The 115,343-nt window shown below is 68.5% G+C and carries 97 protein-coding genes and 1 tRNA gene (1 of these 98 running past the window's edge); 36 read left to right on the plus strand and 62 right to left on the minus strand.

Translation table 11 applies throughout. The annotated features are described in order from the left end of the window. The first annotated feature begins 304 nt into the window (after positions 1-304). Positions 305-2,035: a ubiquinone-dependent pyruvate dehydrogenase gene (gene poxB, locus IHE47_RS03835; protein ID WP_192104439.1), complete on the plus strand. Its 1,731-nt coding sequence runs from the start codon at positions 305-307 to the stop codon at positions 2,033-2,035. 48 nt (positions 2,036-2,083) lie between these two features. Here poxB and IHE47_RS03840 read toward each other — a convergent pair whose 3' ends face one another. After that, positions 2,084-3,322, minus strand: coding sequence for an MFS transporter (locus IHE47_RS03840; protein WP_192104441.1), 1,239 nt, complete (start codon positions 3,320-3,322; stop codon positions 2,084-2,086). Positions 3,323-3,826: 504 nt separating this feature from the next. On the opposite strand from IHE47_RS03840, the gene IHE47_RS03845 reads away from it, so the two are divergent. Both IHE47_RS03845 and ppk1 read left to right on the plus strand, forming a co-directional pair. Then, positions 3,827-4,615, plus strand: a complete 789-nt coding sequence (locus tag IHE47_RS03845; RefSeq protein WP_192104443.1) for a helix-turn-helix transcriptional regulator — start codon at positions 3,827-3,829, stop codon at positions 4,613-4,615. Between the two features lie 218 nt (positions 4,616-4,833). Beyond that, the gene (ppk1, locus tag IHE47_RS03850; protein WP_192104445.1) at positions 4,834-6,984 is read left to right on the plus strand and encodes a polyphosphate kinase 1; all 2,151 of its coding nucleotides are present in this window, start codon (positions 4,834-4,836) and stop codon (positions 6,982-6,984) included. 526 nt (positions 6,985-7,510) lie between these two features. On the opposite strand, the gene IHE47_RS03855 is transcribed toward ppk1, so the two are convergent. Continuing rightward, a complete protein-coding gene (locus tag IHE47_RS03855) occupies positions 7,511-8,392 on the minus strand; it encodes a neutral zinc metallopeptidase (protein ID WP_192104447.1) in 882 nt (293 codons plus the stop codon). A 98-nt stretch (positions 8,393-8,490) separates the two neighbouring features. Between IHE47_RS03855 and IHE47_RS03860 the strand changes: the two genes are divergently transcribed. Then, a complete protein-coding gene (locus tag IHE47_RS03860; protein ID WP_192104449.1) occupies positions 8,491-8,886 on the plus strand; it encodes an MAPEG family protein in 396 nt (131 codons plus the stop codon). Positions 8,887-9,299: 413 nt separating this feature from the next. Here the strand turns inward: IHE47_RS03860 and IHE47_RS03865 are convergent, their stop codons facing one another. Continuing rightward, positions 9,300-10,841: a TerC family protein gene (locus IHE47_RS03865; protein ID WP_192104451.1), complete on the minus strand. Its 1,542-nt coding sequence runs from the start codon at positions 10,839-10,841 to the stop codon at positions 9,300-9,302. 169 nt (positions 10,842-11,010) lie between these two features. On the opposite strand from IHE47_RS03865, the gene IHE47_RS03870 reads away from it, so the two are divergent. Beyond that, positions 11,011-11,802, plus strand: a complete 792-nt coding sequence (locus tag IHE47_RS03870) for a CPBP family intramembrane glutamic endopeptidase (protein ID WP_192104453.1) — start codon at positions 11,011-11,013, stop codon at positions 11,800-11,802. Here IHE47_RS03870 and IHE47_RS03875 read toward each other — a convergent pair. The 10 genes from IHE47_RS03875 to IHE47_RS03920 form a co-directional block, all read right to left on the minus strand. Continuing rightward, the gene (locus IHE47_RS03875; protein ID WP_225561608.1) at positions 11,790-12,374 is read right to left on the minus strand and encodes a Maf family protein; all 585 of its coding nucleotides are present in this window, start codon (positions 12,372-12,374) and stop codon (positions 11,790-11,792) included. The genes IHE47_RS03870 and IHE47_RS03875 overlap by 13 nt on opposite strands. Further along, on the minus strand, positions 12,371-12,916 hold the full coding sequence (locus IHE47_RS03880) for an SRPBCC family protein (RefSeq protein ID WP_192104455.1): 546 nt from the start codon (positions 12,914-12,916) through the stop codon (positions 12,371-12,373). The genes IHE47_RS03875 and IHE47_RS03880 overlap by 4 nt, the downstream gene beginning before the upstream one ends. A gap of 80 nt (positions 12,917-12,996) precedes the next feature. Next, positions 12,997-13,446: a GNAT family N-acetyltransferase gene (locus tag IHE47_RS03885; protein ID WP_192104457.1), complete on the minus strand. Its 450-nt coding sequence runs from the start codon at positions 13,444-13,446 to the stop codon at positions 12,997-12,999. A 31-nt stretch (positions 13,447-13,477) separates the two neighbouring features. Further along, positions 13,478-13,996, minus strand: a complete 519-nt coding sequence (locus IHE47_RS03890) for an HXXEE domain-containing protein (protein ID WP_192104459.1) — start codon at positions 13,994-13,996, stop codon at positions 13,478-13,480. 7 nt (positions 13,997-14,003) lie between these two features. Next, positions 14,004-14,474 carry a 23S rRNA (pseudouridine(1915)-N(3))-methyltransferase RlmH gene (gene rlmH / locus IHE47_RS03895; RefSeq protein ID WP_192104461.1) on the minus strand — a complete coding sequence of 157 codons (471 nt, stop codon included), beginning with the start codon at positions 14,472-14,474 and terminating at the stop codon, positions 14,004-14,006. A 427-nt stretch (positions 14,475-14,901) separates the two neighbouring features. Further along, the gene (gene rsfS, locus IHE47_RS03900) at positions 14,902-15,288 is read right to left on the minus strand and encodes a ribosome silencing factor (RefSeq protein WP_192104463.1); all 387 of its coding nucleotides are present in this window, start codon (positions 15,286-15,288) and stop codon (positions 14,902-14,904) included. Positions 15,289-15,363: 75 nt separating this feature from the next. Next, a complete protein-coding gene (locus IHE47_RS03905) occupies positions 15,364-16,449 on the minus strand; it encodes a nitronate monooxygenase (RefSeq protein ID WP_192104467.1) in 1,086 nt (361 codons plus the stop codon). 103 nt (positions 16,450-16,552) lie between these two features. Beyond that, positions 16,553-16,888, minus strand: coding sequence for a pentapeptide MXKDX repeat protein (locus tag IHE47_RS03910; protein ID WP_192104469.1), 336 nt, complete (start codon positions 16,886-16,888; stop codon positions 16,553-16,555). A gap of 354 nt (positions 16,889-17,242) precedes the next feature. Beyond that, positions 17,243-17,893 carry an NrsF family protein gene (locus IHE47_RS03915; RefSeq protein ID WP_192104471.1) on the minus strand — a complete coding sequence of 217 codons (651 nt, stop codon included), beginning with the start codon at positions 17,891-17,893 and terminating at the stop codon, positions 17,243-17,245. A gap of 5 nt (positions 17,894-17,898) precedes the next feature. After that, positions 17,899-18,423: a sigma-70 family RNA polymerase sigma factor gene (locus IHE47_RS03920; RefSeq protein WP_192104719.1), complete on the minus strand. Its 525-nt coding sequence runs from the start codon at positions 18,421-18,423 to the stop codon at positions 17,899-17,901. A gap of 257 nt (positions 18,424-18,680) precedes the next feature. Between IHE47_RS03920 and IHE47_RS03925 the strand changes: the two genes are divergently transcribed. The 3 genes from IHE47_RS03925 (at position 18,681) to IHE47_RS03935 (ending at position 21,680) form a co-directional block, all read left to right on the plus strand. After that, a complete protein-coding gene (locus tag IHE47_RS03925; RefSeq protein ID WP_192104473.1) occupies positions 18,681-20,408 on the plus strand; it encodes a cytochrome c biogenesis protein CcdA in 1,728 nt (575 codons plus the stop codon). A 123-nt stretch (positions 20,409-20,531) separates the two neighbouring features. After that, positions 20,532-21,149: a peptide-methionine (R)-S-oxide reductase MsrB gene (gene msrB / locus IHE47_RS03930; RefSeq protein ID WP_192104475.1), complete on the plus strand. Its 618-nt coding sequence runs from the start codon at positions 20,532-20,534 to the stop codon at positions 21,147-21,149. Positions 21,150-21,230: 81 nt separating this feature from the next. Beyond that, the gene (locus tag IHE47_RS03935; protein ID WP_192104477.1) at positions 21,231-21,680 is read left to right on the plus strand and encodes a hypothetical protein; all 450 of its coding nucleotides are present in this window, start codon (positions 21,231-21,233) and stop codon (positions 21,678-21,680) included. Positions 21,681-21,748: 68 nt separating this feature from the next. On the opposite strand, the gene nadD is transcribed toward IHE47_RS03935, so the two are convergent. The 8 genes from nadD to IHE47_RS03975 all read right to left on the minus strand — a co-directional run bounded on the left by nadD (position 21,749) and on the right by IHE47_RS03975 (position 30,492). Further along, positions 21,749-22,387 (minus strand): nicotinate-nucleotide adenylyltransferase, encoded by a 639-nt coding sequence (gene nadD, locus IHE47_RS03940; protein ID WP_192104479.1) that lies wholly within the window; start codon positions 22,385-22,387, stop codon positions 21,749-21,751. Between the two features lie 181 nt (positions 22,388-22,568). Beyond that, positions 22,569-23,585: a DNA polymerase III subunit delta gene (holA, locus tag IHE47_RS03945; protein WP_192104481.1), complete on the minus strand. Its 1,017-nt coding sequence runs from the start codon at positions 23,583-23,585 to the stop codon at positions 22,569-22,571. Next, positions 23,585-24,121: an LPS assembly lipoprotein LptE gene (gene lptE, locus IHE47_RS03950; protein ID WP_192104483.1), complete on the minus strand. Its 537-nt coding sequence runs from the start codon at positions 24,119-24,121 to the stop codon at positions 23,585-23,587. The genes holA and lptE overlap by 1 nt, the downstream gene beginning before the upstream one ends. A gap of 5 nt (positions 24,122-24,126) precedes the next feature. Continuing rightward, entirely contained in the window at positions 24,127-26,847 is a 2,721-nt protein-coding gene (gene leuS, locus IHE47_RS03955; protein WP_192104485.1) for a leucine--tRNA ligase, read from the minus strand. A gap of 73 nt (positions 26,848-26,920) precedes the next feature. Then, complete coding sequence (locus IHE47_RS03960; protein ID WP_192104487.1) at positions 26,921-27,529, minus strand: PqiC family protein; 609 nt, start codon at positions 27,527-27,529, stop codon at positions 26,921-26,923. Further along, positions 27,526-29,211, minus strand: a complete 1,686-nt coding sequence (locus IHE47_RS03965) for an MlaD family protein (RefSeq protein ID WP_192104489.1) — start codon at positions 29,209-29,211, stop codon at positions 27,526-27,528. Before IHE47_RS03965 ends, IHE47_RS03960 begins: the two co-directional genes overlap by 4 nt. Continuing rightward, positions 29,204-29,839, minus strand: a complete 636-nt coding sequence (locus IHE47_RS03970; RefSeq protein ID WP_192104491.1) for a paraquat-inducible protein A — start codon at positions 29,837-29,839, stop codon at positions 29,204-29,206. The genes IHE47_RS03965 and IHE47_RS03970 overlap by 8 nt, the downstream gene beginning before the upstream one ends. A gap of 11 nt (positions 29,840-29,850) precedes the next feature. Further along, entirely contained in the window at positions 29,851-30,492 is a 642-nt protein-coding gene (locus IHE47_RS03975; RefSeq protein WP_192104493.1) for a paraquat-inducible protein A, read from the minus strand. A gap of 113 nt (positions 30,493-30,605) precedes the next feature. Here IHE47_RS03975 and trxA point away from each other — a divergent pair, with 113 nt between their 5' ends. Then, complete coding sequence (trxA, locus tag IHE47_RS03980) at positions 30,606-31,466, plus strand: thioredoxin (RefSeq protein ID WP_192104495.1); 861 nt, start codon at positions 30,606-30,608, stop codon at positions 31,464-31,466. Between the two features lie 73 nt (positions 31,467-31,539). Beyond that, entirely contained in the window at positions 31,540-31,992 is a 453-nt protein-coding gene (locus IHE47_RS03985; protein WP_192104497.1) for a DUF4442 domain-containing protein, read from the plus strand. Positions 31,993-32,078: 86 nt separating this feature from the next. Here the strand turns inward: IHE47_RS03985 and IHE47_RS03990 are convergent, their stop codons facing one another. Next, complete coding sequence (locus IHE47_RS03990; RefSeq protein WP_192104499.1) at positions 32,079-32,747, minus strand: hypothetical protein; 669 nt, start codon at positions 32,745-32,747, stop codon at positions 32,079-32,081. A 2-nt stretch (positions 32,748-32,749) separates the two neighbouring features. Then, a complete protein-coding gene (locus IHE47_RS03995) occupies positions 32,750-33,268 on the minus strand; it encodes a sigma-70 family RNA polymerase sigma factor (protein WP_192104501.1) in 519 nt (172 codons plus the stop codon). Positions 33,269-33,394: 126 nt separating this feature from the next. Here IHE47_RS03995 and IHE47_RS04000 point away from each other — a divergent pair, with 126 nt between their 5' ends. The 3 genes from IHE47_RS04000 to IHE47_RS04010 all read left to right on the plus strand — a co-directional run bounded on the left by IHE47_RS04000 (position 33,395) and on the right by IHE47_RS04010 (position 38,300). Further along, the gene (locus IHE47_RS04000) at positions 33,395-34,060 is read left to right on the plus strand and encodes a DUF502 domain-containing protein (RefSeq protein ID WP_192104503.1); all 666 of its coding nucleotides are present in this window, start codon (positions 33,395-33,397) and stop codon (positions 34,058-34,060) included. A 107-nt stretch (positions 34,061-34,167) separates the two neighbouring features. Then, the gene (locus IHE47_RS04005; protein WP_192104505.1) at positions 34,168-35,943 is read left to right on the plus strand and encodes a M14 family metallopeptidase; all 1,776 of its coding nucleotides are present in this window, start codon (positions 34,168-34,170) and stop codon (positions 35,941-35,943) included. A gap of 233 nt (positions 35,944-36,176) precedes the next feature. Further along, on the plus strand, positions 36,177-38,300 hold the full coding sequence (locus tag IHE47_RS04010; protein WP_192104507.1) for a M13 family metallopeptidase: 2,124 nt from the start codon (positions 36,177-36,179) through the stop codon (positions 38,298-38,300). Between the two features lie 108 nt (positions 38,301-38,408). Here the strand turns inward: IHE47_RS04010 and panE are convergent, their stop codons facing one another. Further along, on the minus strand, positions 38,409-39,335 hold the full coding sequence (panE, locus tag IHE47_RS04015; RefSeq protein ID WP_192104509.1) for a 2-dehydropantoate 2-reductase: 927 nt from the start codon (positions 39,333-39,335) through the stop codon (positions 38,409-38,411). A 230-nt stretch (positions 39,336-39,565) separates the two neighbouring features. Between panE and IHE47_RS04020 the strand changes: the two genes are divergently transcribed. Together IHE47_RS04020 and IHE47_RS04025 are read left to right on the plus strand one after the other, a co-directional pair. Next, positions 39,566-41,908, plus strand: a complete 2,343-nt coding sequence (locus tag IHE47_RS04020) for a catecholate siderophore receptor Fiu (protein WP_192104514.1) — start codon at positions 39,566-39,568, stop codon at positions 41,906-41,908. Positions 41,909-42,058: 150 nt separating this feature from the next. Continuing rightward, positions 42,059-42,736, plus strand: coding sequence for a Fe2+-dependent dioxygenase (locus IHE47_RS04025; RefSeq protein ID WP_192104516.1), 678 nt, complete (start codon positions 42,059-42,061; stop codon positions 42,734-42,736). A gap of 102 nt (positions 42,737-42,838) precedes the next feature. Here IHE47_RS04025 and IHE47_RS04030 read toward each other — a convergent pair whose 3' ends face one another. The 12 genes from IHE47_RS04030 to IHE47_RS04085 all read right to left on the minus strand — a co-directional run bounded on the left by IHE47_RS04030 (position 42,839) and on the right by IHE47_RS04085 (position 57,912). Then, entirely contained in the window at positions 42,839-43,366 is a 528-nt protein-coding gene (locus IHE47_RS04030) for a type IV pilin protein (protein ID WP_192104518.1), read from the minus strand. Between the two features lie 10 nt (positions 43,367-43,376). Continuing rightward, entirely contained in the window at positions 43,377-47,258 is a 3,882-nt protein-coding gene (locus tag IHE47_RS04035; RefSeq protein WP_192104520.1) for a PilC/PilY family type IV pilus protein, read from the minus strand. 69 nt (positions 47,259-47,327) lie between these two features. Continuing rightward, on the minus strand, positions 47,328-47,930 hold the full coding sequence (locus IHE47_RS04040; RefSeq protein ID WP_225561609.1) for a PilX N-terminal domain-containing pilus assembly protein: 603 nt from the start codon (positions 47,928-47,930) through the stop codon (positions 47,328-47,330). 1 nt (position 47,931) lies between these two features. Then, positions 47,932-48,924: a prepilin-type N-terminal cleavage/methylation domain-containing protein gene (locus IHE47_RS04045; RefSeq protein ID WP_192104523.1), complete on the minus strand. Its 993-nt coding sequence runs from the start codon at positions 48,922-48,924 to the stop codon at positions 47,932-47,934. Beyond that, the gene (pilV, locus tag IHE47_RS04050; protein ID WP_192104721.1) at positions 48,921-49,421 is read right to left on the minus strand and encodes a type IV pilus modification protein PilV; all 501 of its coding nucleotides are present in this window, start codon (positions 49,419-49,421) and stop codon (positions 48,921-48,923) included. Before pilV (IHE47_RS04050) ends, IHE47_RS04045 begins: the two co-directional genes overlap by 4 nt. Positions 49,422-49,426: 5 nt before the next feature. Further along, positions 49,427-50,035, minus strand: coding sequence for a GspH/FimT family pseudopilin (locus IHE47_RS04055; RefSeq protein WP_192104524.1), 609 nt, complete (start codon positions 50,033-50,035; stop codon positions 49,427-49,429). A 379-nt stretch (positions 50,036-50,414) separates the two neighbouring features. Beyond that, a complete protein-coding gene (locus tag IHE47_RS04060) occupies positions 50,415-50,930 on the minus strand; it encodes a type IV pilin protein (protein WP_304625524.1) in 516 nt (171 codons plus the stop codon). Next, a complete protein-coding gene (locus tag IHE47_RS04065; protein WP_225561610.1) occupies positions 50,927-55,075 on the minus strand; it encodes a PilC/PilY family type IV pilus protein in 4,149 nt (1,382 codons plus the stop codon). The genes IHE47_RS04060 and IHE47_RS04065 overlap by 4 nt, the downstream gene beginning before the upstream one ends. A 75-nt stretch (positions 55,076-55,150) precedes the next feature. Continuing rightward, positions 55,151-55,756, minus strand: coding sequence for a PilX N-terminal domain-containing pilus assembly protein (locus IHE47_RS04070; protein WP_192104526.1), 606 nt, complete (start codon positions 55,754-55,756; stop codon positions 55,151-55,153). Position 55,757: 1 nt separating this feature from the next. Next, entirely contained in the window at positions 55,758-56,795 is a 1,038-nt protein-coding gene (locus IHE47_RS04075) for a prepilin-type N-terminal cleavage/methylation domain-containing protein (RefSeq protein WP_225561611.1), read from the minus strand. Further along, positions 56,792-57,298, minus strand: coding sequence for a type IV pilus modification protein PilV (pilV, locus tag IHE47_RS04080; RefSeq protein WP_192104528.1), 507 nt, complete (start codon positions 57,296-57,298; stop codon positions 56,792-56,794). The genes IHE47_RS04075 and pilV (IHE47_RS04080) overlap by 4 nt, the downstream gene beginning before the upstream one ends. 8 nt (positions 57,299-57,306) lie before the next feature. Next, positions 57,307-57,912: a GspH/FimT family pseudopilin gene (locus tag IHE47_RS04085; RefSeq protein ID WP_192104530.1), complete on the minus strand. Its 606-nt coding sequence runs from the start codon at positions 57,910-57,912 to the stop codon at positions 57,307-57,309. Positions 57,913-58,145: 233 nt separating this feature from the next. Between IHE47_RS04085 and rapA the strand changes: the two genes are divergently transcribed. Beyond that, positions 58,146-60,998 (plus strand): RNA polymerase-associated protein RapA, encoded by a 2,853-nt coding sequence (gene rapA, locus IHE47_RS04090; protein ID WP_192104532.1) that lies wholly within the window; start codon positions 58,146-58,148, stop codon positions 60,996-60,998. Between the two features lie 142 nt (positions 60,999-61,140). Here the strand turns inward: rapA and fghA are convergent, their stop codons facing one another. The 7 genes from fghA to IHE47_RS04125 form a co-directional block, all read right to left on the minus strand. Further along, positions 61,141-61,971, minus strand: coding sequence for an S-formylglutathione hydrolase (gene fghA / locus IHE47_RS04095; RefSeq protein ID WP_192104534.1), 831 nt, complete (start codon positions 61,969-61,971; stop codon positions 61,141-61,143). Between the two features lie 104 nt (positions 61,972-62,075). After that, positions 62,076-63,185 carry an S-(hydroxymethyl)glutathione dehydrogenase/class III alcohol dehydrogenase gene (locus tag IHE47_RS04100; RefSeq protein WP_192104535.1) on the minus strand — a complete coding sequence of 370 codons (1,110 nt, stop codon included), beginning with the start codon at positions 63,183-63,185 and terminating at the stop codon, positions 62,076-62,078. Positions 63,186-63,279: 94 nt separating this feature from the next. Further along, positions 63,280-64,644, minus strand: a complete 1,365-nt coding sequence (locus tag IHE47_RS04105; RefSeq protein ID WP_192104537.1) for an amino acid permease — start codon at positions 64,642-64,644, stop codon at positions 63,280-63,282. 16 nt (positions 64,645-64,660) lie between these two features. Beyond that, complete coding sequence (locus IHE47_RS04110) at positions 64,661-65,302, minus strand: rhomboid family intramembrane serine protease (protein WP_192104539.1); 642 nt, start codon at positions 65,300-65,302, stop codon at positions 64,661-64,663. A gap of 155 nt (positions 65,303-65,457) precedes the next feature. Continuing rightward, entirely contained in the window at positions 65,458-66,279 is an 822-nt protein-coding gene (locus tag IHE47_RS04115; RefSeq protein WP_343227432.1) for a C40 family peptidase, read from the minus strand. A gap of 230 nt (positions 66,280-66,509) precedes the next feature. Further along, positions 66,510-67,217, minus strand: coding sequence for a YggS family pyridoxal phosphate-dependent enzyme (locus IHE47_RS04120; RefSeq protein ID WP_192104541.1), 708 nt, complete (start codon positions 67,215-67,217; stop codon positions 66,510-66,512). A gap of 179 nt (positions 67,218-67,396) precedes the next feature. After that, complete coding sequence (locus IHE47_RS04125) at positions 67,397-68,827, minus strand: M20 family metallopeptidase (protein WP_192104543.1); 1,431 nt, start codon at positions 68,825-68,827, stop codon at positions 67,397-67,399. Between the two features lie 121 nt (positions 68,828-68,948). Here IHE47_RS04125 and IHE47_RS04130 point away from each other — a divergent pair, with 121 nt between their 5' ends. Genes IHE47_RS04130 through IHE47_RS04140 form a run of 3 tightly spaced genes read left to right on the plus strand, consistent with a single transcriptional unit; the run spans position 68,949 to position 70,388 of the window. Then, positions 68,949-69,440: a hypothetical protein gene (locus IHE47_RS04130; protein ID WP_192104545.1), complete on the plus strand. Its 492-nt coding sequence runs from the start codon at positions 68,949-68,951 to the stop codon at positions 69,438-69,440. After that, on the plus strand, positions 69,437-69,829 hold the full coding sequence (locus IHE47_RS04135) for an SET domain-containing protein (RefSeq protein WP_192104547.1): 393 nt from the start codon (positions 69,437-69,439) through the stop codon (positions 69,827-69,829). The genes IHE47_RS04130 and IHE47_RS04135 overlap by 4 nt, the downstream gene beginning before the upstream one ends. Before the next feature lie 16 nt (positions 69,830-69,845). Beyond that, on the plus strand, positions 69,846-70,388 hold the full coding sequence (locus tag IHE47_RS04140; RefSeq protein ID WP_192104549.1) for a GNAT family N-acetyltransferase: 543 nt from the start codon (positions 69,846-69,848) through the stop codon (positions 70,386-70,388). A gap of 154 nt (positions 70,389-70,542) precedes the next feature. Here the strand turns inward: IHE47_RS04140 and IHE47_RS04145 are convergent, their stop codons facing one another. After that, positions 70,543-71,421, minus strand: coding sequence for a hypothetical protein (locus IHE47_RS04145; protein ID WP_192104551.1), 879 nt, complete (start codon positions 71,419-71,421; stop codon positions 70,543-70,545). Further along, positions 71,421-73,646 carry a M1 family metallopeptidase gene (locus tag IHE47_RS04150; protein WP_343227433.1) on the minus strand — a complete coding sequence of 742 codons (2,226 nt, stop codon included), beginning with the start codon at positions 73,644-73,646 and terminating at the stop codon, positions 71,421-71,423. The genes IHE47_RS04145 and IHE47_RS04150 overlap by 1 nt, the downstream gene beginning before the upstream one ends. A 422-nt stretch (positions 73,647-74,068) precedes the next feature. On the opposite strand from IHE47_RS04150, the gene IHE47_RS04155 reads away from it, so the two are divergent. The 6 genes from IHE47_RS04155 to IHE47_RS04180 all read left to right on the plus strand — a co-directional run bounded on the left by IHE47_RS04155 (position 74,069) and on the right by IHE47_RS04180 (position 80,509). Next, positions 74,069-74,755: a response regulator gene (locus tag IHE47_RS04155; protein WP_192104553.1), complete on the plus strand. Its 687-nt coding sequence runs from the start codon at positions 74,069-74,071 to the stop codon at positions 74,753-74,755. After that, complete coding sequence (locus tag IHE47_RS04160) at positions 74,752-76,185, plus strand: sensor histidine kinase (RefSeq protein ID WP_192104556.1); 1,434 nt, start codon at positions 74,752-74,754, stop codon at positions 76,183-76,185. The genes IHE47_RS04155 and IHE47_RS04160 overlap by 4 nt, the downstream gene beginning before the upstream one ends. A gap of 85 nt (positions 76,186-76,270) precedes the next feature. Continuing rightward, positions 76,271-77,710, plus strand: a complete 1,440-nt coding sequence (locus tag IHE47_RS04165) for an efflux transporter outer membrane subunit (protein ID WP_192104558.1) — start codon at positions 76,271-76,273, stop codon at positions 77,708-77,710. Next, on the plus strand, positions 77,710-78,840 hold the full coding sequence (locus IHE47_RS04170) for an ABC transporter permease (RefSeq protein WP_192104560.1): 1,131 nt from the start codon (positions 77,710-77,712) through the stop codon (positions 78,838-78,840). The genes IHE47_RS04165 and IHE47_RS04170 overlap by 1 nt, the downstream gene beginning before the upstream one ends. Further along, positions 78,837-79,586: an ABC transporter ATP-binding protein gene (locus IHE47_RS04175; RefSeq protein WP_192104562.1), complete on the plus strand. Its 750-nt coding sequence runs from the start codon at positions 78,837-78,839 to the stop codon at positions 79,584-79,586. The genes IHE47_RS04170 and IHE47_RS04175 overlap by 4 nt, the downstream gene beginning before the upstream one ends. Then, positions 79,583-80,509 carry an HlyD family efflux transporter periplasmic adaptor subunit gene (locus IHE47_RS04180; protein WP_192104563.1) on the plus strand — a complete coding sequence of 309 codons (927 nt, stop codon included), beginning with the start codon at positions 79,583-79,585 and terminating at the stop codon, positions 80,507-80,509. Before IHE47_RS04175 ends, IHE47_RS04180 begins: the two co-directional genes overlap by 4 nt. A 27-nt stretch (positions 80,510-80,536) precedes the next feature. On the opposite strand, the gene IHE47_RS04185 is transcribed toward IHE47_RS04180, so the two are convergent. Then, positions 80,537-81,970: a sigma-54 dependent transcriptional regulator gene (locus IHE47_RS04185; RefSeq protein ID WP_343227434.1), complete on the minus strand. Its 1,434-nt coding sequence runs from the start codon at positions 81,968-81,970 to the stop codon at positions 80,537-80,539. Next, positions 81,916-83,682, minus strand: coding sequence for an ATP-binding protein (locus IHE47_RS04190; protein WP_192104567.1), 1,767 nt, complete (start codon positions 83,680-83,682; stop codon positions 81,916-81,918). Before IHE47_RS04190 ends, IHE47_RS04185 begins: the two co-directional genes overlap by 55 nt. A gap of 199 nt (positions 83,683-83,881) precedes the next feature. On the opposite strand from IHE47_RS04190, the gene IHE47_RS04195 reads away from it, so the two are divergent. Genes IHE47_RS04195 through asnB form a run of 8 tightly spaced genes read left to right on the plus strand, consistent with a single transcriptional unit; the run spans position 83,882 to position 92,582 of the window. Next, positions 83,882-84,988, plus strand: coding sequence for a porin (locus IHE47_RS04195; protein WP_192104569.1), 1,107 nt, complete (start codon positions 83,882-83,884; stop codon positions 84,986-84,988). 45 nt (positions 84,989-85,033) lie between these two features. Further along, on the plus strand, positions 85,034-85,495 hold the full coding sequence (locus tag IHE47_RS04200) for a hypothetical protein (RefSeq protein WP_192104571.1): 462 nt from the start codon (positions 85,034-85,036) through the stop codon (positions 85,493-85,495). 50 nt (positions 85,496-85,545) lie between these two features. Beyond that, positions 85,546-86,769, plus strand: a complete 1,224-nt coding sequence (locus IHE47_RS04205) for a glycosyltransferase family 9 protein (protein ID WP_192104573.1) — start codon at positions 85,546-85,548, stop codon at positions 86,767-86,769. Positions 86,770-86,825: 56 nt separating this feature from the next. Next, positions 86,826-88,427 (plus strand): glycosyltransferase family 39 protein, encoded by a 1,602-nt coding sequence (locus IHE47_RS04210; protein ID WP_192104575.1) that lies wholly within the window; start codon positions 86,826-86,828, stop codon positions 88,425-88,427. Then, positions 88,424-88,714 carry a lipid-A-disaccharide synthase N-terminal domain-containing protein gene (locus tag IHE47_RS04215; protein WP_343227435.1) on the plus strand — a complete coding sequence of 97 codons (291 nt, stop codon included), beginning with the start codon at positions 88,424-88,426 and terminating at the stop codon, positions 88,712-88,714. Before IHE47_RS04210 ends, IHE47_RS04215 begins: the two co-directional genes overlap by 4 nt. After that, positions 88,711-89,028, plus strand: coding sequence for a lipid-A-disaccharide synthase N-terminal domain-containing protein (locus IHE47_RS04220; protein ID WP_225561612.1), 318 nt, complete (start codon positions 88,711-88,713; stop codon positions 89,026-89,028). Before IHE47_RS04215 ends, IHE47_RS04220 begins: the two co-directional genes overlap by 4 nt. Then, entirely contained in the window at positions 89,025-90,548 is a 1,524-nt protein-coding gene (locus IHE47_RS04225) for a glycosyltransferase family 39 protein (RefSeq protein WP_192104577.1), read from the plus strand. The genes IHE47_RS04220 and IHE47_RS04225 overlap by 4 nt, the downstream gene beginning before the upstream one ends. Positions 90,549-90,590: 42 nt before the next feature. Then, a complete protein-coding gene (asnB, locus tag IHE47_RS04230) occupies positions 90,591-92,582 on the plus strand; it encodes an asparagine synthase (glutamine-hydrolyzing) (protein ID WP_225561613.1) in 1,992 nt (663 codons plus the stop codon). A 67-nt stretch (positions 92,583-92,649) separates the two neighbouring features. Here the strand turns inward: asnB and IHE47_RS04235 are convergent. The 13 genes from IHE47_RS04235 to IHE47_RS04295 form a co-directional block, all read right to left on the minus strand. Beyond that, positions 92,650-92,742 (minus strand) — tRNA-Ser (locus IHE47_RS04235). Between the two features lie 71 nt (positions 92,743-92,813). Beyond that, positions 92,814-93,011, minus strand: coding sequence for a carbon storage regulator CsrA (gene csrA / locus IHE47_RS04240; RefSeq protein WP_192104581.1), 198 nt, complete (start codon positions 93,009-93,011; stop codon positions 92,814-92,816). A gap of 256 nt (positions 93,012-93,267) precedes the next feature. Then, a complete protein-coding gene (gene alaS / locus IHE47_RS04245) occupies positions 93,268-95,907 on the minus strand; it encodes an alanine--tRNA ligase (RefSeq protein WP_192104583.1) in 2,640 nt (879 codons plus the stop codon). 47 nt (positions 95,908-95,954) lie between these two features. After that, positions 95,955-96,446, minus strand: coding sequence for a regulatory protein RecX (locus IHE47_RS04250; RefSeq protein ID WP_192104585.1), 492 nt, complete (start codon positions 96,444-96,446; stop codon positions 95,955-95,957). A 63-nt stretch (positions 96,447-96,509) separates the two neighbouring features. Then, on the minus strand, positions 96,510-97,544 hold the full coding sequence (gene recA, locus IHE47_RS04255) for a recombinase RecA (RefSeq protein WP_192104587.1): 1,035 nt from the start codon (positions 97,542-97,544) through the stop codon (positions 96,510-96,512). A gap of 124 nt (positions 97,545-97,668) precedes the next feature. Further along, positions 97,669-98,178 (minus strand): CinA family protein, encoded by a 510-nt coding sequence (locus tag IHE47_RS04260; protein ID WP_192104729.1) that lies wholly within the window; start codon positions 98,176-98,178, stop codon positions 97,669-97,671. An 88-nt stretch (positions 98,179-98,266) separates the two neighbouring features. Next, the gene (locus IHE47_RS04265; protein ID WP_225561614.1) at positions 98,267-99,106 is read right to left on the minus strand and encodes a uroporphyrinogen-III synthase; all 840 of its coding nucleotides are present in this window, start codon (positions 99,104-99,106) and stop codon (positions 98,267-98,269) included. A gap of 28 nt (positions 99,107-99,134) precedes the next feature. Next, positions 99,135-100,577, minus strand: coding sequence for a siroheme synthase CysG (gene cysG / locus IHE47_RS04270; RefSeq protein WP_192104592.1), 1,443 nt, complete (start codon positions 100,575-100,577; stop codon positions 99,135-99,137). Positions 100,578-100,607: 30 nt separating this feature from the next. Continuing rightward, entirely contained in the window at positions 100,608-103,313 is a 2,706-nt protein-coding gene (locus IHE47_RS04275; RefSeq protein WP_192104594.1) for a nitrate reductase, read from the minus strand. Then, on the minus strand, positions 103,310-104,542 hold the full coding sequence (locus IHE47_RS04280) for an FAD-dependent oxidoreductase (RefSeq protein ID WP_192104596.1): 1,233 nt from the start codon (positions 104,540-104,542) through the stop codon (positions 103,310-103,312). Before IHE47_RS04280 ends, IHE47_RS04275 begins: the two co-directional genes overlap by 4 nt. Then, positions 104,539-104,886 carry a nitrite reductase small subunit NirD gene (gene nirD, locus IHE47_RS04285; protein ID WP_192104598.1) on the minus strand — a complete coding sequence of 116 codons (348 nt, stop codon included), beginning with the start codon at positions 104,884-104,886 and terminating at the stop codon, positions 104,539-104,541. The genes IHE47_RS04280 and nirD overlap by 4 nt, the downstream gene beginning before the upstream one ends. Positions 104,887-104,889: 3 nt before the next feature. Further along, entirely contained in the window at positions 104,890-107,454 is a 2,565-nt protein-coding gene (gene nirB / locus IHE47_RS04290; protein ID WP_192104600.1) for a nitrite reductase large subunit NirB, read from the minus strand. A 26-nt stretch (positions 107,455-107,480) separates the two neighbouring features. Beyond that, the gene (locus tag IHE47_RS04295) at positions 107,481-108,818 is read right to left on the minus strand and encodes an MFS transporter (RefSeq protein WP_192104602.1); all 1,338 of its coding nucleotides are present in this window, start codon (positions 108,816-108,818) and stop codon (positions 107,481-107,483) included. 343 nt (positions 108,819-109,161) lie between these two features. On the opposite strand from IHE47_RS04295, the gene mutS reads away from it, so the two are divergent. Continuing rightward, positions 109,162-111,735 (plus strand): DNA mismatch repair protein MutS, encoded by a 2,574-nt coding sequence (gene mutS / locus IHE47_RS04300; protein WP_225561615.1) that lies wholly within the window; start codon positions 109,162-109,164, stop codon positions 111,733-111,735. 37 nt (positions 111,736-111,772) lie between these two features. On the opposite strand, the gene IHE47_RS04305 is transcribed toward mutS, so the two are convergent. After that, on the minus strand, positions 111,773-112,357 hold the full coding sequence (locus IHE47_RS04305) for a dihydrofolate reductase family protein (protein WP_192104604.1): 585 nt from the start codon (positions 112,355-112,357) through the stop codon (positions 111,773-111,775). 27 nt (positions 112,358-112,384) lie between these two features. Beyond that, positions 112,385-113,020, minus strand: a complete 636-nt coding sequence (locus IHE47_RS04310) for a glutathione S-transferase family protein (RefSeq protein ID WP_192104606.1) — start codon at positions 113,018-113,020, stop codon at positions 112,385-112,387. Between the two features lie 107 nt (positions 113,021-113,127). On the opposite strand from IHE47_RS04310, the gene IHE47_RS04315 reads away from it, so the two are divergent. After that, positions 113,128-113,718 carry a TetR/AcrR family transcriptional regulator gene (locus tag IHE47_RS04315; RefSeq protein WP_192104608.1) on the plus strand — a complete coding sequence of 197 codons (591 nt, stop codon included), beginning with the start codon at positions 113,128-113,130 and terminating at the stop codon, positions 113,716-113,718. A gap of 193 nt (positions 113,719-113,911) precedes the next feature. Beyond that, positions 113,912-115,343, plus strand: the 5' portion of a protein-coding gene (gene katG / locus IHE47_RS04320; protein WP_192104610.1) for a catalase/peroxidase HPI. It continues 728 nt past the right edge of the window; the window shows 1,432 of its 2,160 coding nt (coding positions 1-1,432); its start codon is at positions 113,912-113,914; the stop codon falls past the right edge of the window.

Below are 115,343 nucleotides of genomic sequence, written 5' to 3' on the forward strand. Positions count from 1 at the left end.
AAGCCGGCAGCGAATAGCCCTTCTGAAACTGCACCCGGTTCATCGACATGGCGTCTTCCTCTCGGTGGAGACGCCATGGTTGAACATCTCCCGCTCAACAGCTGAGATTCGACGCTAATCAGGTCCCGGAGGGAGAGGGATTCACTCATGCGGGTTTACGCGAATTCAAGTTGCCAGGCTTCGTTGATGGAGCGAAGACCCGCTGCAGCTGAAGGGCAAGAGCACGCACCGTGCAAGCCACCCTTCACGCCACCCGAAGAACCCCCATGACAGCATGGTCGCTCCCCGTCCCCAGGAGCGCCCTATGGCCATCCGCAACGTCGCCGACGTGCTGGTCGAAACCCTCGCCAACGCCGGCGTGCGCCGCATCCACGGCGTGGTGGGCGACAGCCTCAACGGCATCACCGAGTCGCTGCGCCAGCGTCCGGAGATGCGCTGGTTCCACTACCGGCACGAGGAAGCCGCCGCGTTCGCCGCTGGTGCCGAATCGCAGCTCACCGGCCAGCTGGCGGTGTGCGCCGGCTCCTGCGGCCCCGGCAACCTGCACCTGATCAACGGCCTGTACGACGCGCAGCGTTCGCGCACGCCGGTGCTGGCGATCGCCGCGCACATTCCCTCGGTGGAAATCGGCAGCGGCTATTTCCAGGAGACCCATCCGCAGAACCTGTTCCGGGAATGCAGCCACTACTGCGAACTGGTGAGCAGCCCCAGCCAGATCCACCGCGCCGCCGAGATCGCGGTGCGCACCGCGGTCGCGCAGCGCGGCGTGTCCGTGCTGGTGATCCCCGGCGATGTCGCGCTGGCCGAGGCCTCCGGCCCGGTCGCCGACGCCGCCAGCCTGCTGCCCGACGCTCCCGTGGTGGTGCCCTCGCCCGAGCAGCTCGACAAGCTGGCCGGACTGCTGGCCGGCGGCCGCAAGGTCACCCTGTTCTGCGGGCGCGGCTGCGCCGGCGCGCACGAGGCGGTGATGGACCTGGCGGATACGCTGAAGGCGCCGGTGGTGCACGCGCTGGGCGGCAAGGAACACATCGAGTGGAACAACCCCAACGACGTCGGCATGACCGGCCTGATCGGCTTCAGCTCCGGCTACCAGGCGATGATGGACTGCGACACCCTGCTGCTGCTCGGCACCGACTTCCCGTACCGGCAGTTCTTCCCGAGCGACGCGAAGATCTGCCAGATCGACCTGCGCGGCGAGAACCTGGGCCGCCGCTGCAAGCTCGACCTCGGCCTGGTCGGCGACGTGGGCGCCACACTGCAGGCCTTGCTGCCGCGCCTCAAGCCCGCGCGCAACGATGACCACCTCAAGGCCAGCCTCGCCAACTACCGCAAGGCGCGCGAAGGCCTGGACGAACTCGCCACCGGCAAGCCGGGCCAGAAGCCGATCCACCCGCAATACGTGGCGAAGGTGGTGGACCAGCTCGCCAGCGAGGACGCGGTGTTCGCCTGCGACGTGGGCACGCCCACGATCTGGGCCGCGCGCTACCTGCGCATGAACGGCAGGCGCCGGCTGCTCGGCTCCTTCGTGCACGGCTCGATGGCCAATGCGATGCCGCAGGCGATCGGCGCGCAGACCGCCTACCCCGCGCGGCAGATCGTCAGTCTCTCCGGCGACGGCGGCTTCGCGATGCTGATGGGCGACCTGCTCACCCTGATCCAGCACAAGCTGCCGGTGAAGATCGTGGTGTTCAACAACGGCACGCTGGGCTTCGTGGAGCTGGAGATGAAGGCCGCCGGCTTCCTGCCCGTCGGCGTGTCGCTGGACAACCCCGACTTCGGCGCGCTGGCGCGTGCCGCCGGCATTTACGGCGTGCGGGTGGAAGATCCCGGCGAATTGGAAGACGCGGTGCGCGAAGCCTTCGCGCACGACGGCCCCGCCCTGGTCGACGTGGTCACCAACCGGCAGGAACTGTCGATGCCGCCGAAGATCCAGCTCGAACAGATCAAGGGCTTCAGCCTGTGGGCGCTGCGCACGGTGATGAACGGCCGCGGCGACGAGCTGATCGAACTGGCGCGCAGCAACCTGCGACGCTGATGGCATCCTCCCTCCCCTGCTTGCAGGGGAGGGTTGGGGTGGGGTGCTTCACCGCTTCGCCGGCTTCTCGATATCCGGCAACAGGATCGCGCACACGCCGATCAGCGGCAGCCATGCACACAGCTGGTAGACATAGCCGATGCCATCGAGGTCGGCCAGCTTGCCCAGCAGCGCCGCGCCCAGGCCGCCCATGCCGAAGGCCAGGCCGTAGAACACGCCGGAGATCATGCCCAGCCGCCCCGGCACCAGCTCCTGCGCGAACACGATGATGGTGGTGAACGCCGACGCCAGCACCAGCCCGATCACCACGCTGAGCACGCTGGTCCAGAACAGGTTGGCATGCGGCAGCATCAGCGTGAACGGCGCCACGCCGAGGATGGAACCGAGGATCACCCACTTGCGCCCCACCTTGTCGCCCAGCGGGCCGCCGATCAGCACGCCCGCCGCCACCGCCGCGAGGAACACGAACAGGTGCACCTGCGCGTCCTGCACCGACACGCCGAAGGTGTGCATCAGGTAGAACGTGTAATAGCTGCTGATGCTGGCGATGTAGAAATACTTGGAGAAGATCAGCACGGTGAGGATGAACAGCGAGAACAGCACCATGCCGCGCGACAGCTCGCGCGCCGGCGCGCGGCGCGCACGCGCCTTCACCCGCCCCGCATGCCGTGCGTACCAGTGGCCTATCTGCACCAGCACCACGATCGCGAGCAATGCCGCCAGCGCGAACCACGCCACGCTGCCGCGCCCGTGCGGCACGATGATCCACGCCGCCAGCAGCGGCCCCAGCGACGCGCCGAAGTTGCCGCCCACCACGAACACCGACTGCGCCAGGCCCGGCCGTCCGCCCGACGCCATGCGCGCCACGCGCGAGGATTCCGGGTGGAAGATCGACGAGCCGGTGCCCACCAGCGCCGCCGCGAACAGCAGCACCGGGAAGTTCGGCGCATAGGCCAGCAGCAACAGGCCGCACAGGGTGAAGCCCATGCCGGCGGCGAGCGAATACGGCATCGAGCGGCGGTCGGCCGCCATGCCCACCAGCGGCTGCAGCAGCGAGGCGGTGGCCTGGTAGGTCAGCGTGATCAGGCCGACCTGGGCGAAGCTGAGTTGGAAGCCGCTCTTCAGCAGCGGATAGATCGCCAGGATCAGCGACTGGATCATGTCGTTGAGCAGGTGCGAGAAGCTGATCGCGCCCAGCACGGTGAACTGGGTGCGCTCCTCGGCGGCCACCGGCTTCGGCGACGGAACGGCGGGATTCAACGGAACGGCATCGACGCTGGTCTGCATGGGGGAACTCGTCAGTGATCTCGGGGAAAGATCGCAACGGCGCGCATTGCATCCGTCGCTGCGTACACGATAATCGGCAGTCGTGCGGCCCGCATGCGCCGTCGGGTCAGATTCTGTCGAATTCGGGCCACACAAAAGATTCCTGATGAACGTCGATTCCAGATCCTGATTGACGACATTGCCTGGTTGCGGAAGGCCGCTCCCCCGCCGGACGCGGGGAGCGGCCATGGATGGCCGTGCCTTGAGGAGCGAGGAAGTGGGACTGGGGTGAGGGTTCGGGCGTGACAAGACGCGCAGGATTCGGTGGATGTGAGATTCCCCGCCTTGCCCGAACCCTCATCCGGCCCTGCGGGCCACCTTCTCCCGGAGGGAGAAGGGAAAAGCTGGTGGAGCTTGTCGCCAATCGGGTTACAGATACCGCAACTGCGTTTACCTCAACCACGTCCCCCTGGGCGTAGGCCCGCAGGGCCGCAACCGAAGGGTTCCCGCCGGAAAAGCTTCTGCATGCGCCACACCCGCGTCGATGCCTACGAAAACGCGCCGCGCGACGTCGTCGCCACCGGCAACGACTACGCCGCCGGCTACGTGCTGCCCGCGCACGCGCACCGGCGCGGCCAGCTGCTGTACGCCGCCACCGGCGTGGTCAGCGCGGTGACCGACCGCGGCAGCTGGGTGGTGCCGCCGCAGCGCGCTCTGTGGATACCGCCGGGCGTGCCGCACGAGGTGCACATGAGCGGCGACGTTTCCACGCGCAGCGTCTACGTGCAGCGCGAGGCCGCCGACGCCGCCGGCCTGCCCGCGCATTGCCAAGTGATCGCGGTCTCGCCCCTGCTGCACGCCCTGCTGATGGAGGCGGTGGACCTGCCGCTGGAATACGCGCTGGACGGCCGCGACGGCCGCGTGATGGCCCTGCTGCTGGACGAGATCCGCGCGATGCCCGCGCTGCCGCTGAACACCCCGCTGCCCGACGAGCCGCGCCTGCGCAAGCTGTGCCGCGCCCTGCTCGCCGCGCCCGCGCTGGAAATCGACGTGGACGCGATGGCGCACAAGGCCGGCATGAGCCGCCGCCACTTCACCCGCCTGTTCCGCCGCCAGACCGGCATGAGCTTCGCCGCCTGGCGCCAGCAGGCCTGCCTGCTCGCCGCACTCACCCGGCTGGCCCGCGGCGAACCGGTCACCACGGTCGCCGTCGAACTCGGCTACGCCAGCGCCAGCGCCTTCAGCGCCGCGTTCCGCCGCGCGCTGGGCTCGCCCCCTAGCCGGTACCTGGCGATGCAGGCGCGCGCGCATTGATCGCCGGCAGGAGCGCACCCTTTGCGCGAACGCTCTGATGCCCGATCGGAGCAAAAGCGATCGCGCACAGGGTGCGCCTGCCGGAGGCGGCGGCACGTCATCCACCGGTCATGAACCTTGGTCAAAGTCGTCACACCCACGCATAAAGCGCATGCGCCGCGAAGGACTACCATGCCGGTCTGGATGGTACGCCGCATGCACCCCACGGATACAACCCGATGAGTTCACGCGCCCCCCGCAAGCCCACGCCCGTCACCACGGACGCCCCGGCGGCCAATGACGCGAGCGACGCCGTCGCGCCCGACCTCGGCGAGCGCCGGCTGTACATCAACCGCGAGCTGTCGCTGCTCGCCTTCAACACGCGGGTGCTCGACCAGGCGCTGGACGAACGCACGCCGCTGCTGGAACGGCTGAAGTTCCTGCTGATCTTCTCGCGCAACATGGACGAGTTCTTCGAGATCCGCGTGGCCGGGCTGAAGGGCCAGATCGCGCTGGAGCGCGAGCTGCCCGGCGCCGACGGCATGGCGCCGCGGCAGGTGCTGGCGGAGATCGGCACGATCGCGCACAAGCAGATCGAGCGGCAGTACGCGATCCTCAACGAGCGCATCCTGCCGGAACTGGCCACCCACGGCATCCGCATCGCGCGGCGCGACGAGTGGACGCAGAAGCAGAGGCAGTGGGTGCGCCATTATTTCCGCGCGGAGGTGGCACCGCTGGTGACGCCGATCGGGCTGGATCCCACCCATCCGTTCCCGCTGCTGGTCAACAAGAGCCTCAACTTCATCGTGCAACTGGACGGCGTGGACGCGTTCGGCCGCGACTCCGGCCTCGCCGTGGTGCCGGCGCCGCGCGTGTTGCCGCGGCTGATCCAGATGCCCGTCGACATTGCCGGGCACGACGACTGCTACGTGCTGCTGTCCTCGATCATCCACGCGCACGCCGAGGAACTGTTCCCCGGCATGAACGTGCTGGGCTGCTACCAGTTCCGGCTCACCCGCAACGCCGACCTCGCGCTCGACCCCGAGGACGTGGAAGACCTGGCGCTGGCGCTGCGCGGCGAGCTGTACTCGCGCCGCTTCGGCAATGCGGTGCGGCTGGAAGTCGCGGACAACTGCCCGAAGGAGCTGACCGCCTACCTGCTCAGGCAGTTCGGCCTCGCCGAGTCGGAACTGTACGAGGTGAACGGCCCGGTGAACCTGGCGCGGCTGTTCAGCATCGCCAGCAAGGTGAATTACCCCACGCTGCAGTACAAGCCCTTCGTGCCCGCGTTGCCCAAGCTGCTGAAGCATGCCGACGACCTGTTCTCGGTGATCGCGCGGCACGACGTGCTGCTGCTGCATCCGTACGAGTCGTTCACGCCGGTGATCGACCTGCTGCGCCAGGCCGCTAAGGATCCGCAGGTGCTGGCGATCAAGCAGACGCTGTACCGCACCGGCGCGGACTCCGAGATCGTCGACGCGCTGGTCGACGCGGCGCGCGCGGGCAAGGAAGTGACCGCGGTGGTGGAGCTGCGCGCGCGCTTCGACGAGGAGTCCAACCTCTCGCTCGCCTCGCGCCTGCAGCAGGCCGGCGCGATGGTGATCTACGGCGTGGTGGGCATCAAGACGCACGCCAAGCTGATGCTGATCCAGCGCCGCGAAGGCAGCGAGCTGGTGCGCTACGCGCACATGGGCACCGGCAACTACCACACCGGCAACGCGCGGCTGTACACCGACTACAGCCTGCTCACTTCCGACCAAGCGCTGTGCGAGGACGTGCACAAACTCTTCAGCCAGCTCACCGGCATGGGCAAGGCGCTGCGCATGAAGAAGCTGCTGCAGGCGCCGTTCACGCTGAAGAAGACCCTGCTGGAGCTGATCGCGCGCGAGACCGAACATGCCACGGCGGGCAAGCCGGCGCAGATCATCATCAAGGTCAACGCGCTGACCGAGCCCAAGGTGATCCGCGCGCTGTACAAGGCCAGCATCGCCGGCGTGCGCATCGACCTGATCGTGCGTGGCATGTGCTGCCTGCGGCCGGGCGTGCCCGGCGTGTCGGAACACATCCGCGTGCGCTCGGTGATCGGCCGCTTCCTGGAACACAGCCGCGCCTACTGGTTCGCCAACGCCGGCGAGCCGGTGCTCTACCTCTCCAGTGCCGACCTGATGGAACGCAACCTGGACCGTCGCGTGGAATGCGCCTTCCCCATCGAGGGCCGCAAGCTGCAGCAACGCATCCACGCCGCACTGCAGCTCTACCTCGACGACAACAGCGGCGCCGCCGAGCTGCAGGCCGATGGCAGCTACCGCCCCGCGGCGCGCGCTGCCGGCGAAGCGCTGCGCGACGCCCAGCAGCAGTTGCTGGCGAAGCTCTGCGACGTATCGGCGTGAGTCGCAAACGAAGCCTGGCGGCTTGAATGCGCGTGAACCTGCACCGGTGAGTCCCCCGCCCTTCGGGACCTGACTTGGCGTCGAGTCTCAGTCTTGCCATGTTCTATCCCCCTCCCCTGCGCGCAGGGGAGGGCTGGGGTGGGGGCAAGCGCTTGCGAAAGCAGTCCATGAGAGTCTTTCGCCAGGTTTCACCCCCTCCCAACCTCCCCCTGCACGCAGGGGGAGGAGCAAATCGGCTCACAGCTGAGACTCGACGCTAATCACGTCTTCGGAAGAGGGGGCCGACCTGCAGGCGTTGATGCGCCTGCGGAACAGCGAAGCTGGCCCCGTCAGGGGTGAGCGCCATGGAAAGCGCGAATCCAGGCGGGCGACGGTTCGGGCGGACCGGCATGTTGACGCAAGCCCGAACCCTCACCCCCAGCCCTTCTCCCGGAGGGAGAGGGGAGAAGATCGCTTGCCAAGCATTCCGGACAGCAGCATGCCTACGCGGGGATTGCCTACGCAGGAATGACGGGCACGAAGCCGCTCACGGCTCGCCCGCGAAGGTGTTGCAGCTGTTGATGTCGCCGCTTTGCATGCCGGCCTTGAACCACTTCACGCGCTGCGCCGAGGTGCCATGGGTGAAGGTGTCGGGCATCACGCGGCCCTGGGTTTCCTTCTGCAGGGTGTCGTCGCCCACCGCACTGGCCGCGTTGAGCGCGGACTCCACGTCGCCCGGCTGCAGCCAGTCCAGCCGCTGCTGCGTGCGGTTGGCCCACACGCCGGCGAAGCAGTCGGCCTGTAGCTCCTGCCGTACCGAGAGGCCGTCGGCGCCGTCCATCGGATAGCCCTGCTGCTGCAGCTGCTGCACCTTGTCGAACACGCCGAGCAGGTTCTGCACGTGGTGGCCGACCTCGTGTGCGATCACGTAGGCGCGCGCGAAATCGCCGGAAGCGTGGAAACGGTCCTGCAGTTCCTGGAAGAAGCCGAGGTCGAGGTAGACCTTGCGGTCGCCGGGGCAATAGAACGGCCCCACCGCGGTGGAGGCGGCGCCGCACGCCGTCGCCACCTGGCCCTGGAACAGGTGCAGCCTGGGATCGGTGTAGCTCTTGCCCATCGCGGCGAAGTAGTCGCCCCAGGTCTTCTCGGTGGAACCCATGATGTGGCAGGCGAACGCAATCTGCTCGTTGCCGGGATTCTGGCAACTGACCGCCTGCGTGGGCTGCGCCTGCCCGCTGGTCTGCTGCACGCCGCCCTCGCCGCCGCCCAGGAACGGCGTGATCAGGTCGCGCTTGAAGATCAGGCTGAGCACCAGGAGGATCAGCAGGCCACCCAGGCCCAGGTGCACCCCGCCCGGCTGGAAACCGCCGCCACCGCCGCCGCTGCCTTCCTCGACGTTGTCGCTGTTCTCGCCCTTCTGCCAGTCCATGCCACCCCTCCCGTGCCGGTGCCTGCAACGACGATAGCGCCTCGCGCGCCGCCGCGCCAAACCGCTACAGTGGCGCACCTTTCCCGACGAGAAGCACCATGCTCCAGCACCTGCCCGCCCTGGTCGTCCTGCTCGCCGTGCTGCTGCAGTTCGGCACCCTGTTCGCGGTGGGCCACGCCCGCGGCAAATACGGCATCAAGGCACCGGCCACCAGCGGCCACCCCGATTTCGAACGTGCCTACCGCGTGCAGATGAACACGCTGGAAGCCGTGCTGCTATTCCTGCCCACGCTGTGGGTGGCCGTGCAATACGGCTACGGCGGCTGGGCCGGCGTGGCCGGGCTGGTATGGGTCGTGGGCCGCGCGTGGTACGCGCTGGCCTACCTGCAGGACGCCTCGCGCCGCGGCGGCGGCTTCATGCTGGGCATGCTGGGCTGGGCGGCAACGCTGGTGATGGCCCTGATCGGCGTGGGCCGCGCCCTGCTGGCTGGTTGAAACCCGCCGAGGAGCGGCACCGCCGCTCCTGCTGTTGCTCTTGTTGTGGCTTCTGCGCGCCGGGAGCGCGCTGCTCTTCCGGGGCCCCTATGTGGCGGTGAGGCGTGGACGAAAAGGCCGCGCAGCGGGCGAGTCCATGGATGGACTCGCCTTTTCGACCGGGCAGGAGCCCGGCCGAAAAGCCCGGCCACGCCTCACGGACTCGGAGGGCAGGATGCCCGGAGAGCGCCGCATCGGGGTGGCCTTCTCTTTTGGTTACTTTTCTCTTGGCCACGCAAGAGAAAAGTAACTCGGGCGCCGACAGGCGCACGAAACCGCTTTGTCGCTTGCGACAACCCAGCACGAGCAAAAGCCCCTCTCCCCCAACCCCTCTCCCGCAAGCGGGAGAGGGGAGATGGCGGTGGTCCCCAGTACTAGACAGTCGCAACACGCAGGCGCTCGATGCGCGCCCCCTCCATCGCCACCACCTCGAACCGCAACCCCTCGCTGGTGAACCACTCCCCCACCGCCGGCAAGCGACCAAGCTGCTTCAGCGCATAACCGGCGAGGCTGGCGAAATCATCATCACTGCCCACGCGATGGCCAAGCAGTTGCTCCACCCGGCGCAGGTCCAGGCTGGCGTCGAGCAGCCAGACGCCATCGCTCTCGCGCACCGCCGCCGGATCGCCATCGCCAGCCTCGGAGAACTCGCCGGCGATGCTCGCCAGCACGTCGGCCGGCGTGACCAGCCCGAGCACGCTGCCGTACTCGTCCACCACCAGCGCCACCTGCAGCGGCGAGCGCCGGAATTCCTCGATCAGCCGCAGCACGCTCAGCGACTCCGGTACGGTCATCGGCTTGCGCACCACGCGCTCCACGTCGATGCGCCCATGCTCCAGCAGGCTGGCCAGCAGGTCGTGCGAGGTGGCCACGCCGACCAGCTGGTCGAGGTCGTCGCCCGCCACCGGCACCCAGTGGTGGCCGCAGCCGGTGACTTCGGCACGCAGCTTGGCGGCGTCCTCGCGCGGGTCGATCCAGCTGATCTCCGGGCGCGGCGTCATGATGGAGCGCACCGGACGGTGCGCCAGGTCGAGCACGCCCTGCACCATCGCCAGCTCGTCCTTGCCGAACACTGCGCTGCCGCTGCCGACGCCCGCGTCCGGTGCCGCCTCTTCCTCCGCGCTGCCGCTGCCCAGCAGGCGCAGTACCGCCTGCGCCGTGCGCTCGCGCAAGGTGCGCGCGCTGGCCAGCAGGCTGCGCCGGCGGTTGCGGCGCATGGTCTGGTTGAACGCCTCGATCACGATGGAGAAGCCGATCGCGGCGTACAGGTAACCCTTCGGGATGTGGAAGCCCAGGCCTTCCGCAATCAGGCTGAAGCCGATCATCAACAGGAAGGACAGGCACAGGATCACCACCGTGGGCCGCGCGTTGATGAACGCGGTCAGCGGCTTGCTGGCCAGGATCATCAGCAGCACCGCGACCACCACGGCGATCATCATCACCGAGAGGTGGTTGGCCATGCCCACCGCGGTGATCACCGAATCCAGCGAGAACACCAGGTCCAGCGCCACGATCTGCACCACCACCGGCCAGAAGCGCGCCTGCGCGCGGTTTTCCGCAGCGTGCCCGTCGCCGCCTTCCAGCCGCTCGTGCAGCTCCAGCGTGGCCTTGAACAGCAGGAAGCCGCCGCCCGCGAGCAGGATGATGTCGCGCCACGAGAGCGCGAGGCCGTGCCATTCGACGATGGGCGCGGTGAGCTGCACCAGCCACGACATCGCCGCCAGCAGGGCGAGCCGCAGCACCAGCGCAACGCCGAGGCCGAGCAGCCGCGCACGGTCGCGCCGTTGCGGCGGCAGCTTGTCGGAGAGGATCGCGACGAACACGAGGTTGTCGATGCCCAGCACGATCTCCAGCACCACCAGGGTGAGGAGGCCGGCCCAGGCGGCGGGATCGATCAGCCAGTCGAATTCGAACATGGGTAGCGCCGGGGCCGTCATGGCGGGGAAGGCAGGCCACTATAACAAGCGGCCCCGTGCCGGACGGCGCATTGCCAATCCCCGCGCGCAGCGGCCAAGATGGCCGCACGGGACGCGGCGCCGCGCGTTCCGGCGTTTCGTCCACCAGGCGCGAGGATTTCCCCGTCCGATGGATGCACCGCGCCACAGCCTGCCGCCCTCCCTCCCGCTGCGCCTGCCCGACATCGGCAACGCGCTGGGCATGATCGTGCTGTATTTCGTGCTGCAGGTGGCCATCGGCATGCTGGCGGGCCTGTTGCTGGGCGTCGTCGTGGGCATGCTTCACCACGATGCCGCGCCGGGCATCGTACAGGCCGCGATGACCGGCGCGGACGTCAGGAGCGTGCTGGTGACGATCGTGCTGCTGGGTGACGCCGCCGTCACGCTGTGGCTGGTGCGGCGCTTCTGGCCACCACTGTGGTCGCAGGCGCAGCCGCCGGGGTTCGGCTTCACCGTGCCCGCGGCGGCCTGGTGCGCCCTTGCCGTGGCGGTGGGTCTGACCATGCCATGGATCGGCGGCAAGCTCACCGAGCTGCTCGCGCATGGCGCCGACGTGCCGCAGGACGTGAAGCAACTGGGCGGCGAGGCCGGCCTCGGCTTCCGTTTCGTGCTGACACTGGTGGTGGCCAGCGTCGGCCCGCTGGTGGAGGAACTGCTGTTCCGCGGCGTGCTGCTCTCCGCCCTGCTGCGCCGCATGCGCGCCGGCTGGGCGGCGCTGGCCAGCGGCGTGCTGTTCGCGCTGGTGCACCTGCCCGACCTGCACTGGCTGTGGTACGCGCTGCCCAACCTCGCGCTGCTGGGCGTGGCGCTGGCGTGGCTGCGGCTGCGCTCGGGTTCGCTATGGCCCTCGGTGATCGCCCACGGCTGCAACAACCTGCTGGCGATGGCCGTGCTGTTCGCGTCGCTGCATCATCCGGGGTAGATCGCCGCCGCGCGCAGCAACTGCGCGGTCTCGAACAGCGGCAGGCCCATCACGCCCGAGTAGCTTCCCTCCAGGTGCTCCACCAGGGTCGCGCCACGCCCCTGGATGGCATAGGCACCGGCCTTGCCGAAGGATTCGCCGGTGGCGACATAGGCGGCGATGGCGGCATCGTCCAGTTTCGCGAAACGCACGCGCGACACGCAGCAGGCACTGCGTTCGCCGTGCGCATCGACCAGCCACACGGCGGAGACCACCGCGTGCGTGCGGCCGGAAAGGCGGCGCAGCATCGCCGCCGCATCCTGCGCGTCGCGCGGCTTGCCGAACACTTCGTCGTCCAGCACCACCTCGGTATCCGCGCCAAGCACCACGGCATCGGACACGCCCGCGAGCGCGGCCAGCCCGGCGCGCGCCTTGTCGCGGGCGACGCGGTTCACGTACTCGCGCGGCGACTCCTGCGCGGCGCGCAGCTCGGGCACGTCCACGTCGACCACGCGGAAATCGACGCCGAGCTGCGCCAGCAATTCGCGGCGGCGCGGCGACTGCGAGGCGAGATGGAGCAGGGACCTCCTCATCGTGCGCCTTGCAGCGGGAGCGGCGCCTCTGCGGCTGCCTTGAGGTTCTTCAGCATCTGGTCTTCGCTGGCCTGGAGGTCCGACGACGAATAGAACCACGAAAGCAGCGGGCCATCCATGGATTCCATGCTTTCCACCCGCGTATGGCCGGGATCGGGCGCGGACAACCTCAGCACGTGGACGGCCCTGGCAAGCGATGCCTTGCCCGTCCATGCCACGGTCCGGTCCGGAACGAACAGGACGACACGGGAACGTATCGTCGTGCCTCCGGCATTCCACTCGAACGGGATGCCGTTGCCCAGGGCGCCGCCAACGGTCACGTGACTTACGCCCTGCAACCACCGCGGCCAGTTAGCCGCATCAACCAGGATGTTCCAGACCCGCCCGGGCGGCGCATCGATGACGATGCCGGACGATGCCTTCACCGGCGCGTCCTGCTGGATTTCGCCGCGGCCACCCAGTACGGCCAGCGCGTCATCGGACGGCCCGCACGCCGCGAGCAGGCAGCACGCCAGCACCGCGAGAAAAATCCTGCCATTCATCCGTTGGTCCTTGGCAACATTGACGTGACCCGTTAATGCCCGTGCCGTGCAACGCACGTTTGCATGTCCAGCAGGCAACCCTACAGGGTCAACCCGTATTCGCGGAACTGCAGGTCGCGCTGCCAGCCCAGCGACTCGTACAGCGCCTGCGCCGGCAGGTTGTCGTGCGCAGTGGAGAGCGACAGGCTGGCCGCGCCCAGCTTCTTCGCATGCGTCGCCGCCGCTTCGAGCAGGGCCTTCGCCACGCCCTGCCGCCGCGCGTGCGCGGCCACGAACAGGTCGTTGAGCAGCCAGGTACGCACCATGCGCACCGAGGAAAACAGCGGATACAGCTGGGTGAAGCCCAGCGCGGTGCCATGCCCGTCGCGCGCCAGCAGGATCTGCGATTCGTTCAGGCGCAGGCGCGCGGTGAGGAATTCGCGCGCACCATGTTCGTCGGACGGCTTGCCGTAGAACTGGCGATAGCCGTCGAACAGTGGCACCAGCGCATCGAGGTCGTGGAGGGCAGCCGGGCGGACAAAGAGGGTCATGGCGGTTTCGCAGTGAAGACGACGACTGAGCCTAGCGCATGCCGCTCCGGGAGGAACGCCCGCCCGGCGCGGCCACCCACCGCTGGCCCAGCCAAAGCAGCGACGCGCCGAAGACGGCGATGCCCAATACCGTCAACGGACCGGATACGGCGAACACGGATGGCTCGACCCGATGTTCGGCAAGCGACCGATACACGAGCCAGCCGCCCAACGGCAGGTTGAACAACAAGGCCGTGGCCGTGCCGGGCGCATACGCACGCAATGCCACCGTCGCGGCGAGATGCGGCAGGAAAACATTCAGGACCATGGCCGCGGCATAGCCCGCGATGAGATACGCGCCAACGCTGTGCGCTCCGCCAACGCCGGCGAGCCACGCGGCGAGCAGCGCAGCAAGCGACAAGACCGCGGCGGCAAACCGGAACGGACCTGCGTCCACGGCCGCCCAACGGAACCTCGGGCGTCCTGGCCATGACGGCAGCAGCCACGCTTCCTCCGCGTTGTGCGCCACCACTCCGAGCGCAAACAGCCAGCCGAGCAGCGGCAGCGACATGGGCGGACTAGGCCCGATGATAGGGGTGCCCCGCCACGATGGTCGTGGCGCGGTACAACTGTTCGGCCAGTACCAGCCGCACCAGCATGTGCGGCAGGGTCAGCGGACCCAGCGACCAGCGCTGGTCGGCGCGCGCCAGCACCGCGGGGGCGTGGCCGTCGGGGCCGCCGATCAGGAAGGCCAGGTCGCGCCCGGCCATGCGCCACGCCGTGAGTTGCGCGGCCAGGTCTTCGCTGGACCAGGTCTTGCCGCGGCCGTCCAGTGCGACGACGTGGCAATCACGCGGCAGCGCGGCGAGGATCGCGTCGCCTTCGTCCAGTATCGCCTTCGCATCGTCGCGGCCCTTGCCGCGTGTGCCGGGCTTCAGTTCGACCAGCTCAAGCGGCAGCTCGTGCGAGAGGCGCTTGCGATATTCGGCGAAGCCTTCCGCCACCCAGGCGGGCATGCGTTCCCCAACAGCGATCAAGCGCGTGCGCATGATCGCTGTTCAACGATAAAAGCCGGCGCGCGGCGCCCGCGTTCGCCTCCTCTCCCCACCGGGGAGAGGATTGAGGAGAGGGGTCGGGGCTGGCGGGGAACACCATCGAAGCGCTTGTCCGCTTCGTGGAAAGGGCTTCGCAAGATTGGCCCCTCTCCCCGCCCCTCTCCCCGGAGGGGAGAGGGAGAAAAGGCCGGCCCGCGTTCGCTTCCTCTCCCCTCCGGGGAGAGGATTGAGGAGAGGGGTCGGGGCTCGTGGGGAAAACCATCGAAGCGCCTGTCCGCTTCGTGGGAGAGGCATCGCAGGATGCGTCCCTCACCCCGGCCCGCTCCCTGGAAGGGAGAGGGAGAAAAGCTGCACCCTTCTCGCCAACGGAAGGGAGAAAAGCTGCGTCCCCTCCGCAAGGGAGTGGAAGGGAGGCGAAGATTCACCCCACGCTCGCCGCATCGGCATCCGGCTCGCGGTCGCCCACCGTCCACAGCCGCTCCAGGCCGTAGAACTCGCGGATGCGCGGCAGCATCACGTGGACGATCACGTCGCCCAGGTCCACCAGCACCCATTCGGCCTCCTGCTCGCCTTCCACGCCCAGCGGCATCACGCCGGCCTTCTTGGCGAACTTCACCACTTCGTCGGCGATGGACTTGACGTGGCGCGCGGAGGTACCGGAGGCGATCACCAGCAGGTCGGCGATGGAGGTCTTGCCGCGCACGTCGATCTCGCGGACGTCCTTGGCCTTCAGTTCTTCCAGCGCAGCAATGACGGTCTTGCGCAGCTCGGCCGTGGAGTCGGTCTTGGTCTTGCGGTTGGTGCTCAAGAGGGGGTGCCTCGATGCGGAATCACGCGCCCGTGCGGCGCGGCGGCAGTATAACGCCCGCCGCTCGCACCGACGTCAATGCGGGGCCAGCGTGCGCCGCGCCAGACGGTATTCGTGCATCAGCCGCGCCACCAGTTCGGTGGCGGGTTGCGGGCGTACCAGGGAGGCCGCCTGGCCGCACCATTCGGAAAGCAGGTCGGCGCGGCCGGTCGCCGCGGCCGCGCGCCGCAAGGGTGCGGTGAGCGCGTTGAGCACGGGATAGGCCGGCAGTTCGCCGGCCGCTTCCTCCATCGCCTCCACGTAGCGGTTGCGCAGGCCGCGCGCGGCGCGGCCGGAGAAGCTGCGGATGGTGGCGATGCGATGGTCTTCCGCCGTCGCCAGGTCGCGCTTCCACGCTTCCGCCGCGATGGATTCGGGACAGGCGAGGAAGGCCGTGCCCAACTGGCTGCCCGCCGCCCCCAGCACTTCGGCGGCGACCATGCCGGCGCCGTCCATGATGCCGCCGGCGGCGATCACCGGCACGTCGCGGCCGCACTCCGCGACGGCGCGCACCGCCAGCGGGATCAGCGCGAACAGGCCGACCAGCGGCGTCTCGCCCGCTTGCAGGAAACCGCCGCGATGGCCGCCCGCCTCGGCGCCCTGCACGCATACCGCATCGGCGCCACGCTCGGCCCAGGCACACGCCTCCGCCGCCGTTGTGGCGGTGCCGATCACATAGATGTCGCGGCGTTTGAGTTCCTGCATCTGCGCCGGCGTCGGCAGGTCGAACGCGAAGCTGGCCACGACGGGCCGCGCCTCGCACAGCGCGGCGAACTGTTCGGAGAAGCGCGGCGCCCAGCGCGTCGGCAGGCTGGTGCGCACGTCGAGTCCCTCGCGCTCCATCAGCGCGTCCAGACGCGCGCGGGCGCGCGCCACGGCGGCCATGTCCGGCACGAAGTCGTCGGGCAGCACGAACAGGTTCAACGCGAACGGGCGCCCGGTGAGCGCGCGCACCTGCGCGGCCTGGTCGAGGATGACCTGCGGCCCGGCATAGCCCACGCCCAGCGAGCCCAGACCGCCGGCCTCCGAGACCGCCGCGGCCAAGGCCGGCGTGCTCGCGCCGGCCATCGGCGCCTGGATCAGCGGGTGTTCGATGCCGAGCTGCTGTGCGAGAGGGGCCATGCGCGGGATCCGTTGCGAGGAGTCGCGCGATTATCCGCCTGCTTCGCCCGCACGGCGTGAAACCCGGCATGGCGGGTGGCTGGCCCGCCATGCCGCCGGCGCATCAGCCGCCGCTGCTCATGGCGTCGCCGGCAGCCGGCTTCATCTTCATCGCGTCGTCCTTCTTCATCGCGTCGTCCTTCTTCATCGTGTCGTCCTTCTTCATCGTGTCGTCGGACTTCATCGCCTTGGATTTCATCGCGCCGGACTTCATCGCGTCCTTCTTCATCATGCCGTCCTTGTGCATGGAGCCCTTCATCGCATCCTTGGATTGCATCGCGTCGTGCGACATCGCCGTGCCTGAGCTGGCGGGCATGGCGTCCTGCGCGAAGGCGGGCGCGATGGCGAAGGCGCCGACGGCAACGGAAAGCGCGAGGGCGGCAAGCGTGCGTGTGTTCATGGGTGGATCCTTGAGTGAGGAAAGGGACGGAAGCGGCCGCGCCACCTCCACCCCCTCCTTCGCCACGGATACGTGAACGGTTACATCAGAGCCTGTTCATGATCTCCAAGCGCCCCGCACCGGGAGCTGTTTGCGCGCAGGGCAAGGAAGAGCGAAGGAGCGGACGTCCGTCCACGACTGAGTGATGACGCCGGCATGCGGGCAAACAGACCCGGCCCCATGGGTTGCCATCGAGTGGCCGCCATGCGGCAGCGCGCGGCTTGACCTGACAGCCAGTCAGGCGCTGCGCCACGCGCCACCACCTGACGACCACTCGATGACAACGCGGGGCACTTGGAGATCGTGAACAGGCTCTCACTGCCGCGACAGCAACCGTCCGCCCATCACGGCATTCGCCGCGACCACGATGCCCACCGCCAGCGCATGCGTGAGCAGGTCGGTGGCGGCCGCATCGTAGGCGTGGCAGATCTCCAGCAGGCAGGCCGAGGCGGAGGCGCTGGCCAGGCCCACCAGCAGCGCGGCCAGCAGCGGGCGCAGCGGGCAGGCGCGGCGCAACAGCCACACCAGCAGGGCTGACAGCGGGATCGAGAAGCCGATGATGAAGACGAGGCAGTCGGCGGACTGGTGCAACGTGGCGATGCTGGTGCCCGGCGCCAGCCAGGTGCGCAGGCAGCCCAGGCCGCTGGCACCGATCCACAACAGCGCGGGCGGCAGCGGCAACCAGGCCCAGGCGCGCGAGCGCCCCGGCACGGCCAGCGTGAACGCGGCCCAGGCCGCCGTGACCGCGGTCAGCACCGCACCGAGCGCGGCCCAGGCGAGATCCGGCGCGCCGGCCCAGCGGCGCAGCATGGGCGCATCGCCATAGTGCGCGAACAGCAGCACCGCGAACGCCGCGACCAGCGCCAGCCAGCCCGCGGTGCGCAGCCACGGCGGCAGCAGGCGCCGCACCGGCACCAGCTCGGCACCGAGCACGTCGATCAGGGCTTGGTGGCGTGGCTCGGACATGGTGCTCAGGGATCTCCATTCAGGCGGCCGCGCAAGGCCTTCAGGGCGCGGTGCAGGTTCACTTTCAGCGCGCCGGTATTGCGGCCGGTCTGCGCGGCGGCTTCGGCCAGCGACTGCTCGCGCAGGCCGAGCTGTTCCACCGCCTCGCGCTGGCCGGGCGGCAGTTGCGCGATGGCTTCGCGCAGGCGGCGCGCCTGCTGGCGGCGCTCGGCATCGTCACTGGCGTCGTCGCGGTCGGGATGGCTGTCCAGCGCGAATTCGTCGTGCAGCTCGCGGCGTCCGCGCCGGCCCTGGCTGCGCAGCGTGTCGATCGCGCGGCGGCCGGCGATCGCGCCCAGCCAGGCGTCGTAGGAGCGCGCGGGATCGTAGGTGTGGCGTACGCGGTGTACCGTGAGCAGGGTTTCCTGAACCACGTCGTCCAGCGCGTCCGCACCCACGCCATGACGGCGCGCCACCGCGCGGACCAGCGCCACCGAATCGGCCAGCACGCGCTCGTAGGCACGCCGGTCGCCCGCCTGCGCGGCGGCCATCCACGCGGCGCGCCGGCGTTCGGCCTGTTCGTTGGCGCTGGCGGGCTCGGCGGACACGGAAACGCGGCAATCCGTTGGCGGGGCGAAGCCGCCATCCCATACCAAGCTGCCATCGGCGGTCAAGAGCGATTTGTCCCATGCTGCGGTTCCATCCGGCGATTCGCCGCATCCATCGCCGCGGTTACCCGTATCGGGTGATGTAACCGCCGGCCCGGCGGCAGCGAATCACCGGCACACACCCACACCGGACCACCATCATGCTTCTGCTGATCCTTGCCTACCTTGGCGGCGTGCTGACCATCCTCAGCCCCTGCATCCTGCCGGTGCTGCCCTTCGTGTTCGCGCGCGCCGACCGCCCGTTCCTGAAGAGCGGCCTGCCGATGCTGGTCGGCATGGCGGCTACCTTCGCACTGGTCGCCACGCTGGCGGCAGTGGGCGGTGGCTGGGCGGTGCACGCGAACCAGTACGGCCGCGCCGTGGCACTGGTAGTGCTGGCCCTGCTCGGCCTCACCCTGCTGTCCAGCCATGTCGCCGAGTGGCTGACGCGGCCGTTCGTGGCGCTGGGCAACAAGCTCAGCCAGCGCACGGACGGCGATGGCGAATCGATCTGGGGCGCGGTGGGCCTGGGCATCGCCACCGGTCTGCTGTGGGCACCGTGCGCGGGGCCGATCCTCGGCCTGCTGCTGACCGGTGCCGCGCTCAAGGGCGCCAGCGTCACCACCACCCTGCTGCTGCTCACCTACGCGCTGGGCGCGGCGACTTCGCTGGCGCTGGCCCTGGCCGTGGGCGGACAGGTGTTCGCGGTGATGAAGCGTTCGCTGGGTACGGGCCAGTGGGTGCGCCGCGTGCTGGGCGTGCTGGTGCTGGTGGGCGTGGGCGCCATCGCGATGGGCGCGGACACCGGCCTGCTCACCCGCGTCTCGCTGGCCGGCACCAATCGCATCGAGCAGAAGCTGATCGACGCCGTGCGCCCGATGCCCGCCGCGGTGGCATCGCCCGCACCAAAGCCCGGCGAGGCATTGCCGGTGGAAGGCACGCTGCCTCCGCTGGCCGGCGCCACCGGCTGGATCAACAGCGGGCCGCTCACGCCGGTATCGCTGCACGGCAAGGTGGTGCTGGTGGATTTCTGGACCTACTCCTGCATCAACTGCCTGCGTTCGTTGCCCTATGTCGAAGCCTGGTACGACAAGTACAAGGACCACGGCCTGGTGGTGATCGGCGTGCACTCGCCCGAGTTCGCCTTCGAGAAGGACCCGGCCAACGTGCAGGCCGCCGTGCAGCGGCTGGGCGTGCGCTACCCGGTGGCGCTGGATTCCGATTACGCGATCTGGCAGGGCTTCAACAACGAATACTGGCCGGCGGAATACTTCATCGACACGCAGGGCCGCATCCGCCACCACAGCTTCGGCGAAGGCGGCTACGCCGAAGACGAGGACGTGATCCGCAAGCTGCTGACCGAAGCCGGCAACGCCAACCTGCCCGGCGGCTACGTGCAACCCGATGCGAAGGGTGCGCAGGCAGCCATCTCCAACGACGACGACCGCTCGTCGGAAACCTACGTGGGTTATGCGCGTGCCGAAAACTTCGCCAGCGGCCAGGTTGCGCACGACGAAGCCTTCGACTACCACGCGCCCGCGCAACTCGCTTCCAACCAGTGGGCGCTCGCCGGCCGCTGGATCGTGCAGCCACAGAGCGCTGCACTGGACATGGCCGGCGGCTCCGTCAGCTACCGCTTCCGTGGCCGCGACCTGCACCTGGTGCTCGGCCCGGGCAGTGATGGCAAGCCGGTGCGCTTCCGCATCACGCTCGATGGCCACGCCCCCGGCGCCGACCACGGCATGGACACTGATGCCGACGGCAACGGCACCGTCACCGCGCAGCGCCTGTACCAGCTGGTGCGCCAGGCCCACGGCAACGGCGAACGCACGTTCACCATCACCTTCCTCGACGCCGGCGTGCACGCTTACGCATTCACGTTCGGCTGAACACGCCCGATGGGAGCGCACCCTGTGCGCGAATGCCCTGGCGCTTGATCGAAGCAAGAGCCATCGCGCACAAGGTGCTCCTACCGGGATCTTCCATTCGCATTCACGTCATCGGAGGCTGCCATGTCCCGCATCGATGAATCCCTCGCGATGGATCGCCGCCGTTTCCTGCGCGCCGCGTTGAGCGGCGGCGCCCTGCTCGCGGTCGGCGGCAGCATTGCGCTACCCCGCCTGCTCGCCGCCGGTGCCGAAGACGGCCTGCCGGCGCTGGTCCACAGCGCACCCGGCGACGTGCTGCTGGAGTGCTACGCCGACGACGGCCACGATCTCGGCGCCTGCCACGTCCAGCGGCTGGTGCTCACAGACGCGCAATGGCGCTCCCGCCTGTCACCGCTGGCTTTCGAAGTGATGCGCCGCGCCGGCACCGAACGCGCCTTCAGCGGCCCGCACGAACGCCCCGCGCAACCCGGCCTCTTCCGCTGCGTCGCCTGCGCCACCGCACTCTACGACGCCGCCACCGAATTCGACTCCGGCACCGGCTGGCCCAGCTTCTGGCGCCCCATCGCGAAACGCAACGTGGTCGAAACCCGCGACGACAGCTTCGGCATGGAGCGCATCGCGATCAGCTGCGCCGGCTGCGACAGCCACCTCGGCCACGTGTTCGACGACGGGCCGCAGCCGACGGGGCTGCGCTATTGCATGAACTCGGTGGCGCTGCGGTTCGTGGCGCGGACAGGGTGAGCGTACGTGGCTTGACGCCACTCTGACGCAACCTGACGATGGCCGCATGGCCCCATGCATTCGGCCCCGGCGCAAACCTGCATGAAACAGATCCTGCTTGTATTGCCATTCCTTGTGGCGGCCTGCGCAACTTCGCCTGGCCACCAGGATGACCTGGCGTCCCAAGTTTCAGGCCTGGTCGACCAGACCACCGAGAAAAACACGGAACAAACGGCATTCGCCGCACTGGAGACATTGGGGTCGCCCGGAGTGCCCTACATGATCGGCCACCTGGACGACATGCGGCCCTTGCCCGAGCGCGACATCAGCCTGGCGAATACTTCGCCAGATGCCTTCGAAGGCATGCGCCACTATTCCCCGGAGACTGTTCACGACGCGCTCGCCGCCATCCTCAATCAAATCACTGGCCAGAGCTTCATCGCCGTGTACAACGGCGCGTCGCCGAGCGAGCGACAGATCGATACGGATCGTTGGCGGAGTTGGTGTGCAGCCAATTTCCCGACGAAAGCTGCCGCTTGTCACGCAAGATGATTCCTGACCATGCGGTTACGGCAAAAACCACGCAACCTGTCTTTCACCGCGTACTCGGCGACAACGCTTCAACGCCGGTAAGGCTGCAACAACGCCGGGTCATCGAACAACCCGCCCGGCAACAGGTAGCGCGGATCGCGCCCCTCGGCGAGCAGCTCGCGGATGCGGGTGGCGGAGACTTCGAGCGGCGTCACCGCGAGTTCGATCAACTTGCCGCAGGACGCCGTGCGCAGCGCCGCCACGTCATCGACGCGTCTGGAGGCGGCTTCCCTCGCCAGCGCCTCGGGAAGCACGGCGTCCACGCCGGGCCGGCTCAGCACGCCGATGTGGGCGCAATCGAACAGCTCGCGCCAGCGATGCCAGCCCGGCAAACCCGCGAAGGCATCGGCGCCCAGCAACAGCACCAGCGGCCGTTCGCCCTGCTCATCGCGCAGTTCGCGCAAGGTGTCGATGGTGTACGAAGGCCCCTCGCGACCCAGTTCGCGTGCATCCAGCGCCAGCCGCGACTGCCCCGCCAGCGCCACGCGCAGCATCGCCACGCGCTCGGCCGCCGAGGCCAGCGGTGCGGGCCGGTGCGGCGGCACGTTCGCCGGCATCAGCCGCACTTCCGCATCCAGCAGCTCCGCCGCTTCCCACGCCACGGAAAGATGGCCGATGTGGATGGGGTCGAAGGTGCCGCCGAAGATGGCGAGTGGGCGCGAGCTCATGGCCATGCCCCGGTGCCTGCAAGCGGTCTGTTGCTTGCGAAAGAGCAGAAGCAAAGGCCCCTCTCCCCCGGCCCCTCTCCCGCAGGCGGGAGAGGGGAGACGAGAGGTTGTCGCGAGTACCGGCTCTTCACCCCGACCCACTCCCCGGCGGGGAGTGGGGGTAAAGCGGGCAGGACGCGAGTCATGCCAGCGTCCGCGCCATCCGCGGCTCGGCCATCGCCGCGATCAGGCGCTCGGCCTCGCGCCAAGGCTCGCCCTGCTCACGCCCCTTGGCGATGCGGTCGATGCGCGAAGCGCGGGCGAGGCAGGCCAGCCAGTGTTCGCGCGGCGCGCGGCGCAGCGCCTTGCGGAACAGTTGCTCGCGCGCCGGCCACAGGCGCTCGGCGCGCGCCTGCGCGGCGAGGTCCGGCGCGTTGGCGAGGCGCAGGGCCAACTGCAGTTGGTTCACCAGCCAGCCCATCATGGCGATCAACTCGTCGCCCTCGGCACGCAGGCCGGCGAGGATGCGCAGCGCGCGCGCGCCTTCGCCCGCCAGCGCGGCATCGGTGAGCTTGAACACGTCGTAGCGGGCGCTGTCGGCGACCAGGCTTTCCATCGCATCGGCATCGATGCGGCTGCTGTCGCCAGCACGCAGCACGGCGAGCTTGTCCACTTCCTGCGCGGCGGCGAGCAGGTTGCCTTCGACGCGCTCGGCCAGCAGCGCCGCGGCGTCGGGCGTGGCGGAGAGGCCGCGCGAAGCGAGCCGCGCGCCGATCCAGGCCGCCCATTCGTTGGGCCGCGGGGCGTTGAACACCACCATGGTGCCGGCGGCGTCGAGCTTCTTGCTCCAGGCGCCGTCGTGCTTGCTGCTCCACTCCATCGCGGTGATCAGCAGGGTGACGTCGGGCGGCGGGTCGGCGCAGAACTCGGTGATCGCCCTGGCGCCGTCCACGCCGGGGCGTCCGGTGGGCAGGCGCAGGTCGAGCAGGCGGCGCGTGGCAAACAGCGACATGCCGGCGGCGGCACGGGCGAGATCGTCCCAGTCGAAATGCTGGCCGGCTTCAAGTACCTCGCGCTCGGCGTAGCCGAGCTTTTTCGCCTGCGCACGCAGCGCGTCGGCGGCTTCCAGCACCAGCAGTTCCTCGCCCGCCAGCAGGTAGACCGGCGCCAACCGGTCGCCGGCCAGCGCCTTCTGCCATTGCGCGGGGGCGAGCGGCATCAGGACTTGCCGGTGCTGCCGGACGCCGGCGCGGCCTGCGGGTGCCGGGCGGCGGCTTCGAGGCGGAACATGATGGCCTGCACCGTGTCGTCGACCAGGCTGGCCTGGAGCTGCTGCACTTCCGCGGCGTTGCCCACGGTGTCGGTGGAGTCGTAGCTGTATTCGTGCTGCAGGTCGATCCTCTGGTGCGGCACCAGGGTCGTGCCGTCGCCGCCGGCGAGGTCGAACTCGGTGTGCATGCGCACCGCGTATTCGGTAATGCGCACGTAACCGCCCTGGGTCAGCGACTGCGTGCCGAACGACGCCACCGGCACGCGCAGCTCCGCGATGCCGGGACCGCCGTTGTCCTCGACCGTGACATGGGCGTTCTCCAGCGCGCGGCTCAGCTTGCGCTGCAGGTCGCCGTTGCCGTTGACCGTGAGGTGCACGCGGCTCATCGCCGGCGGCAGCGCGGCACTGCGGCGCAGGTGGAAGCCGCAGGCGGAGAGCGCGAGGGCTGCGGCGGCGAGCGGCACGGCACGGAGCATGCGGTTCATGGGTTTCATCCTGCGACGATGTTGACGATCTTGCCGGGCACCACGATCACCTTGCGCACGGCGAGATCCTTGAGGAAGGCCGCCACGTGCGGCTGCGCCAGCGCCAGCGCCTCGGTCTCCTCCTTGCCGGCGCTCGCGGGCACCTCGATGGTGCCGCGCAGCTTGCCGTTGACCTGCACCGCGAGGGTCAGACTGTCGCGCACCAGGGCGCTTTCGTCCACGACCGGCCAGGACTGGTCTTCCAGCACGGCCTCGGCATGGCCGAGCACCTGCCACAGGTGGTGGCTGACGTGCGGCACCACCGGGTTCAGCAGCAGCACCATGGTTTCCAGCGCCTCGTGGCGCACGGCGCGGCCCTGCTCGCCCATGTCGGCGAACTTGTTCACCGCGTTGAGCAGTTCCATCAGCGCGGCGATGGCGGTGTTGAAGGAATGGCGGCGGCCGAAGTCGTCGCCCACCTTCTGGATGGTCTCGTGCAGTTGGCGACGCAGCGCCTTCTGCCCGGCATCGAGCTGCGCGGGGTCGACCACGCCTTCGGCGTCACCCCTTCCGCCTCCGGCACCTTCCCCTGCTTGCAGGGGAAGGGAAGCGGAGTGGCCTGCGGCCACGCCACCGATACGGGGGTGATCGGGCTGCGCGGCGTGCGTGGTGACCTCGCGCCAGAAGCGGCGCAGGAAGCGCGCCATGCCTTCCACGCCGGCCTCGTTCCACTCCAGCGACTGCTCCGGCGGCGCCGCGAACATGGAGAACAGGCGCACCGTGTCGGCGCCGTACTTGCCCACCATCGCCTGCGGGTCGACGCCGTTGTTCTTGGACTTCGACATCTTCTCGGTGCCGCCGATCTTCACCGGCTGGCCGTCGGCCTTGAGCAGCGCGCCGACCACGCGCGCCTTGTCGTCGCGCTGGATCTCCACGTCGGCGGGATTGATCCAGTCCTTCGAACCGTCGGCGTTGTCGCGGTAGAACGTCTCGGCGATCACCATGCCCTGGCACAGCAGGTTGGTCGCCGGCTCGTCCGAGCTCACCAGCCCCGCGTCGCGCATGAGCTTGTGGTAGAAGCGGAAGTACAGCAGGTGCAGGATGGCGTGCTCGATGCCGCCGATGTACTGGTCCACCGGCAGCCAGTAGTTGGCGCGTTCATCCACCTGCGCGTCCGCGCCCGGCGAGGTGTAGCGCGCGTAGTACCAGCTCGACTCCATGAAGGTGTCGAAGGTGTCGGTCTCGCGCTCGGCCGGGCTGCCGCACTGCGGGCAGGCGCACTTGCGCCACTCGGGGTCGGCCTTGATCGGCGACTGCACGCCGCTGAACGCCACGTCCTCGGGCAGCACCACCGGCAACTGGTCCTCCGGCACCGGCACCGCGTCGCACTTCGGGCAATAGATGACGGGGATCGGGCAGCCCCAGTAACGCTGGCGCGAAACACCCCAGTCGCGCAGGCGCCAGTTGACGCGACGCTGGCCCTTGCCCTCGGCTTCGAGCACGCCGGCGATGTAGTCGAAGGCGGCGCGGTAATCCTTGCCGTCCATCGCGCCGGAGTGGACCACGCGCATGTCTGCGCGGGTCTTGTCGCCGTACCACTCCTGCCACTTCGCCGGGTCGTAGGCCTCGTCGCCCGCGGCGATCACCTGCTTGATCGGCAGGCCGTACTTGTGCGCGAACTCGAAGTCGCGCGCGTCGTGGCCGGGCACCGCCATCACCGCGCCGGTGCCGTAGCCCATCAGCACGAAGTTGGCGACCCACACCGGCACCTTGTCGCCGCTGACCGGGTGGATCGCGTACAGGCCGGTGGCCATGCCGCGCTTTTCCTGGGTTTCCAGCTCGGCTTCGGAAACGCCGCCGTGCTTCAGCTCGTCGAGGAAGGCGGCGAGCTGCGGGTTGTCCTGCGCGGCTTTCAACGCCAGCGGATGCTCGCCGGCGATGGAGACGAAGGTGACGCCCATCAGCGTGTCCGGGCGCGTGGTGAACACGGTGAGCGGCTCGCTCTCGCCTTCCACCGCGAAGTGGATCTCCAGGCCCTCGCTGCGACCGATCCAGTTGCGCTGCATGGTCTTCACCGCGTCGGGCCAGCCGGGCAGCGTGTCCAGGCCGTCCAGCAGTTCCTGCGCGTAGTCGGTGATGCGCAGGAACCACTGCGGGATCTCGCGCTTCTCCACCACCGCGCCGGATCGCCAGCCGCGGCCGTCCACCACCTGCTCGTTGGCGAGCACGGTCTGGTCCACCGGATCCCAGTTCACCACCGAGTTCTTGCGGTAGGCCATGCCCTTCTTCATCAGCCGGGTGAACATCAACTGTTCCCAGCGGTAGTAGTCGGGGCGGCAGGTGGCGAACTCGCGGCTCCAGTCGATCGCGTAGCCCAGCGACTGGAGCTGGCTGCGCATGTGTTCGATGTTGGCGTAGGTCCACTTAGCCGGCGCGGTCTTGTTCTTGATCGCGGCGTTCTCGGCGGGCAGGCCGAAGGCGTCCCAGCCCATCGGTTGCAGCACGTTCCTGCCCTGCATGCGCTGGAAGCGGCTGATCACGTCGCCGATGGTGTAGTTGCGCACGTGGCCCATGTGCAGCGCACCGCTGGGGTACGGCAGCATCGAGAGGCAGTAGAACTTCGGCTTGCCCGGGTCTTCCTTCACCTCGAACGCGCGCTGCGCGCTCCAGTACTGCTGGGCGGCGGATTCCACCGCCTGCGGCTGGTAGTCGATGTCGTTCTTGCTGGCTTCTTGGGCGTCTTGCATTGGGTCTGGAGCGGGCTGCCGGGAGAACGGATCAGATTAGCAGAATGACCGCCGTTTCCCGCCGGCGGCGGCCTCAATCGGCGGGACAGGTTGGCCGGTTGCCGGCCTCGTAGGCCCGTGCCGCACCGGCGATGTCGCGGGCCAGCGCGGCCAGCGCCCGCTGGTGGCCGCCCACCAGCGCGTCATAGCCGGCGCCGACCCGCTCGCTGGCCATGCTGACGCAGGAAAACGCCTCCTGCCCGCCGGAAGTACCGGCAAGGCGCAGGCTCCAGGCCGCCTCGACCAGGGCATGGTCGCCAGGCACCGATTCGAAGCGGCGCACGTCCAGCGTGATGCGCAGGCGCGGCTGGCCGTTGCCTGGCAGGCCGCCCACATCCGCCACGCCCAGCAGACCGGCCAGGTCGGCGGACAGCGCGCCGCGGATCTCGTCGCCCAGCGGGGCGATCCAGCGCTGGCCATCAAGTGGCTGCATGCCCTGCCCGCCCGTGCGCACCACCAACTGCGGCACGTCGACCTGGGCGGGCACGCCCACCGGCGCCAGTTCGAACGGATACGGCGCGGGCGCGATGCGCACGGCGGGGCCGCCCTGCGTCGTCAACGTGTAGTAGTGCATCGGCGCGGAGGCACAGCCGGCAAGGCCCAGCGCGAGCGCGCCGGCGAGTGTCCAATGGCGCAGGCTCATGGCTGGCTCCTGTTCGGTTGGGCGGCCGGCGGCTTCGGCGCGGCCGGCGCGGGATCGGCCTGGCGGCCGCGCAGCAGCGCTTCGGGATGCACGCCGAGGTAGTCGGTGAGCACGCGCAGCGAGCGCATCGTGCGCTGCAGCTCCTGCATCGTGCTGCCCAGGTTCTGCTGCAGCGGCGAATCGGCGGAGAACGCGTCGTTCGCCGCGCCCAGCGTCCTGCGCGCGTCGTGCAGGGTGTCGTTGAGCGACGGCAGGGTCTGGCCGTTCACCTGCTTGAGGGTGGCGTCGAGGCTGGCCAGCGAGTCGTTGAGGTGGTTGCCGATCTGGTCGAACGGGATCTTGTCCAGCTTGCCCACGATGTCGGCCATCTGCTCCTGCAGCTTGTCGAAGCTGCCGGGCGCGGTGGGGATTTCCAGCGGCCGCGCATCGGGGTCGTAGCTGGCCTTCGGCGCATTCGGCAGGAAGTCCATCGCGATGTAGAGCTGGCCGGTGAGCAGGTTGCCGGTGCGCGCCTGCGCGCGCAGGCCGTGGCCGACCAGGGTGCCGACCATGTGCGAGATGTCGGCGTTGTCGCCGCGCTGCCTGGCCAGCGCCACCAGCTTGTCGTGCGCCTGGCCCAGCCGCTCGGGGTAGATCACGGCGCCGACGATGAACGGGAAGCGGTGGGCCTTCTCGTCGTAGTCCATGCGGATCGACACCACCTTGCCGAAGTTCATCCCGAGGAATTCCACCGGCGCGCCCACCGCCAGCCCGCGCAACGACTGGTCGAAGCGCATGCGGATGTAGTGCGGCTCGCCGTCCGGCGGCGCCATCGCGGAGGCCTGGTCGGCGAACAGCTGGAAACCGGCGCCGTCGGCCGCGGGCGCGCTGTCGTGCGGCCCGGTGGGGTCCTGGAAGGCCACGCCGCCGGCCAGCACGGTGGCCAGCGACTGCGTGTTGAGCTTGAGGCCGTCCGCGCCCAGCGACACGTCCACGCCGCTGGCGTTCCAGAAGCGTGTGGAACTGTCCACGTAGCGATCGTTCGGGCTGTCGATGAACACCGCGAAGGTCACGCCCTTGCCGTCCTTGTCCAGCTGGTAGGACACCACGCGCCCCACCTGCATGCGGCGGTAGTAGACCGGCGAGCCGATGTCCAGCGAGCCAAGGTCGTCGGCATGCAGCACGAAGCTCCTGCCCGGCTCGCCGTGGGTCACCGCGGGCGGGGTTTCCAGGCCCTTGAACTCGTCCTGCGGTGCCTCCGAGTTGCCGGTGTCGGCGCCGATGTAGGCACCGGAGAACAACGTGTCGACGCCGGAGACGCCGCCCAGCCCGATGCGCGGGCGCACCACCCAGAAGCGGGTGCCCTGGGTGGCGAACGACTTCGCGCTCTTTTCCAGCGCCACCTTCACCAGCACGTGGCTGCGGTCGCCACTGAGGCGGATCCTGGTCACCTTGCCGATCACCACGTCCTTGTACTTCACCGGCGTCTTGCCGTCGGCCAGGCCCTGCGCGGTCTGGAAGCTGATGGTGATCTCCGGCCCGGCCTGCAGCCACGCGCTCACCACCAGCGACAGGCCCACGACCGCGGCCAGGATCGGCACCAGCCAGATCAGCGAGGCGTTGGTGCGCCGCTTGCGCAACACCGGGCGCGGCAAGGCGTCGCCACCGGCCGGCAGCGGTGCGCCGGGTTTCTCGTCAGTCATCGGAATCTTCCTTGCCGTCCCAGATCAGCCGGGGATCGAAGCACATCGAGGCGAACATGGTCAGCACCACGGTGAGGCCGAAGAACACCACGCCGGGCAGCGGCTCCACCAGGCTGAAGTAGCCGAAGCGTACCAGCGCGGTGAGCAGCGCCACCACGAACACGTCCAGCATCGACCAGTAGCCGACCAGTTCCACCAGCCGGTACAGCTTCGCGCGCTGGCGCCGCGCCCAGTTGCTGCCGCTGCGGCAGCTGATCAGCAGCGTGCCCAGCGCCAGGAACTTCAGCATTGGCACCATGATGCTGGCGCAGAACACGATCACCGCCAGCCCCGGCGAGCCCTTCACCCACAGCTCCACCACGCCGCTGAGGATGGTGTTGTCGTCGATGTCGCCCAGGCTCGCCGTGCGCATGATCGGCAGCACGTTGGCGGGGATGTACATCAGGAACCCGGCGATCAGCAGCGCCCAGGTGCGCGTGTACGCCGCCGGCTTGCGCCGGTGCAGGGTCGAGCCGCAGCGCGGGCAAGCCTGGATGTCGCCGTCCGCGTCCACGGCGCGGCATACCTGGCCGCAGACATGGCAGCCGATCAGGCCCAGCTCCGCGGCGCGCGGCAAATGTCGGCTCATGGCCTCCTGGCTCATGGCGACTCCCCGCGCGTCTCGTCCCACAGCCGGGTCAGGTCCACGCCCGCGAACAGCGTGATCAGCAGCATCAACCCCGCATACGCGTAGATGCCGGGATCGGGCAGCACGTCGAAATACAGGTGCGCCTTGACGATGGACACCAGCGCGCCCAGCACGAACACCTCGCTCATCGTCCACGGGCCGAGGTGGTGCAGCGCCACCATCAGCCGGCGGAACCCCGGCGCACGGCGGCCGCTGCGCGCATACAGCAGCAGCCAGCCCAGCATGAAGATCTTGCACAGCGGGAACACGAACAGGGTGAGCGCCGCCAGCACCGCCACCACCTGCGAATGGTCCAGCCACATGGTGTGGATCACGTCCCACAGCGTGGCGTCCACGTACTGGCCATTGAGGCCCAGCGTCACGATGGGCCACAGCGTGGCCTGCACGAACACCACCAGCGCGGTCAGGATCAGCGCCAGCAGGGCGTTCGCGCCCATGCCGCGGCAGCGCTCCAGCACCGCGCCGCAGCGCGCGCACTCGGCCACCTCGCCCTTCGCCAGCGGGCCGCGGCGATGCACGGTGTCGCAGTGTTCGCAGATCAGCAGCGGCTGCGTCGCCGTCTCGTCGAGTGCATCCGGTGGGGACAGATCCATCCACTGATTCTCGCAAATCCCGCCGCCACGCGGGCGGTGCGGCGTGGGCTTGATATGCTGGCGCGCGCCCTCCATTTCATCAGCCTTCATCCATTCCCCGAACGGAATCCGCCGTGACCGACGCCACCCTCGACCACGTCTTCGACGTCACCGAACAGAACTTCGAGAGCGAGGTCATCAACGCCTCGCTGGACACGCCGGTGCTGGTGGATTTCTGGGCCACCTGGTGCGGCCCGTGCAAGACGCTGGGCCCGCTGCTGGAACAGCTCGCCGCCGAGTACAAGGGCGCCTTCCGCCTCGGCAAGGTGGACGTGGACGCGAACCAGCAGCTGGCCGCGATGTTCGGCATCCGCAGCGTGCCCACCGTGGTGCTGGTGAAGGACGGCCAGATCGCCGACGGCTTCGCCGGCGCGCTGCCGCTGGGCCAGCTGCGCGAATTCCTGGATCGCCACGTGCAGCCGCTGGAAGGTGGCGAGGCCGAGGCCGTCGACACCCCCGCCGAAACGCCGGAGGAGGCGATCAACCGCCTGCAGCAGGCGATCGCCGCGGAACCCGGACAGGCCGAACTCAAGCTCGATCTCGCCGTGGCGCTGGCCCAGGCCGGCCACAGCGACGCCGCCGCCAGCGAACTCGACGCGCTGCCTGCCAACCTCGCCACCGACGCCCGCGCGGTGCGCCTGCGCCACCAGCTCGATCTGGCGCGTTCGCTGAAGGACGCCCCTGCCCAGGCCGAGCTCGAACAGCGCATCGCCGCCCATCCCGCCGACTGGGAGGCGCGCGACCTGCTGGGCGTGCGCCTGCTGCTGGGCAGCGACCCCGCCGCCGGCCTCGAGCAGTTCCTCGCCATCCTCGAGAAGGCCCGCGACTGGAACGACGGCGCGGCGAAGAAACGCCTGATCGCCGCCTTCGCCACGCTGGACGATGCGGACCTGGTGGGTCGCTACCGCCGCCGCATGGCCTCGCTGCTGTTCTGATTCCCGCGGCCTGACTGGCCGCCGCCAGAACATACGCTAAAGTACGGAACATCTCCCGCCACTCCGTACCCGCATGCGCGCATCCACCTTCCGCCGGCTGCTGAACCTCTGGCCGCCGTTCCTGTTCAACAGCATCCGCGTGCAGTCGCTCAGCGAGGACTACACGCAAGCGAGGATCGTGCTGCGCCTGCGCCCGTGGAACCGCAACTACGTCAGGAGCCAGTTCGGCGGCAACCTGTTCGCGATGGCCGATCCATTCTGGATGCTGCTGGCGATGCACCGGCTCGGCCCCGACTACTACGTGTGGGACAAGGCCGGCAGCATCGACTTCGTGGCGCCCGGCCGCGAGGACGTCTACGCGCATTTCCACCTGGACGAAGCCACGCTGGACGAATTGCGCGAAGCCGCGGCCGACGGCGGGAAAGTGCTGCGCTGGTTCGAGAACGACATCACCACCGCTTCCGGCGATGTGGTCGCCCGCGTGCGCAAGCAACTCTACGTGCGGCTGAAGCCGAAGGCGCGTTGACCCCTCGACTCCCCTCCCCCGCTTGCGGACGCGGGGAAGGGCCATGGATGGCCCTGCCTTGGGGAGCGTGGAAGAGGGGCCGGGGGTCACTCCCGCTCGAAACTCGCCACCTCCGCCAGCGCCTCCTCGGCCTTGACGATGGCGCTGCCCGCCAGACCGTTCTCCAGCCAGCGGCCATGGCCCAGCCTGCGCACCACGTGACGCGCCAGGAACACCGCGCCGACCCCGACGCCCACCGACAACGCCATCCACGCCAACACGTGGTACTGGACGTGTTCCCAATTCAGCTTTATCCCCAAGCCATCCGCTTCGTACTGCACGTACATCAGCAGCGCGGGTATCCAGATCACGCCGCCCAGCACCGCGAACGCCGGCGCCTCCACCCTCACCCGCCATGCGCGCATCTGCGCGAGACGCCGCTGGATTTCCAGCACGGGCGCGGCGTAGTCGATACCCTGCTGCATCGCGAGCAGGCGCGCGGAAATGACCAGCGCCAGCGTGCCGAGCGCCTGCATGACGACGCCGCAGGCCACGTTCTGCCATGCCGTCGCATGCGTGGACCAGAAGCTGATGCCCCACAGCATGACGGCGATGCCGAACACGATCTGCAACGACTGCCCCCACACCAGCGGCCGCAGGTGGCGGCGCAGGCGGTCGGCCCGCCCCTGGCGGAACAGTTGCTCGTTCAACGCGTTCTGCCGCTCCAGTTGCTGTCCCAGCGTCTGCCACGCCAGCTTCATTTCGTCGAGTTCCATGGTCATGCTCCGGTGGTGGCCGCGGCGGTCATCCGGCCGCGCAGCCTGTGCTTGATGCGGTTGATCTTGGTGGCCACGTTGGTGGCGCTGATGCCGAGCACGTCGGCGATCTCGGCGTAGCTCCGGTCTTCGAGGTACAGCAGGATCAGCGCGCGGTTGAGCGCATCCAGCTCGCCGATGAAGGCGTGCAGCGCGGCCACGCGCTCGTCCGGCTCCGCGGCGGGTTCGCCCGCGATGGTTTCCAGGTGCGCCTCGTCCAGCGGCTCGAAGCGCCCGGCCTCACCACCCGTGCGGCGCAGATGCGAGATCGCCACGTTGAGCGCGATGCGGTACAGCCACGTCGAGAACTTCGCCTTGCGCCCGTCGAAGGCCGCGAAGGACCGCCACAGCTGCGCGCCGATCTCCTGCGCCAGGTCCAGCCGCTCCTCGGCGCCGCGCGCATAGACGCCGGCCACCTTGGACACGATGCCCCGGTGTTCGCGCCACAGCGCCTCGAAACGTTGCTGGTCCGCCTTGCCCATGACTGCCCGTATTCCCCGTCGTTGCCCAATGATTCGCACGGGCGCGAGAAAAATCACAGCCATCCGCCAACGGATCGAAACCGTTGCCTACAATGGCCTGCCCTTTCCCCAATGCTGCACACCGCCATGCCCCCACTCCGCGTCAAACGCTATCTGATCACCGGCCTGCTCACCTTCCTGCCGCTGTGGGTCACCGTGCTGGTGTTCAAGTTCGTGCTGGGCCTGCTGGCCGGCATCGGTGCGCCGCTGGTGGCGGCGCTGACGGAGGCGCTGGGGCTGGTGGCGCCGCATGCCGCCGACACGCTCAACCGGAGCGGACTCATCTTCGTGCTCGCCCTGCTGCTGACACTGGGCGGGCTGTACGCGGTTGGCTGGCTGGCGAACCGGGTGATCGGCAAGCGCCTGCTGGATGCCTTCGATGCGCTGCTGCAGCGCATCCCGCTGGTGCAGACGATCTACGGCGGCACCAAGAAGCTCACCGCGGTGCTGCAGAACAAGCCCGGCGGCACGCAGCGCGTGGTGCTGGTGGACTTCCCGCGGCCAGGCATGAAGGTGGTGGGCTTCGTCACCCGCACCCTGATCGAGGAAGGCAGCGGCCGCGAGATGGCGGCCGTGTTCGTCCCCACCACGCCCAACCCCACCGGCGGTTATCTGGCCATGGTGCCGATGGGCGAACTCACGCCCACCGACTGGACGATGGACCAGGCGATGGCCTTCATCATCTCCGGCGGCGCGGTGGCGCCGGACGGCAACCTGCCCGCCCCACCCCGCCTGCCCGATCACGCACCCTGACCGCAGGAGCGCACCCTGTGCGCGAATGCTTTTGCTCCGATCAGGCATCGGAGCCATCGCGCACAGGGTGCGCTCCTACGCAAACCATCCGACCGGGGGAAATCCGCATGCCCAAATGGCCACTACTCGCCCTGCTCGCGTTCGCCGCCACCGGCGCGCACGCCACCGACTGGACCACGCCCGCCGAGGCTGCGCACTTCCGCACCACGCCGAACTACGCCGACACGCTGGCGTATCTCGAACGGCTGCAGCACGCGGCACCCGGCAAGATCCGGCTGGAAACCTTCGGCACCACGCCGGAAGGCCGGCCGATGACGGTGGTGATCGCCAGCGGCGACGGCACGTTCACGCCCGCAGCCGCGCGCGCCGCGCACAAGCCCGTCGTGCTGGTGCAGGCCGGCATCCATCCCGGCGAGATCGAGGGCAAGGATGCCGGGCTGATGCTGCTGCGCGACTTCGCCGTCGCCGGGAAATACCCGCACCTGCTCGACCACGCGGTGCTGGTCTATATCCCGGTGTTCAGCGTGGACGGCCACGAACACAGTTCGCCGTACAACCGCATCAACCAGAACGGCCCGGACAGCATGGGCTTCCGCGGCCAGTCGCAGTACCTCAACCTCAACCGCGACTACATCAAGGCCGATGCGCCGGAGATGCGCGCGTGGCTGAAGCTGTGGCAGGCCTGGCTGCCGGATTTCCTGGTGGACGTGCACACCACCGACGGCGCCGACTACCAGTACGACCTCACCTGGTACACCGAGGACCCGCACAAGCTCGATCCCGTGCTCGCCGGTTGGCAGCAGCGGCTCACCGACACGGTGATGCCCGCCTACGACAGGCGCGGCCACCTCGCCTCGATCTACCTGGAGTTCAAGGACGGCGCCGATCCCACCAGGGGCATCGAGAACTTCGGTTCCGGCCCGCGCTTCTCCACCGGCTACGCGGCGCTGCAGAACCGGCCCGCGCTGCTGATCGAAACGCACATGCTCAAGCCCTACGCGGTGCGCGTGCAGGCGGCCTACGACCTGATCGAGCTGATGCTGGACTACATCGACGCGCATCCCGCCGCACTGCTCGCCGCCACCGCGAAAGCCGACGCCGATACCGTCGCCCGCGCGCACGATGCGCAGGCCAGCGTGCCGCTCACCTTCAAGCCCGATCCCGCATCGACGCCGTATGCATTGAAGGGTTACGCATACACGCTGACCCGCAGCGACATTTCCGGCGCCAACTGGATCCGGTACGACCCACATGCGCCGAAGACCTACGACATCCCGAACTGGAACGGCCTGCTGCCCGATCTCTCGATCACGCCGCCCGCCGCCTACGTGGTGCCCGCGCAGTGGACGACGATCATCGATCGACTGGATGCGCATGGCATCCGCTACCGGCGCCTCGCCCATGCCGTGACGATCACCGCGCAGGGCTACCAGCTAGACGATCCGCAGTGGGCCACGAAGCCGTTCGAAGGCCATCTGATGCTGCGCGACTTCAAGCTCGCCGACGTGCAGCGCACCGTCACCCTGCCGCCCGGCTCGGTGGTCGTGCCGATGGACCAGCGCGCCGCCAACGTCGTGATCGAACTGCTGGAACCGCAGGCACCCGATTCGCTGCTGCAGTGGGGCTACCTCGACGCGATCTTCGAGGCCAAGGAATACGGCGAGCCGCGCGTGCTGGAAAAGCTGGCGCGCGACATGCTGGCGAAGGACCCGTCGCTGCAGGCCGAATTCGACAAAAAACTGCATGACGATCCCGCCTTCGCCGCCAACGGTTACGCGCGGCTGGACTTCTTCTTCCGGCGCTCGCCGTGGTACGCCGTGCAGGGCGTGGGCGCCTATCCGGTGCTGCGGCTGGACGCGGCCGGGCTGCGGCAGCTGCTTTAGAACCCCTTCACCGCGCTCCTACAGGGCTGCATGGACTCGCGTGCTCGTCGCGGGAAGATCGCAAACAGGCTCTTACCGGCCCCACCCCTGACCTTTGACACTGTGCCGGCCATGACGAACGGCCTAGCGTGGGCGGTCATGGCCGGGGAGGGGGGAGCAGTCTTGTCCGCACCCGGACAGCAAACGCAAAACGCCGCGACGGCGGCATCACACACCGAAAGAGAGGGAAATCCATGACCCAGCAATTCCTGAAGCCCGTGGCGCTGGCCGCCGCTGTCGCGCTGGCACTGACCGGCTGCGGCAAGAGCGAACAGGCCGCCACCCCGGCGCCGGCCACCCCGGCCACCGCCCCGGCCCCGGCCGCTACCACCGCCGCCGCCGCGCCGGCCAGCGTGTTCGACGTCAGCGAGCTGGGCCCGAGCACCGAGGCCTGCTCGGACTTCAACGGCTTCGTCAACGCGAAGTGGGTCGCCGCCAACCCGATCCCGGACGACCGTACCCGCTGGGGCGCCTTCGACAAGCTGGCCGAAGACAGCCTCAACACCCAGCACGACATCGTCGATGCCGCCGCCAAGGGCGCCGCCACGGCCCAGGCCGGTTCGATCGAGCAGAAGATCGGCCTGCTGTACCAGTCGGGCATGAACGAGGACGCCATCGAGAAGGCCGGCTTCGACCCGATCAAGCCCAAGCTCGACGCCATCGCCGCGCTGAAGACCGGCGCCGACGTCGCCGACTACATCACCAAGGCCTATGCCGAGGGCGACGGCCAGGTGTTCCAGTTCGGCTCCGGCGCGGACTTCCAGCATGCCGACATGCAGATCGCCTACGCCAACGAAAGCGGCCTGGGCCTGCCCACCAAGGACTACTACAGCGACGCCAAGTACAAGGACATCCGCGACGCCTACCTGGCCTACATCGCCAAGTCGCTGACCCTGACCGGCGTGTCCGACGCCGACGCCAAGAAGCAGGCCGACGACGTGCTGGCGTTCGAGACCAAGCTGGCCGCCGCCTCGCTGTCGCCGGTGGAAGAGCGCGACCCGCAGAACGAATACCACTTCGTCAGCGTCAAGGACGCCGACAAGGTCACCCCGCACTTCAGCTGGGACAAGTTCTTCGCCGCCCAGGGCGTGACCATCGACAAGGGCTTCTCGCTGTCGCAGCCGAAGTTCTTCGCCGAGTTCGACAAGCTGCTGGCCAGCGCGCCGGCCTCCGAGTGGCAGGCCTACCTGCGCTTCCACACCATCAGCGACGCCTCGAACTACCTGAGCAAGAACTTCCAGGACAACAAGTTCGACTTCTACGGCAAGACCCTCGCCGGCCAGCCGCAGCAGAAGCCGCGCTGGAAGCGCGTGCTGGGCGCGGTCAACGGCTCGATGGGCGAGGCGCTGGGCCAGCTGTACGTGGCCAAGGTGTTCACGCCGGAGACCAAGCAGCGTGCGCAGGAGCTGGTGGACAACGTGCGCAACGCGCTCAAGGCCCGCATCGAGAACCTCGACTGGATGAGCGACGCCACCAAGCAGCAGGCCATCGCCAAGTGGAACACCTTCCTGCCGAAGATCGGCTACCCGGACAAGTGGCGTGACTGGTCGGGCCTGAACATCACCGGCGACAGCTACTACGGCAACGTGATGGCCGCCGCCAAGTTCGACTACGACTACGACATCGCCAAGATCGGCAAGCCCACCGACCGCAAGGAATGGGGCATGACCCCGCAGACGGTCAACGCGTACTACAACCCGACCGACAACACGATCAACTTCCCGGCCGCGATCCTGCAGCCGCCGTTCTTCTACGCCAACGGCGACGACGCGATCAACTACGGCGGCATCGGCGCCGTGATCGGCCACGAGTCCAGCCACGGCTTCGACGACCAGGGCAGCCAGTTCGACGGCGCGGGCAACAACAAGAACTGGTGGACCAAGGACGACCGCGCCAAGTTCGACGCCCGCACCGACAAGCTGGTGCAGCAGTTCAACGACTACACCCCGATCCAGGACAAGCCGGACGCGCACGTCAACGGCAAGCTCACGCTGGGCGAGAACATCGCCGACCTGGGCGGACTGAACGTGGCGTACGACGCGCTGCAGGTCGCGCTGAAGAACAACCCGAAGGAAGCCGGCGAGAAGATCGACGGCTACACCGAGGACCAGCGTTTCTTCCTGAACTGGGCGCGCGTGTGGCGCGGCTCGGTGCGCGAGAAGCAGGCGCTGCTGTACCTCAACACCGACCCGCACGCACCGGCTTCGCTGCGCGCGATCGGCGCGCCGTCGAACATGCCGGCCTTCGCCAGCGCGTTCCAGTGCAAGCCCGGCGACGCGATGGTGCGTCCGGCCGACAAGCAGGTGAAGATCTGGTGACATCCATGCACCGCGGCATCCGCCGCGGTGCTCTTTCACTTCGACGCCGCGCGCAAGCGCGGCGTTTTTTATGCGTGTGCCGAGCGGCCCGCACCCATGGGGGACTGCTCAGCCGCACGCCCCACGCGCCTCATAGGCCTTCAGGTGCGCATACGCGAGGCGCAGCACCGGCGCCTCCACACCGTGCGCTTCGCCGCGCGCCAGCAGGTCGCCGATCACATGGTCGGCCTCGACGCGGCCGCCGTGCTCGAGGTCGCGCAGCATCGATGCGCTGAACGTCGAACCGGCCTCGGTGAGCAGGCCACGGGCGCGTTCGATCACCGCCGCGTCCGGCTCGTGGCCGCAGGCCGCGGCGATGCGGCGGCAATCGTCGAGCAGGGCCAGCGTGGCCTCGCGGCCGCCGGGTGCGGCCACGATGTCGCCCACCGGCGCGCGCATCAGGCAGGTGATGCCGGCGAGGCTGGCGAGGAACACCCATTTGTCCCACATGTCCTGCACGACGTGGCGACTGGCGCGCGAGTCGAAGTTCGCGCCCGCCATCGCCCGCGCGATGCGCCGCACGCGCTCCGAATCGCTGCCGTCGCGCTCGCCGAAGCCGAGGCTGTGCGTGCGGTTGAGGTGGCGCACGGTGCCGTCGTCGTCCAGCGTGGCGGCGATGGCGCATTGCCCGCCCAGCACGCGAGCGGCGCCGAAGCGCGCGTCGAGCAGGTCGAGCTGGCGCATGCCGTTGAGCACGGGCAGCACCGCACTCTGTTCACCCACGGCGGGCGCGATGTCCTCCATCGCCTGCGGCAGGTCCCAGGCCTTGCAGCCCAGCAGCACGAGGTCGAAGGGCGCACGCAGCGTGGCCGTGGTGAGCGTGGGCGGCGCAGCGATGTCGGCATCGCCCATCGCACTGCGGATGCGCAGGCCATGCCGCGCCAGCAGCGCCGCGCGCCGCTCGCGCACCAGGAAGGTCACGTCCTGCCCTGCCTGCAGCAGGCGTCCGCCGAAATAGCCGCCGGTGGCGCCGGCGCCCACGACCAGGATGCGCATGGCCTCATTCTCCTCGTGCCGAAATCCGTCCAAGCGTAGCGCCACGATTCGCCGCTGCCGAGTCGTACCCGGAGCGACGCCCGCCTGATCCGCACATTCATTTATTGCGAATCATTCTCGTTTGAATTAACCTTGCAACCGATCAGCGCAGACCCAGCACGCCATCGCGACATGCGACGGCCGCCCCGTCCTGCGCTCCCGTTCCGAACTGCCGTGGAGCTTTCTCACCGATGGATTTCGTCAAGAGCCGCAAGCATCCCGTGACGCGCCGCAGCGCAACGCCCGCACTCACCGCCGCCACGCTGGCGACCGGCCTCGCGCTGGCGTTGCCGGTCATGGCGACCGATACCTCCTCGCCCATCACGGATGCGCAGACCTCCCAGGCCAGGCACCTGCAGGGCGTCACCGTGGAAGGCACCGCCACCACAGCGCAGCTCTCCTCGCCCAAGTTCACCCAGCCGCTGGTGGACACGCCGCAGACCATCCAGGTCATCAGCAGGGAGCTGATCCAGCAGCAAGGCGCCACCACGCTCACCGAAGCGCTGCGCAACACGCCCGGCGTGGGCGCATTCTTCCTCGGCGAGAACGGCTCCACCAATACCGGCGACGCCGTCTACATGCGCGGCTTCAACACCAGCAGCAGCATCTTCGTGGACGGCGTGCGCGACCTGAACACCATCTCCCGCGACGTCTTCAACATCGAGCAGATCGAGGTGACCAAGGGCCCGGACAGCACGGAATACGGCCGCACCGCGCCCTCCGGCGCGATCAACATGGTGACCAAGCAGCCCACGCTGCAGGACGCCGTGTCCGGCTCGGTGGGCTACGGCAGCGACAACCAGAAGCGCGCCACCGCCGACTGGAACCAGCAGATCGGCGACGGCGCCGCCTTCCGCCTCAACGTGCTCGACCAGGACAGCGGCGTGCCCGGCCGCCACGACGTGGAGAACGACCGCTGGGGCGTGGCGCCCTCGTTGGCGCTGGGGCTGAACACGTCCACCCGCGTGTATCTCGACTTCCTGCACGTGAAGCAGGACAACGTGCCCGACGGCGGCGTGCCCACCATCGGCCTGCCCGGCTACTCCTCGCCCGATCCCACGCGCCCGTTCATCGCCAACGCGCCTGCCGTCGACCCGAGCAACTTCTACGGCACCGACCAGGACCACGACAACGTGGTCGAGAACATGTTCACCGCGATCCTGCAACACGACTTCTCGGACAGCGTGACCCTGCACGACACGCTGCGCTGGGGCCGCACGCAGGAGAACTACCTGCTGACCTCGTTCACGGCCACCGCCGCGAACCTGCTGACGCCGAACCCGGCCGATCCGTCCACCTGGACGCTGGCACGCAGCAACCCGAATTTCGAGGACCAGGTCAACCGCATCGTCGCCAACCAGCTCAACCTCGCCGCCAGCTTCGAGACGGGCGCCATCACGCACGACCTCAGCACCGGCATCGAGCTGAGCCAGGAGAAACTCGACACCACCACGCTCGCCGCGCTCAACGGCAGCACCTGGCCCGCGGCCAACCTGTACGACCCGGATCCCGACGTCGGCAACGCCCTGCGCTATGGCCCCAACGGCGGCTGGACCAACGGCAACACCAAGACCGCGGCCGCCTACCTGTTCGACACGCTGAAGTTCGGCGAGCAGTGGCAGGTCAACGCCGGCGTGCGCCTCGACCACTACGACACCGACTTCGACAGCACCGTCGCCTGCGGCAGCAAGAACACGCCGGCCTGCGGCAGCCTGGCCACCGGCACCATCGTGCCCGGCCTCGATGCCAATACCTCCGGCAACCTCACCAGCTGGCAGCTCGCGTTGATCTACAAGCCGGCGGCGAACGGCAGCGTCTACGCGGCGCTTTCCACCTCGGCACAGCCGCCGGGCGGCAGCAGCCTGTCGCTGAGCAGCTCCACCAACAGCGCGGACAACCCGCTGCTCCAGCCGGAGCGGGCGCGCACCGCCGAAGTCGGCACCAAGTGGAACCTGCTCGACGAACACCTGCTGCTGACCGCCGCGCTCTACCGCACCACCGTCAGCAACGACCTGGAGCAGGACCCGACCACCCTGCTGTACTACCCGATCGGCCAGAAGCGCGTGCAGGGCGTGGAAATCACCGCCGTCGGCCAGATCACCCCGGACTGGGCGGTCAATGCCGGCTTCACCAGCATGCACACCAGCACCAGCAACGGCGCGGTCAGCGGCGCCACCACCACCTCGGCACCCGCCGCCGACGGCAGCAACGTGCTGGCCTACACGCCGAATAGCGCCTTCACCAGCTGGACCACCTACCGCCTGCCGTTCGGCCTGGTCATCGGCGGCGGCGCGCGCTACTCCGGCGAAATGCAGCGCGGCGCCGACAGCGCCATCGGCACGCCGCAGTACGCCAAGTCGTACTGGGTGTTCGACGCCATGGCCACCTACACCATCAACCGGCACTTCGACCTGCAGCTCAACCTCTACAACCTGTTCGACAAGAGCTACGTCGCGGCGATCAACAAGAGCGGCTACCGCTATATCCCGGGACAACCGCGCTCGGGCATGTTGACGGCGAACTTCCACTTCTGACCCGCGGATACGCACGACGCGCCTCCGTAGGAGCGCACCCTGTGCGCGAATGCTCTGACGCCTCGATCAAGGCCAGAAGCATTCGCGCACAGGGTGCGCTCCTACAATCGGGCGGGCCGTTTGCGGGTTCCGTCTTCGAGGAACACACCCATGCTGCTGCACATCCCCGACATCCTCGATTCCGCGCAAGTCGCGCAACTGCGCCAGGCGCTGGACGGCGCCGACTGGACCGACGGCCGCGAAACCGTCGGCGCGCAAGGCGCCCAGGTGAAGCGCAACATGCAACTGCCCGACGCCTCGCCGCTGCGCCGGCAACTGGGCGAAACGACACTCGCCGCGCTGGCGAAGCATCCGCTCTACCACTCGGCCACCCTGCCCCTGCGCACCCTGCCGCCGCGCTTCAACCGCTACGAGGGCGGCGGCGAATACGGCATGCACGTCGACGGCTCGGTGATGGCCCTGCCGAACGGCGAGCAGTTGCGCAGCGACATCTCCTGCACGCTGTTCCTCAGCGAACCGGACGAGTACGACGGCGGCGAACTGGTCGTCAGCGACACCTATGGCGAGCACGAGGTGAAGCTGCCCGCCGGCGACGCCATCATCTATCCCTCAAGCAGCCTGCACCGCGTGCAGCCGGTGACGCGCGGCGCGCGCGTGGCCGCTTTCTTCTGGGTGCAGAGCCTGGTGCGCGACGACGGCCGCCGCCGCCTGCTGTTCGAACTGGATGCCGCGATCCAGCGCCTGCTCGCGACCCATGCCGACCGCGACGCCGTGCTGCAGCTCACCGGCACCTACCACAACCTGCTCAGGCAATGGGCGGAGAGCTGAGCCCGGCCCACCAGAAAGGCGCCGCGCGCGCATGCACGTGCTGGCCTTGACCCGCGCCAGGGCATCGCGCCGCAGACGCAGCTCCAGCCATCCTTCCGTTCCTCAGCCGCCCCAGCATTGCTCGGCGGTGTTCGTGCCGCCCACGACGTTGCGCGCGCCGGTCTGGTCCAGCGTCAGGGTGCCGCATTGCGTGTCGCGGGTCTGCTGCGCATTGATCGGTTCCGCATCCAGGGTGTAGCCGGTCGCGGAAACGGCCGGCGCGCTATACCTGTAGTTGTTGCCGGTCTGCGATGCCGTGGCGCAATCCAGTACCAGCGTCGGCGCCGCGCCGGCGACCGGGTTCGCCACGGCGGCGGCCGTTCCGGATGCGGCGGGCGCCTCGTCATAGCGCAGGTTGGTGGTGTAGTAGCGCTCCATGTAATTCGCGTACTCGGACAGGCAGGCCGTGGCCGCCGCGCGGTTGGTCCTGACCACGTAGCGCGAATACGACGGCAGTGCGATGGCCGCGAGGAGCGCGACGATCGCCAACACGATCATCAGCTCGAGCAGGGTGAAACCCGTGCTGCCGCGGCCGGCCTGGCGATGGCCGCGTTCCGCCGCGTGCCTGCCGTTGGAGGGGAGCCATTTCATCGTTCGTTCCTCAGTGGGCGATCAGTTCGCGCCAGGACACACGCAGGGGCACGCCGGTCGAACTCGAGGTCTGCGTGCTGGACGTGCTGCCGTTGTCGAAACTGGTCAGCATGGAACTGCCGACGAAGATCGGGTTGTTCGGCAGCGAACTGAAGCCGAGGCCGGCCGCCGGCTTGCCGTCGACCAGGTCGTCCGCATCGATCTTGCCGTCGCCGTTGACGTCGAAGAACGCCTGCGACGGATTGGTGCCGGTGAACGGGTCGACCGCCATGATCCAGCCCTTGCCGGACGGGTTGCAGGGATCGCTGGCCTTGGGAATGCGCGTGGTGCCGAGCAGCAGGTTGCCCTGGAACTGGCTGGGCGTGACCATGCGCTCGCCCTCGGCGCCGCTGACCGGCGAGACCAGGTCGATGTACCAGCCCGACTTGCCGTCGATCGCCACCTTGTCCGCCGCCGCCTCGGCCAGTGTGGTCACGGCGCGCGCATTGCTCGTCTCCGCCGTGATGGAACGCTTCACGAGATTGGCGCCGCGCGTCATGCCGGATGTGACCGCCAGCCCCGTGGTGCCCGACTGCACGATCAACCCGTACCAGCTCTGCACGCTGGTGTCGGACAGGTCGGCCGAGTTCAGGTAGCTGCCGGTGCCGAAGAACACCCAGGTGTTGCCGGTCTTCGGGTCCTTGCCGACCAGCAGTCCGGCCGTGACCGGCTGCGCCTTGTTGTTGCCGTCCATGGCGGTGAAGATCTTCACGCCCGCGCTGCCCGGCGTGGCCGTGTCGCTCGTGCCCGTGCTGGTGTTGAGCGTGAACGACCACACGTTGCCGCCCGCGTCGCCGGCATAGGCCGTGGTGCTCACGCCGTTGCCGGAAGGATCCATCCACACGGCCGGCGCGGCCAGGCCGCTGGTGCCGCTGGTGTCGTGCACGTTGAGGCTGCCGTCGGCCAGCGCGAACTGCAGCAGCGCCGACTTGCCGGCCGTGCTGTTGTAGCCGTTGCCGACCAGCACCGACCAGGTGCCGTCCGCGGTCTGGGCGATCACCGGCTTGCCGACCATCTGGCCGATGTAGCCGCTGTTCGCCAGGCCATCGCCCGCCGAACGCTCCCACAGCAACGCCACGTTGGCCGGGTCGGTGACGTCCAGCGCATACACGGCCCTGGCCACGCCACGGCCGGTGCTCCCCACCAGCACCGTATGCCAGGCCGCCGGGTTGCCCATGTACACGTCGGCCACGGTCAGCTCGCCGTCGTTGAAGAAGCCGTGCGCCACCGCACCGCCGTAATCCGGGCTGGCCAGCGCGCCGAACCCCGCCGTGATGACGGCACCGGGCAGGTAGGCGAAGTTCTCCGCGCCGGAAGTGGCGTCGATACCGTGCAGCATGCCGTCGTTGGCGGCCACGTAGACCGTGCCGGCGCGCGAGCCCTTGCTGCTCGCATACTTCGCGAAGGCCGACGAACCGGTGAACGACTCGGTGTAGAACTGGTTCGCGTTCGGCGCGCCCACGTACACCGGCTGCGAATTGACGATGTCGCCCATCGGCGTGTCGCGATTGCGGAACACGCCGCCGTTGGAAAGCTCCTGCGAGCTGTCGCCGCGCAGGTAATTGACCAGGCCGGCGCCGGTGAACACCGAGCCCGTCGGCATCGACGTGGCTAGCAGGGCGTCCTGCTGCGCCTTCGACAACTTGTCCCAGGCGAAATCCACGTACTGGCTGCCCGCGGCGGCGCCCGAGTTGTAGGTCTTGATCCTGCGGCTGGCCGCCGTCGGCAGGTTGCCCGATGCCGTCCAGCTGGGGCTGTTGGCGATCGTGCCGGTGGTGGAATCCACCGCCAGCGACTTGAGGTCGCCCTTCCATTTGGCCGTCCAGTAGTTGGCCTGGTAGGCCACCGTGCCGGTCTGCAGCTGCGTGGAATTGGCGGCGAGGCTGGCGCCGGTGCCGACGCGCTCGGAGGCGCGTTTCAGGGCTTCCTTGATGCCCTGGGCGAAGCCGTCAGGATCCTTGGCCGAGAAGAAGCCGCCGTGACCGTTGACCGCGGCATGCGCCAGATCGGCAATGTTGGCGATACTGTCACTGCTCGGCTTCGGCCAGCTGAAGCCACTGATCGCCTTGCTGCTGTTGCCATTGGCCCAGGCAAAGATGCGGGCCATGCGATCCGTGTCCAGCACCGTACCGGTACCATCCGTCGCATCGAAGCCCATGCCCAGGGTGAACGTGGTCATGTGCTGCCAGAACGCCAGATCCTCGGTGTTGGTCGGTACCTCGTTGTCGATCCCGGGCTGCAGGTCGGTCATCCAGTACTTCATCGCCACGTCGGCGAGCGTATCGCTGTAGGTGACACCCTTCGTGACCACCTTTTCGCACATCAACGAAGTGGGGTTGTAGGAGTAGCCGCTGCCGCAATTTGGAGTTGCAGTGGTATTGCTTCCCTTCAGGCACTTGCCCTTGTTGGCACCGCTGGTCTGGAACGTATACCCCGAGTTGCACGTCGGCGTCTGGGAGCTGACGACGTCGGACGTCTGGCCGCTGTCCGCATAGGGCAAGGCCGATGCGTAGGCATAGCTCTGGTTGTTGGTTCCCTTGATGGTCGGGCCATTGCCGCCATCCACATCGCCGATATTGCTTGGAGTACTGCCGTTCCAGAAGCCATCGGTGGTCAGAATGGTGTAGGACTGGCGACAGGCCAACTGATTACTGGCTGCTGCCGTGGTGTAGTCGGGGTCCGAATTCATTCCCTTCCATGGCTGGTCCGTCTGGTAATACTTGCCCACTGCGTCCAGGGCCATCTGCAACGGGGTACTTCCCGTCGGCGGTATATCGTTTACCCAAGCCCAGAATTTGGCTTTTTGCGTACCCGAAGAACCATCCCCGAACGGCGCCACCTGCGCCAAACCGGTTTTATATGTGGAGTTGCCGGCAGCCGTGGTAAACAAATATGTGTCATTACCCAAACCATTGACGTTTCCTCCGTCGATGGAGCCAAACCCGACGCGAAACGTTTTATCCAGAGTGGAGAACGAATTCATCAAGCCACTCTTGGCCATCAGGATGCGCTTGCGGTAGTACGAGAACCAGTTGGCTACGTTCTGTTGCACGTCGGCGCTATCGCTGCAGGCTGAGGCCGCCGAAGGATTCGTCGCGGCCAGCAGGGCGCAGTCGCCAGTCTGGCCGACATAGTTGCGCGTATTGCCGGAACCCGTGGTGTAGGTAAAGAAGTACTTGGATGTATTCGTGGTCGTCGCGCATTGGTTATTGGCATCGGGATTGCCGTCACCGGTATTGCACGAGTAGTAATTCGGCGCGTAGTAGGTCGCGTTTTTTCCAGTGCCCCTCTGGCACATCCCCTTGTTGTTTCCGGTTGTCAGCGGTGATCCATCGCCTGGCTGGCAGCCAAGCTTGGCGGCATACGCGCTTGGAACCGGTACCGTAAACGAGGTGTAGTACTGAAGCGTGCCCTGGCTGGAACTCGAATATCGCGTCACGTCCGTGGTGCTCGTGTCGCGAAAACCATCCTTGTAGGCGTTCGCAAGGCCAGGAGAGTTCGGATACGAGGTGCCATCCGCCTTGGGCGGCGGCGTGTAAGTCACCGCCGGGTTATAGTAAGTGCCATTGATCGCCGAATTGCGCGCTTGCTCATTAGTCGGCTTGCCATTGCCCGTGGATGACGTCATGTATCCCCAGTCGGGCATATAGTCGTAATCCATCGACCCCGAATCGTCCAGCATCAGCACCACATTCGGCGGCAGCGAGCGCTGGATGATCAACGGCGACTGGTCGACGGTGACGGCGTCGGCCATCGCGGGGCCGACGCCCGCGGCGCACACCAGCACGCAGGTGATGGCCAGATGGCCCAGGAAGCCGGCGGCCTTGTTGCGCAGGCGGTACACGAGGTTCATGGCGGCGTCGCCCTCTGGATGTTGCGGCGTGGAATGCCCCGTGCGCCACGCGCACGGGAAGCGCGTGGATCAGCCCTGCTTGATCATGGCCTGCAGCACCACCACGGCACGGTCGCCCACCACGGCGGGATCGCCGCTGCGCGCGGTGACCCGGTAATACACGGCCGTGGTGGAGGTGCCCTGCGCGCCGTAGTTGTGCGAATTGGCGCTCTGGCCGAAACCGGTGCTGGTGCTCGGGTTGTACCAGTTGCCCATGTTCTCGATGACGTACTGCGGCTGGCTGGCCGCCAGCCCGCCGGCATCGAACTGGCCGGTGCCGGTGCCCGAATTCACCGTGATGATCTTGCTGGTGTCCAGGTTCGGATCGTCGAACGGGTTGCCCTGGCAGAACACGCCGCCGGCCTGGCAGTTGCGCGCGATGTCGCCGGGGTTGCCCGCGATGCGCGCGGTGGCAGCGCGCATCGCCGCCTCGGCGCTCTGGAAGGCGACCTGCCGGTCGAACAGGTTGGCGGCCATCCGCTGCTGCATGATGGTGCCGCGCACGGCGGCCAGGCCGACCAGCGTGATCACCACCAGCAGCAGCAGGGCGACCACCAGCGCGATGCCGCACTGCGCCGGGCGCGGCGGAATGGACCGGCGACGGAGCGGCAGGTTCGGACGGAAATGGGACATGTCAGTTCACCCGGTTGCGCACGGTGGTGGTGGCGATGAAGTCGCGCCGCAGCGCCCTGTCGTCGGTACCGGCGCGCTGGTCGGCGCTTTCCAGCCACAGGTGCACCTGCACGGCATCGACCAGCGCCCAGTTGCCCACGCTGCCGGCCGCCACGAAGCCGGCATTGCCCGACTGGTGGTAGGCGATGCTCATGCCGGTCACGCCGCGCACCATCTCCTCCGCCGTGGGCTTCGGCTCGCCGCCGGTGTTGACCAGGCCCACGCGGTACAGCGAACGGCTGCTGTCCGGGTTGTTGCCGACGTACCAGTGGGCCGCGCGCAGCCGGGTGACCTGCGCATTCGTGGCGAACACGTAGCTGGACGAGCTGCTGCACACCGTGGGGTAGTTGAGGTCGGCGGTGCAGTTGCCCGGCGAGCCGCCCGTGCCCGCATGGCTGATGGCCCCCGCCGCCAGGCCGGTGGCCTGCACCAGCGCGGCGTGGTCCGGGTCGCACACCAGCAGCACGTCGCCCGTCTTGAAATCGGAACTGGCCTCGTTGAAGGTGAACGTGGCCGCCGGCTCGGCATTCGCTTGCACGCTCGCTCCCAGGCCTTCGCCGCCCAGCAGCATCAACGAATCGGTGCCAGCCACCCGCTGGCCCACGCCCGTACCGGTGCTGGTCACCGGGTCGGCCTGGCTGCCGCCATACCCCATCAGCGCGTTGTCCCAGTTCGCCCACCAGACGCTGCCGCCCGCGGCCGGGCCGTTGTTGAGCACGTTGGCCACGCGCCCGTCGTTGCTGCAACCCGTGAGGCCGGCATCGCGGATGTCGCGCGCCATCATCTCGAAGGCCATGCGCGTGTTGTCCTGCACGTCCCCCAGCGCCTGGCTGGTGCGATAGGCGCGCTGGTTGGCAAGGAAGACGCTGGTCACGCCGGCGATGACGACCAGGCCGAGCAGCATGGCCACCATCAATTCGATCAGGGTGAAGCCCGCGGGCGCACGACGGTTCATAGCATGGCCCTGGTGGCGACGGTCTGGACGCTGCTGCCGCCCACGCCCGCGCGGCTGTCGTCGAAGGTGATGGTGACGGTGCAATCGGCGGTGGCGCCGACGTCCGTGCAGGCAACCTGCCCCGAGGTGGTCTCCACCGCGCCCAGCCCCTGCCCGAGCTGCGCGCACCACTGGCCCAACTGGGCCTCGGCCATCGAGCCCGAGGCATCCGGGCAGGCGTTGGCGGTGATCTTGGAACTGCCCGTGCGGTTGTAGCTGCCCGCCCGCGCGTTGCCGAGGTCCGCGCGCATGGCGTCGAGGATCGAATAGCTCGCGATGGTGGCGAGGCTGCGCGCCATCGCGCTGTTGTTGGTGGACAGCGAACGCCCCTGCAACGCGGCGATGCCGAGGAAGGCGATGGAAAGCAGCAGCACCGCCACCAGCACCTCGATCAGGCCGACGCCGGCCTGCCGGCATCTGGGCAACGCGCGTGCTACGCGCCGCCGGGACACGATCATTCCGTTCATGGCGAAGGGCATGCTCCGCTGCTGGTCGTGGTGGCGAGGACCGAGCCGGCCCGCATGGTGATGATGCGGTGGTTGTCCTGGCTCATCCGGCTGGTGCAGATGTCCGCCACCTGGTCGCCGAAAGGCACGCCGGCACCCGCCTGCCGCGCCAGACCCTGCGCGGTGAAACGCAATGCCGTCACATCGCCGTTGAACTGCAGGGGCTGCACCAGGTTGGTCGGGCCGGCAAGCACCTGGCTGGCCTCGCCGTTGCCCAGGGCCCACACCGCCCCGACTTCGGTGCCGCAGGCGCCGCCGAGCGCATCGCCGGTGTTCGCAGCGGCCGAGTTGCTGCAAAACTGCGTGCCGGCGTTGCGCTTGACCGCCTCCATGCGCGCGACGCTGATCGCGTTGACGAGGCCATTGGCGGCGGTATCGAGCCGGTTGGCGAGCGTGATGTTGCGGAAGCTAGGCACGGCGATCGCCAGCAGGATCGCCGCCACCGCCAGCGTGACCATCAGCTCGACGATGGTGAAGCCGTGCGGACGCCGGCGCACCGGCCCCTGGCCGGTGACGCGCCCCACACCATTCGTGGCAAAACCCCGGTGCCGCGGCTGAACTTGCATGACCACCCCTTGTAGCAGTGGCCATGCAGGCTAGCTTCGTAAATTATTACGTCAAGTACTTGCGATGATGGGCGGCAGGGAATTGCCGACGAACGGCACGAGGCGCGCCTGCTGAATGGTTTTTCGCCGGGGAGCCTGATCGGCTTCGGCCGCGCCCTTCCCTCACCGGCAGGCGAGTCGCCAGGAGTACCGGCTTGCGTGGCACGGGCCGCACGCAAGGGAAAGCGCGTGGATGTACCGAATGAAGGTGGCCCGGGGACCGGGTGAAGGCATGGCAAAGCGCGCGGATGAATCCTGCACAGGATTCAACGATGCGCTTCGCACATACCCTCGCCCCAACCCCTCTCCCATGCGGAGCGGGGTTTTCCGGTCGCGAGCGTCAACCGCCCCAGCACTGCTCGACGGTGCCCGTGGCAGTCGTGCCATTCGCACCGATGTTGCGGTTGCCGGCCTGATCCAGCGTCAGCGCTCCGCATTGCGTATCGCGCGTGAGCTGCGCACCGGTCGGCATGGCCTGCAGGGTATACGCCGCCGACGAAGACGACGGCACGGTGTACGTGTAGTTGCTGCCGGTCTGCGATGCCGTTGCGCAGTCCAGCGTCACCGAGGCCGGGCTGGTCGTGACCGGGTTCTGCGTGGCGACGGTGGCACCGGATGCGGGACTGTACGAGTAGCTCAGGTTGGTGGTGTAGAAGCGCTCCATGTAGTTCGAGTACTCGGACAGGCAACCTTCGGCCGCGGCCCGGTTGGTCTTGACCACGTAGTTCTTGTACGAGGGAAGCGCAATCGCCGCGAGGACCGCGATGATCGCCACCACCACCAGCAATTCGATCAGGGTGAAACCCGCCTGCGCCGAAGCCATGCGATCGCTTTCATTCATGTCGATGCCACTCATGGATTCACCAGTTCCTGCCAGGAAACACGCTGCGGTATGCCCATGGCGCCCGAAGTGCTCAGGCTGGATGTGCTGCCGTTGTCGAAGCTCATCAGCATGTCGCTGCCCACGAAGATCGGATTGTTGGGGAGCGAACTGAAGCCCACGCCCGCCACCGCTTCCGTCACCGTCTTGCCACCGATCTTGACGGTGACCGTACCACTGCTGCCATTGGGCAGGAAGAATGCTCCCGTGGGGTTTGTGCCGGTGAACGGGTCAACCGCCATCACCCAGCCACTGCCCGACGAATTGCATATGTCGGCATTGGCGGCCGCAGCAGGGATGCGCGTGGTGCCCAGCAACAGATTGCCCTCGAACTGGTTGGGAGTGACCATGCGCTCGCCCTGCGCGTTGCCACCGGTCAGGTCGCCGTTGCTGTCGGTGACGGGCTGCTCAAGGTTCATGTACCAGCCCAGCTTGCCGGTCATGTCGCTGGGCGTAGGCAAGGTCGATACAAGTCGCACGCCCACTGTTGGCGGATTGGCCGAGGGGTCGCCGTCCTGCTCGTAAGTGATATAGCGCTGCACCATGTTGCCACTCGATGTCGTCGTCGGCAGGCTGGGGAGCGTCGATGGATTCGATCCTGGCTCCACGATCAGGCCGTACCAGCTCTGCACCTGGTCGTTGGTTAGGTCACCGCTGCTCAGGTACTGGCCAGTGCCGAAGAACACCCACACGTTGCCGGTCGTCGGATCGCTGCCGGCGAGCATGCCCCCCGTGATGGGCTGCGCATTGCCACTGGGATCGGTAGCCGTGAACTCCTTCACCCCCGCAGCGGTTAGGTCGACCGTATAGGTGGTCGTCGTCGTCGTGTCGGGGGGCGTACCGGTGGTCGTGTTGGCAACATCGTCCAGTGTGAACTCCCATACACGCCCGGCCAGATCGCCCGCGTAGGCCTTCGTGCTGATGCCCTTGGCGGGGTTGTCCATCCAGGCTACCGGTGCGGCAAGGCCGTTGGCGGCGGTCGAGTCCGTCGTATGCACGTTGAGCGTGCCATTGTCCAGTTCGAACTCCAGCAGCGCCGCCGTGCCGTTCGCACTGTTGTAGCCGTTGCCGATCAGCACCTGCCAGTTGCCATCTGCCACCTGGGCGATCACCGGCTTGCCCACCATCTGGCCGATGTAGCCGCTGTTGGTATCCCCATCTCCGGCGGAGCGCTCCCACAAAGGAGTAATGCTGTTCGGATTAGTGATGTCCAGCGCATAGACGGCCTTGGCCAGACCGCGCCCCGTCGTGCCCACCAATACGGTATGCCAGGCCGAGCCGAAGTAGGCGTCCGCAATCGTCAACTCGCCATCGTTGTAATACTGGTGTGGCGCGGTGGTTGTCGTGCTTGAACCATACGTGGGATCGGACAGGTTTGACAGCCCTGCAGTGATGACCGCCCCCGGCAGATAGGCATAAACCTCCACGCCGGTGCTTGCATTGAAGGCGTGCAACATACCGTCATTGGCTGCAACGAAGACCAGCGCCGTGCGGGTGGATGCCGAGCTGGGGGTGGAAACGCCCGTCGTGGCATTGGTCGTACCCACAGCAAACCCCTGGAAGGAATTATCGCCGGTGGTTGCGGTGTTACTCATGCCGGTAAACACTTGGTTCTCGAATTCGTTGGGATTGGGCACGCCGGAATACACCGGCTGCGAATCCACGATGTCCCCTAGGGGCGTGGTGCGGGTGCGGAAAGCGCCACTGTTCGCCTCTTCCTGCGTGTTGTCGCCACGCAGGTAATTCACCATCGCCGCCTGCGCTGTTGCCGAACTGCCTAGTGCAGACAGCTCGGTGCTGGACAAGGATGGTGGGGTGGTGCCACTACTCTTGAAAGCCGGGAACTGCGAACCCGATGCTGCACTCGGGTTGTAGGTATAAATTTTGCGACTACCGTAAGTGGTGACGCTGCCACTGGTCGAGCCAAGCGTCGCCAGTTCCGTGACCGCCGACCAGGTGGGTGTCGTGCTGATCGCCCCTGTGCTCGAATTGATCGACAAGGCCTTCAAGTCACCAGTCCACTTCACGGTGTAGTAGTTCGCCTGATAGGCCACCGTGCCATTGGTAAGCTGGGTCGAATTGGCTGCCAAACTGGCACCGGTACCCACGCGCTCGGCGGCACGGTTCAAGGCATCGGTCAGGCCGCTGGCAAACGTCTGCGGACTGGTCGCGGAATAGAAACCGCCGTGACCGTTCACGCCTGCATGTTCCAGATCCGCAATGTTGTTTATCGAGCCATTGTTGCTGGGTGATGGCGTGGGCCAGCTGAAGTTGCTGATTGCCGTACCACCTGCGGCCCAATTGAAGATCTGCTGTGTCGTGGCCGTCGTTGGGGTGATACCCGTGGGCGTGAAGCCCAAGCCCATGGTGAAGGTGACCATGTGCTGCCAGAAAGCCGGATCCTGCGTGCTGGTCGGCACCTCATTGGAGAAACCCGTCTGCAGATCGTTTTCCCAGTAGTACAGGGCTACGTCGGCAAGTGACGGTCCGTTGCTGCTGCTCGTGAGCCCGCCTGAATAAGGTGCAGGCGGCTTGCTGTTTGCCGTGGCCGGCCACGACTGGCCATTCGGCCCGGAAATGGACGGCCATACGGCATTGCTGGCGCCGCTTATGGTCGACGAATCTGACAGACTGTAACTCTCGTTCCAGAAGCCGTCGGTGGTCAGGATGGTGTAGGCCTGGCGACAGGCAATGTTCGAAGGGGGATTTTGGGTTCCCGCGTTTGGATCGCTCGACATCGTCGTCCAGGGCTGAGAAGTCTGGTAATAGTGACCGACTTCAGAAAGCGCCATGCGCAACGGTGTACCACCGCTAGGGCTCAATGCCGCCGCCCAGTTCCAGAAACCGTTTTTCTGGTCGGTACTGGAAGAGCCATCGCCAAAAGGTTGCACAAAGGCAATGTAGTTCGTTGTGGAACCGCCATTGCCACAGTCGTAGCTGTCCGTGTACGAATACGCCGACGAAGAAGCCGTCGAAGGCAAGTTGCTGGCGTCGCCATTGCAACCGCCGTCGATCGAACCGAATCCGACACGGAAGTCCTTGCTGACCGTGGAGAACGCCGTCATGAGGCCGCTCTTGGCCATGCGTATGCGCGTGCTGTAATAGGAGAACCAGTTGGCCACGTTCTGCTGGGTGGTCGCGGTTTCATCGCACAAACTTGTGCTTACAGCTGGACTCGCCGTCGAAAGCAGCGCACAGGTACCGGTCGCGCCCACGTAATACTCGGTATTGGCGGAACCCGTCGTGTAGGTGAAATAGTACTTGTAGACTTGGCCGCTGTGCGAGCAAGTGGTTCCACTCAGCGTGTCGCCGCTGTTGCAGGAATAGGTCGTTGACGAAGTCGGAGTGGTGATAGTGGGGGATTGGTTGCTAGAACCGCTTTTCTTGCACGTGTACGAGCCACTGCTGCTATGCAGCGAATACCCACTCGGACACGAATAACACTGGGGCGGGTTGCTGCCGACCGTCGTAGTCCCGTTCGGGCAGGCAGCATAAATCGTCGTTCCCGTGGCTGCGTAGGTGGTAACCACCGTCACCAAGAATCTCGTGTAATACGGAAAATTCTCGCTCGGGCTCTTATATTTAGTTATGTCCGTCGCGTTCGTATTGGTAAAACCATCCGCATAAGCGTTGGTCAGCCCGGGCGAATTGGGGTAAAGATCCGGAGTGGTTGCCGTACTGTCTGCCTTGGGTGGCGGCGTATAGGTGATGTTCGGGTTGTAGTACACGCCGTTGATCGCCGAATTGCGCGCCTGGTCGTTGCTCGGGCTGCCATTGCCGGACGAGGACGTCATGTAGCCCCAGTCGGGCATATAGTCCCACGCCATCGACCCCGAGTCGTCGAGCATCAGCACGATGTCCGGCGGAATCGTCGGCTGCACCGTCACCGGCTGCTGATCCACCGTGACCGTTGACGACGACGACGATGACGCCGGCGACGACGACGACGACGAGGCCGGCGATGCCGCCGCCAGCGCGGCCATTGCGGGGGACAGGCCACCACCACTCGCCATCACGGCCGGTGCATAGACGCTGCCCAACAGCCAGACGCCAAGCGCGATACCCAGCAGCCGGCCGAAGGCACGGGCATGGTGATGGTGCAGCGACGATGCCGTTTTCATGATGTTTCCACCCTGGATGCTTGCGACGCGCGACATTCGCCCGCCGCACCTGCCGTTGTGATGCGATGTTGCCAATCAGCCCTGCTTGACGATGGCCTGGACGGTGACCACGGCGCGGTCGCCCACCACGGCGGGATCGCCGCTGCGCGCGGTGATGCGGTAGTACACCGCCGTGCCGGAGGCGCCCTGCACGCCGTAGTTGCGCGAGTTGGCCGTGCTGCCGAAGCCGGTGCTTGTGGTCTGGTCCACCCAGTTGCCCATGTTCTCCACCACGAACTGCGGCTGCCCGTAGGCCGTAGAAGTGGCGGTGTATTGCCCCGTCGACGTGCCGGCGGCCACGGTGTTGATGTTCGTGCTGGTCAGGCTCGGGTCGCTGAACGGGTTGGGCAGGCAGGTGATGCCACCGGCCTGGCAGTTGTGCCAGATGACCGAGGGCGTGGTGACGATCATCGCCGAGGCGACGCGCACCGCCGCCTCGGCGCTCTGGAACGCCTGCTCGCGGTCGTACTGGTTGGACGCCATGCGCTGCTGCATGATGGTGCCGTGCATGGCCGCCAGGCCCACCAGGGTGATCAACACCAGCAGGATCAACGCCACCACCAGCGCGATGCCGCGCTGCGCGCGTGCGCCTGCCTGCAACGCGCGGATACGATGCCTGCGGGGAACGGTCGGCGCGGTCATTTCATAGCACCCGGTTGCGCATGGTGGTGGTCGAGGTGAACGAGCGCACGATGGGCGCGGCATTGTTGACGCTGGCGCGCGCGTTCGTGCTCTGCAAGGTGATCGTGACCTGGGCGGCATTGACCTGCGCCCAGTTGCCGGCCACGGCGGTCGCCGTGGTAAAGGCCGTGCCCGACGGCTGCAGGTAGCCAATCGTCATCTTGGTGACGTTGCGCACCATTTCCTGAGGCGTTGCCACGGAGGCGCCGGCGGCGGTGTAGGTCACCGGCAGCCGGTACAGCGACTGGCCACCCAGGGCATTGGTGCCGATGTACCAGTCAACCGCGGTCATCAGCCCCACGTGCGCATTGGGCAGGAAGGTGTACGAATTGCCGGTGCTGCTGTAGACGACGGGGTAGCCCAGCCCGGTGGAGAGGTTGCCCGGCGCCGGCGTGGTGGTGGCGTTGTACCCGACCGACGTGCCGCTGTACGAGGCGACCTGCAGGAGCGTGGCATGGTCGAAATCGCACACCATGATGATGTCGCCCGCGGCCAGTTCCGTGCTCGCCGCGTTGGTGTTGAAGCTCGTCGGGCTGCCCGATGCGCTGCCCACCGAGACATCCGCGTTGACCGTGCTGAGTATGTGCACCGAACTGGTGCCCTTGACCGGCACGCCGGTGGAGCCGGTGATGCCGGTCAACGCGGGGTCCGCGCTGGCATCGTCGAAGCCCTCCAGCGGAAGGGCCCAGTTGGCGTACCAGAGCGTGCTGTTGCCGTTGATCACGTTGGCGATGCGGCCGGTGGTGTTGTCGCAGCCCGTGTTTCCCGCATAGCGCAGGTCGCGCGCCAGCATCTCGAAGGCCGTGCGCGAGCCGTCCTCCACGTCGCCCAGCGCCTCGTTGGCGCGATAGGTCTGCTGGCCGGCCAGGAACACGCTGGTGACGCCACCGATCACGATCAGGCCGAGCAGCATCGCCACCATCAGCTCGATCAGCGTGAAGCCGCGCACACGCCGTGCGCCATGTCGTTGCCAGCCCTGGATCATGTGCGGGTCGCTCATAGCATGGCCTGCGTGACGACTTGCTGGGTCGTGCTGCTGGCCAGGCCGGCACGGCTGTCGTCGAACTGAACGGTGACGGTGCAATAAGCGGTCGTGGTCCCGGGCGCGGCCGTGCAGGTGATGCTGCCGCTGGTGCTGCCGCTGACGCCCAGTTGCGCAAGGTCCACGGAGCACCACTGGTTGAGTTGCGCGTTCGCCAGGCTCCCCGACGCCGACGGGCAGGCATTCGCCTTGACGGTTTGGTTGTAGGCACCGCCCACTGCATTGGTGAGGTCGGCGCGCATGGCATCGAGGATGGAGTAGCTGGCCACCGTGGCCATGCTGCGCGCCAGCGCGCTGTTGTTGGTGGAGAGGGAGCGCGCCTGCAGCGCGGCGATGCCGACGAACCCGATGGACAACACCAGCACGGCCACCAGCACTTCGATCAGGCCCACGCCGGCCTGGCTGGCCGCCGTCCGGCGCAGGCCGGTGCTTTGCCCGGACCGGGCACGGACAGGTTGCATGCACTGGCTCATGGGCAGGTCACCGTGCTGGGATCGGTCGTGGTGATGATGGTGCCGGTGGCCATGTCGATCTGGATGTCGTTGTCGGTCGTCAACGCCGTCGAGCAGATGTCCACGACCGGAGCGCCCGCGGTGGTGGTGTCGTAGGGCGTGGTCGAGCCGGGGGCATAGCCCAACCCCTGCCCGTCGAAGCGGATCGCCGCGATGGTGCCGCGTATCTGCAGCGAGGAAATCACCAGTTGGCTCGGCGAGGCCAGCACCGGCGTGGCCGTACTGCCGGTGAGCGCCAATACCGCCCCGCTGCTGGTGCCACAGGCCGTACTCAAGGTGTCGCTGACGGTGCCGTTGTTGCTGGAGGCCGAGTTGCTGCAGAACTGCACGGAACCGTTGCGCTTGATCGCTTCCATCCGCGCACTGTTGAGCGCGCCGACCATGGCGTTGACCGCCGTGTTGAGCCGGTTGGTGTTGATGATGTTGTTGAAGCTCGGCACCGCGATGATCAGCAGGATCGCCGCCACGGCGACCGTGATCATCAGCTCGACGATGGTGAAGCCGCGGGCACGGCGCAATGCACCGGAATTCGCATCTTCTTGCGAGTGCAGCGGGACGCGCATGTACCCCTCCCCCTTTGCGTACGGGTGCGCAATCTACTCGTCGCCATCGCCGCCGCCAGAGGGCAGACGATCAGCGGAAGGATTTCGCCGACGAGTGGAAAACGACGCCGCTGCGCGGGCGATGCGGAACCTGCGCCAGGGCGCCCCGTCCGCAAATACCCGCGCCTCCCTCGCTGTCCATCCAGGGCCGCAACGCGGATAATTGCCAACCCTTGAATCGACGCGGCTGTGCAATGTTCGTACCTGGTCAACGCTGGATCTCCACCGCCGAGCCCGAGCTCGGCCTCGGCACCGTGCTGCGCGTCGAAGGGCGCGGCGTGCAGGTGCTGTTCGCCAAGGCCGGCGTGCTGCGGCCCTACGCGGTGGATTCCGCGCCGCTGGTGCGCGCCGAGTTCCGCGCTGGGCAGCGCGTAGCCGGCAAGGGCATCGCGTTCCTGGTCGAGCAGGTGGAGATCCGCGAGGACCTGCTGATCTATCGCGGCGAGGGCCGCGAGCTGCACGAGGGCCAGCTCGACGACGAGCAGAGCGTGAGCCAGGCCGACGACCGCCTGATCGGCGGGCGCACCGATGCGGTGGCGCAGTTCGAGCTGCGCGTGGAAGGCCTGCGCCGCCGCGCCGAGGCACGCCGCTCGCCGGCCTGGGGCCTGGGCGCCGCGCGCATCGGCCTGGTGCCGCACCAGTTGCGCGTGGCCGGCATCGCCGCCGCGCGCCGGCCGCCGCGCGTGCTGCTGGCCGACGAGGTGGGCCTGGGCAAGACCATCGAGGCGGGCATGATCGTGGCGCGCCAGCTCGCCACCGGCCGCGCTTCGCGCGTGCTGCTGCTGTTGCCCGACACGCTGGTCTACCAGTGGTTCGTGGAACTGCTGCGGCGCTTCAACCTCAGCTTCGCGATCTACGACGAGGAGCGCTGCGAGGCGTTGACGCAGGGCGACGAAGGCACGCCGACCGGCGGCAACCCCTTCGAGGACGAACAACTGGTGATCGCCGACTTCGCCTTCCTCGAGGCGAATCCGAAGCGCGCGCAGCAGTTGCTGGAGGCGCCCTGGGACCTGCTGGTGGTGGACGAGGCGCACCACCTCGCATGGACGCCGGAGACCGCCAGTCCGCGCTACACGCTGGTGGAACAGCTGGCCGCGAAGACGCCCGGCGTGGTTCTGCTCACCGCCACGCCGGAACAACTGGGCCGCAGCGGCCATTTCGCCCGCCTGCGCCTGCTCGATCCGCAGCGCTACCACGACCTCGACGGCTATCTCGCCGAGGCCGAGCGCTTCCAGCCGCTGTCGCAGGTGGCCGACAAGCTGCTCGACGGCGAGGCGCTGGACGGTGCCGAACTCGCCATGCTGCGCACCGCCTTCGCCGGCGACGCCGCGCTGGAGGCGCGGCTTGCCGACACCACCAGGCCGGAGCACGCGCGCGAGATCCTCGCCGCGCTGATCGACCGCCACGGCACCGGCCGCGCGATGTTCCGCAACCGCCGCGCCGGCATCGGCGGTTTCCCGCAGCGCGTGCCGCAGTGGCACGTACTGGACGCCGGCGACCTCGACGAAGCCACGCGCCAGTCGTTGCTGGCCGAATTCCATGCCGACATCCAGCAGCCGCCGCCGGTGCTGGAACACGATTATGCGAACGACCCGCGCCTGGCCGCGCTGGTCGACCTGCTCGACGCGCACCCGCAGGACAAGTTCCTGCTGATCTGCCGCAGCCAGGCCAAGGTGCTGGCGCTGGAGGAAGCCCTGCGCACGCGCACCGGCGCCGGCATCGCGCGCTTCCACGAAGGCCTGGGCATCGTGCAGCGCGACCGCAACGCGGCCTACTTCGCCCAGCCTGACGGCGCGCGCCTGCTGCTGTGCTCGGAGATCGGTTCGGAAGGCCGCAACTTCCAGTTCGCGCACCGGCTGGTGCTGTGGGACCTGCCGCTGGACCCCGACCTGCTGGAGCAGCGCATCGGCCGCCTCGACCGCATCGGCCAGGCCCACGACATCGGCATCCACGTCCTCGCCGTGGCCGACAGCGCGCAGCACGTGCTGGCGCGCTGGTACGACGAAGGCGTGGACGCGTTCCGCCACAGCCCCGCCGACGGCCGCGAGCTGCTGCGCCGCTATGGCGACACGCTGGCGCGGCTGGCCGGCCAGCACGCGCGTGGCGACGACGGCCGTGACCAGGAGCTCGACGTGCTGCTGGCGGAAACCCGCGCCGCGCACGAACAGATGGCCGAACTGATCCGCGCCGGCCGCGACCACCTGCTGGAACTGGCGGCCAGCCGCGACCCGCACGCCGACGAGCTGGAGCGCGCGTTCCGCCGCGAGGACGACGACCCGGCGCGCGACGCCTTCGTGCAGCGCCTGCTGGAAGGCTACGGCATCCATGCCGAGGAACTGGGCGGCAAGGTGCTGCTGCTCGATCCGCAGTACCTCTCCACCGACGCCCTGCCCGGCTTCGCCGAAGGCCCGCTGTCGGCCACCTTCAGCCGCGCCGTGGCGCTGGCGCGCGAGGAACTGCCGCTGCTGCGGCTGGACCATCCGATGGTCGCCGGCGCGCTCGACCTCGCGCTCTCCGGCGAACAGGGCAATGCCGCCTTCATGGTGGATGACATGCTGCCGCCGCGCAGCGCGCTGCTGCAGACGGTGTTCGTGCTGGAGTGCGTGGCCGACCGCCGGCTCGACGCGGAACGGTTCCTGCCCGCACTGCCGATCACGGTCGCCATCGACACCCGGCTCGCCGAACGCGCGGATTTCCAGGCCAGCGACATCGCGCTGCGCAAGGCCGCCGACCGCAACATCGAGGTGCCGCGCTACCGCAAGTTCCTCGCCAAGCTGGTGCCGCCGATGCTGGAGAAGGCCGAGGCCGCCGCCCGCACCCGCGCGCAGGCTACGATAGACGAGGCCACCGCCGAAGCCGCCGCGACGCTGGATGCGGAACTGGCGCGCCTGCATGCGCTGCGCGCGGTGAATCCTTCGATCAGCGCCGCGGAAATCGCCACCGTCGCGGCGGAACGCGATGCCCTGCTGGCCGCCCTGCCGCAGTCGCGGCTGCGCCTGGATGCGGTGCGCTTCGTGGTCAGCCCGGATTTCCTCGCGCTGCGCTGAGCAACCGCAATACTCCCCTCTCCCGCTTGCTTTGCTCCCCTCGCCCACTTGGGGGAGAGGGGCCGAGGGAGAGGACTGGCTCTAGCGTCGAGGCAAAAGCACCCTCTCCCCAACCCCTCTCCCGCAAGCGGGAGAGGGGCTTTCAAGACTTCATCGCCCTCGCATGCCAGGCGATGTGCTCGCCGATGAAGCTGGCCACGAAGTAGTAGCTGTGGTCGTAGCCCGGATGCAGGCGCAGGGTCAGCGGATGGTTCGCCTCCGCGCACGCTTCGCGCAGCAGCTCCGGCCTGAGCTGGGTGGCCAGGAATTCGTCGGCCTCGCCCTGGTCCACCAGCAGGGGCAGGCGTTCGGTGGCGATCTTCAGCAATTCGGTGGCGTCGTGGCGCACCCATTCGGCGCGGTCCGGCCCGAGGTAGGCGGTGAAGGCCTTCTCGCCCCAGGGCACCTGCGCCGGCGCGACGATGGGCGAAAACGCCGACACGCTGCGGTAGCGCCCCGGGTTGCCCAGCGCGATCGTCAACGCACCGTGGCCGCCCATCGAATGCCCGCTGATGCCGCGTGCATCGCTGGCGGGGAAATTCGTCTCCACCAGCGCGGGCAATTCGTCCACCACGTAGTCGCGCATGCGGTAGTGCGCGGCCCACAGCTGCTGCGTCGCGTTGAGGTAGAAGCCCGCGCCCTGGCCCAGGTCGTAGGCCGGGTCGTCCGCCACGCCCGCGCCGCGCGGGCTGGTATCCGGCGCCACCACGATCACGCCGTGCTCGGCGGCGTAGCGCTGCGCACCGGCCTTGGCGATGAAATTCTGCTCGGTGCAGGTGAGGCCCGACAGCCAGTACAGCACCGGCAGCCGCTCCGTTTCCGCCTGCGGCGGCAGGTAGACGGCGAAGTTCATCGTGCAGCCGAGCACGGATGATGCGTGCCGGTACACGTCCTGCCAGCCGCCGAAGCAGGCTCGGTGTTCTATCAGTTGCATGGGATTCGAGATTCGGGATTCGGGATTCGGTAGAGCCAAGCCGCAGCGTACGGGCTCGCTGGCGCTTTTGCGAATCCCGTATCCCCAATCCCGAATCCCGGCCCTCAGTAATGAATGACCGAACGGATCGACTTGCCGTCGTGCATCAGCTCGAAGGCCTCGTTGATCTGCTCAAGCCCCATCGTGTGGGTGACGAACGGCGCCAGCTCGATCTCGCCCTTCATCGCCTCCTCGACCATGCCGGGCAACTGGCTGCGGCCCTTCACGCCGCCGAACGCGGTGCCCATCCACTTGCGGCCGGTGACCAGCTCGAACGGACGCGTGGAGATTTCCTGCCCCGCGCCGGCCACGCCGATGATCACGCTCTGGCCCCAGCCACGGTGCGCGCATTCCAGCGCGGCGCGCATCACGTTGACGTTGCCGATGCATTCGAAGCTGTGGTCCACGCCCCAGCCGGTCATCTCCACGATCACCTGCTGGACCGGCTTGTCGTGTTCCTTCGGGTTGACGCAGTCGGTGGCGCCCATGGCCCGCGCCAGCTCGAACTTGGCCGGGTTGGTGTCGACCGCGATGATGCGGCCGGCCTTCGCCTGGCGCGCGCCCTGCACCACCGCCAGGCCGATGCCGCCGAGGCCGAACACCGCCACGCTGTCGCCTTCCTGCACCTTGGCCGTGTTGTGCACGGCGCCGATGCCGGTGGTGACGCCGCAGCCGAGCAGGCAGACCTGCTCCGGGTTCGCCTGCGGGTTGACCTTGGCCAGCGACACCTCCGCGACCACGGTGTACTCGCTGAAGGTGGAGCAGCCCATGTAGTGGTAGATCGGCTGGCCGTTGTAGCTGAACCGGCTGCTGCCATCCGGCATCACGCCCTTGCCCTGCGTCGCGCGCACCGCGGTGCACAGGTTGGTCTTGCCGCTCCTGCAGAACAGGCACTCGCCGCACTCGGCGGTGTACAGCGGGATCACGTGGTCGCCCGGCTTCACGCTGGTCACGCCCTCGCCCACCTCCACCACCACGCCCGCGCCCTCGTGGCCGAGCACGCAGGGAAACAGGCCTTCCGGATCGTCGCCGGACAGCGTGAACGCATCGGTGTGGCAGACGCCGGTATGGCTGATCTTCACCAGCACCTCGCCCTTGCGCGGCGGTTCGACGTCGATCTCGACGATCTTCAGCGGTTCGCCTGCGGCAAAGGCGACGGCGGCACGGGATTTCATGGTGGTACTCCTGCAGGGAAACATTCGTCGGACGGACACACGGCCACGACGCAGGCACGCGCCCTGCGCAATCACGGCAAGCCAGTGCCCGGTTTCAGGACAGCGAGGCTGCGACCTGCCGCATGCGCCGCTCGATGCCGAACGCGTAATACGCCACGGTGAGCAAGGCGATCCACGCCACGCCCACGTAGAGCGCCACGCGGGTGTCGGGGCTGCAGCCCAGCATCACCCACACGAAGGCGAGGAAGGCCAGGCACAGCACGCTGGACAACGGCCACACGCGCAGGCGGAAACCCAGCGGCTGCGCCTGCCGGCGGCGGAAGCTCCAGTGCGCCACCAGCACCATGCCCCAGGTCCACACCGTGTTGAAGGCGAGGATGGACATCATCATGCCGAAGATGCGCCCCGGCACCAGGTAGTTCATCAGCACGCCGAACAGCAGGAAGGCCATGGTCACCAGCACGCCGCGCACCGGCACGCCCTGCACGCTGGTGCGCCCCATCGCCGCCGGCGCCTGCCCCTTGCCGGCGAGGCTGTGCAGCATGCGGCTGCCGCTGAAGGTGGTGGAGTTGAAGCTGGACAGCGCCGCGGTGATCACCACGAAGTTGATCAGCCCCGCCGCGCTGGGAATGCCCAGCCGCGCGAAGGTGGTGACGAACGGGCTGCTGTTCGCGTCCAGCGCGTTCCACGGGTAGATCGCCATGATCACGAACAGCGAGCCGATGTAGAAGATCAGGATGCGCCAGATCACCGAGTTCACCGCGCGCGGGATGGTGCGCTCCGGCTGCGCGGCTTCCGCCGCCGCCATGCCGATGGTCTCGATGCCGCCGAAGGAGAACACCAGCACCGGCAACGCCAGCACCATGCCGCTGACGCCGTGCGGGAACCAGCCGCCGTGCGTCCACAGGTTGGACAGGCCGGTCGGCGTGCCGCCGTTGCCCCAGCCCAGCCAGATCATCGCGCAGCCGCCGGCGATCATCGCCACCACGGTGAGCACCTTGATCAGCGAGAACCAGAACTCCAGCTCGCCGTATACCTTCACCGCCAGCAGGTTGAGGCCGCCGATCATCGCCACGCTGGCGAAGGCCCAGATCCATTGCGGCGAACCGGGGAACCAGGTCTTCATGTAGATGCCCACCGCCGTGCTCTCGACGATGCCCACGCCCATCATCAGGATCCAGTAGTTCCAGCCGGTGAGGTAGCCGGCGAACGGCCCGAGGTACTTGTGCGCATAGGCGCTGAAGGAGCCGGCGATGGGTTCGTGCGCGGCCATCTCGCCCAACGCGCGCATGATGATGAAGATCATCGCGCCGCAGATCGCATAGGCGAACAGCACCGAAGGGCCGGCCAGCTTGATCGTGCTGCCCGAGCCGAGGAACAGCCCGGCGCCGATGCACATGCCCAGCGCCATGAAGGTGATGTGGCGCGGCGTGAGGCGGCGCTGCAGGTCTTGGCTCATGGGTTTCCCTGTGGATTCAGCGCAACAGCCGGCGCTGCGGTTTCAGCGGCAGGCGGCCGCGCCAGTACTGGATCATGACATAGCCGCCGACCATGCCCCCGAGGTGCGCGAAATGCGCCACGCCGGCCTCCGTGCCGGTGACGCCCATCACCAGCTCCACCGCCGCGTAGCCGATCACGAACAGCCACGCCGGCATCGGGATCGGCAGGAAGATCAGGAACATCTTCTCCTGCGGATACAGCATGCCGAAGGCCAGCAGCAGGCCGAACAACGCGCCGGAGGCACCGATGGTGGGATAGAAGCCATGCGTGAAGTACTTCATCACCAGGAGTTGCGCCACCGCCGCCACGATCGCGCAGACGAAGTAGTAGATCGTGTAGTTGCGCGCACCGAAGGTGCGCTCGATCACCCCGCCGAACATGTACAGGCCGAACATGTTGAACAGGATGTGCTCGAAGCCGCCATGCATGAACGCATAGCTGACCAGTTGCCAGGGCTCGAAGCCGGCGACGTTCGAGTAGGGCGACGGCCCCAGCGGCCACAGCGCGAAATGGCCGACCAGGGCCAGCGAACTGGCGGCCGGCAGCAATTGCTGCAGCGCGAACACCAGCACGTTGGCGATCAGCAGGTAGCGGGTGACCGGCGGGAGGTTGGGCATGGAAGGTTCCGTCGATGCCCATGCGGCAAGGGCAATGCGCTAGCGTAGCGAGTGCCGCAGGGACTGGCCATGTGTCAGGCGTCGTGGATGCAGATGGCCTCCCATGAAAAAGCCGCCCTGGGAGGCGGCTTCATCTCGACGCGGAAAAGGCGGGATCAGCCGTTGCCGCCACCGGACAGCGCCAGCATGCCGTCGGGACGCTTGGCGCCGACGAAACGCTTGGCCCAGTAGGCCTCGTCGAGGCTGGAGATCTGCACCCGCTTGCCGTAGGTCGGCGCGTGGATGAACTGGCCGTTGGAAATGTAGATGCCCACGTGGCTGATGCCGCCGTGGCGGCGGCCGCCGGTATGGAAGAACACCAAGTCGCCCGGCTTCATGTCCGCGCGGTTCACCTTGAGGCCGGCGAGGAACTGCGAGGCGGAGTTGGCGGGCAACTGCACGCCGATCGCGTGGGCGAACACATAACGCACGAAGCCGCTGCAGTCGAAGCCGGTGGACGGGCTGTTGCCGCCGCGCACGTAGCGCACGTTGCGCAGGTTCATCGCCAGCTCGACCAGCGACTTGCGCAGGTCGGTGATGTTGTCGACCTGCAGGTCGGCGTCGCCTTCCGCACGGCTGTCGGCCGCCTTGGCGACCTCGGCCACGAGCGGGGCAACGGCCACCGGCGCGACCAGGCTGTGTTCGATGCCGAAGGCCGGCGCCGAGGCATCGCCAAAACCCTTCAGGCCGGACGAGGTCAGCGTCGGCATCGGGCTGAGGGCGGGCAGCGGGTTCAGCGACAGCGGGGTTGCGAGGGTGCCACCGGTGACCAGCGAGTAACGGTTGTCGGCCGGAGCCCTGGTCCTGGCAGCGACGACATGGGAATGACGGGGCTGAACGTGGTGCTTCTGGACGCGATGGGTCGTCGCATGCGAGGGAGTGGCCAGCAGCAGCATCGGAACGAGCGCAGCTATACCGGTCAGTCGCTGGATTGGCATGAGGCGGTAACCCCTACGGTTCACGGAGGCGCCACCAAGCATGCGGGTGACGTGACGAAGGGGTGAACTTACCAAGACGAATCCGTCAGGTTGTTGGATCGAGGTTAACTGAACCCCGTCGTTCGCAAACACCGCCACACCTGTCACATTCTGAAAACAGCTGGTTTTTCCGGAAGTTGCCGCCACCAGCCCGGAATCGGGGCGCCCAGGCGCCTGATTTCCGGCCTGTTTCAGGGATTGGCCGGCGCCGGGCGGCGCCCGAAGATCGCGCTGCCGATGCGCACCTCGGTGGCACCCTCGGCGATCGCCAGCGGGAAATCGCCGCTCATGCCCATGGAAAGCCGCGGCAGGTCGTGGCCACGCGCCACCGCGGCGTCGCGCAATTCGCGCAATTGGCGGAAGCAGGCGCGCACTTCGGCGGGGTCGTCGCTGTGGCTGGCGAGGGTCATCAGGCCGCGCACGCGCAGCGTGTCGCAGTGCGCCGCAAGATGGTCGAGGAAGGCGGGCAGTCCGGCGGGCGGCAGGCCGTGCTTGCTTTCCTCGCGGGCGGTTTTCACCTGCACCAGCACGTCGAGGCGGCGGCCTTCGAGCTGCAGGCGGCGATGCAGCGCCTCGGCCAGCTCGAGGCGGTCCAGCGACTGCACCTCGCTGGCCAGTCGCGCCACGTCCTTGGCCTTGTTGGTCTGCAGGTGGCCGATCACCACCCAGGCGATGCCGCAGTCGGCCAGCGGGCCGGACTTGTCGCGAATCTCCTGCACCTTGTTCTCGCCGAAGCGGTGCAGGCCAAGCGCCACCGCCGCGCGCACCACGTCGGCGTCGAAGGTCTTGCTGACCGGCAGGATGGAGACTTCGGACGGGTCGCGCCCGGCGGCACGGCAGGCCTCGTCCACCCGGCGGCGGACATCGGCCCAGTTGGCGGCGAGGTGAAGGTGATCCACGCGGAAATCTCCCGGTCAGCAGACTCCCCTCTCCCGCATGGCGGGAGAAGGGTCGGAGGAGAGGGCGCTCTTCGCATCGAAAGCCAAAAGCCCCTCTCCCCTCACCCCTCTCCCACAAGTGTGGAGAGGGGAAAGCTTCAGCAGACACCCCTCTCCCGCCAAGCGGGAGAGGGAAAAGCTCAAGCCTTGCCGCCCTGCGCGTAATGCTTCGCCACCACCTCGGCCACCACCGCCGACACCTTCTTGCCGGTGGGGATGTGCAGGAACTCGTTGGGGCCATGGGCGTTGGAATGCGGGCCCAGCACGCCGGTGATCAGGAACTGCGCCTGGGGGAACTTCTCGCCCAGCATGCCCATGAACGGGATCGAGCCGCCCTCGCCCATGTAGGTGGCCGGCGCGCCGAACTGGTTGCGCGACGCCTCGTCCACCGCCCCGGCCAGCCATGGCGACAGCGCGGGGGCGTTCCAGCCGCTGCCGTCCTTCTCCAGGTCGAAGCTGACCCTGGCACCGTAGGGCGGGTCCTTTTCCAGCAACTGCTTGAGGAACTGGCCGGCCTTCTTCGCGTCCAACGTGGGCGGCACGCGCAGGCTCAGCTTCACCGCCGTGAACGGGCGCAGCACGTTGCCGGCGCTGTCCAGCGGCGGGATGCCGCCGATGCCGGTGACCGCCAGCTGCGGCCGCCAGGTGCGGTTGAGCACCAGCTCGGGCAGGTCGTGCGTGACCGGCTGCATGCCCTCGGCCCAGGGGAACTTGCTGTAGATGTCGCTGCCCAGCACGGTGGCCGCGTGCTCCGCCTGCTCCACGCGCTGGGCGGGGATCTCGACGTACAGCTCCTTCGGCTTGATCGTGCCGGTCTCCGGGTCCTCCAGCCGCGACAGGATCTCGCGCAGGATGCGGAAGCTGGACGGCACCACGCCGGAGGCGTCGCCCGAATGCACGCCCTCCTCCAGCACCTGCACGGTGAGGTTGCCGCCGGTCATGCCGCGCAGCGAGGTGGTGAGCCAGAGCTGGTCGTAGTTGCCGCAGCCCGAATCCAGGCACACCACCAGCGAGGGATTGCCGATGCGTGCGGCGAGATGGTCGACGTAATACGGCAGGTCGTAGCTGCCCGACTCCTCGCAGGCCTCGATCAGGATCACACAGCGCGCGTGCGGCACGCCCTGTTCGTGCAGCGCCAGCAGCGCGGCCAGCGAACCGAAGATCGCGTAGCCGTCGTCGGCCCCGCCGCGGCCGTAGAGCTTGTCGCCCTTCAGCACCGGCGTCCACGGACCCAGGCCCTCGGCCCAGCCGGCCATCTCCGGCTGCTTGTCGAGGTGGCCATACAGCACCACGGTGTCGTCGCCGGCGCCGGTGGCCGGCACCTCGATGTAGATCAGCGGCGTGCGGCCATCCAGTTGCACCACTTCCAGCGTGCTGCCCGGCAGCGCGGCGAGCTTGGACTTCGCCCAGTCGCTCATCAGCCTCACCGCCGCATCCATGTGGCCGTGCGCCTTCCAGTCCTTGTCGAACATCGGCGACTTGTTGGGGATGCGGATGTATTCCACCAGCCTGGGCACGATTTCCTCGTCCCACAAGTCGCCGACGTAGCGTGAAAGGCGGGCGGTATCCATGGTGCAAGCTTCCGAAGCGGGGAGTCGGCTATACTAGCATGCAGGGGTATAAATCCGCCGACGCGGATTTGCACCGGAATAAAATCAATCCGTCACCGGCAGCAAACCAGATGATCGACGCATGAGCATTTCCGACGCCATAAACCTCGTCAACGACATCATCCAGTTTGCCATCGTCGCTTTTGCCGGCCTCGGAATATACTGGCAACTCAAGAAAGCGAATGAAGACCGCGAAAACGTGACATACGATTCGCTGGACACCCGATTTACACGCTTCCTTGAATGCTGCTCGAAATACCCGGAACTCGAAGTCTACAATCCGGCCAGAAACAATTGGGATGAACTTTGCCCGCAACAATATCGGCGGCAATTGATCCTCTATCAAATCCTCGTCTCCATCATGGAGCGCGCCTACATACTCTACAGCGACACCCACATAGCCCAAAGCAAAATGCGGGAAAGGCAATGGAAAGGATGGAATGACTACATGAAATCCTATGCCAAAAGCCCGACATTCCAGCACGCATGGAACGTGGAGGCCATTGGTGAAGACATGGACACCTCCTTCGTTGCCTACATGAACGACAACATGCAACCAGGTGGCCAGCAATGATCCTCGTCAAACACTACGTCGGGCAAAGCCGGATCAGCGGCTCGGGGCTTTTTACCGCCGAACCCGTGCGCAAGGGCCAGGTCGTATACGAATTCGACTATCGCTTCGTCCAGCTCATCGCCGATTCCGAAATCGAAGCGATGCCGGAACCGATGCGCGAGGCAGTCTACAAATACTCCTACCGCGGCAAGGGCAAGGACCGGCTGCAAGGCGCCGTCTATTACTGCGCCGACGACTCCAGGTTCATGAATCACGAGGACTCCCCTTCGACCCTGTGGATCGAAAGCGACAGCGTTTATGTCGCCGCACGGGACCTTCCCGCGGATTCGGAGCTGACATGCAACTACTCCGATTTCTGCGACGACGGCGACATGTGTTTCCGTCTGTAACAAAGCCCACGTTCCAATGCAAACCATTCCAACCCTCGAGACGGCGCGCCTGCGCCTGACCGCGCTCACCGAGCGCCATTTCGACGACTACGCCGCGATGCTGGCCGACCCGGCCAGCACCCGCTACATCGGCGACGGCCAGCCGCTGGACCGCACCAACGCCTGGCGCTCGCTGGCGATGCTGCTGGGCCACTGGCAATTGCGCGGCTGCGGCATGTGGGCGCTGGAGCTGAAGGCCACCGGCGAGTTCGTGGGCCGCGCCGGCCTGTTCCATCCCGAAGGCTGGCCCGACCTGGAACTGGGCTGGATGCTCAAGCCCGAACACCGCCACCACGGCTACGCCACCGAGGCGGGCAGCGCGGTGCTGGACTTCGCCTGGCAGCAGTTGCGCGCACCGCGCGTGATCAGCCTGATCCGCGTGGGCAACGAGGCCTCCGACCGCGTGGCGGAGCGCCTTGGCGGCGAGCACATCGAGGACAGGGATTTCTACGGGTGCGATACGCACGTGTTCGCGTATTACCCGCCGCACCGCGAGGTCCGGCGCGCAGCCTGCGGTTGATCCAGCGCCGATCACGGGCGCGCGCCGGGCAGGATTGCCCGCGCAGGAAATGCACCGCGCCAAAGAGGAGCAGCCCGCCCCGCGGCAGCAGGACGGAACCGCTCCGTTCCTTGCGGAAGCACGAAGCCCCCTGCAAGCGGAAACACAGGCGACGTCAGCGCGACGGAGCCAGCCGCGCCAGCGCAAACAGCCGCGCGACGCGCATCCACCCCAGTACCAGCACGATCAACTGGCCAAGCAGCAAGGCCAGCCAGAAGCCGCCGTCCACCGCCGTGGTCCGGATACGCACGATGCCCAGCACGCCGGCAATCGCCAGGCCGACCAGGCTCACCACCAGGTAGAACAGCAGCGTCTTCAGCGGCCGGCGCAACAACTGCCGGATGCCGCGGCCGAAGGCACGGGTGGCCGAACGCAAGCCGGAGTCGGCGATGAAGGCCGCCCGGGTGGATTCCACGACGGCCTGCATCAGCACGAACACCGCCAGCGACACCCACTGCGCACCGTGCTGCCAGGCGTCGGCCTGCGCTTCCAGCACCGCCTGGTCGGCGTGCCGGCCGGCCGCGTGCGAGGCGGCGCCCGCCGCCAGGACCACCACCGCATACGGCAACAGCGACCACAGCATCACGCGGAACATGCGGCCGTATTCGATCCAGCCGCTCAACAGCAAGGCGCCGAAATCGAGGCTGCGACCGGCACGCCCGCTGCCCACCACCATGCCGTCGAGGAAGGGCGACAGCAGCACCGCGAGCAGCAGGCCCAGCAGCGCGGCGCCGCTCAGCCACGCCACGTGCCCCCCCATCGCGAACAGCGCATCGCCGAACATCACCGGATCGAAGTGCCGCGCCCATGCCTCGGCGTGCACGGAGTGGTCGAGCAGGTCCGCCAGCGAACGCCACAGCGGCAGCGCCACCACCGTGGCCGGCAACAGCATCAGCAGCAGCCACAGCAGCAGCAGGCGCCATTGCACGGCCGCGGCCATCGCGGAGAACAGGGTGCCGAAGCCGGCACGCGGGGCAGTCGTCCTGGCCATCATCACAGCGTCACCAGCATCGAGTAGAGGGTTTGCAGCAAGGCGGCCGCGTCGGCCGTCCAGCGCCGGGAAGCGGCGCCATCCGGCTTGGTCGCCAGGCTGTCGTTGAGCTTGTCGGCGTCGAGGTAAACCTGCTGCGCGGGATCGAGCTCGGCGGACACCACCTTGCTGGCCTGCTCGAACTCGAAGCGCGCCCAGCGGCGGTCGTCGTCCCAGCGCACGTCCTCGTGGCTGCCGTCGGCGAACACGACATGCAGCGTCTCGGGCACGCGCGCACCGTCACGCAACACGGTCACCGTGCTGTGCCAGGGGAACGGCCCGCCGCCGGGCTTGGCGTCGGGGTGGGCCTTCTTCCAGTCTTCGCGCTGTTTCGCGACCGCCTTGTCCAGCGCCGACTGGTCGGCCACCGGCTTGCCGTCCTTCCACGTCACGCCGGCCCGCGGCAACACCTCGACCGTATCGATGTCGGCGACGCGATCGTCGATGTGTGCGGTGCCGTACACGACCTCGTCGAAGATCCCGTTGACGTCGCTGGCGTCGCCCGAGCCGTCGATCAGCGCCTGCCGCAGGTCGGCCACCGAGGGATGGCGGAAGCTCCAGCGCCGGTAGTACAGGCGGATGGCCTTCTGCATCGCCGGCTCGCCGATGCGCTGCTCGAGGTCGTGCATCGCGGTGGCGGTGCGCGTGTACACGCTGCCGTAGCTGGAACTGGAAAGCCTGTCCCAGCTGTTCTGCGCCAGCGGGTCCTCGGGCCGCTCCAGTTGCGCGCCCAGGCGCTCCATCTGGAACCCGCTCATCGCCGGCGCGACGCCCAGCCACTTCATGAACGGCGAAGCGAGCACGAGGTCCTCCTTGCGCTCGCGCATCATGCGGTCGTCCCAGAACTCGTTCATGCCCTCGTCGAGCATGGGCTCCTCGAACTCGTTGGAGGCGAGGATGCCGTAGAAATAGCCGTGGCCGAACTCGTGGATGTTGACGAAATCGCTGCCGTACTGGCTGAGGGTGCCCGGCGTGACCTCCTTGTAGCCCTCGGAGGTGAAGAAGGTGGGGTATTCCATGCCACCCGCTTCCTGCGCGTTGTACGGCGGGATCACCGCGGTGACCGTGCGGTACGGGTACGGCGCGATGGTCCGCGAGAAATAGCCCAGCGAGTCGATGGTGGATTGCAGCGTGGGCGCGGCGCTGGCCACGTATTCGGACGGGTAGATCACGCGCACGGCCACTGGCGGGCTGCCCGCGCCGGTGTACGTGCCGTCCAGCGTCTTGTAGCCCTTCGCGGCGACCCAGGCGAAGTCGTGCACGTCGCCCTGCGTGAAGTGGTACGTGGTGCGGCCGTTCGCCGCCTGCGGCTCGCCCTGCAACTGGCCCACTGCGCCCACGGTGTAGTCGCTGGGCACGTCGAGGTGCACGTCGTAGCTGCCGAAGTCGGCGTAGAACTCGCTGTTGAAGTGGAACTCGTGCACGTTCCAGCGCGGCGCCGTGGCGCCACGTTCGCCGGCCAGTTCCAGCACGCCGATCTTGGGGAACCACTGGCCGACCAGGTTGAAGTCGCCCCACCAGCCGGTGCGCTCCACCACACGCGGCAACTGGCTGAGGAAATCGATGTCCAGCGCCAGCGTGCCGCCCGCTGGCACCGGTTGGACGAGGTCGATGCGCACCACGGTGTGGTCGGTGGCCGGGCCGCCGTCGGGATGCACGAAGCTCCATTTCAGCGCCGTACCGTCCTGCGCCACGTCCTGCAGGCGGACCCAGCCCCACTGCCCGTCCTTCAGCACCGCGTTGCCGCGCGAACGGCCGTGCGCGGTAAGCACCCGGCGCTCGGTGAACCACGTGCTGCCATCGCCCTCGAACGCGTTGAGGTAGAGGTGGAAATAGACGTGGCTGACCGGGCGATCGCTGCGGTTGCGCCAGGTCATGTGCTCCTTGCCCGTCACCTGGTGCCTGGCCGCATCGAGGCTGGCGTCGATGGCGTAGCTCACCACGCGGTCGGACAGGGTTGCCTCCTGGCCGGTACGCTCGCCGCCCCACGCTGTCGGCGCGCTGGGCGTGGTGATGATGGTCTGGTGCGCCGGCGCGAACGGGATCGGCACCACCGTGGCGGCGGTCGCCGGCGCAGCCGCGCTGCCCGCCGCGGCCGGCGCTTCCTGTGCCAGGCACAGGCTCGACGCGCACCAGCCCATGGTCATCGCGGCGAGCCACAGCCCGCCCCTGCCCCTGATCGACCCCATTGCGCTCTCCCCGCGAGTGATTCCCCAGCGTGCACGCTGCATGGCACCGCCGTCATAGGCCAAAGGTCATGCCCCGCAAGCGCTAAGCTGAGGGTCGGGCAAGGCATGGCAAGCTGTGCGTCCCATCCCCATGCCGACGAACGGAACCCAGAGCCTGTTTATGCTCCCCAAGCACCCCGCGTTGTCATCGAGTGATCGTCAGGTGGCAGGGCGTGGCGTCGGCCTGACTGGCGGTCGGGCCAAGCCACGCGCTGCCGCATGGCGGCCATTCGACGGCAACCCGCAGGGCCGGGTCTGTTTGCCCGCATCCCTGCGTCATCACCCGGTCGTGGACGGACGTCCACTCCCTCGTTCTTCCTTGGCCTGCGCGCAAACAGCTCCCGGCGCGGGGTACTTGCGGGAACATAAACAGGCTCTAACGCATGCGCATCCTGCTGGCTGAAGACGACCCCTCCATCGCCGAAGGCATCTGCGCGTCATTGCGCCACAGCAACCACGCGGTCGACCACGTGGCCAGCGGCCAGCTGGCCGACGCCGCGCTGCGCGAGCACGACTACGACCTGCTGGTGCTGGACCTGGGCCTGCCGCAGTTGGACGGCAGCGAGGTGCTGCGCCGGCTGCGCGGCCGCGGCGGCAGCGCGCCGGTGCTGGTGGTGACCGCGCGCGACGGCCTGGACGAGCGCATCCGTGTGCTCGATCTCGGCGCCGACGATTACCTGGTCAAGCCCTTCGCGCTCACCGAGTTCGAGGCGCGCGTGCGCGCCCTGCTCCGCCGCAGCAGCAGCCAGGGCGTGCCCGAGCTGAAGATCGGCCGGCTGCGGCTGGACCTGCCCGGCCATCGCGCCTGGCTGGACGAGGACCCGCTGGAGCTCACCGCGCGCGAGTTCGGCCTGCTGGAGGCGCTGGCCATGCGCGCCGACCGCGTCACCAGCCGCGCGCAGCTGATCGAGGCGCTGTGCAGCTGGGACGAGGAGCTCACCGACAACGGGCTGGATATCGCCATCCACCGCCTGCGCCGCAAGCTCGAAGGCAGTGGCACCGGCGTGCGCACCATCCGCGGCCTGGGTTACCTGCTGGAAGAAAGCCCGGCCGACGGCGGGCACGCATGAGCCAGGCCCCTGCCCGCCGCCCCAGCCTGCGACGCCGCCTGCTGGGCTTCCTGCTGATCCCGGTGACCATCCTGCTGGTGCTGGACATCCTGCTCACCTATGGCGTGGCGCTGGGCTATTCCAACCACGTGCACGACCGCGACCTCGGCAACGACGCGCTGACGCTCGCCAAGATGATGAGCAACGAACAGACCGGCGGCGAACTGACCCCGCAGGCGCGTTTCCTGCTGCAGTACGACCCCAACGGCAACGGCTACTTCAGCATCGTCAGCCGCCGGCACGGCTTCGTCGCCGGCAACGAGCGCCTGCTGCCGGCGCGGCGGGTGCCCGCCATGGGCGCGCCGCCCGAGTTGTTCGATACCCGCATGGACGACCACCCGCTGCGCGCGGTCACCCTGAGCACCACGGCCAGCGGCCATCCGGACGACACCCTCGTCATCACCGTGGCCGAGACCCTGCGCGATCGCCATGCGCAAGCGCGCAGCATCCTGTACCTGGCGATCCTCACCCAGTCGCTGCTGATCGTGTGCGTGCTGTCGCTGGTGTGGTTCGGCGTCAACCACGGCCTGCGCGTGCTCGACCCGCTGACCCGGCGGCTGGCGCGGCGCAACCACGAACTCACGCCCATCGGCGGGCCGGACGTGCCGCAGGAGATCCTGCCGCTCACCCGCACCATCGACGCGCTGTTCGCACGCCAGCGCGGCATGCTGGCGCTGCACGACCGCTTCATCGCCGACGCCGCGCACCAGCTGCGCACGCCGCTCACCGGCCTCGGCCTGCACGTGGAGCGCGCGCTGGCCGATCCCGACCCGGCCAACGTGCGCGAGGCGCTCACCCACATCCGCCGCCTCAACCAGCGCGCCGCGCGCACCACCGCGCAGCTGCTGGCGCTGACCCGCGCGCAGGCGCCGTCCACCGACACCGTCGAGCACGTGCCGCTGGACCTCGCGCGCTGGGTGCCCGAGGCGGTGACGCAACGCGTGCACGATGCGCTGGCCGCCGGCATCGACCTCGGCTACCAGGGGCCTGAGCAGGCGCTAAGCATCCACGGGCATGCTGCCAGCCTGCACGACCTCCTGGACAACCTCATCGACAACTGCATCCGCTATGCCGGTCGCGGCAGCACCGTGACCGTGGGCCTGCAGGCGCGGCCCGACGGCGGCGCCAACCTCGTGGTGGAGGACGACGGCCCGGGCGTGCCGCCCGAGCTGCTGCCGCGCCTGAGCGAACGCTTCTTCCGCGCACCGGGAACCAGCGAGGAAGGCAGCGGGCTGGGGCTGGCCATCGTGCAGCGCATCGCCGAGCGCCATCACGCCGACGTGATCTACCGCCTGGCCGAGGAACGCGGCCTGTGCGTGGAAGTGCGATTCCCCGCGCCGCGCGTGCGCCACGTCGCGACGCCGCAGGCCGAAACGCCGGTGGCGCGCTGACAGCCCCGATGCCCGACCTGTATCCTTGGCGGGTTCGCACGGTCGTTATCCGTTCCCCATCCACCCACTGTTGCGTGACCTGACCGTGGCCCTGATCCCATCCGACATCGCAACGCGCCGCCGCTGGCGCACCAGCTGGCTGGCCGCGGCCATCGCGCTCACCGGCTGCTCGGTGGCGGTGCCGAAGCTGGAACCGCCGATCCCCGCGCAATGGCAGCATGCGGCGGCATCGCAGGCGGCCGAACCCACCGACCTGCACAACTGGTGGCGCGCTTTCGACGATCCCGCCCTGAACGCACTGGTCGACCAGGCGCTGGCGCACAACCTCGACGTGGCGCAGGCCGTCGAGCGGGTGCGCGCCGCGCGCGTGCTGCAACAGCACGCCGGCGCGCCCTACCTGCCCTACCTCAAGGCCAGCACCGACCAGGTGATCGACCCCGACGCCAGCGCCTCCTACCTGGTGGCCGGCTTCGACGCCAGCTGGGAATTCGGCCTGTTCGGCCGCGCGCAGGGCTCCCGGCGCGAAGCGCAGGGGCAACTGGACGCCGGCACGGCCGACCTGCAGGCCGCGCGCGTGACGCTGGTGGCCGAGGTCGTGCGCAACTGGATCGAACTGCGCACCGCCCAGCGGCAGGAAACCCTGCTGCAGCAGGTCGGCGACCTGCGCAGCCACCAGCTCGACCTGCTGAAGATCCGCCAGCACCTGCAACTGGCGCCCGCCGGCACGGTGGACCAGGCCGCCGCCGCCGCCGCGCAGGCGCAGGCCGCGCTGGCCGCGCCGCGCCAGGCCATCGACGAAGCCGCGCAGCGGCTGGCCGTGCTGGCGGGCCAGAACCACCCCGACCCGGCCTGGCTGCAGGCCGGCCCGCAACCGCAGCTCGGCGCGTGGCAGTTGCCCGGCACGCCGGCCAACCTGCTGCGCACGCGGCCCGAGATCGCCCGCGCCGAGGCCGACGTGCTGCGCGCCGCCGGCGAACTGGGCGTGGCGCACGCCGACCGCTTCCCCCAGCTGGGCCTCGACGCCTCGATGGTCTGGGCCAGCGACATCAACAACAACCGCAAGCACACCTCGGACAACGGCCTGATCACGATGGGCCCGATGTTCGACATGCCGCTGTTCGACTGGGGCCTGCGCAAGGCCAACGAACACGCCAAGTCGCACGAGCTGAAGGCCGCCGTGCTGGCCTACCGCCAGGCCGTGCTGCAGGGCGTGGCCGAAGTGGAGACCGCGCTGGGCACGCTGCAGCAGCAGGGACAGCGCGAACGGCACAGCCTGGAAGCCTGGCAGGCGCTGCAGCATGCGGACGATGCGGTGCAGACCCGCGTGAAGCTGCAGCTGGACAGCCCGCTGGCACTGGCCGACAGCCGGCTCGCCGCCACGCAGGCTGCGATCGAGCTGGCCGATGCGCGCGCCAGCCGCAGCCTCGCCTACGTGGCGCTGTTCAAGGCGCTGGGCGGCGCGCCGCTGCCGGCGGACGAGGCGCCCGGCGCGGAGTCCGACAAATCCGCCGAGGCGACGCACTGATGGTGGCCCTGGCGCGCAAGACGCTGGTGTACGAATGGCGGCGCTTCCTGCCCGCCATCCTCGCGGTGGGCTTCGCCGGCCTGCTGCAGTTGCTGCAGCTGGCCCTGGTACTGGGCATCTTCGGCGCCACCAGCGTGTACATCACCGGTTCGTCCGCCGACGTCTGGGTCGGATTCCCCGGCACGCAGAGCGTGGGCTCGGGCCGCTCGATCGACGCCAACGTGGAATCGCGGATCCTGATGGACCCGGCGGTGGCGCGCGTCGAGCCCTACGAGTGGATCGACGGCGACTGGCGAGGCACCGGCGACACCGGCGGCGTATCGGTGTTCGTCTCCGGCATCGACCCGGCCGCCGGCGGCCTGATGTTCTCCCGGGTGCTGCCGCCCGAACTGCGCGCACGGCTGGCCGAGCCGGACGCGGTGATCGTGGACCGCGCCGACCTCGACAAGCTGGGCGTGGCGATGGACCAGACCGCCACCATCAACGGCCAGCGCGTGCGCGTGGTCGGCGTCAGCAGCGGCCTGCGCGGGCTGGGCGGCATCAACGTGATCGCCTCGCTGGACACCGCGCGCCGGCTCGACACCGACGCCGCCGACAACGGCCCCACCTACCTCGTCGCCAGCCTGCGCGATCCCGCGCAGGCCGACGCCGTCGCGGTGCGCCTGCGCGGCAGCAGCGCGTTCGGCCCCTACACGACCTGGAGCGCCGCCGACTTCGCGCACATCTCCGTGTTCTATTGGTTGTTCGACACCGGCGCCGGTGCCGGCGTGCTGTTCCTCGCCGGCATCGTGTTCCTGGTCGGCGCGGTGATCACCAGCCAGACCCTGGTCGGCGCGGTGCAGGGCTCGGTGCGCGAGTACGCCACGCTCAACGCGCTGGGCGTGGGCGTGGGCGCGCTGCGCAAGGTGGTGCTGGAGCAGGCCTTCTGGGTGGGCGCGCTGGGCCTGGTCGGCGCCACCGTGCTGGGCGTGCTGCTGCTGCTCGCGGCGCGCGCCGAGGACGTGCCGGTGACGCTGGGCCCGCTGGCCGCGATCGCCTGCATCGCGCTGGTGATGGGCCAGGCCGCGGTGTCCGGCATGGCGGCGATGCGCAGCATGCGCCGCATCGACCCGGCGACCCTGCTGCGATGAGCGCCACGATGCCCGCCACCGCCACGCCACGCGCACCGGTGCTGCAGGCCGACGGCGTGTGCAAGGCCTTCGCCTCCGGCAAGCTGCACACGCAGGTGCTGAACGGCCTGTCGCTCAGCATCGACCCGGGCGAGCTCACCCTGATCTCCGGCCCCTCCGGCTGCGGCAAGAGCACCCTGCTGGCCGTCCTCAGCGGCCTGCAGAAAGTGGACAGCGGCCGCGTGCACGCGCTGGGCAGCGAGCTGGGCCAGCTCGACCTGCGCGCGCTGGAACACTTCCGCCTGCAGCACACCGGCTTCGTGTTCCAGGGTTTCAACCTGTTCCCCGCGCTCACCGCGCTGGAGCAGGTGGAACTGCCGCTCAACCACATGGGCCTGTCGAAACAGGAAGCCCGTACCCGCGCGCGGCGCTCGCTGGAGGAGGTGGGCCTGGCCCACCGCATCAAGCTGCGCCCCTCGGAACTCTCCGGCGGCGAGAAGCAGCGCGTGGCGATCGCGCGCGCGCTGGCCAAGGAGCCGGAGCTGCTGTTCGCCGACGAGCCCACCAGCGCGCTGGACGCCGCCAACGGCCAGACCATCATCGACATCCTGCACACCATCGCCCGCACGCACGGCACCACCGTGCTGTGCGTGAGCCACGACCCGCGCCTGGTCGCCCACGCCGACCGCGTGCTGGCGATGGAGGATGGCCGCATCCTCAGCGACAGCCGCCGCGACGCCGTCGCCCCCAAGGAAACCTCGCCATGACGCCAACCGCCCTTCGTCCGCCGTCGCCGCTGCGCCTCGCCGGATGCGCGCTGGCCGCCGCGCTAGCGCTGGCCGCCTGCTCGAAGAGCGCGCAACCTGCCGCGACCAGCGCCGCCGCCAGCCAGTACGCCGCGGTGGCGCGCGGCCGCGTGGATATCGAAGGCGGCCTGCTCGCCCTCACCATGCCGCGCGAGGGCGTGCTCGCCAGCGTGGCCGTGCACGAGGGCGACACCGTGAAGCAGGGCCAGTTGCTGGCCGCGCTGGACACCCGTCCCGCCCAGCTCGCGGTGGATTCCGCGCAGGCGCAGCTCGAACAGGCCCAGGCCCAGCTCAAGCTGCTGGCCGTCAAGCAGGCCGCCGCCAGGCTGCGCGCCCAACGCCTCGGCGCCGCCGCCACCGCCGGCGCCGGCGACGGCCAGAGCGCGGACGATGCCCGCGAAGCCAGCAGCCAGCTCGACGCCGAACACGACGCCGACCAGGCCGCCGCGGACATGGCCGCGCAGAAACTCGCCGAGGCGAAATACGAACTGGCCCAGCGCAGCCTGCGCGCGCCGTTCGACGCCAGCGTGGTGCACGTGACGGCCCAGCCCGGCGCCAGCGTGTCGCCCAGCGACGCGCTGTTCACCCTGCTGCCGGACAAGCCGCGCATCGTGCGCGCCGAACTCAACGAAAGCTTCGTGGGCGCCGTGCATCCCGGCATGCGCGCCGAGGTGGCGGACAACGACGACAGCGGCAACGACCGCTGGAGCGCGCACGTGCTGCGCATCGGCCAGGTCTATGGCCCCGCCACGCTGGAGAACGACCCGCAGACCCGCGCCAACGCGCGTACCGTGGAATGCGTGCTGGCGTTCGACCAGCCCGAGCAGCAGTTGCGCATCGGGCAGCGGGTGATCGTGCGCTTCGTGCCCGACGACAGGCACTGAGCGGCCGGCACGCACAGTCGAAGGCAGTCAGCCCTCCACCTTGTACGCCTTGAGCTTGTACCAGAGGGTCCGCTCGCTGATGCCAAGCAGGCGGGCCGCTGCCGCCTTGTTGTTGGCGCTACGCTCCAGTGCGGCCTTGATGAGCCTGCATTCGAGCCCTTCGACCTGCAGCTTCAGGTCGAGCGTGCCATCGACAGGCGCGCCACCCGCCGGCGGCGCGTCCGGCGCAGGGCCGCCGGGCAATTCGTGGACCAGCTCGGCCGGCAGCTGGTCCAGGGTGATTTCATCGCCACGACAGAGCACGACGGCGCGCTCCATGATGTTCTCGAGTTCGCGCACGTTGCCGGGCCATGCATAGGCCTCGAGGCGCTGCAGCACCGGCTGCCCCAGGCGCGGCATGGCCCGTCCCAGTTCCGACGCATGCTTGCGCAGGAAATGGCTGGCCAGCAGCGCGATGTCGCCGCGGCGGTCGCGCAGCCTGGGCACGTCGATGCGCACGACGTTGAGGCGGAAATACAGGTCCCGCCGCAGGACGCCGCTTTCCACCGCCTGCTGGAGATCGCGGTTGGTGGCCGACACGACCCGCAGGTCCACCGGAATCGCGCCATTGGCGCCGACCCGCTCGATGCTGCCCTCCTGCAGCATGCGCAGCAGCTTGACCTGGAGGTTGGTCGGCATCTCGGTGATTTCATCGAGAAAGATCGTGCCTCCGCTGGCCAGCTCGCATTTCCCGATGCGATCGCGCAACGCACCGGTGAACGCGCCCTTGACGTGCCCGAACAACTCGCTCTCCAGCAACTCGGCCGGGATCGCCGCGCAGTTGATCGGCACGAACAGCCCGCTGCGGCCGGACGCCTCGTGGATGGCGCGCGCCACCAGCTCCTTGCCCGTGCCGGTATCGCCGACGATGAAGGCGTTGCTGCGCGTCGGCGCCACCTGGCGGATCAGCCCGTACAGCGACTGCATGGCGGCGCTGGTCCCGACGAACGCCCCCCAGCCGCGCGACACCTCCTCGCGCAGGAAGGTGTTCTCGCGCTGCACGGCCTGCATGGCGAGCGCCCGGGTGACCGCCATCTCGACGGTCTCCATTTCGAAGGGACGGATGATGTAGTCGATGGCGCCGAGCTTCATGGCTTCCACGGCCGTTTCGATGGTGCCGTAGGCGGTCATCACGATGACCGGCACGTCCATGCCGCGCTCGCGCAACGCCGCGAGCAGGGCCATGCCATCCATGCGCGGCATGCGCAGGTCGGTCAGGACCAGGTCGACGGACTGCTGTTCGACCATCGACAGCGCCGTGGCTCCATCGCCGGCTTCGGAGACAAGGTGCCCCATCGCCTTGAGCGACAACTCCAGGAGGCGCCGCATCTTGGCTTCGTCGTCCACTATGAGGATGCGCCTGGCGCTCATCGATCCTGCCCGTTCACTGCAAAGGTGAGGTTGAAGGATGCCCCACCCCATGGGCTCTCGCCCACGGCGATCTCGCCGCCATGCACGTGCACGATCTGTTGCACGATGGTGAGCCCGAGGCCGATGCCGCCCTCGCGGCGGCTGAAAAAGGGGTCGAAGACGGCCTGCCTAAGCGCAGGCGGCACGCCGGGACCGTCGTCCATCACGGAAACCTGCAGCACCGCCCCCTCGAACCTCGTCGCGATCTGCACGCGGCCGTTGTCGCCGACGAACGCGAGCGCGTTCAGCACCAGGTTGAGCAGCACCTGCATGATCTGCTCCCGGTCGCACAGGAAGACCAGCTCGGGCTCGGCGAAACTGCACGAGAGCGAGACCCCGGCCTTCTCGGCGCGCGATGCCAGCAGGCTCAGCACGCCGTCGATGATGGCGTGCAGGTCGTGCCGCCGGAAATGCGGCTGGGTCGGGCGCGCGCACTCGAGCAGCAGGGTCACCAGGCGATTGAGCCGCTCGGTTTCGCTGAAGATGAAGCCGATGAGCTCGTGCTCGCGCTCCCCCAGCTCGGGTTGCCGCTGCAGCAGTTGCGCGGAATTGCGCAGGATGCCCAGCGGCGTGCGCACTTCGTGCGCCATGATCGCCGCCATTTCGCCCACGACCGCGAGCTTGCCCGCGCGCACGACCTGCTCGCGCGACTTCGCCAGGGCGTCGATCATCTCCGCGTAGGCACGATGCAGCTCCTGGATTTCCAGGATGTTGGTGGCCGGCAACGACACCATGGCCACGTCGCGCTGCCGGAAGCTGCGCGTGAAATCCGTCAGCGTCATGATCGGCAACGCGATGCGATGGGCCAGGTGCGAGGAGATCCACAACCCGGCCAGCAGGGTCAGCACGAGGACCGCCAGCATCGCCCACAGCAGGCGCCAGATCGGCCCGAAGGACACGGCGGTGGGCTCCACCATCACGATGCGCCAACCCAGTCCCTTGAACTGCTGGTAGCCCTCGGACCGGGCCACGCCCACCAGCACCGTGCCGTAACCCAGCGCGCCGCCGTCGCGCACGTAGGACACGGCGCCACGCTCCGGCAGGCGCCAGTCCAGCGTCAACCGGCCCATGTCGATGCGCGTGCGCAACGCCGCCGACGCGGCGATCACGCGGCCGTTCTCGTCCAGCAGCAACAGGCTGCGCGGCCCGCGGCCGACGGCGGCGTCCAGCAGTTGCTGCGCCACGTGCCGGTCGAGCACGGCGTAAAGGTAGCCGAGGCTGCCTGCGCCGAAGGCATTCGGGATCGCCGTGCGCAACAGGGTCGTCCCGCCATCGGCACCATGGATCCGCGCCAGGCTCACGCCGCCGAGCGCGCCGCCGGGGATGGCGCGCCAGGACCGGGCGACCGGCGCCATCGTGCCGATATACGCGGCCTGGCTGGCCGCGACCACGCGGCCCTGTTCGTCCGTGCACAGCAGGGCCGTGTAGGCGTTGCCCTGGCCCGCGTGCAGGTCGGACAGGAAGTGCGAAAGGCGCTTGTCCACGTCATGGACGCGGATGTCCTGCATGACTTCCAGGCCGCTCCATACGCGCATGTTCTCGATATGCGAGAACAGCAGGGTGTCGATGCGCTGCATGACCGTGCTGGCGCCGAACCGGAGGTTCGCCGCAATCTCCGTCCTGAGCGCGCTGCGGAACTGGTAGAACGACAGCGCGCCCACGACCAGCACCGTACCCACCAGGGTCCAGAACAACAGGCGAAAGAGGGCCGCTCGTATCGTCAAGTGAATGCCGTCGCGTGGTGGTGGTGCAGGGGCACCCGTGGCCAGGGGTTGCCGCTTTGCGGTCTCCTGCCCCAGTGTCGCAGAATTCGAGGGGGCGCCGATCCGTCGTGGGACATCCGGCCGCCTCGTGGCTTCGCACAGCCGCCGGCATGGCCCACGCATGCCGGCCCCGCCCCATGCACCTGCCGGTAACGAACCCATGAACAGGTACCTGTGCCGCCTCCTGCGCCACGGCGTGGCCAGCCTGCTGCTGTTCGGGCTGGTGCACGCGGCGGACGCCATGGCCGCCGACGGCGACAACGCGGGCAGCGTCTGGCAACCGGCGCCCTATACCCTGGGCCAGGGCCTGTACTTCCCCGAGACGGGGTTGCGGATAGGCGGTTACACCGACTTCAACTTCTATGACGTCCAGCGCACCAGATCCAGCTACGACGTCCACGACTTCAGCCTGTTCCTGACCCAGGACATCGGCACGCAATGGCAGTTCTTCGCCGAGATCGACGGCGCCAACCCGGTCACCAGCCGGGGACGGACCGACGTCGACGACGCCGAGGTGGACGTCGAGCGCCTGTACATCGACTACCACGCGAATCCGTACGTCAACTTCCGCTTCGGCAAGTTCCTCACGCCGGTCGGCGAATGGAACCTCGTGCATGCCGACCCGCTGACCTGGACGATATCGCGGCCGCTCTCGACCTCGGCGGCCTTCGCCCTGCATGCCACGGGCGCCATGATGTTCGGCACGCTCCCCGCCCATGGAAACGACCTCGACTACTGGGTGTTCGCCGACGACACGAAGAACCTGCGCATCGGCGACGACCAGGACAATGCGTACACCAACTTCGGCACCACCGAGACGCTGCAGAACAATTTCCGCCAGGCGTTCGGCGGACGGGTGCTGTACCACCTGTTCGGGGATTCGCTGAGCATCGGCGCGTCCGCACTGAGCTACGAGCTGGAGTCGCCCCGCGACAAGTATTTCCTGAGCGGCCTCGATTTCAACTGGACCACGCACTACATCGGCTTCACCGGCGAGGCCATCTATCGCAGCAGCACGGACAACCGCCCCGACGAGCGCGGCGGATTCGTGCAGACGGAAATACCACTGTGGCGCCGGCTCTACTTCATCGAGCGCTACGAACGCTACCGCTCCTCGACACCGGAGCGGACCAGCACCATCCGCACCGCGGCGATCAACTTCAAGCCGGTCGAAGGCATCGTCCTGAAAGTCGAGTACCGCGACGGCACCCACAACCAGCTGCTGGCCCCCACCGGGTGGCTGGCTTCCGCCGCGATCCTGTTCTGACAGGCCATGCGCGCATGCATCCGCCAATGGTTGGAGCGGCTGGCCATGGGAGGCCTGCTGGCATTCGCACCGGCGTCATGGGCGGCGGCCGCGCAGATGGCCATCATCACCGCGCATGACGCCCCCCGCCTGGCGTTCAACCAGGACACGCTGCGCAACATCTACCTGAAGAGGATCTTCGTGGATGGCCACGGCCAGCGGCTCACGCCGGTCAACCTTCCCAGCGGGGACGCACTGCGCGCGGCATTCACGCACGCGGTCCTGCACATGGACGACGGCCAGCTCCAGGATTACTGGGACAAGCAGTACTTCCAGGGCGTGAGTCCACCCTACGTGCTTGCGTCACCGGATGCCGTGGTCCAGTTCGTCGCGAAGACGCCGGGCGCCATCGGCTACGTGGCCGCATGCCGGGTAGACGCCACGGTACGCGTGGTGATGACCGTCGCGCTGCCATCCAGGCCAGGCAACGAACCGCCGGCCTGCCCGGGGAACCGCGCTTCTCCCTGAGAGCCTGCACGACGCCCAAGGCATGGCCTGCCAAATCTTGCAGACGGATTTTGCAGGCTGCACTCCCGCCGCTCGTGCAAGAAACCCACTTTCCCCCATGCATCAGGCAGTTGTGCCAGTGGCACGGAATTCGCTGCACGCGAGGCGCGCAGCGTCCTTCCCTTCCACTTACGCGCCGGTGCCGCTTGAACCAGATCCCGACCTCCCGTTGCGACACCCCGCTTCCGCGCAAGGGCATCTTCCGCATCCTGATCTGCCGTCCCAACCACCGCCTCGGCAATACCATCCTGCTGACGCCGCTGATCAGCGAGCTTGAAAGGCACTACAAGGGGGCGGAGATCGATGTCATTTCGGAGGGCGGCATCGCGAAGGAGGTGTTCGCCAGCTTCTTCAGCGTGCAGAACGTGTACTGCCTGCCCAAGCGGGGCTTCAAGCATCCGTTTCCCTTCCTGCGGCTGCTCCGCCGCGTGCGCGGGACGCAATACGACCTGGTCATCGATCCCTGCGTCGGCTCCGGCTTCAGCCGGGCGCTGACGCGCCTGCTGCGGGGCACCTACAAACTCGGCTTCAGCGACAAGCCGAACCGCGCGGGCCTGACCCACGCGGCCCCGATCGACGTCGCGGGACAACACATGGCCAGGCGGCCGGTAAACCTGTTGCGCTGGGCCCTGGCCCTGGAAAGCACCCAGCCGGACAGCGCGCCCATGCTCGACATCCGGCTCACCGACGCGGAGCTGGCCAACGGGCGGCGGGCGATCATCCAGCTGCTGTCCGAGTCCCGGCAGACCACGTCGCCCCCGGTGGTCGGCGTGTTCGCCAATGCGACCGGCGACAAGCGCTACCCGATGCCGTGGTGGCAGGAGTTCATCGACGCCTTCAAGCTGCTCTGCCCGACGGCCAGCATCCTCGAGCTGATCCCCATGCACGGCCGCTCGATGCTGGGCGCGGAGTGGCCTGCCTACTACTCGTCGGACATCCGCCGCATGGGCGCGGTGATGGCCGGCGTGGATCTGATGATCACGGCCGATTGCGGCGTCATGCATCTCGCCGTGGCATCCCGGACGGCGACCATAGGCATGTTCTGCGTCACCGACGAATCGGTGTATGCACCCTATGGGCAGGGCAATTGCCCGTTGCGGACACCCGGGCTGACGGCACGCCAGGCGGCTTGCCGGGTCGTGGAAACCTATGCCCGGTTGCTGGGGCGCGAAGCAGGGCCGCCCGTGCACGCGCGCCTGGACGCCTTGTCCCTGCGGCAGACCCTGGCGCCATGACCCCGCCGCGCCCGCCAGGCCGGCCCGCCTTCGTTTCGCGCGGATCGCTCGCGCGGATGCTGCCCTGGCTCTGGCTGCCGCTGTGGGCAGCGGCGGCGCTGGCCGCCATCTTCCAGCATGGCCCCATGCCCATGTATTCGACGCGCACGCTGTCCGTGGCGTGGGAGATGTGGCTGCACCACAGCGTGCTCGTGCCGTACCTCAACGGCCTGCCCTACAGCGACAAGCCACCGCTGCTGCTGTGGCTGATCCAGGCGGGCTGGGCCGTGGCCGGCGTCAACGACGTCTGGCCACGCCTGCTGGAGGTCCTGCTCGGCGCCATCCAGTTGGTGCTGGCATGGCGCCTGGCGCGCAGCCTGTTTCCGCAGGACGTGCGCATTGCGCACGCCACCGCGTGGATCCTCCTGGCCTTCACCTACGGCTTCCTGTTCGGCCTGCAGGTCATGTACGAGGTGTTGCTGGCCGACTGCGTGCTGGCCGCCCTGCTGTGCCTGGCGCCAGCCGCGCACGGGAAGGCTCCGCGCTTCGGCGGATACATGCTCGCCCTCGGCCTGGGACTGCTGACCAAGGGGCCCGTGATGCTGCTGCATGCCGGCGTGCCCTGGCTGCTCGGCCCGCTGTGGAGCGAACGGGCGCGACGGGAACGCCGGTCGTGGTACTGCCGTGGCGGGCTGTCCTGCCTGGCCGCCTGTGCCCTGCTGCTGGCGTGGGCGCTGTCGGCGGCATGGGTCGGCGGCAAGGCCTACCAGCGCATGCTGCTGGTGCACCAGACCGCTGGCCGCGTGGTGGATGCCTTCGCCCATGCGCATCCGTTCTGGTGGTACCTGCCGGTACTGCCCGTCCTGGCGTTTCCGTTCACACTGTGGCCGCGCCTGTGGTCGGCGCTGCTGCGGTGGCGCGTCCCGCTGGAGCCCGGCGCGCGCCTTCTCCTCGCGTGGCTGGTCCCGGTGCTGCTCGGCTTCTCGGCCATCAGCGGCAAGCAGGCGTACTACCTGCTGCCCGAGTTCGCCTGCATGGCGATGCTGATGGCGTTCACGCTCGTCCGCGCCACTGCGGCGGGAGCGGCCAACAGCCGCTGGCTGTCGCCCTGGCCGCTCGCCCTGCTGCTTGCGGCGACCGGGTCCGGCCTGATCGCGCTGGAGGCACTCGTCGCCCACCATGTGCTGTCCGACCCGATATACGCCACCATGGCCTCGCACAGCCTGCCGTTCGGCGTGCTGTACCTGCTGCTGGCGCTGGTCCTGGCGCTGCCCCGCAGGGGTGAGCTCTATCGCGTGGCAGGCGTGGGGCTGGCGGCGACCGTGGCGGCAAACGGCCTCTTCAGCCTCACGCTTTGGCCCGCCTACGACTTTGCTCCCGTCAGCCGCCTGGTGGCCGAGGCGCAACGGGAAAACCGTCCCGTGGCCTGCCTCGACTCGAACGACGGCCAGTACACCTTCCTTGGCCGCCTGACCCGTCCGATCGAGCAGTTGCACGGCGTGCAGGCATTGCAGCAGTGGTCGGACCGGCATGCCGACGGACTCGTCATCGTCTATCCGAAACGGCTGAGCCAGGCGGACCACGCGCAAGCGGTCTACATCCAGCCGTTCCGCGGCATATCGCTGGCCGTGTGGCCGGCGCGATCGCTGGCAAAGGCCTTGCCGCAGGAGGACCTGTGACGGGCGCCGGCACCCTCTGGATGGTCATCGGCCTGGGCAGCCAGCTGGTTTTCTCCGGGCGCTTCCTCATGCAATGGATCTACAGCGAATGGCGACGCGAAAGCAGCATCCCGATGTCGTTCTGGTATGCGAGTGCCGCGGGCAGCGTCGGGCTGCTGGCCTATGCCGTCGAGCGACGCGACCCGGTGTTCATCGCCGGACAGGCCACCGGCCTGCTCGTGTATTGCCGCAACATCCAGTTGCGCTGGCGCGAGGCGCGGGCGGGCGGCACGGAGGCGGCGCGATGAACCACATGGACGCGCAATCCGTCTGGCTGGCGGTCGGACTGCTGGGGCAGTCGCTGTTCGGCGCGCGCTTCGTCGTGCAGTGGCTGCACAGCGAGAGCCTCGGCAAGAGCCGCTTTCCGCGCGTGTTCTGGCAGATCAGCGTCGTCGCGGGCGTGTTGATCCTCGCCTATGCCATCCACCGGCGCGACCCGGTCTTCATCCTGGGGGAGGCCATGACGCTGGCGATCTTCTGCCGGAACCTGCAGCTGATCAGCCGCAGGCCGCCGGCCGGGGCCACGACGGAACGCCGTTCCCTGCCCGGGGACACGCCATGACCGGCAGCATGGACGTCCGTGCCGCCGGCCGGGGCGTGGCTGCGCCGCGGCTGCCGCAGGCGCTGCTGTGGATCGTGGCCCTGGGCATTCTTCTCGGCTTCGCCTTCCAGGGCTCGCGTGGACTCTGGGGGCCGGACGAAGGGCGCTACGTGGATGCCGCGCTGCAGATGATGGACTCGGGCAACTACATGGTGCCGGCCTACAGCCCGGCGGAACTCAACTTCTCCAAGCCGCCGCTGACGTACTGGGTCATCGCCGGCTCCATGCAGCTGTTCGGACGCAATACCTGGGCGGCCCGGCTGCCGTATGCGCTGGCTTACCTCGCCACGCTGCTGGTCCTCTTCGCGATGGGACGCAAGGCCTGTCCCGACAAGCCGTGGCTCGCGCCGCTGGTGTACGCCACCTCCATCTTCACCTTCCTTGCCTCGAACATCATCAGCACCGACGTGTTGCTGACCCTGGCCGAGGGCATCGCCGTCCTCGGCTTCATGATGTTCGCGTGGCCCGGCTCCCCATCGCAGGCACGCCATGGCCGGTGGCTGATGTGGCTCGGCTTCGGCCTCGCCTTCCTCACCAAGGGCCCGCCCGGCCTGCTCCCGCTGCTGGCGATCATCGCGTTCGCCGCACTGTGCGGCGGTTGGCGCGCCGTGGGCCGCCTGTTTGCCCCCGCGGGCCTGCTGGTGTTCCTGCTGGTTGGCTTCAGCTGGTATGCCCTGGCGGTTTCCCGCTATCCGTGGCTGCTCCACTACTTCATCCACGACGAGGTCTACGGGCGGATCTTCACGCGCATGTACGTGCGCCACTCGGGCGCCTTCGGCTGGTTCCTGGTCTACGCCCCCGTGCTGGTGTTCGGCAGCTTGCCGTGGTGGACCGGCGCCGCGCGCGCGGCCAGGGCGGCGGCAAGCGCTTCGTCATGGCGGGCATGGCGCGGGACGCATTCGGTCCAGTTGTTCCTGCTGCTGTGGTTCGCCATTCCCTTCGTGGTCTTTTGCCTGGCGCGCTCCCGGCTGCCGCTGTACCTGCTGCCGCTGTTCCTGCCATTGGCCCTGCTCGTGGCAACGCACATGGCGCCGACGTTCGACCTGGCGCGCCGCCGCAGCGCGCTTTTGCTCGCCGCCTGGCTGGTGCTGCTGCTGGCGATCAAGGCCCTGCCTTGCCGTGGCTACGGCGCCGACATCGACGATGGCGTGGGCGCGCGGGAAGTGGCTGCAGCCGCCGCCGGCACCGGGTATCGCGCGCTCGTCTTCGTGGAAATGGCCAGCGACGGCTATGCCATCGAGGAACAGACGCCGTGGGGCATGCGCCTCTACCTCGACAAGCCCGTCTACGGCATCCGCTGGGCGGACGCGGACGCCGCGGCGCAGATCTGCCATGCCATCGCGGCGCAGGGCCGCTCCCTGCTGGTGGCCGACCACGCCATCCCCCGCAGGGACCTCGACGTCGCACTGGGCCACTGCCACGCGTCGGCCAAGCCGCTCGGGGCGTGGCGCAAGGACCTGTTGTTCGTCGCGGGCATTTGAAGCGGCCGGTTGCCGGCCGCAATCCACCAGGAGCAGGCGAGCATGTGCGGCATTGGCGGCGTCTTGATGAACCACCACGAAGGCTCCCGCGAGGCGATCGCGCGCCAGGTGCAGGCCATGCTTTCGGCGATGCGGCACCGCGGTCCCGACGGGCAGGCCGAATACGCCGACGAAGGCATCGGCATGGGTGCCAACCGGCTCGCGATACGCGGCGTCGACCAACTGCAGCCGCCGCTGTTCGTGCACGAGTCCGGCGTGGTCGTGGCGTGCAATGGCGAGATCGACAATCACCGCGCCCTGCGCGCCTCGCTCGCCGCGCAAGGGCACGCGATCCGGTCAAGCAGCGACATCGCCGTCATCGCACCGCTCTACCTCGAGCACGACCTCGGCTTTCTCGAACACCTCGATGGCGTGTTCGCCATGGCGCTGTGGGACCCGCGGAAAAAGCGCCTCATCCTTGCCCGGGACCGCGCCGGGGAAAGGCACCTGTACTACGCCACGTCCGCGCAAGGCACCTGGTTCGCATCCGAGTCCGCCGCGCTGCAGGCTGCCGCGCCGGCGCGCAACGGGATGGACCGGCAGGCCCTGGCCCACTACCTGCGCTCGGGCTATTGCCCGTCTCCCGGGACGCTGTTCGCCCAGCAGTTCAAGGTCTGCCCTGGCGAGATGATCGTGCGGGAAGGAAACAAGACGCGCCACATGCGCTACTGGACATCGCCCATCGGCCGGAAACCGACCGCGCCGCCCAGCGCGTCCACGTTCGACGCCATCTTCCGCGGCGCGATCGAGCGGCAGACCGATGTCGACGTGGATTACGGCGTATTGCTCAGTGGCGGGCTGGATTCCTCGCTCATCACGGCCGTGGCGCGCCAGGTGCGCCCCGCGCGCGAGCTCAAGGCCTACTGCATCCGCTTCGACGAAGACTCCTTCGACGAGGGAAGCAGCGCGCAGACCGTCGCCCGCCTGCACGACTGCCCGCTCACCACGGTCACGCTCGGCGCACCCCAGGTGCCGCAGATGCTCCGGCACCTGATCCGGACAACCGGGGAACCGCTGGCCGATCCCGCATGGCTTCCGTTGTTCCTGGTCACCGGGCGCGCATCCAGCGACGTCAAGATGCTGCTGGCCGGCGAAGGCGCCGACGAATTGTTCGGCGGCTACCCGACATACCTTGGTGCGCTGTGGTCATCGCATTACGGCAGACTGCCGGCGGCCTTGCGCAAGGCGATCCACGGTCTTGCCGCCGCCCTCCCCGTCAGCGACAGGAAAGTCGCGCTGTCCTTCCTGCTCAAGAAGTTCGTCGACGGACAGGCATGCGACGGCCTGACACGGCATCTGCTGTGGAACGCGAACCTGTCGCCGGCGTGGATCCAGCGACTGGGCGTAGACTGCCCGGCAGCTCCGCTCCAGCACCGCGAACTGCCCTTGCTCGACCTGGTTCAAAGCCACGATTTCGAGCACTCGCTGCCGGATGCCCTGATGGCCAAGGCCGATCGCGGCGGGATGTGCCATGGCCTGGAAATCCGGGCGCCCTTCCTCGATCGCGCCGTGGTCGAATACGCGAGCACCCTGCCGGCGAATGCCAGGATCAGGCGGCTTCGCACCAAGGCCTTCCTGAAGGACTACGCGCGCCGCTATCTGCCAGCGGAGATCGTCGAGCGCCGGAAACGCGGCCTCTCCGTGCCCCTGGGCCGATGGTTGCGCGGCCCCCTGCGTGACTGGGTCACGGCAAGGCTGTCAGTGGAAACCCTCGGCAGCGCGGGCATCCGAACGGACGCGGCGCTGGCATTGCTGGAGGAACACCTGCAACGGCGGGCGGATCACGCACGCGGTCTGTGGAACCTCATCGTGCTGTCCGAATGGCTGGAATGGGCCGCGGAGGTGCACGCGCCGGCGGCGCAGGCTGCGGGCGCCCCCGGTCCCGCCCATCCCGCGGACCGGATGCGCCGGGATTCCCTGGCGAGTATGCCGGACGTCCGGAGCGGCCCGCCGAAGGCAGCCCAGGACACGCGGACCCGCTCGCTGGTGGAGTGATGCGCGGAGTGGAGGGCTTGCCCCCGGAAAAGCGAAAGCCCCCGATTTCTCAGGGGCTTGGCAGTACTGGCGGAGAGAGAGGGATTCGAACCCTCGATAAGGCTTTTGACCCTATACTCCCTTAGCAGGGGAGCCCCTTCGGCCACTCGGGCATCTCTCCGGGTTTGGTGCTACTGCGAGCCGGCAAGCTTACCTGCCTGCTGGCTCGGCGTAAAGCCCGAGGGCTACGAATCAGTGGCTTTCATCATCGTGCGCACCCGGCTCATGGCCGCTCTTGATGCGCTGGTAGATCTCTTCGCGATGCACGGCAACGTCCTTGGGCGCATTGATGCCGATGCGCACCTGATTGCCTTTCACGCCCAGAACGGTGACGGTCACCTCGTCGCCGATCATCAGGGTTTCGCCAACCCTGCGGGTCAGAATCAACATGGTTGCTGCTCCATTGGTTCCTGGTTCCAAACCTGCAGACGACGGCGCCTCACCCCTGAGCCTCCGTCACCGCAGTTCGACGATCGATCCGCCGAAGGCCCTACCGCCTTCCCGGCTCACCATCCCGGCTGCCTGCCACGACAATCAATCATTGTGCGCAGCCCGCAACGGCGGGGATTCGAACGATACTAACGAGCATCCATCCTTGGTGCAATGTACGCAGGCTCGCCTGCGCGCATTGCGATGGATGCCCCGCTCAGGCCGACAACTGGCCCGAAACCCACAACGGCAAGCCCGCCAGCATCGTTGACAGGCCGGGGGCATCGACGCCGCCGCCCTGCGCCATGTCGGGCCGGCCGCCGCCCTTGCCGTCGATCTGCTTCGCCACGTGCGCGACCACGTCGCCGGCCTTGATGCGGCCCAGCGCCTTGCCGTGCACACCGGCGATCAGCGACACGCGGCCGTCCGCCGCGCCCGCCAGCAGGATCACGCAGTCGCCCAGTTGCTGCTTGAGCTGGTCCACGCCGTCGCGCAGCGCCTTGGCGTCCAGGCCTTCCAGCCGCGCGGCCACGACCTTGATGCCGTCGACGTCCTGCGCACCGTTCGCCAGTTCGGCGGTGGCGTTGCCCGCGGCCTTTGCGCGCAGCGACTCCAGCTCGCGCTCCAGTTTCTTCTGTCTGTCGAACAGCTGGCGCAGCTTCTCGACGGCGTCGTCGCCACTGCCGGAGAGCAGCTGCGATAGTTCGCCGAGGCGGCGCTCCTCGTCGGCCACGAAGGACAATGCACCGGCGCCGCTGACCGCCTCGATGCGGCGCACACCGGAGGCCACGCCGGATTCGGCCACGATCTTGAACAGGCCGATGTCGCCGGTACGGCCCACGTGGGTACCGCCGCACAGCTCGGTGGAGAACTCGCCCATCCTCAGCACGCGCACTTCGTCGCCGTACTTTTCGCCGAACAGCGCCATCGCGCCGAAGGCGATGGCATCGTCGTAGGCCATCTGGCGCACTTCGGCGGCGGCGTTGCGGCGCACCTCGGCGTTGACCAGCGCCTCCACTTCGGCGAGTTCCGCGCGGCTCATCGGCTTGTGGTGGGCGAAGTCGAAGCGCAGGCGCTCCGGCGCCACCAGCGAACCCTTCTGCGCAACGTGGGTGCCCAGCACCTTGCGCAGCGCGGCGTGCAGCAGGTGGGTGGCGGAATGGTTGAGCACGATGGACTGGCGGCGCGCGGCATCGACCTGCGCATCCACCAGGTCGCCTGCCTTGAGCGGCTGCGCGCCATGCCAGGCGCCGGCGTGGCCGAAGAACACGCCGCCCATCTTCAGCGTGTCGGCCACCTCGAAGCGGCCGACGCCGCTCGACAGCGTGCCGGTATCGCCCACCTGGCCACCGGACTCGGCGTAGAACGGCGTACGGTCGAGCAGCACGAAGCCCTGTTCGCCCTCGCCAAGCTGGCTGACCTGGCGACCGTCGCGCACGATGCCCAGCACCTTGCAGCCCGTCGCGGCCAAGGCTTCGTAGCCGAGGAAAGCGGTAGGCGCGAGCTGGCTGGCGAGTTCCGCCGGCATCTGGCCCTTGGCCTCGAACTTGCCCGCGGCGCGGGCGCGCTCGCGCTGCTCGTTCATGGCCTGCTCGAAGCCGGCCATGTCCACCGCGAGGCCGCGCTCGCGCGCGATGTCGGCGGTGAGGTCGACCGGGAAGCCGTAGGTGTCGTACAGGCGGAACGCGTCCGCGCCGGCGATGGTCTTGCCGGAAGACCTGGCCGTGACCTCGTCGAACACGCGCATGCCGTGTTCCAGCGTTTCGCCGAAGCGCTGCTCCTCGGTACGCAGCGCGTCCTCCACGAAAGCCTGCTTCGCCTTCAGCTCGGGATAGGCCTCGCCCATCTCCTCGACCAGCGGCTGCACCATCTTCCAGAAGAAGTCGCCGCGCACGCCCAGCATCCAGCCATGGCGCAGCGCGCGGCGGATGATGCGGCGGAGCACGTAGCCGCGGCCTTCGTTCGACGGCAGCACGCCGTCCACGATCAGGAACGAGCAGGCGCGCACGTGGTCGGCGATCACGCGCAGCGACTGGTTGGCCAGGTCCTTCGTGCCGGTCAGTTCCGCAGCCACCTTGATCAGGTGCTGGAACAGGTCGATCTCGTAGTTGGAGTGCACGTGCTGCAGCACGGCGGCGAGGCGCTCCAGGCCCATGCCGGTGTCCACGCAGGGAGCGGGCAGCGGCGACAGCGTGCCATCAGGCGCGCGGTCGAACTGCATGAACACCAGGTTCCAGATCTCGATGTAGCGGTCGCCGTCCTCGTCGGGCGAGCCGGGCGGCCCGCCGGCCACGTCCGCGCCGTGGTCGTAGAAGATCTCGGTGCAGGGGCCGCAGGGGCCGGTGTCGGCCATCTGCCAGAAGTTGTCGGAGGCGAACGGGGCGCCCTTGTTGTCGCCGATGCGCACGATGCGCTCCGCCGGCACGCCGACCTGCCTGTGCCAGATGTCGTGGGCCTCGTCGTCGGTGTGGTAGACGGTGACCCACAGTTTTTCGGCCGGCAGCTTGAACACGCCGGTGAGCAGCTCCCACGCCCAGCCGATCGCCTCGCGCTTGAAGTAGTCGCCGAACGACCAGTTGCCCAGCATCTCGAAGAAGGTGTGGTGGCGCGCGGTGTAGCCCACGGCATCCAGGTCGTTGTGCTTGCCGCCTGCGCGCAGGCAGCGCTGCACGTCGGCCGCGCGCACGTAGGGCAGCTTCTCGCTGCCCAGGAACACGTTCTTGAACGGCACCATGCCCGAGTTGGTGAACAGCAGGGTCGGGTCGCTGGCCGGCACCAACGAGGCGGAAGGCACGATGGTGTGGCCTTTCGCGCGGAAGAAGTCGAGGAAGGTCGAACGGATGTCGGCGGTTTTCATGCGTGGCGGCGATGGCTGCGGGGAGGCACGCCGCTACTCCGCCGCGATCAAGTCTCCTCGTCGGCTTCGTCCACGTCGGCGTGGGTCGCATATCTTACCGTGGCGGCGGAGAAACCGCGGCGCAGGAGGAATTGCGCTCGTTTGCCCTGCTCCTCGCGATCCGCGGCGGGCTTGCCGCCGTAGCGGCGACGCAGCTGGTTCATCGCGCTGGCGTTCCAGTCCACCTCGCACTCGTCCAGCAGTTGGCGGATCGCCGCGTCCGCCAGGCCGTGGGTTTTCAGCTCCATGCGGATGCGCGCGGGGCCATAGCCTTGCGAGGCGCGGTTGCGCAGGAGCATGGCGGCGAAGCGTTCGTCGTCCTGGTAACGCTGGTCGCCGAGCCGGGCCAAGGCTGCGTCGGATTCCTCGCCGGCGTAGCCGCCCTGGTCGAGCTTGCGGCGCAGTTCGCGTTTCGACTGTTCGCGGCGCGCAAGCAGGCCCAGCGCCTTGTCGTAGGCGGTGGGGCGCGGTTTGTCGGGGGCGCCGTCGCGGCGTTTCATGCAAGTGCCCTGTCCACCCTGCCCCTCCCCTGCACGCAGGCGAGGGAGCAGGGCGGCGAGTCATCACGCCTCTTCCAGCGCTTCCTCGGAGGCCGCAGCCTTGCCCGCGCCACCCACCAGCAGGCGGGCACGCAGTTCGGCGTCGATCTCGTTGGCGATGGCCGGGTTGTCGCGCAGGAACTGGCGCACGTTTTCCTTGCCCTGGCCGATGCGATCGCCCTTGTAGCTGTACCAGGCGCCGGACTTGTCGATCAGGTTCTGCGCCACGCCCAGCTCGATGATCTCGCCTTCGCGCGAGGAACCCTCGCCGTAGAGGATCTCGAACTCGGCCTGGCGGAACGGCGGCGCCACCTTGTTCTTGACCACCTTGACGCGGGTCTCGGAGCCGATCACCTCTTCGCCCTTCTTCACCGCGCCGGTGCGGCGGATGTCCAGGCGCACCGAGGCGTAGAACTTCAGCGCGTTGCCGCCGGTGGTGGTCTCGGGGCTGCCGAACATCACGCCGATCTTCATGCGGATCTGGTTGATGAAGATCACCAGGCAGTTCGACTTCTTGATGTTGGCGGTGAGCTTGCGCAGCGCCTGGCTCATCAGGCGGGCGTGCAGGCCGACGTGCGAGTCGCCCATCTCGCCCTCGATTTCCGCCTTGGGCGTGAGCGCGGCCACCGAATCGACCACCACCACGTCCACCGCGCCGGAGCGCACCAGCATGTCGGCGATTTCCAGCGCCTGTTCGCCGGTGTCCGGCTGCGAGACCAGCAGGTCGTCCACGTTCACGCCCAGCTTCTGGGCATAGGAGGGATCGAGCGCGTGCTCGGCGTCGACGAAGGCCGCGGTGCCGCCATTCTTCTGGCAGTTGGCGATCACCTGCAGGGTCAGCGTGGTCTTGCCCGAGGATTCCGGACCGTAGATCTCGACCACGCGGCCGCGCGGCAGGCCGCCCACGCCCAGCGCGATGTCCAGGCCCAGCGAACCGGTGGACACGGTGTCGATCGCCTCGTTGGTGCGGTCGCCCATGCGCATCACGGCGCCCTTGCCGAACTGCTTTTCGATCTGGCCGAGGGCGGAGGCTAGCGCCTTGCGCTTGTTGTCATCCATCGTCTTGGTTCCGGTTGGCTGCGAATGTAGGGCCATGATGCCCGGGCTGCATCTCACGGGCTGCGATCACGACGAACAAGCAGTATCCCACACCGGTCAAGCCGTACCGTCGGCCGGGCCTGCCTCACTCGGTCAGGGTTTTCCGCAAACCGTGGAGCGCGGCGGCCACGGTCTGCCGGCGCACCGCCTCGCGGTCACCCGGGAAATGGAACAGTCGCGCGTGGGCATAACCACCGCGGCGCTTCCATGCGATCCACACCGTGCCCACCGGCTTGTCCGTGGTTCCGCCACCGGGCCCGGCGATGCCGGTGACCGCCACCGCCACGCCCGCGCCGAAGCGGGCCAGCGCGCCGGACACCATTTCCAGCGCGGTTTCCTCGCTCACCGCACCGGCATGCTCCAGCGTGCGCGTGTCCACGCCCAGCAACGCCTGCTTCGCCTCGTAGCTGTAGGTGACCACGCCGGCGTCGAACCAGGCCGAGCTGCCCGGCAGGTCGGTGAGCGTCTTGGCCACCCAGCCTCCCGTGCACGATTCGGCGGTCACCAGCATCAGGCGTTCCCGCTGGGTGGCGACAGCCACCTGCTCGGCCAGCGCCTTGAGCTCGGCATCGGAAGGGACAGGCAAAGCCACAATGGAACTCCTGGGGATACCCGCAACATCGGATGGGCTCACCGTTCTACCCCTTTGGAGCGATGGCGCCAACCCCGCCTCGTGATCCGCCTCAACGCGACAGCACGGCGATGAGTGCCTGCGTCAACGGCTTGAGGTAGTAGTTGCCTGCCGGAATCGCCTGGACCGTTGCCCCATGCCGGGACAGCGCATCGGCCACCAGCGGCCCCACGGCCGCCACGACCGTGCGCGACAGGGCGGCACTCAAGGCCTCCTGCTGCACCGCGGTCCCCGCCACCCGGAACAGCCGCTCCACCTGCTGCATGCTGGTGAAGGCGATGGCGTCGATGGCGCCCTGCCGCATGCGCTCGACTAGGTCTTGCACCTGTGCGTCGTCGGCAGCGTCCGCGTAGCGATAGGGGGCCACCGGCAGCGCGACAGCCCCCGCGCTGGCGAGGAAGTCCATCAGGGCTGCGTTGGGATCGGTGCCGTACAACTGGACGCCGACGCGCCGCGCGCGCAGGTCGACTCCACGCAGGCAATCGATCATGCCCTGCGTGGTGGCGGGCTCGACCACCACGTCGGGCCGCAGGCCCAGCTCGCGCAGCACGCGCCCGGGCTTGGGGCCGCGCGCGACGAGGCGCATCGATGCGAGGCGCTCGACAAAAGGCCGGCGTGATCGGGGCGCGTGCCGGTCGATGATGCCGAGCAGGCGATGCAATCCCTCGCCGGTGAACAGCAGCAGGTCGTCGCAACCGCCGGCGTTGACCTGGTCCACCCAGGCCAGTACCGGTCCGGGATCCGCCGCGTCGCGGATGTCCACCAGCGGGCAGCGCCACACGCTGGCACCGCGACGCTCGAGCAGCGAAGCGAACACGTCCAGCTCGCGCGACTCGGGTACCGCGATGCAGCGGCCGCGCAGCGGGCCATCAGATGCCTTCACCTCCGTCATCGCCATCTCCCGGCATTCCGCAGACTCGTCAACACGCCGTCTCCAGACAGACCTGCCGATCCGGCACACCAGCCGGGCCGGCGTCGACCAGTGCACCGAACCAGGCGTGCTGGCGTGCGAATGCAGCCACTTCGCCGATGATCAGCAAGGCCGGCGTCTGCACGGCATGGCGCCGCGCCAGCGCAGGCAGCGTGCCCAGCGTCCCCACGATCACGCGCTGCTGCGGCAGCGTGCCGTTCTCGATGATCGCGCACGACGTTTCCGCACTGCGCGCCCGGGAGATCAGCTGCGCGGCCAGCGCCTCGATCTTCTCCACGCCCATGTAGACCGCCAGGGTCTGGCGCGGGTCGCCATGCGCCTGCCCGGCCCATGCGTCGGCCGCGTCCTTGCCGTGCGCCGTCAGCAGGCAGACCGACTGCGCGTGGTCGCGATGGGTGAGCGGGATGCCGGCGAACGCGGCGCAGGCCACGGCGGCCGTGATCCCCGGCACCACTTCACAGGCCACGCCGTGCGCGCGCAGGAAGGCGAGCTCCTCGCCGCCACGGCCGAACACGAACGGATCGCCGCCCTTCAGGCGCACCACGCGGCGCCCTTCCCGCGCATGCGCCAGCATCAGCCGGTGCGTATGCTCCTGCGCCACCTGGCGTCCGCCGCAGCGCTTGCCGACGTCGATGCGCTCGGCGTCGCGCCGCGCCATCGCCAGCACTTCGTCGCCGACCAGCTGGTCGTAGAGCACCACGTCGGCCTGCTGCAGGGTACGCAGCGCCTGCAGCGTCAGCAGGCCCGGATGTCCCGGCCCCGCGCCCACCAGCGCCACCGAACCTTGGGCAGGCGCCGGGCCCGCCGCCTCCAGCGCTGCGAGCATGGCCTGCTCCGCCTCCGCCGGCCTTGCATTGCGCAGCAACGCGAGTACGGAACCGTCATGCAGCCAGTCGTAGAAGCCGCGCCGCGACGCGGTGTCGGCGAAGCGGGCCACCACGCGGGCGCGATGGCGCTCCGCCAGCGCCACCAGCCGCCCGAGTGCATGGTCCAGCACGCGTTCCAGCAGCTCGCGGACGCGCCGCGCGATGGCCGGCGCGGCGCCCGCGGTGGAAATCGCCACGACCAGCGGCGAGCGATCCACCACGGCGGGCACGTGGAAGCGCGAGAGCGCCGCGTCGTCCACCACGTTCGCGAAGATGCGGCGCTCCTTCGCGCAGGCGGCGATCCGCTGGTTGACCCCGCGATCGTCGGTGGCGGCGATCACCAGCCACATGCCCTCCAGCCACGCCGGCTCGAATTCGCCGTGGAACGACTGCAGCTGCCCCGCCTCGATCCATGCGGCCAGCTCCGGTTCGAAGCGGGGTGCGCCGATCCGCACCCTGGCGCCCGCATCGAGCAGCGCCTGCGCCTTGCGCTTCGCCACGCCGCCGCCGCCCACCACCAGCACCGGGAGATCGCCCACGTCGGCGAACAACGGATAGAGCCTCATGCAGCACCTCCTGACCGGCCGTGATTCATGTCATGCCTCGCTTGCCGTACGCGATTCGGCGATCAGCCGCTGCAGCTCCGGCACGCACGAACCGCAATTGCCGCCCGCGCGCAGCGCGGCGGTGATCTTCGCGGGCGTATCCAGCCCGTCCCGGCGGATGGCCTCGCACAGGGTGTTCCTGCCCACGCCGAAGCACGAGCACACCAGCGGGCCGGTGTCGGCGCCGGCACCCGGCGGCTCGCCGAGCAGCAGGCCGGCACGGTCGCCGTCGTCCAGCCGCGCATGCGCGAACAGGCCCGCCAGCCAGTGCCGCGACGGCAGGTCCGGCCGCGAGGAGAGAAACACGCACGCCTCGATGCGGTCGTCGCGCACGTGGGCCGCGCGGTAGACGCCGGTGGCGCGGTCTTCGTACTCCAGCCAGTCCGCCTCCGCGTCGTCCACGCCCAGCCAGGCCCTGGCCCACGCGCCGCAATCCTTCGGCCGCTCGCGGTGCGCCAGCTCGTAGCGATAGAAGCGCTCGCCGCGGATCAGCGTCCAGTAGCTCAGCCCGGAGGCCGGCAGCAAGCGCCGCCCGAAGGCGAAGCCGTACCAGCGCACCGGGAACGGTTCGATGCGCACCGGCGTGTGCTTGAACTCGGGCTCGCCGGACACCGGGTCGACCGCCGGATTCACCACGCCGCCCACGCGCGCGTCGGAGGCGAACTGGTCGTTCCAGTGGATCGGCACGAACACCTGGCCGCAAAGCATGTCGCCGCCATGGCGCACGCGCGCCACCATCGAGCCCCAGCGCGACTGCACGCGCGCCAGCTCGCCTTCGCGGATGCCGCTGCACAGAGCGTCGTGCGGGTGCATGTCGATGTAGGGCTCGCCGATGTGCCCGGCCAGCCGCGGCGACTTGCCGGTGCGCGTCATGGTGTGCCAGTGGTCGCGCACGCGTCCCGTGTTGAGCACCAGCGGATACTCCGCGTCCGGCGCATGCAGCGGCGCGCGCCCCGGCGTGGCGACGAAGCGCGCACGACCGTCGGCATGCGCGAACCGGCCATCGGAAAACAGCCGGCGGGTGCCCTCGCCCGTCGCGTCCACCGGCCACTGCACCGGCGCGAGTTCCGCATAAGCCTGCGGCGACAGCGTAGCGAGCCCCGCCAGGTCCAACAGGCGCGGCGCTGCCGGCGCCCCGTCGCGATCCGGCGCGTGGTTGCGGAAGGCGGTCAGCCGCGCGTGCTCCGCGAAGATCTGCTGCGGCGTTTCGAAACCGAAGCCGTCATCGAAACCCATGCGCCGCGCCACGTCGCAGACGATGCGCCAGTCCGCGCGCGCCTCGCCGGGCGCCGGCAGGAAGGCGCGTTGCCGCGACACGCGCCGCTCCGAGCTGGTGACGGTGCCGTCCTTCTCGCCCCAGCCCAGCGCAGGCAGCAGCACATGGGCGTGGCGGGTGGTGTCGGTGCGCTCGACGATGTCCGAGCACACCACCAGCTCGCACGCATCCAGCGCACGCTTGACGCGGTCGGCGTCGGGCAGGCTCACCACCGGGTTGGTGCCCATGATCCACAGCGCCTTCACCCTGCCCTCGAGGATCGCGTCGAACAGCGCCACCGCCTTCAGGCCCGGTTGCGACGCCATGCGCGGCGAGGCCCAGAACGATTGCACGATGTCCCGGTGCACCGGGTCGTGCAGCTCCATGTGCGCGGCGAGCATGTTGGCCAGGCCACCCACCTCGCGTCCGCCCATCGCGTTGGGCTGGCCGGTGAGCGAGAACGGGCCCGCGCCCGGCTTGCCGATGCGCCCCGTCAGCAGGTGGCAGTTGATGATGCTGTTGACCTTGTCGGTGCCGCTGGACGACTGGTTGACGCCTTGCGAGAACAGCGTGACGGTCTTTTCGTGGCGGGCGAACAGGCGGTAGAACGCCAGCAGTTCGGAGAGCTGCACGCCGCAGCTGCGCGCCACTTCCGCGAGATCCGGCGCATCGCCTTCCGCCGCCGCGAGCGCCTGCGCCAGGCCCTGCGTATGCGCCTCGACGAAGGGCACGTCCATCACGCCATGCCGGAACAGGAAGGCCAGCAGGCCGTTGAACAGCCAGACATCCGTGCCTGGCTTCACCGGCAGGTGCAGGTCCGCCGACTCGCAGGTGGCGGTGAAGCGCGGGTCGATCACGACCACGCGCGCGCCCGCTTCCTTCGCGGCCGCGATCCGCTGGAACACCACCGGATGGCACCATGCCGTATTGGAGCCCACCAGCACGAGCAGTTCCGCCTGGCCGAGGTCTTCGTAGCATCCCGGCACCACGTCCTCGCCGAAGGCGCGCTTGTGGCCGGCGACCGCGGAGGACATGCACAGGCGCGAATTGGTGTCGATGTTCGCCGTGCCGACATAGCCCTTGGCGAGCTTGTTGACGACGTAGTAGTCCTCGGTGAGCAGTTGCCCCGACACGTAGAAGGCCACGGCGTCCGGCCCGTGCCGTTCGATCACGCGGCGGAAGCCGCCCGCCACGCGCTCCAGCGCGTCGTCCCAGCGGGTGCGGACGAACTCCCCCGCCGCGCCGCGCAGCAGCGGATGCAGCAGGCGCCCCTGCAGGTCCACGGTCTCGCCGAGTGCCGCACCCTTCACGCAGAGCCTGCCGTGGTTCGAGCCATGCAGCGGATCGCCGGCCACGCTCACCGCGCCCGACGCGTCCACGACCGCCAGCACGCCGCAGCCGACGCCGCAGTAGGGACAGGTGGTGGCGGTGCGCGCACTCATGCCGGCACCGCGGCCGGCTGGCAATACGCCTGCCCGAACAGCAGGCGGTCGCGCCAGCGCGCGACGTCCGTGCCGCGGCTGATCAGGTCGAAATACCAGCCGCCGTCGCGCGCGTCGCCATACAGCACCGCGCCGACGAGGCGATCGCCGCTGAGCACGAGGCGCTTGTAGACGCCGCGCCGGGGATCACGCAGCACCAGGTCCTCGGTGCCCGCGCCGCCCATGAAATCGCCCGCCGAATACAGGTCGATGCCCGTCACCTTCAGCCGGGTGGCGGTCTGCGCCGTGCGGTAGCGGCGGTGGCCGAAGCGCGCCAGGTGCGATGCGCAGACCCGTGCCTGCTCCCACACCGGCGCGACCAGGCCGAACGTGGCCTTGCGGTGCTGCACGCATTCGCCGACGGCGTAGACCTGCGGGTCGTACGTCTGCAGGGTGTCGTCGACCACGATGCCGCGCTCGCAGTGGATGCCGCTCGCCTGCATCAGCGCGATGTCCGGCCGCACGCCGATCGCCACCACCACCAGGTCGGCGTCGACATGGCCGCCGTCGGCCAGGCGCACCCGCTCCACCCGCTGCACGCCTTCGAAGCGCGACGTCTCCGCACCCAGGCGCAGGGCCAACCCACGGCCCTCCAGGTTGCGTGCCAGCAGGCTGGCCGCGTCGGGATTGAGCTGCTGGTTGAGCAGCACGTGACTGCGATGGATCAGGGTGGCGTGCATGCCACGCCGCGACAATCCGTTGGCCGCCTCGATGCCGAGCAACCCGCCGCCGATCACCGCCGCATGCCGGTACCGCCCCGCCGACTGCAGCATGCACTCGACGTCCCCGATGTTGCGGAAGCAGACGATGCCGGGCAGGCCGCTGCCCGGCACGTCGAGCATGACGGGCCGCGATCCCGTCGCCACCAGCAGGCGGTCGTAGTGGCGCAGCGCGCCGTTGCGCGAGCGCACCGTGCGACGCACGCGGTCCACCGCCACCACCGGATCGTCCATGTGCAGTTCGATGCCGTGCGCGGCATACCACGCCGGCGCGTTGAGCACGATCTCGTCCGCCTGCTTCTCGCCGCTGAGCAGCATGGAGAGCAGGATGCGGTTGTAGTTTCCGTACGGCTCCGCGCCGAACACGGTGATGTCGTAGAGATCCGGCGCCAGCTGCAGCAGTTCCTCCACCGCGCGTATGCCGGCCATGCCGTTGCCGATCACCACCAGGCGGGGGCGGGCCTTGCTCATGCCGTGCCGCGCCTGACCTGCACCCGGCCGTCCTCGCACCGCACCTGCCACGCAGGCACGCCCAGCGCCGGCGACTCCAGGCAGGCCCCCGTGCGCAGGTCGAAATGCTGCTTGTGGATCGGCGAGGCCACCACCAGCCGCCCGCCGATGTCGCCGACCAGCCCGCGGGAAAGCACCGCCGCGCCCGAGTACGGATCGACGTTGCCGATGGCATGCAGTTCGCCGCTGGCCATGCGGAACACCGCGACCTGCTCGCCGTCCACCAGCGCGCAGACGCCGGTGTCCGGGACGATGTCGTCGATGCCGCAGACCGATTCCCACTCCGCGTGATCTTTGCTCGCCATGGCTCACTCCGTTTCCACCACGACCGGGATGCGGCCGGGTCGCGACTGCTTTTCGCCGGCGCTGGCCGGCCGTATCTGCCCGCGTTCCTGCACGAAGGACACGCCGTCGTCGGCCGCCTCGCTGTTGACGAAATGGCGGAAGCGTCGGCGCACCTGCGGATCGGCGACGGCGCGCTTCCACTCGCACTCGTAGGTGTCGACGACGTGCTTCATCTCGGATTCGAGCTCCCCGGCGATGCCCAGGCTGTCGTTGACGATCACGTCGCGCAGGTAGTCCATGCCGCCCTCCAGGTTGTCGCGCCACGTGCTGGTGCGCTGCAGGCGGTCGGCGGTGCGGATGTAGAACATCAGGAAGCGGTCGATGGTGCGGACCAGCGTGTCCCCGTCGAGGTCGCCGGCCAGCAGCTCGGCGTGTCGCGGCTTCATGCCGCCGTTGCCACAGACGTAGAGGTTCCAGCCCTTCTCGGTGGCGATGATGCCGACGTCCTTGCCCTGCGCCTCCGCACATTCGCGGGTGCAGCCGGACACCGCGAATTTCAGCTTGTGCGGGGAGCGCAGACCCTTGTAGCGATGCTCCAGGTCGATGGCCTTGCCCACGGAATCCTGCACGCCGTAGCGGCACCAGGTGGAGCCCACGCAGGACTTCACCGTGCGCAGCGACTTGCCGTAGGCATGGCCGGATTCGAAACCCGCCGCGATCAGCTCCTCCCAGATCAGCGGCAGCTGCTCCACCCGCGCGCCGAACATGTCCACGCGCTGGCCGCCGGTGAGCTTGGTGTACAGGCCGTACTTCCGCGCGATCCGGCCGATCGCGATCAGTCCGTCCGGCGTCACCTCGCCGCCCGGCATGCGCGGCACCACGGAGTAGGTGCCGTCCTTCTGGATGTTGGCGAGGAAATAGTCGTTGGAATCCTGCAGCGAGGCGTGCTCCTGCTGCAGCACGAACTCGTTCCAGCACGAGGCCAGGATGCTGGCCGCCACGGGCTTGCAGATGTCGCAGCCCAGCCCGTGGCCGTGGCGCGCCAGCAGTTCGTCGAAGCGGCGGATCCGACCCACGCGCACCAGGTGGTAGAGCTCCTGCCGCGAATAGGGGAAGTGCTCGCACAAGTGGTTGTTGACCGCGAGCCCGCGGCGCTTCATCTCCGCCTTCATGATCTGGGTGGCCAGCGGCACGCAGCCGCCGCAGGTCGTGCCGGCACGCGTGGCCTGCTTCAGTGCGCCGATGGAGGTGGCGCCCGCCGCCACGGCTTCGCACAGCTGGCCCTTGCTCACGTTGTTGCAGGAGCAGATCTGCGCGGTCGCCGGCAGCGCATCCACGGCCAGGCCGGGTTTCGCCGCACCCTCGACCGCAGGCAGGATCAGCGACTCCGGCGCCTCGGGCAGCTCCAGCCCGTTGAGCATCATCTGCAGCCAGCTGCCGTAGTCGGTCGCGTCGCCCACCAGCACGCCGCCGAGCAGGCGCTTGCCGTCCTGCGACACCACCAGCTTCTTGTAGACGTGCCTGTGCCCGTCGCTGAACTGGTAGGTGCGGCTGCCCGGCGTCGCGCCGTGCGCGTCGCCGATGCTGGCCACGTCCACGCCCATCAGCTTGAGCTTGGTGGACATGTCCGCGCCCGCGAACTCGGGCAGGCTGGCCGCCTGGTTGCGCACCAGCAGCGCGTTCAGGTGGTTGGCGACCACGCGCGCCATCTCGTAACCCGGCGCCACCAGCCCGAACACCTTGCCGCCCCACTGCGCGCACTCGCCGATGGCGTACACGTCGCGGTCGCGCGTGCGGCAGAAGTTGTCCACCATGATGCCGCCGCGCTGCCCCACGCCCAGCTCGCTGGCGTGCGCCAGCTCATCGCGGGGGCGGATGCCCGCGGAAAACACGATGAGGTCGGTTTCCAGGTGGCTGCCATCGGCGAACGTCATGCGGTGGCGTTTCGCCTCGCCGTCGCCGATCGCCAGCGTGTTCTTGCCGGTGTGCACGACCAGGCCGAGTTCCTCGATGGTCCTGCGCAGCAGCTGGCCGCCCGCATCGTCCACCTGCACCGCCATCAGGCGCTGGGCGAATTCCACCACGTGCGTCTCCAGCCCCATGTCGCGCAGCGCCTTCGCGCATTCGAGGCCGAGCAGGCCGCCGCCAACGACCACACCATGCGTGGAACGCGCGCCCCAGTGCGACAGCGCATGCAGGTCGTCCAGCGTGCGGTACGCCAGGCAGGCGTCGCGGTCGTTGCCGGGGATGGCCGGCACGAACGGCACCGAGCCCGTGGCGATCACCAGCTTGTCATAGGCGATGACGCCGCCATCGCTGGTGGCCACGCGCTTGAGCGCGCGATCGATGCCCGTCGCGCGCGTCGCCAGCCGCAGGCCGATGCCGGCCTGCTCGAAGAACCCCGGCGCCACCAGCGAGAGATCGTCCGCGCTCTTGCCGGCAAAGAATTCCGACAGGTGCACGCGATCGTAGGCCGGGCGGGTTTCCTCGCACAGCACGGTGATCTCCAACCCCGGCGGACGCAGCGCCGCCAGCTCCTCCAGCAACTTGTGGCCAACCATGCCGTTGCCCACGACGACAAGCTTCATCCCCATGCCGATGCCCTCCCGCCGATTCAGTCGATGGCCAGTGCCGGCCCGCCCGTTTGTTGCAGTGCCTCGCGATAGAGCTTTTCCTCGTCGGCGACGTGCTCGCGGCTGAAGCGCACGGCCAGTGCGCATGCGGAGCCCGCGATCACGAAGCCGCCCAGCAGCAGGAAGGTCTGCTGCACCGAACCGGTGTATTTCTGCAGGAAGCCAGCGGCCACCGCGCCCACGTTGCCGCCTGCGCCGACGATGCCGGCCACGCCGCCAAGCGCCCGGCGATCGATGAAGGGCACCAGCGCGTACGTCGCTCCGCAGGCCATGTGGGTGAACAGGCCGAACGCCAGCATGGCCGCGATCGCGGTGCCGGCGGCGTGGGTGCCGGAGAAACACAGCAGCCCGACGCCTTCGCAGAACATCAGCACGCAAAGCAGGCGAGCCCGGGCTGGCAGCCCATGGCGTCGCGCCAGGCGATCGGAGGCGACCCCGCCAAGGGCCCGCGCGAACAGCGCCAGCAGGCCGAAACAGCCCACCGCCATGCCGGCCCTGGCGAGGCTCAGGCCGAAACGATCCACGTAATAGGCCGCCGCGACGCCATGCACGAACAGCTCGATGCCGAAGCAGCCCGCATACGTGACGAACAGCATCCACACGCGATAGTTGCCCGCGGCCCGCGCGAACGCCGACCAGCCGCCGCGCTTGCCGCCGCCCGCCACCGTGCCGCGCGCGTGCAGGACGCGATAGTCGCCTTCGGGGCCATCCTGCGCATGGCGCCAATACAGCACGCCCACCACGACCAGCAGCACGCCCGGCAGCAGCATGGCGATGCGCCAGCCCAGGCCCTGCGCCATGCCCAGCGCCAGCACGCCGGCCAGCACCAGCGGCATCACCGCCTGCGCCGCGCCGCCGCCTGCGTTTCCCCAACCCGCCGCCGTCGCGTTGGCCGTGCCCACCACGTTGGGCGCGAACATCACCGACGTGTGGTACTGCGTGATCACGAAGCCTGCGCCCACCATGCCGATGGCCAGCCGCGCCAGCAGGAACGAGGCATATCCCTGCGCCAGCGCGATGCCGAACACGGGAACCGCCCCCAGCAGGAGCAGGCCTGCGTAAGTCCGCCGCGGCCCGAACCGGTCGCACAGCGGCCCTACCAGCAGGCGCCCGAACACGGTGACGGCCACCGCGGCGATGGTGATGTTGGCCACCTGCCCCGCATCCAGCCCGAATTCGGCGCGCACCAGCGGCATCAGCGGCGCCACCGCGAACCACGCGAAGAAACACGCGAAGAACGCCAGCCAGCTCAGATGGAACGCGCGCATCTGCGGCGTGCGCCATTGCAACAGTTCGATCCGTGTCGCCTTGCCCGACATACCACCTCCGCTCGAAGATGACGAATCGCGTCCCGCCAGCCACCGCACTGCCCCGGCCTCGCCTGCAGTACCCCACATGTGCTGCTTAGCAACACGCATGCCACGCCTGTACACGGCAAAAAACGCGGCGTTGCGGACAACGCCACTGGCAAATGCGCGTCACGCTGCACCAGCCCATGCCTAAAAATTCCGCGCGTGCACCATTGCAGTGCAGCAACGCCGGGAAGGCGCGGATCCACCGGCACCCGCCGTGCGCTCAACAAGCAGGGGCCAAGCCGCTAAAGTGAACGTCTTTGGCCGGCGCACGCGGCGCCGGCGTCATGCATCAGGACACTGCACGGGAATGGCCGACAACAGCGCCGAACACACTCCACTCATGCGCCAGTACCTGGGCGCCAAGGCCAAGCACCCGGACGTGCTGCTGTTCTTCCGCATGGGGGACTTCTACGAGCTGTTCTACGACGACGCGCGCAAGGCGGCGCGCTTGCTGGACATCACGCTGACCCAGCGCGGGCAGTCGGCGGGTGCGCCGATCCCGATGGCGGGCGTGCCGTACCACGCGGTGGAGAACTACCTGGCGAAGCTGGTGCGCCTCGGCGAGTCGGTGGCGATCTGCGAGCAGATCGGCGACCCGGCGCTGGCCAAGGGCATCGTGGAGCGCAAGGTGGTGCGCGTGGTGACGCCGGGCACGGTGACCGACGCCGCGCTGCTGGAGGAACGCCGCGACAACCTGCTGCTGGCGATCGGTACAGGCGCGAAGGATGGCTACGGCCTGGCCTGGGTGGACCTCTCCAGCGGCCGCTTCCTGCTCAGCGAAGTGCCGCACGCGGAGGCGCTGGCCGCGGAGCTCGCGCGCCTGCAGCCGGCGGAGACACTGGTCGACGAAAGCGTGGCCTGGCCGAAACTGGTCGCCGCCCTGCCCGGCCTGCGCAAGCGCCCGCCGTGGCATTTCGAGAGCGATGCGGCACGGCGCGAACTCAACCGCTTCTTCGGCACGCGCGACCTCGGCGGCTTCGGCGTGGACCAGTTGCCGCTGGCCATCGGCGCCGCCGGCTGCCTGCTCGGCTATGTCGAGGAAACCCAGAAGAGCGCGCTGCCGCACCTCAGCGGCATGGCGGTGGAATCGGCCAGCGAGACCATCGCGCTGGACGCCGCCACGCGCCGCAACCTCGAACTCGACACCCACCCCAGCGGCCGTACCGAGCACACCCTGCTCGGCGTGCTGGACGAAACGGTGACGCCGATGGGTGCGCGTCTGCTGCGTCGCTGGCTCAACCGGCCGCTGCGCTCGCGAGAGGTGTTGCGCGCGCGTCACCAGGCCATCGGCGCGCTGATCGACAACCGCCAGTACGAGGCATTGCGCGAGCAGTTGCGCGGCATCGGCGATCTGGAACGCATTCTTGCGCGTGTGGCGCTGCGTTCGGCAAGGCCGCGCGATTTGTCCACGCTGCGCGACGGCCTGCTTGCTGCGCCAGAGTTGCGGGCGCACATCGAACATCTGGACAGCCCGTTGCTGCACGCCTTGGTCGAGCGCATCGGCGACCACGCCGACAACGCCGCCTTGCTTGCAAGCGCCATCGTGCCGCAGCCGCCGGTGCTGCAACGCGACGGCGGCGTCATCAACGACGGCTACGACGCCGAGCTCGATGAACTGCGCCGGCTCTCCACCCACGCCGACCAGTACCTGGTCGAACTGGAAGAACGCGAGAAGGCCGCCAGCGGCATCCCCACGCTGAAGGTGGGCTACAACCGCGTGCACGGCTACTACATCGAGATCAGCAAGGCGCAGTCCGACAGGGCGCCCACGCATTACACGCGCCGGCAGACCACCAAGAACGCCGAGCGTTACATCACCGAGGAACTCAAGCAGTTCGAGGACAAGGTGCTCAGCGCGAAGGAGCGCTCGCTGATGCGCGAACGCGCGCTGTACGAGGCGCTGCTCGATACGCTCACCGAGAAACTGGAGCCGCTGAAGCAGGCCGCGGCCGCCATCGCCGAACTCGACGTGCTGGCCACGCTGGCCGAACGCGCCGAGACGCTGGACTGGACGGCGCCGCGACTCGCCGACGAACCCGGCATCGCGATCGAGCGCGGCCGCCACCCGGTGGTGGAAAAGGTGCGCGAGGAACCGTTCGAGCCGAACGACCTCACACTCGACGACGCCCGCCGCATGCTGGTCATCACCGGCCCCAACATGGGCGGCAAGAGCACCTACATGCGGCAGAACGCGCTGATCGTGCTGCTCGCCCATATCGGCAGCTACGTGCCGGCGAGCCACGCCGTGATCGGCCCGATCGACCGCATCTTCACCCGCATCGGCGCGGGCGACGACCTCTCGCGTGGCCAGTCCACCTTCATGGTGGAGATGAGCGAAACCGCCAACATCCTGCACAACGCCACCGCGCTGAGCCTGGTGCTGATGGACGAAGTGGGCCGCGGCACCAGCACCTACGACGGCCTCGCACTGGCACGTGCGGCGGCGGTGCACCTCGCCGCGACGAGCCGCGCGTTCACCCTGTTCGCCACGCACTACTTCGAGCTGACCGAGCTCGCCAACGAATATCCCGCCATCGCCAACGTGCACCTCGACGCCGTGGAATACGGCGAGCAACTGGTGTTCATGCACGCGGTGAAGGACGGCCCGGCCAACCGCAGCTTCGGCCTGCAGGTGGCGGCGCTGGCCGGCCTGCCGAAAGCGGTGATCGCCGATGCGCGGCGCACGCTGGCCGAACTGGAGCGCGGCATGCACGCGCATGCCGGCGCAGCGGCTCCAGCCGCCAACGCCTCGCCGCAACTCGGCCTGTTCGCACCACCCGCCCCTTCGGCCGCGGAACACGCGCTGGATGCCATCGACCCCGACGCGCTGACGCCGCGCGAAGCGCTGGAGGCGCTGTACCGGCTGAAAGGCCTGCGCTGAAGCCGGTGCCGCAGCACCGGCTCCGGCAGTCGAACTCTCAAGATCCGCTGGCGCGCCCCTGCGGCTCGTAGCAGAGCAGCATGTTGCCGTTGCCGAAGCGTCGCGACTGCGTGAGGCGCAGGTCCATGCCGGATTCGAAGCTGCCGAACAACGGCCTGCCGCGCCTGCCCAGCACGACCGGGATGAATGCCAACTGGTATTCGTCGATCAGCCCGGCCTGTGCCAGCGCCGCCACCAGCCCGCCGCTGCCGAGGATCACCAGGTTCGTACCGGGCTCGCGTTTCAACGCCTGCAGTCGCGGCACCGCGTCGCCCCTCAGCAGGATCGTGTTGTTCCAGGTCGCTTCGTGCAGCGTGCGCGAGCAGACGAACTTCGGCAGCGCGTTCATGCGCTCGGCCACCTGTGGCTCGTTCTGCGCCGCCGCCGGCGTGGGCCACCAGGACACCATCATCTCGTAGGTGGCGCGCCCGAATACCAGCGCGCCACCGCTGCCTGCATTGCCCTGCACGAAGGCATCCCATTCCGCATCGCGTTCGCGCCGGTGGGCCCAGCTGAAATCGCCGTCCGTGCTGGCGTAGCAGCCGTCCAGCGTCAGCATCTCGAAGGCAATCAGTTTGCGCATGGCTCGTACCTCGTCTGCGGAGTGGGTTCAGGCCGCGGCATCGGTGGCAAGCGCGGCCGGGAATGGCTCGCGCCATGCCGGCAAGGCCTGCAACTGCCGGTGCCAGCGCCCGACGTGTTCGAAACCCTCCAGCGGCAGACGTGCTTCCTTCGCCCAGCCCAGCGGCGTGGAGACGGCGAAATCCGCCACGCCGAGGCGATCGTCCACCAGCCATTCGTGCGCAGCCAGGTGCGTATCGAGGACGGCCGCAAAATGCCGGAACAACTTCTCCGCCTCCGCCACCGCGGCCGCATCGGCCTCGCCCATGCCCAGCCAGGGCTTGATCAGATGCTCGAAATACAGCGCGGCGCCGTGCCGCGAGAAATGCGCCTGGTTCCACGACAGCCAGCGCAGCACCTCGACCTGCGACGCAGGCGTGGACGGCCACAGGTCCGAGCCGGCCCTGGTCGCCAGGTGCACCATGATCGCGTCGGCCTCCCACAGGTGCAGTGCGCCATCGATCAGCAGCGGCACCTTGCCATTCGGGTTCAGCGCGAGATAGGGCGGCTGCCGGTGCTCGCCATGCGCGAGGTCGACGCGCACGTAGTCGACCGGCGACCCGAGGTATTTCGCCACCGCGCAGGCTTTGCGGGGATTGAAGGTCTCGGCGTAGTACAGCTTCATGGGGTGCTCCTCGGTGATGGAGGAGGCCAGTCTGCGCCGCATCTACATATGTTCAAGAACATATTCAGAGTCGGCGCTACGCTGTAGCGGTACCGGAGGAAATCACCATGCCGTACAGCGCCGAACACAAGCAGCGGACCCGCGCGCGCATCGTCGAGTGCGCCCGCGTGCTGTTCAACCGCAAGGGCTTCAGCGAAGTCTCGATCGACGAGATCATGGCCAAGGCCAAACTCACCCGTGGCGGCTTCTACAACCATTTCCAGACCAAGGAGGAACTATTCGTGGAAGCGGTGGCTGCCTATCAGGACTTCAACCCGGTCGATCGCTGGCCCGAACTGGACTTCGACCCGGGTCGCTGCGGAACCGCATTCGCCCGCCAGATGGTCGACGTCTACCTCTCCCGCGAGCACCTGGACGACATCGAAGGCCACTGCCCGATGATCGCCCTGCCTTCCGACGTGGCGCGCGCCAGCCCCGGCGTGAAGCGCGCCTACTGCGGATTGCTCGAACGGATGGCCGGCATGCTCGCGCAAAGTGTCGACGCGTCGGCCGACGCGCAGGCCGCGCGCCAGCGCGGACTCGCCCTCGCCGCACTGTGCGTGGGTGGCATGGTGCTGGCGCGCACCATCGAGGACGATGCCTTCCGCGATGAAATACGCGCAGCAGCGCGCGCCACCGCGCACGATCTGATCGACTGAGTCCCGGCCTCCCTGGCCGCCACGGATTGCGCTGAACCAGCGACACCTCTCCGTCACGGTGCATCCGGCATGCTGCGTGCTTCACGCCAGTCGATAGCCAGACGCTATCGAAGGCATTGGAACATTCGAATTCCGCGAATGGCCGCAGCTGCGTAGATTGGTCCCGGCCACCCCACGTCCGAGGAGAAATTCCATGTCCGCCGAAGCGAAGTGCCCCTTCCACCAGACCACCACCGGCACCACCAACCGCGACTGGTGGCCGAAGCAGCTGCGGCTCGACCTGCTGAGCCAGCATTCCGAAAAATCCAATCCGCTGGGCACGGCGTTCGACTACCGCGACGCCTTCAGGCAGCTCGACTACGCCGCGCTGAAGAAGGACCTGCTGGCGCTGATGACAACCTCGCAGGACTGGTGGCCCGCCGACTTCGGCAGCTACGCCGGCCTGATGATACGCATGGCCTGGCACAGTGCCGGCACCTACCGCGTCGGCGACGGCCGCGGCGGCGCGGGCCGCGGCCAGCAGCGCTTCGCACCGCTCAACTCGTGGCCGGACAACGTCAACCTCGACAAGGCGCGCCGCCTGCTGTGGCCGCTCAAGCAGAAATACGGCCAGCGGATCTCCTGGGCCGACCTGATCGTGCTGGCCGGCAACGTGGCGCTGGAATCCAGCGGCTTCCGCACCTTCGGCTTCGCCGCGGGCCGCGAGGATGTGTGGGAGCCCGACCTCGACGTGTCCTGGGGCAACGAAACCGAATGGCTGGCCGTGAGCAGCACGCCGGGCAGCCGCTACTCGCACGGCCAGCCCGGCGAACGAGCGCTCGACAATCCGCTGGGCGCCGTGCAGATGGGCCTGATCTACGTGAATCCGGAAGGCCCGGATGGGAATCCCGACCCGCGCGCCGCCGCGCACGACATCCGCGAGACCTTCGCACGCATGGCGATGGACGACGAGGAAACCGTGGCCTTGATCGCCGGCGGCCACACCCTCGGCAAGACCCACGGCGCCGCGCCGGCCAGCCACGTCGGCGCCGAACCCGAAGCCGCCACGCTGGAACAGCAAGGCCTGGGCTGGGCCAACGACTTCGCCAGCGGCAAGGGCAAGGACGCGATCGGCTCCGGCCTCGAAGTCACCTGGACCAGCACGCCGGCGCAATGGGGCAACGACTTCTTCAAGTTCCTGTTCGACTTCGAGTGGGAGCTGGAAAAGAGCCCGGCCGGCGCGCAGCAGTGGGTGGCCAAGGGCAGCGACGCGATCATCCCCGGCCCGTCGCCCGATTCGCCGAAACGCCGGCCGACCATGCTCACCACTGACCTGTCGCTGCGCTTCGACCCGGCCTACGAAAAGATCTCGCGCCGCTTCCGCGACGATCCACAGGCGTTCGCGAACGCCTATGCGCGTGCGTGGTTCAAGCTGACCCATCGCGACCTCGGCCCGAAGGCGCGTTACCTGGGCCCGGAAGTGCCGGCGGAAGACCTGCTCTGGCAGGACCCGCTGCCCAAGGCCACGCACCATCCCAGCGCCGCCGACATCGCCGACCTCAAGGCGAAGATCGCCGCCTCGGGGCTGAGCGTGTCGCAACTGGTTTCGCTCGCCTGGGCTTCGGCTTCCACCTTCCGCGGCGGCG

It is taken from the genome of Rhodanobacter sp. DHB23 (assembly GCF_014842975.1).
GTDB lineage: Bacteria > Pseudomonadota > Gammaproteobacteria > Xanthomonadales > Rhodanobacteraceae > Rhodanobacter_A.

Excerpts from the sequence above, each read along its gene's own strand:
- poxB (WP_192104439.1), top strand. The coding sequence starts at position 305 with ATGGCCATCCGCAACGTCGCCGACGTGCTGGTCGAAACCCTCGCCAAC.
- IHE47_RS03840 (WP_192104441.1), bottom strand. The coding sequence starts at position 3,322 with ATGCAGACCAGCGTCGATGCCGTTCCGTTGAATCCCGCCGTTCCGTCG.
- IHE47_RS03845 (WP_192104443.1), top strand. The coding sequence starts at position 3,827 with ATGCGCCACACCCGCGTCGATGCCTACGAAAACGCGCCGCGCGACGTC.
- ppk1 (WP_192104445.1), top strand. The coding sequence starts at position 4,834 with ATGAGTTCACGCGCCCCCCGCAAGCCCACGCCCGTCACCACGGACGCC.
- IHE47_RS03855 (WP_192104447.1), bottom strand. The coding sequence starts at position 8,392 with ATGGACTGGCAGAAGGGCGAGAACAGCGACAACGTCGAGGAAGGCAGC.
- IHE47_RS03860 (WP_192104449.1), top strand. The coding sequence starts at position 8,491 with ATGCTCCAGCACCTGCCCGCCCTGGTCGTCCTGCTCGCCGTGCTGCTG.
- IHE47_RS03865 (WP_192104451.1), bottom strand. The coding sequence starts at position 10,841 with ATGTTCGAATTCGACTGGCTGATCGATCCCGCCGCCTGGGCCGGCCTC.
- IHE47_RS03870 (WP_192104453.1), top strand. The coding sequence starts at position 11,011 with ATGGATGCACCGCGCCACAGCCTGCCGCCCTCCCTCCCGCTGCGCCTG.
- IHE47_RS03875 (WP_225561608.1), bottom strand. The coding sequence starts at position 12,374 with ATGAGGAGGTCCCTGCTCCATCTCGCCTCGCAGTCGCCGCGCCGCCGC.
- IHE47_RS03880 (WP_192104455.1), bottom strand. The coding sequence starts at position 12,916 with ATGAATGGCAGGATTTTTCTCGCGGTGCTGGCGTGCTGCCTGCTCGCG.
- IHE47_RS03885 (WP_192104457.1), bottom strand. The coding sequence starts at position 13,446 with ATGACCCTCTTTGTCCGCCCGGCTGCCCTCCACGACCTCGATGCGCTG.
- IHE47_RS03890 (WP_192104459.1), bottom strand. The coding sequence starts at position 13,996 with ATGTCGCTGCCGCTGCTCGGCTGGCTGTTTGCGCTCGGAGTGGTGGCG.
- rlmH (WP_192104461.1), bottom strand. The coding sequence starts at position 14,474 with ATGCGCACGCGCTTGATCGCTGTTGGGGAACGCATGCCCGCCTGGGTG.
- IHE47_RS03905 (WP_192104467.1), bottom strand. The coding sequence starts at position 16,449 with ATGGCCCCTCTCGCACAGCAGCTCGGCATCGAACACCCGCTGATCCAG.
- IHE47_RS03910 (WP_192104469.1), bottom strand. The coding sequence starts at position 16,888 with ATGAACACACGCACGCTTGCCGCCCTCGCGCTTTCCGTTGCCGTCGGC.
- IHE47_RS03915 (WP_192104471.1), bottom strand. The coding sequence starts at position 17,893 with ATGTCCGAGCCACGCCACCAAGCCCTGATCGACGTGCTCGGTGCCGAG.
- IHE47_RS03920 (WP_192104719.1), bottom strand. The coding sequence starts at position 18,423 with ATGGCCGCCGCGCAGGCGGGCGACCGGCGTGCCTACGAGCGCGTGCTG.
- IHE47_RS03925 (WP_192104473.1), top strand. The coding sequence starts at position 18,681 with ATGCTTCTGCTGATCCTTGCCTACCTTGGCGGCGTGCTGACCATCCTC.
- msrB (WP_192104475.1), top strand. The coding sequence starts at position 20,532 with ATGTCCCGCATCGATGAATCCCTCGCGATGGATCGCCGCCGTTTCCTG.
- IHE47_RS03935 (WP_192104477.1), top strand. The coding sequence starts at position 21,231 with ATGAAACAGATCCTGCTTGTATTGCCATTCCTTGTGGCGGCCTGCGCA.
- nadD (WP_192104479.1), bottom strand. The coding sequence starts at position 22,387 with ATGAGCTCGCGCCCACTCGCCATCTTCGGCGGCACCTTCGACCCCATC.
- holA (WP_192104481.1), bottom strand. The coding sequence starts at position 23,585 with ATGCCGCTCGCCCCCGCGCAATGGCAGAAGGCGCTGGCCGGCGACCGG.
- lptE (WP_192104483.1), bottom strand. The coding sequence starts at position 24,121 with ATGAACCGCATGCTCCGTGCCGTGCCGCTCGCCGCCGCAGCCCTCGCG.
- leuS (WP_192104485.1), bottom strand. The coding sequence starts at position 26,847 with ATGCAAGACGCCCAAGAAGCCAGCAAGAACGACATCGACTACCAGCCG.
- IHE47_RS03960 (WP_192104487.1), bottom strand. The coding sequence starts at position 27,529 with ATGAGCCTGCGCCATTGGACACTCGCCGGCGCGCTCGCGCTGGGCCTT.
- IHE47_RS03965 (WP_192104489.1), bottom strand. The coding sequence starts at position 29,211 with ATGACTGACGAGAAACCCGGCGCACCGCTGCCGGCCGGTGGCGACGCC.
- IHE47_RS03970 (WP_192104491.1), bottom strand. The coding sequence starts at position 29,839 with ATGAGCCGACATTTGCCGCGCGCCGCGGAGCTGGGCCTGATCGGCTGC.
- IHE47_RS03975 (WP_192104493.1), bottom strand. The coding sequence starts at position 30,492 with ATGGATCTGTCCCCACCGGATGCACTCGACGAGACGGCGACGCAGCCG.
- IHE47_RS03985 (WP_192104497.1), top strand. The coding sequence starts at position 31,540 with ATGCGCGCATCCACCTTCCGCCGGCTGCTGAACCTCTGGCCGCCGTTC.
- IHE47_RS03990 (WP_192104499.1), bottom strand. The coding sequence starts at position 32,747 with ATGGAACTCGACGAAATGAAGCTGGCGTGGCAGACGCTGGGACAGCAA.
- IHE47_RS03995 (WP_192104501.1), bottom strand. The coding sequence starts at position 33,268 with ATGGGCAAGGCGGACCAGCAACGTTTCGAGGCGCTGTGGCGCGAACAC.
- IHE47_RS04000 (WP_192104503.1), top strand. The coding sequence starts at position 33,395 with ATGCCCCCACTCCGCGTCAAACGCTATCTGATCACCGGCCTGCTCACC.
- IHE47_RS04005 (WP_192104505.1), top strand. The coding sequence starts at position 34,168 with ATGCCCAAATGGCCACTACTCGCCCTGCTCGCGTTCGCCGCCACCGGC.
- IHE47_RS04010 (WP_192104507.1), top strand. The coding sequence starts at position 36,177 with ATGACCCAGCAATTCCTGAAGCCCGTGGCGCTGGCCGCCGCTGTCGCG.
- panE (WP_192104509.1), bottom strand. The coding sequence starts at position 39,335 with ATGCGCATCCTGGTCGTGGGCGCCGGCGCCACCGGCGGCTATTTCGGC.
- IHE47_RS04020 (WP_192104514.1), top strand. The coding sequence starts at position 39,566 with ATGGATTTCGTCAAGAGCCGCAAGCATCCCGTGACGCGCCGCAGCGCA.
- IHE47_RS04025 (WP_192104516.1), top strand. The coding sequence starts at position 42,059 with ATGCTGCTGCACATCCCCGACATCCTCGATTCCGCGCAAGTCGCGCAA.
- IHE47_RS04030 (WP_192104518.1), bottom strand. The coding sequence starts at position 43,366 with ATGAAATGGCTCCCCTCCAACGGCAGGCACGCGGCGGAACGCGGCCAT.
- IHE47_RS04035 (WP_192104520.1), bottom strand. The coding sequence starts at position 47,258 with ATGAACCTCGTGTACCGCCTGCGCAACAAGGCCGCCGGCTTCCTGGGC.
- IHE47_RS04040 (WP_225561609.1), bottom strand. The coding sequence starts at position 47,930 with ATGTCCCATTTCCGTCCGAACCTGCCGCTCCGTCGCCGGTCCATTCCG.
- IHE47_RS04045 (WP_192104523.1), bottom strand. The coding sequence starts at position 48,924 with ATGAACCGTCGTGCGCCCGCGGGCTTCACCCTGATCGAATTGATGGTG.
- pilV (WP_192104721.1), bottom strand. The coding sequence starts at position 49,421 with ATGATCGTGTCCCGGCGGCGCGTAGCACGCGCGTTGCCCAGATGCCGG.
- IHE47_RS04055 (WP_192104524.1), bottom strand. The coding sequence starts at position 50,035 with ATGCAAGTTCAGCCGCGGCACCGGGGTTTTGCCACGAATGGTGTGGGG.
- IHE47_RS04060 (WP_304625524.1), bottom strand. The coding sequence starts at position 50,930 with ATGAGTGGCATCGACATGAATGAAAGCGATCGCATGGCTTCGGCGCAG.
- IHE47_RS04065 (WP_225561610.1), bottom strand. The coding sequence starts at position 55,075 with ATGAAAACGGCATCGTCGCTGCACCATCACCATGCCCGTGCCTTCGGC.
- IHE47_RS04070 (WP_192104526.1), bottom strand. The coding sequence starts at position 55,756 with ATGACCGCGCCGACCGTTCCCCGCAGGCATCGTATCCGCGCGTTGCAG.
- IHE47_RS04075 (WP_225561611.1), bottom strand. The coding sequence starts at position 56,795 with ATGAGCGACCCGCACATGATCCAGGGCTGGCAACGACATGGCGCACGG.
- pilV (WP_192104528.1), bottom strand. The coding sequence starts at position 57,298 with ATGCAACCTGTCCGTGCCCGGTCCGGGCAAAGCACCGGCCTGCGCCGG.
- IHE47_RS04085 (WP_192104530.1), bottom strand. The coding sequence starts at position 57,912 with ATGCGCGTCCCGCTGCACTCGCAAGAAGATGCGAATTCCGGTGCATTG.
- rapA (WP_192104532.1), top strand. The coding sequence starts at position 58,146 with ATGTTCGTACCTGGTCAACGCTGGATCTCCACCGCCGAGCCCGAGCTC.
- fghA (WP_192104534.1), bottom strand. The coding sequence starts at position 61,971 with ATGCAACTGATAGAACACCGAGCCTGCTTCGGCGGCTGGCAGGACGTG.
- IHE47_RS04100 (WP_192104535.1), bottom strand. The coding sequence starts at position 63,185 with ATGAAATCCCGTGCCGCCGTCGCCTTTGCCGCAGGCGAACCGCTGAAG.
- IHE47_RS04105 (WP_192104537.1), bottom strand. The coding sequence starts at position 64,644 with ATGAGCCAAGACCTGCAGCGCCGCCTCACGCCGCGCCACATCACCTTC.
- IHE47_RS04110 (WP_192104539.1), bottom strand. The coding sequence starts at position 65,302 with ATGCCCAACCTCCCGCCGGTCACCCGCTACCTGCTGATCGCCAACGTG.
- IHE47_RS04115 (WP_343227432.1), bottom strand. The coding sequence starts at position 66,279 with ATGCCAATCCAGCGACTGACCGGTATAGCTGCGCTCGTTCCGATGCTG.
- IHE47_RS04125 (WP_192104543.1), bottom strand. The coding sequence starts at position 68,827 with ATGGATACCGCCCGCCTTTCACGCTACGTCGGCGACTTGTGGGACGAG.
- IHE47_RS04130 (WP_192104545.1), top strand. The coding sequence starts at position 68,949 with ATGAGCATTTCCGACGCCATAAACCTCGTCAACGACATCATCCAGTTT.
- IHE47_RS04135 (WP_192104547.1), top strand. The coding sequence starts at position 69,437 with ATGATCCTCGTCAAACACTACGTCGGGCAAAGCCGGATCAGCGGCTCG.
- IHE47_RS04140 (WP_192104549.1), top strand. The coding sequence starts at position 69,846 with ATGCAAACCATTCCAACCCTCGAGACGGCGCGCCTGCGCCTGACCGCG.
- IHE47_RS04145 (WP_192104551.1), bottom strand. The coding sequence starts at position 71,421 with ATGATGGCCAGGACGACTGCCCCGCGTGCCGGCTTCGGCACCCTGTTC.
- IHE47_RS04150 (WP_343227433.1), bottom strand. The coding sequence starts at position 73,646 with ATGGGGTCGATCAGGGGCAGGGGCGGGCTGTGGCTCGCCGCGATGACC.
- IHE47_RS04155 (WP_192104553.1), top strand. The coding sequence starts at position 74,069 with ATGCGCATCCTGCTGGCTGAAGACGACCCCTCCATCGCCGAAGGCATC.
- IHE47_RS04160 (WP_192104556.1), top strand. The coding sequence starts at position 74,752 with ATGAGCCAGGCCCCTGCCCGCCGCCCCAGCCTGCGACGCCGCCTGCTG.
- IHE47_RS04170 (WP_192104560.1), top strand. The coding sequence starts at position 77,710 with ATGGTGGCCCTGGCGCGCAAGACGCTGGTGTACGAATGGCGGCGCTTC.
- IHE47_RS04175 (WP_192104562.1), top strand. The coding sequence starts at position 78,837 with ATGAGCGCCACGATGCCCGCCACCGCCACGCCACGCGCACCGGTGCTG.
- IHE47_RS04180 (WP_192104563.1), top strand. The coding sequence starts at position 79,583 with ATGACGCCAACCGCCCTTCGTCCGCCGTCGCCGCTGCGCCTCGCCGGA.
- IHE47_RS04185 (WP_343227434.1), bottom strand. The coding sequence starts at position 81,970 with ATGGGGTGGGGCATCCTTCAACCTCACCTTTGCAGTGAACGGGCAGGA.
- IHE47_RS04195 (WP_192104569.1), top strand. The coding sequence starts at position 83,882 with ATGAACAGGTACCTGTGCCGCCTCCTGCGCCACGGCGTGGCCAGCCTG.
- IHE47_RS04200 (WP_192104571.1), top strand. The coding sequence starts at position 85,034 with ATGGGAGGCCTGCTGGCATTCGCACCGGCGTCATGGGCGGCGGCCGCG.
- IHE47_RS04210 (WP_192104575.1), top strand. The coding sequence starts at position 86,826 with ATGCTGCCCTGGCTCTGGCTGCCGCTGTGGGCAGCGGCGGCGCTGGCC.
- IHE47_RS04220 (WP_225561612.1), top strand. The coding sequence starts at position 88,711 with ATGAACCACATGGACGCGCAATCCGTCTGGCTGGCGGTCGGACTGCTG.
- IHE47_RS04225 (WP_192104577.1), top strand. The coding sequence starts at position 89,025 with ATGACCGGCAGCATGGACGTCCGTGCCGCCGGCCGGGGCGTGGCTGCG.
- asnB (WP_225561613.1), top strand. The coding sequence starts at position 90,591 with ATGTGCGGCATTGGCGGCGTCTTGATGAACCACCACGAAGGCTCCCGC.
- csrA (WP_192104581.1), bottom strand. The coding sequence starts at position 93,011 with ATGTTGATTCTGACCCGCAGGGTTGGCGAAACCCTGATGATCGGCGAC.
- alaS (WP_192104583.1), bottom strand. The coding sequence starts at position 95,907 with ATGAAAACCGCCGACATCCGTTCGACCTTCCTCGACTTCTTCCGCGCG.
- IHE47_RS04250 (WP_192104585.1), bottom strand. The coding sequence starts at position 96,446 with ATGAAACGCCGCGACGGCGCCCCCGACAAACCGCGCCCCACCGCCTAC.
- recA (WP_192104587.1), bottom strand. The coding sequence starts at position 97,544 with ATGGATGACAACAAGCGCAAGGCGCTAGCCTCCGCCCTCGGCCAGATC.
- IHE47_RS04265 (WP_225561614.1), bottom strand. The coding sequence starts at position 99,106 with ATGACGGAGGTGAAGGCATCTGATGGCCCGCTGCGCGGCCGCTGCATC.
- cysG (WP_192104592.1), bottom strand. The coding sequence starts at position 100,577 with ATGAGGCTCTATCCGTTGTTCGCCGACGTGGGCGATCTCCCGGTGCTG.
- IHE47_RS04275 (WP_192104594.1), bottom strand. The coding sequence starts at position 103,313 with ATGAGTGCGCGCACCGCCACCACCTGTCCCTACTGCGGCGTCGGCTGC.
- IHE47_RS04280 (WP_192104596.1), bottom strand. The coding sequence starts at position 104,542 with ATGAGCAAGGCCCGCCCCCGCCTGGTGGTGATCGGCAACGGCATGGCC.
- nirD (WP_192104598.1), bottom strand. The coding sequence starts at position 104,886 with ATGGCGAGCAAAGATCACGCGGAGTGGGAATCGGTCTGCGGCATCGAC.
- nirB (WP_192104600.1), bottom strand. The coding sequence starts at position 107,454 with ATGAAGCTTGTCGTCGTGGGCAACGGCATGGTTGGCCACAAGTTGCTG.
- IHE47_RS04295 (WP_192104602.1), bottom strand. The coding sequence starts at position 108,818 with ATGTCGGGCAAGGCGACACGGATCGAACTGTTGCAATGGCGCACGCCG.
- mutS (WP_225561615.1), top strand. The coding sequence starts at position 109,162 with ATGGCCGACAACAGCGCCGAACACACTCCACTCATGCGCCAGTACCTG.
- IHE47_RS04305 (WP_192104604.1), bottom strand. The coding sequence starts at position 112,357 with ATGCGCAAACTGATTGCCTTCGAGATGCTGACGCTGGACGGCTGCTAC.
- IHE47_RS04310 (WP_192104606.1), bottom strand. The coding sequence starts at position 113,020 with ATGAAGCTGTACTACGCCGAGACCTTCAATCCCCGCAAAGCCTGCGCG.
- IHE47_RS04315 (WP_192104608.1), top strand. The coding sequence starts at position 113,128 with ATGCCGTACAGCGCCGAACACAAGCAGCGGACCCGCGCGCGCATCGTC.